This is a genomic window from Pontibacter silvestris (assembly GCF_020907275.1).
GTDB lineage: Bacteria > Bacteroidota > Bacteroidia > Cytophagales > Hymenobacteraceae > Pontibacter > Pontibacter silvestris.
Genome location: NZ_JAJJWI010000007.1, coordinates 1 through 115343 on the forward strand (window position 1 = coordinate 1; position 115343 = coordinate 115343).

90 protein-coding genes (1 of these 90 running past the window's edge) are annotated in these 115343 nt (G+C 42.8%); 41 read left to right on the plus strand and 49 right to left on the minus strand.

Annotated elements, in window-relative coordinates; translation table 11 throughout:
- Positions 1 to 593: 593 nt before the first annotated feature.
- From LN995_RS07775 to LN995_RS07795, 5 genes are all read right to left on the minus strand, one after another.
- Positions 594 to 1877: a M16 family metallopeptidase gene (locus LN995_RS07775; RefSeq protein ID WP_229960060.1), complete on the minus strand. Its 1284-nt coding sequence runs from the start codon at positions 1875 to 1877 to the stop codon at positions 594 to 596.
- Between the two features lie 25 nt (positions 1878 to 1902).
- Positions 1903 to 3030 carry a type IX secretion system outer membrane channel protein PorV gene (porV, locus tag LN995_RS07780; RefSeq protein WP_229960062.1) on the minus strand — a complete coding sequence of 376 codons (1128 nt, stop codon included), beginning with the start codon at positions 3028 to 3030 and terminating at the stop codon, positions 1903 to 1905.
- A gap of 48 nt (positions 3031 to 3078) precedes the next feature.
- Positions 3079 to 6951, minus strand: a complete 3873-nt coding sequence (porU, locus tag LN995_RS07785; protein ID WP_229960064.1) for a type IX secretion system sortase PorU — start codon at positions 6949 to 6951, stop codon at positions 3079 to 3081.
- Positions 6952 to 7249: 298 nt separating this feature from the next.
- Positions 7250 to 7954, minus strand: coding sequence for a CDP-diacylglycerol--serine O-phosphatidyltransferase (gene pssA / locus LN995_RS07790; protein WP_229960066.1), 705 nt, complete (start codon positions 7952 to 7954; stop codon positions 7250 to 7252).
- A gap of 21 nt (positions 7955 to 7975) precedes the next feature.
- The gene (locus LN995_RS07795) at positions 7976 to 8611 is read right to left on the minus strand and encodes an MBL fold metallo-hydrolase (protein WP_229960068.1); all 636 of its coding nucleotides are present in this window, start codon (positions 8609 to 8611) and stop codon (positions 7976 to 7978) included.
- 83 nt (positions 8612 to 8694) lie between these two features.
- On the opposite strand from LN995_RS07795, the gene LN995_RS07800 reads away from it, so the two are divergent.
- Genes LN995_RS07800 through LN995_RS07810 form a run of 3 tightly spaced genes read left to right on the plus strand, consistent with a single transcriptional unit; the run spans position 8695 to position 14145 of the window.
- Positions 8695 to 9783, plus strand: coding sequence for an NAD(P)/FAD-dependent oxidoreductase (locus LN995_RS07800; RefSeq protein ID WP_229960070.1), 1089 nt, complete (start codon positions 8695 to 8697; stop codon positions 9781 to 9783).
- Between the two features lie 4 nt (positions 9784 to 9787).
- A complete protein-coding gene (locus LN995_RS07805; protein ID WP_229960072.1) occupies positions 9788 to 12988 on the plus strand; it encodes a hypothetical protein in 3201 nt (1066 codons plus the stop codon).
- A 5-nt stretch (positions 12989 to 12993) separates the two neighbouring features.
- Positions 12994 to 14145 (plus strand): serine hydrolase domain-containing protein, encoded by a 1152-nt coding sequence (locus LN995_RS07810; RefSeq protein WP_229960075.1) that lies wholly within the window; start codon positions 12994 to 12996, stop codon positions 14143 to 14145.
- An 89-nt stretch (positions 14146 to 14234) separates the two neighbouring features.
- Here LN995_RS07810 and LN995_RS07815 read toward each other — a convergent pair whose 3' ends face one another.
- Positions 14235 to 15776, minus strand: coding sequence for a SulP family inorganic anion transporter (locus LN995_RS07815; protein ID WP_229960077.1), 1542 nt, complete (start codon positions 15774 to 15776; stop codon positions 14235 to 14237).
- Positions 15777 to 16243: 467 nt separating this feature from the next.
- Positions 16244 to 16366, minus strand: a complete 123-nt coding sequence (locus tag LN995_RS21885; RefSeq protein WP_262910444.1) for a hypothetical protein — start codon at positions 16364 to 16366, stop codon at positions 16244 to 16246.
- 252 nt (positions 16367 to 16618) lie between these two features.
- On the opposite strand from LN995_RS21885, the gene LN995_RS07820 reads away from it, so the two are divergent.
- Positions 16619 to 17530, plus strand: coding sequence for a YicC/YloC family endoribonuclease (locus tag LN995_RS07820; RefSeq protein WP_229960079.1), 912 nt, complete (start codon positions 16619 to 16621; stop codon positions 17528 to 17530).
- A 217-nt stretch (positions 17531 to 17747) separates the two neighbouring features.
- On the opposite strand, the gene LN995_RS07825 is transcribed toward LN995_RS07820, so the two are convergent.
- The 17 genes from LN995_RS07825 to LN995_RS07905 form a co-directional block, all read right to left on the minus strand.
- On the minus strand, positions 17748 to 19031 hold the full coding sequence (locus LN995_RS07825; RefSeq protein WP_229960081.1) for a M28 family metallopeptidase: 1284 nt from the start codon (positions 19029 to 19031) through the stop codon (positions 17748 to 17750).
- Positions 19032 to 19097: 66 nt separating this feature from the next.
- Positions 19098 to 19433: a VanZ family protein gene (locus tag LN995_RS07830; RefSeq protein ID WP_229960083.1), complete on the minus strand. Its 336-nt coding sequence runs from the start codon at positions 19431 to 19433 to the stop codon at positions 19098 to 19100.
- A gap of 65 nt (positions 19434 to 19498) precedes the next feature.
- The gene (gcvH, locus tag LN995_RS07835; RefSeq protein WP_229960085.1) at positions 19499 to 19879 is read right to left on the minus strand and encodes a glycine cleavage system protein GcvH; all 381 of its coding nucleotides are present in this window, start codon (positions 19877 to 19879) and stop codon (positions 19499 to 19501) included.
- Positions 19880 to 19939: 60 nt separating this feature from the next.
- Entirely contained in the window at positions 19940 to 27073 is a 7134-nt protein-coding gene (gene sov, locus LN995_RS07840) for a T9SS outer membrane translocon Sov/SprA (protein ID WP_229960088.1), read from the minus strand.
- Positions 27074 to 27140: 67 nt separating this feature from the next.
- Complete coding sequence (ruvA, locus tag LN995_RS07845; protein WP_229960089.1) at positions 27141 to 27734, minus strand: Holliday junction branch migration protein RuvA; 594 nt, start codon at positions 27732 to 27734, stop codon at positions 27141 to 27143.
- Positions 27735 to 27740: 6 nt separating this feature from the next.
- Positions 27741 to 30014: an NADP-dependent malic enzyme gene (locus tag LN995_RS07850; RefSeq protein ID WP_229960090.1), complete on the minus strand. Its 2274-nt coding sequence runs from the start codon at positions 30012 to 30014 to the stop codon at positions 27741 to 27743.
- A 271-nt stretch (positions 30015 to 30285) separates the two neighbouring features.
- On the minus strand, positions 30286 to 31821 hold the full coding sequence (locus LN995_RS07855; RefSeq protein ID WP_229960091.1) for a lytic transglycosylase domain-containing protein: 1536 nt from the start codon (positions 31819 to 31821) through the stop codon (positions 30286 to 30288).
- A 9-nt stretch (positions 31822 to 31830) separates the two neighbouring features.
- Positions 31831 to 33267, minus strand: coding sequence for an Asp-tRNA(Asn)/Glu-tRNA(Gln) amidotransferase subunit GatA (gatA, locus tag LN995_RS07860; protein WP_229960092.1), 1437 nt, complete (start codon positions 33265 to 33267; stop codon positions 31831 to 31833).
- On the minus strand, positions 33264 to 33485 hold the full coding sequence (locus tag LN995_RS07865; protein WP_229960093.1) for a Sec-independent protein translocase subunit TatA/TatB: 222 nt from the start codon (positions 33483 to 33485) through the stop codon (positions 33264 to 33266). Before LN995_RS07865 ends, gatA begins: the two co-directional genes overlap by 4 nt.
- 27 nt (positions 33486 to 33512) lie before the next feature.
- The gene (locus LN995_RS07870; RefSeq protein ID WP_229960095.1) at positions 33513 to 33725 is read right to left on the minus strand and encodes a Sec-independent protein translocase subunit TatA/TatB; all 213 of its coding nucleotides are present in this window, start codon (positions 33723 to 33725) and stop codon (positions 33513 to 33515) included.
- A 975-nt stretch (positions 33726 to 34700) separates the two neighbouring features.
- On the minus strand, positions 34701 to 35936 hold the full coding sequence (locus tag LN995_RS07875) for a murein hydrolase activator EnvC family protein (protein WP_229960097.1): 1236 nt from the start codon (positions 35934 to 35936) through the stop codon (positions 34701 to 34703).
- A 75-nt stretch (positions 35937 to 36011) separates the two neighbouring features.
- Positions 36012 to 36767 (minus strand): DUF4292 domain-containing protein, encoded by a 756-nt coding sequence (locus LN995_RS07880; RefSeq protein WP_229960099.1) that lies wholly within the window; start codon positions 36765 to 36767, stop codon positions 36012 to 36014.
- Positions 36760 to 38517: a tetratricopeptide repeat protein gene (locus LN995_RS07885; protein WP_229960100.1), complete on the minus strand. Its 1758-nt coding sequence runs from the start codon at positions 38515 to 38517 to the stop codon at positions 36760 to 36762. The genes LN995_RS07880 and LN995_RS07885 overlap by 8 nt, the downstream gene beginning before the upstream one ends.
- 5 nt (positions 38518 to 38522) lie before the next feature.
- A complete protein-coding gene (locus LN995_RS07890) occupies positions 38523 to 39530 on the minus strand; it encodes a sugar phosphate nucleotidyltransferase (RefSeq protein WP_229960101.1) in 1008 nt (335 codons plus the stop codon).
- Positions 39531 to 39626: 96 nt separating this feature from the next.
- Complete coding sequence (gene dut, locus LN995_RS07895; RefSeq protein WP_229960102.1) at positions 39627 to 40076, minus strand: dUTP diphosphatase; 450 nt, start codon at positions 40074 to 40076, stop codon at positions 39627 to 39629.
- 16 nt (positions 40077 to 40092) lie between these two features.
- Positions 40093 to 41589 carry a lipopolysaccharide biosynthesis protein gene (locus tag LN995_RS07900; RefSeq protein WP_229960103.1) on the minus strand — a complete coding sequence of 499 codons (1497 nt, stop codon included), beginning with the start codon at positions 41587 to 41589 and terminating at the stop codon, positions 40093 to 40095.
- Positions 41590 to 41623: 34 nt separating this feature from the next.
- Positions 41624 to 42406 (minus strand): enoyl-CoA hydratase/isomerase family protein, encoded by a 783-nt coding sequence (locus LN995_RS07905; RefSeq protein WP_229960104.1) that lies wholly within the window; start codon positions 42404 to 42406, stop codon positions 41624 to 41626.
- Positions 42407 to 42605: 199 nt separating this feature from the next.
- Between LN995_RS07905 and mscL the strand changes: the two genes are divergently transcribed.
- The 3 genes from mscL to LN995_RS07920 all read left to right on the plus strand — a co-directional run bounded on the left by mscL (position 42606) and on the right by LN995_RS07920 (position 44469).
- On the plus strand, positions 42606 to 43064 hold the full coding sequence (mscL, locus tag LN995_RS07910) for a large-conductance mechanosensitive channel protein MscL (protein ID WP_229960105.1): 459 nt from the start codon (positions 42606 to 42608) through the stop codon (positions 43062 to 43064).
- 17 nt (positions 43065 to 43081) lie between these two features.
- The gene (locus LN995_RS07915; protein WP_229960106.1) at positions 43082 to 44038 is read left to right on the plus strand and encodes a DUF3078 domain-containing protein; all 957 of its coding nucleotides are present in this window, start codon (positions 43082 to 43084) and stop codon (positions 44036 to 44038) included.
- Between the two features lie 95 nt (positions 44039 to 44133).
- Positions 44134 to 44469, plus strand: a complete 336-nt coding sequence (locus LN995_RS07920) for a hypothetical protein (protein ID WP_229960108.1) — start codon at positions 44134 to 44136, stop codon at positions 44467 to 44469.
- A 200-nt stretch (positions 44470 to 44669) separates the two neighbouring features.
- Here the strand turns inward: LN995_RS07920 and infB are convergent, their stop codons facing one another.
- The 3 genes from infB to LN995_RS07935 form a co-directional block, all read right to left on the minus strand.
- Complete coding sequence (infB, locus tag LN995_RS07925) at positions 44670 to 47651, minus strand: translation initiation factor IF-2 (RefSeq protein WP_229960109.1); 2982 nt, start codon at positions 47649 to 47651, stop codon at positions 44670 to 44672.
- Positions 47652 to 47771: 120 nt separating this feature from the next.
- The gene (gene nusA, locus LN995_RS07930; RefSeq protein WP_229960112.1) at positions 47772 to 49025 is read right to left on the minus strand and encodes a transcription termination factor NusA; all 1254 of its coding nucleotides are present in this window, start codon (positions 49023 to 49025) and stop codon (positions 47772 to 47774) included.
- A gap of 7 nt (positions 49026 to 49032) precedes the next feature.
- Positions 49033 to 49506 (minus strand): ribosome maturation factor RimP, encoded by a 474-nt coding sequence (locus LN995_RS07935; RefSeq protein WP_229960114.1) that lies wholly within the window; start codon positions 49504 to 49506, stop codon positions 49033 to 49035.
- 327 nt (positions 49507 to 49833) lie between these two features.
- Between LN995_RS07935 and LN995_RS07940 the strand changes: the two genes are divergently transcribed.
- The 4 genes from LN995_RS07940 (at position 49834) to LN995_RS07955 (ending at position 53950) form a co-directional block, all read left to right on the plus strand.
- Positions 49834 to 50967, plus strand: coding sequence for an endonuclease/exonuclease/phosphatase family protein (locus tag LN995_RS07940; protein ID WP_229960116.1), 1134 nt, complete (start codon positions 49834 to 49836; stop codon positions 50965 to 50967).
- A 120-nt stretch (positions 50968 to 51087) separates the two neighbouring features.
- Complete coding sequence (cysS, locus tag LN995_RS07945; protein ID WP_229960118.1) at positions 51088 to 52578, plus strand: cysteine--tRNA ligase; 1491 nt, start codon at positions 51088 to 51090, stop codon at positions 52576 to 52578.
- Complete coding sequence (locus LN995_RS07950; RefSeq protein WP_229960120.1) at positions 52568 to 53575, plus strand: M28 family peptidase; 1008 nt, start codon at positions 52568 to 52570, stop codon at positions 53573 to 53575. Before cysS ends, LN995_RS07950 begins: the two co-directional genes overlap by 11 nt.
- A 144-nt stretch (positions 53576 to 53719) precedes the next feature.
- Positions 53720 to 53950, plus strand: coding sequence for a hypothetical protein (locus LN995_RS07955; RefSeq protein ID WP_229960122.1), 231 nt, complete (start codon positions 53720 to 53722; stop codon positions 53948 to 53950).
- 58 nt (positions 53951 to 54008) lie between these two features.
- Here LN995_RS07955 and LN995_RS07960 read toward each other — a convergent pair whose 3' ends face one another.
- Positions 54009 to 54287 carry a hypothetical protein gene (locus LN995_RS07960; RefSeq protein ID WP_229960123.1) on the minus strand — a complete coding sequence of 93 codons (279 nt, stop codon included), beginning with the start codon at positions 54285 to 54287 and terminating at the stop codon, positions 54009 to 54011.
- Positions 54288 to 54633: 346 nt separating this feature from the next.
- On the opposite strand from LN995_RS07960, the gene LN995_RS07965 reads away from it, so the two are divergent.
- The gene (locus LN995_RS07965) at positions 54634 to 55716 is read left to right on the plus strand and encodes a DUF3616 domain-containing protein (protein WP_229960125.1); all 1083 of its coding nucleotides are present in this window, start codon (positions 54634 to 54636) and stop codon (positions 55714 to 55716) included.
- A gap of 91 nt (positions 55717 to 55807) precedes the next feature.
- Complete coding sequence (locus tag LN995_RS07970; protein WP_229960127.1) at positions 55808 to 56248, plus strand: hypothetical protein; 441 nt, start codon at positions 55808 to 55810, stop codon at positions 56246 to 56248.
- 88 nt (positions 56249 to 56336) lie between these two features.
- Here the strand turns inward: LN995_RS07970 and LN995_RS07975 are convergent, their stop codons facing one another.
- The 4 genes from LN995_RS07975 to LN995_RS07990 form a co-directional block, all read right to left on the minus strand.
- Positions 56337 to 56663, minus strand: a complete 327-nt coding sequence (locus LN995_RS07975; protein WP_229960129.1) for a hypothetical protein — start codon at positions 56661 to 56663, stop codon at positions 56337 to 56339.
- 96 nt (positions 56664 to 56759) lie between these two features.
- Entirely contained in the window at positions 56760 to 58280 is a 1521-nt protein-coding gene (locus tag LN995_RS07980) for an HTTM domain-containing protein (protein WP_229960131.1), read from the minus strand.
- Between the two features lie 105 nt (positions 58281 to 58385).
- A complete protein-coding gene (locus tag LN995_RS07985; RefSeq protein ID WP_229960133.1) occupies positions 58386 to 58835 on the minus strand; it encodes a hypothetical protein in 450 nt (149 codons plus the stop codon).
- Positions 58836 to 59338: 503 nt separating this feature from the next.
- Entirely contained in the window at positions 59339 to 59581 is a 243-nt protein-coding gene (locus LN995_RS07990; RefSeq protein ID WP_229960135.1) for a hypothetical protein, read from the minus strand.
- 278 nt (positions 59582 to 59859) lie between these two features.
- On the opposite strand from LN995_RS07990, the gene carB reads away from it, so the two are divergent.
- The 5 genes from carB (at position 59860) to LN995_RS08015 (ending at position 67874) form a co-directional block, all read left to right on the plus strand.
- Positions 59860 to 62673, plus strand: coding sequence for a carbamoyl-phosphate synthase large subunit (carB, locus tag LN995_RS07995; protein ID WP_229960138.1), 2814 nt, complete (start codon positions 59860 to 59862; stop codon positions 62671 to 62673).
- A 257-nt stretch (positions 62674 to 62930) separates the two neighbouring features.
- Complete coding sequence (locus LN995_RS08000; RefSeq protein ID WP_229960140.1) at positions 62931 to 63224, plus strand: DUF4834 family protein; 294 nt, start codon at positions 62931 to 62933, stop codon at positions 63222 to 63224.
- Positions 63225 to 63269: 45 nt separating this feature from the next.
- Positions 63270 to 65708, plus strand: a complete 2439-nt coding sequence (locus LN995_RS08005; protein WP_229960142.1) for a YfhO family protein — start codon at positions 63270 to 63272, stop codon at positions 65706 to 65708.
- A gap of 80 nt (positions 65709 to 65788) precedes the next feature.
- A complete protein-coding gene (locus LN995_RS08010; RefSeq protein ID WP_229960144.1) occupies positions 65789 to 66688 on the plus strand; it encodes a 1-aminocyclopropane-1-carboxylate deaminase/D-cysteine desulfhydrase in 900 nt (299 codons plus the stop codon).
- Between the two features lie 550 nt (positions 66689 to 67238).
- Positions 67239 to 67874: a DUF4230 domain-containing protein gene (locus tag LN995_RS08015; protein ID WP_229960146.1), complete on the plus strand. Its 636-nt coding sequence runs from the start codon at positions 67239 to 67241 to the stop codon at positions 67872 to 67874.
- A 79-nt stretch (positions 67875 to 67953) separates the two neighbouring features.
- Here the strand turns inward: LN995_RS08015 and LN995_RS08020 are convergent, their stop codons facing one another.
- Positions 67954 to 68433 (minus strand): regulatory protein RecX, encoded by a 480-nt coding sequence (locus LN995_RS08020; protein WP_229960148.1) that lies wholly within the window; start codon positions 68431 to 68433, stop codon positions 67954 to 67956.
- A gap of 148 nt (positions 68434 to 68581) precedes the next feature.
- Here LN995_RS08020 and LN995_RS08025 point away from each other — a divergent pair, with 148 nt between their 5' ends.
- From LN995_RS08025 to LN995_RS08035, 3 genes are all read left to right on the plus strand, one after another.
- Positions 68582 to 69460 (plus strand): DMT family transporter, encoded by an 879-nt coding sequence (locus LN995_RS08025; protein WP_229960150.1) that lies wholly within the window; start codon positions 68582 to 68584, stop codon positions 69458 to 69460.
- Positions 69461 to 69570: 110 nt separating this feature from the next.
- Entirely contained in the window at positions 69571 to 72168 is a 2598-nt protein-coding gene (locus tag LN995_RS08030; RefSeq protein ID WP_229960152.1) for a DUF5686 and carboxypeptidase regulatory-like domain-containing protein, read from the plus strand.
- Between the two features lie 92 nt (positions 72169 to 72260).
- Positions 72261 to 72665: a hypothetical protein gene (locus tag LN995_RS08035; RefSeq protein ID WP_229960154.1), complete on the plus strand. Its 405-nt coding sequence runs from the start codon at positions 72261 to 72263 to the stop codon at positions 72663 to 72665.
- Between the two features lie 59 nt (positions 72666 to 72724).
- Here the strand turns inward: LN995_RS08035 and LN995_RS08040 are convergent, their stop codons facing one another.
- Entirely contained in the window at positions 72725 to 73735 is a 1011-nt protein-coding gene (locus LN995_RS08040; protein WP_229960156.1) for an EamA family transporter, read from the minus strand.
- Positions 73736 to 73828: 93 nt separating this feature from the next.
- Between LN995_RS08040 and LN995_RS08045 the strand changes: the two genes are divergently transcribed.
- The 6 genes from LN995_RS08045 to LN995_RS08070 all read left to right on the plus strand — a co-directional run bounded on the left by LN995_RS08045 (position 73829) and on the right by LN995_RS08070 (position 85960).
- On the plus strand, positions 73829 to 76288 hold the full coding sequence (locus tag LN995_RS08045; protein ID WP_229960158.1) for a bifunctional UDP-N-acetylmuramoyl-tripeptide:D-alanyl-D-alanine ligase/alanine racemase: 2460 nt from the start codon (positions 73829 to 73831) through the stop codon (positions 76286 to 76288).
- Between the two features lie 261 nt (positions 76289 to 76549).
- On the plus strand, positions 76550 to 76798 hold the full coding sequence (locus LN995_RS08050; protein WP_229960161.1) for a FeoA family protein: 249 nt from the start codon (positions 76550 to 76552) through the stop codon (positions 76796 to 76798).
- 11 nt (positions 76799 to 76809) lie between these two features.
- Positions 76810 to 78963 carry a ferrous iron transport protein B gene (gene feoB, locus LN995_RS08055; protein ID WP_229960163.1) on the plus strand — a complete coding sequence of 718 codons (2154 nt, stop codon included), beginning with the start codon at positions 76810 to 76812 and terminating at the stop codon, positions 78961 to 78963.
- Positions 78964 to 79943: 980 nt separating this feature from the next.
- Positions 79944 to 83201: a SusC/RagA family TonB-linked outer membrane protein gene (locus LN995_RS08060; RefSeq protein ID WP_229960165.1), complete on the plus strand. Its 3258-nt coding sequence runs from the start codon at positions 79944 to 79946 to the stop codon at positions 83199 to 83201.
- 11 nt (positions 83202 to 83212) lie between these two features.
- Complete coding sequence (locus LN995_RS08065) at positions 83213 to 84628, plus strand: SusD/RagB family nutrient-binding outer membrane lipoprotein (protein ID WP_229960167.1); 1416 nt, start codon at positions 83213 to 83215, stop codon at positions 84626 to 84628.
- 18 nt (positions 84629 to 84646) lie between these two features.
- The gene (locus tag LN995_RS08070; RefSeq protein ID WP_229960168.1) at positions 84647 to 85960 is read left to right on the plus strand and encodes a hypothetical protein; all 1314 of its coding nucleotides are present in this window, start codon (positions 84647 to 84649) and stop codon (positions 85958 to 85960) included.
- Positions 85961 to 86332: 372 nt separating this feature from the next.
- Here the strand turns inward: LN995_RS08070 and LN995_RS08075 are convergent, their stop codons facing one another.
- From LN995_RS08075 to LN995_RS08105, 7 genes are all read right to left on the minus strand, one after another.
- Positions 86333 to 87670 (minus strand): SusD/RagB family nutrient-binding outer membrane lipoprotein, encoded by a 1338-nt coding sequence (locus tag LN995_RS08075; RefSeq protein ID WP_229960170.1) that lies wholly within the window; start codon positions 87668 to 87670, stop codon positions 86333 to 86335.
- Between the two features lie 72 nt (positions 87671 to 87742).
- Positions 87743 to 90961 carry a SusC/RagA family TonB-linked outer membrane protein gene (locus LN995_RS08080; protein ID WP_229960172.1) on the minus strand — a complete coding sequence of 1073 codons (3219 nt, stop codon included), beginning with the start codon at positions 90959 to 90961 and terminating at the stop codon, positions 87743 to 87745.
- A 312-nt stretch (positions 90962 to 91273) separates the two neighbouring features.
- On the minus strand, positions 91274 to 91990 hold the full coding sequence (locus tag LN995_RS08085; RefSeq protein ID WP_229960174.1) for an SAM-dependent methyltransferase: 717 nt from the start codon (positions 91988 to 91990) through the stop codon (positions 91274 to 91276).
- A 148-nt stretch (positions 91991 to 92138) separates the two neighbouring features.
- Positions 92139 to 92906, minus strand: coding sequence for an alpha/beta fold hydrolase (locus tag LN995_RS08090; protein ID WP_229960176.1), 768 nt, complete (start codon positions 92904 to 92906; stop codon positions 92139 to 92141).
- A gap of 72 nt (positions 92907 to 92978) precedes the next feature.
- Entirely contained in the window at positions 92979 to 94031 is a 1053-nt protein-coding gene (gene selD, locus LN995_RS08095; protein WP_229960178.1) for a selenide, water dikinase SelD, read from the minus strand.
- 2 nt (positions 94032 to 94033) lie between these two features.
- Positions 94034 to 95062, minus strand: a complete 1029-nt coding sequence (gene mnmH, locus LN995_RS08100; RefSeq protein WP_229960180.1) for a tRNA 2-selenouridine(34) synthase MnmH — start codon at positions 95060 to 95062, stop codon at positions 94034 to 94036.
- 2 nt (positions 95063 to 95064) lie between these two features.
- On the minus strand, positions 95065 to 95778 hold the full coding sequence (locus LN995_RS08105) for a pyridoxine 5'-phosphate synthase (RefSeq protein ID WP_229960182.1): 714 nt from the start codon (positions 95776 to 95778) through the stop codon (positions 95065 to 95067).
- Positions 95779 to 95941: 163 nt separating this feature from the next.
- On the opposite strand from LN995_RS08105, the gene LN995_RS08110 reads away from it, so the two are divergent.
- The 14 genes from LN995_RS08110 to LN995_RS08175 all read left to right on the plus strand — a co-directional run bounded on the left by LN995_RS08110 (position 95942) and on the right by LN995_RS08175 (position 109262).
- Positions 95942 to 96403 carry a GatB/YqeY domain-containing protein gene (locus tag LN995_RS08110; protein WP_229960185.1) on the plus strand — a complete coding sequence of 154 codons (462 nt, stop codon included), beginning with the start codon at positions 95942 to 95944 and terminating at the stop codon, positions 96401 to 96403.
- 122 nt (positions 96404 to 96525) lie between these two features.
- A complete protein-coding gene (locus tag LN995_RS08115) occupies positions 96526 to 97044 on the plus strand; it encodes a CvpA family protein (RefSeq protein WP_229960187.1) in 519 nt (172 codons plus the stop codon).
- A gap of 128 nt (positions 97045 to 97172) precedes the next feature.
- A complete protein-coding gene (locus LN995_RS08120) occupies positions 97173 to 97742 on the plus strand; it encodes an anthranilate synthase component II (protein WP_229960378.1) in 570 nt (189 codons plus the stop codon).
- Between the two features lie 59 nt (positions 97743 to 97801).
- Positions 97802 to 98578 carry an alpha/beta fold hydrolase gene (locus LN995_RS08125; RefSeq protein ID WP_229960188.1) on the plus strand — a complete coding sequence of 259 codons (777 nt, stop codon included), beginning with the start codon at positions 97802 to 97804 and terminating at the stop codon, positions 98576 to 98578.
- Positions 98575 to 99240, plus strand: coding sequence for a CBS domain-containing protein (locus LN995_RS08130; protein ID WP_229960190.1), 666 nt, complete (start codon positions 98575 to 98577; stop codon positions 99238 to 99240). Before LN995_RS08125 ends, LN995_RS08130 begins: the two co-directional genes overlap by 4 nt.
- Before the next feature lie 14 nt (positions 99241 to 99254).
- A complete protein-coding gene (locus tag LN995_RS08135; RefSeq protein WP_229960192.1) occupies positions 99255 to 100640 on the plus strand; it encodes a POTRA domain-containing protein in 1386 nt (461 codons plus the stop codon).
- Between the two features lie 14 nt (positions 100641 to 100654).
- Positions 100655 to 101542: an NAD kinase gene (locus LN995_RS08140; protein WP_229960194.1), complete on the plus strand. Its 888-nt coding sequence runs from the start codon at positions 100655 to 100657 to the stop codon at positions 101540 to 101542.
- A gap of 139 nt (positions 101543 to 101681) precedes the next feature.
- Entirely contained in the window at positions 101682 to 102671 is a 990-nt protein-coding gene (locus tag LN995_RS08145; protein WP_229960196.1) for a DUF6089 family protein, read from the plus strand.
- A gap of 45 nt (positions 102672 to 102716) precedes the next feature.
- Positions 102717 to 103490 carry a type IX secretion system protein PorG gene (gene porG / locus LN995_RS08150; protein WP_229960197.1) on the plus strand — a complete coding sequence of 258 codons (774 nt, stop codon included), beginning with the start codon at positions 102717 to 102719 and terminating at the stop codon, positions 103488 to 103490.
- Between the two features lie 59 nt (positions 103491 to 103549).
- Entirely contained in the window at positions 103550 to 104293 is a 744-nt protein-coding gene (locus LN995_RS08155) for an isoprenyl transferase (RefSeq protein WP_229960199.1), read from the plus strand.
- A 9-nt stretch (positions 104294 to 104302) separates the two neighbouring features.
- Complete coding sequence (bamA, locus tag LN995_RS08160; protein ID WP_229960201.1) at positions 104303 to 106798, plus strand: outer membrane protein assembly factor BamA; 2496 nt, start codon at positions 104303 to 104305, stop codon at positions 106796 to 106798.
- A gap of 21 nt (positions 106799 to 106819) precedes the next feature.
- Positions 106820 to 107500 carry an OmpH family outer membrane protein gene (locus LN995_RS08165; RefSeq protein ID WP_229960203.1) on the plus strand — a complete coding sequence of 227 codons (681 nt, stop codon included), beginning with the start codon at positions 106820 to 106822 and terminating at the stop codon, positions 107498 to 107500.
- A gap of 30 nt (positions 107501 to 107530) precedes the next feature.
- A complete protein-coding gene (locus LN995_RS08170) occupies positions 107531 to 108133 on the plus strand; it encodes an OmpH family outer membrane protein (protein WP_229960204.1) in 603 nt (200 codons plus the stop codon).
- A gap of 97 nt (positions 108134 to 108230) precedes the next feature.
- Positions 108231 to 109262 carry an RluA family pseudouridine synthase gene (locus LN995_RS08175; RefSeq protein WP_229960206.1) on the plus strand — a complete coding sequence of 344 codons (1032 nt, stop codon included), beginning with the start codon at positions 108231 to 108233 and terminating at the stop codon, positions 109260 to 109262.
- Between the two features lie 334 nt (positions 109263 to 109596).
- Here LN995_RS08175 and LN995_RS08180 read toward each other — a convergent pair whose 3' ends face one another.
- The 8 genes from LN995_RS08180 to LN995_RS08215 form a co-directional block, all read right to left on the minus strand.
- Positions 109597 to 111237 (minus strand): tetratricopeptide repeat protein, encoded by a 1641-nt coding sequence (locus LN995_RS08180; RefSeq protein ID WP_229960208.1) that lies wholly within the window; start codon positions 111235 to 111237, stop codon positions 109597 to 109599.
- A 51-nt stretch (positions 111238 to 111288) separates the two neighbouring features.
- Positions 111289 to 112239, minus strand: coding sequence for a PstS family phosphate ABC transporter substrate-binding protein (locus LN995_RS08185; protein ID WP_229960210.1), 951 nt, complete (start codon positions 112237 to 112239; stop codon positions 111289 to 111291).
- A complete protein-coding gene (locus tag LN995_RS08190) occupies positions 112232 to 112486 on the minus strand; it encodes a hypothetical protein (protein ID WP_229960212.1) in 255 nt (84 codons plus the stop codon). Before LN995_RS08190 ends, LN995_RS08185 begins: the two co-directional genes overlap by 8 nt.
- Positions 112487 to 112806: 320 nt before the next feature.
- Positions 112807 to 113067, minus strand: coding sequence for a hypothetical protein (locus LN995_RS08195; protein WP_229960214.1), 261 nt, complete (start codon positions 113065 to 113067; stop codon positions 112807 to 112809).
- Positions 113068 to 113078: 11 nt separating this feature from the next.
- Positions 113079 to 113444, minus strand: a complete 366-nt coding sequence (locus tag LN995_RS08200) for a hypothetical protein (protein WP_229960216.1) — start codon at positions 113442 to 113444, stop codon at positions 113079 to 113081.
- Between the two features lie 307 nt (positions 113445 to 113751).
- Complete coding sequence (locus tag LN995_RS08205; protein ID WP_229960217.1) at positions 113752 to 114588, minus strand: energy transducer TonB; 837 nt, start codon at positions 114586 to 114588, stop codon at positions 113752 to 113754.
- Positions 114589 to 114591: 3 nt separating this feature from the next.
- A complete protein-coding gene (locus LN995_RS08210; RefSeq protein ID WP_229960218.1) occupies positions 114592 to 115119 on the minus strand; it encodes an ExbD/TolR family protein in 528 nt (175 codons plus the stop codon).
- Positions 115120 to 115147: 28 nt separating this feature from the next.
- Positions 115148 to 115343, minus strand: the end of a protein-coding gene (locus LN995_RS08215; protein ID WP_229960220.1) for an ExbD/TolR family protein. The gene runs 398 nt beyond the window's last position; 196 of the gene's 594 nt are visible here — the last part of the coding sequence; its start codon lies off the right edge, out of view; it ends in the stop codon at positions 115148 to 115150.

Genomic DNA, 115343 nt, shown 5'->3' on the forward strand with positions numbered 1-115343 from the left:
GAAGAGGGTTAGCAAGTAAACTTTAGTAAAGTGAGTGATAACCGTTGCAAAATATGCCACGCCAAGCTATTGTTAACTTTAACGTCAGCTTGGAGAATATTTAAGGTATAATGTGTTTGTAGTCCAAGCCTTACTTAATTCATTATTTCCTCAATTGAAGTAAAACTGTTCTGTTGCGTACTACAGTAGCACTAAACTATGGCTACTTCTAGCTCCTTGTTTCTAGTTGAGAAAGCTAGGCATAAGTAAGGGACTCTTTACCGAACTTGGCGTATATTAGAATTAACGTACAATAAATGGTCTTAAGAAAGAGGTAGAGCAGAGGCTTTGCTATGAGAGCTGATGCATAATAGCTCTGGAATTCCCGATACCATCTACTTTTGATAAAAGTATCTAAAGAGAAATTTTTAAAACTACTTACCCAGCAACTTCACATTAATATCTTCTAAATCTTTCTGTTTAACTTTTATAATTCAATGCTGTTCAGGAAACCGGCTTTTTTTCTGAAATAAGCTGTTGCTCTTACAAACAAGAAGCCCCTGTAAGTTTAAAGCTACAGGGGCTTCTTGTTTGTAAGAATCAAGTTGAATAAACTAACTATTTCGTCCTGCTACAGAAATTGTTAAATCATCTATAGGCAGATAAGTATTGGCTAATTCTCTTAACTCTGGAGCTGTAACAGTACGTATAGTAGTGACATAATTACTATAATATTCTGTAGAAAGACTGTGTAGGACGATCCGTTTATAACGATCACACTGGTCAAAAATGGTGGCTATATCGTTCAGGAACTTGCCTAGCATGTAGTTCTTTACAGTATTGAGTTCATCTTCCTGTATTTCCTCCTGCTGTAAGAGAGCTATCTCTTTTTTTATCTCACTAATAGTGTCGTCTGTAACTGCATAATTAACATCAGTACCAATATAGAAAAGGCTATCCTGCTCTTTTGCTGAAATGGTTGAATAGATGCCGTAGGTATACCCTTTGTCCTCTCTGATATTTCGCATTAATCTGGAGCCAAAGTATCCACCTAGAACTTCATTCAAAACAATAAGCTTCAGATAATTCTCATGCTGTATCAGCGGAAACCTTTTACCTACTCTAATAGATGACTGTAAGCTTTCAGGCATTTCTACTAAAGAATGCTTCTTCGGATTTGCAATATCTATCCTATCTACTGTGTCTGATGAATGAGACCTTTGTAAAGAAAGCTCTTCAATATTCTTTACAAGATATTGCAGCATAGGTTCATTGATGCTGCCACAAGCGAAAACCTCTAACTCCTGCACATTGAACCTGCTCTTATAGTATGCTTCAAGCTTATCAAGTGTAATATTATCAAAAGCATTACTGTCAAAACCGAACACATACGGGTGTTCATCTCCATACAAGGCTTTTGTAAAGCTATGTGTAGCTAAGTAGCTGTTCTTTTGGCGTTGTACTTTAACGTTCTGCCTAGTGCGCTGTAAGAGCAAGTTAAACTCTTCTTCAGGAAATGATGGGTTTTGCAGCACGTCAAGTACCAGAGGAAGAAGCTCCTCCACATATTTGGCCAAACAGTATAACGTGAATTCTGTGCGATCATAACCGTGGTTATTATCGAAAGAAGCTCCATAAAAGGCTACCTTTTCGGCTATCTGTTTAGCAGTATGATTAGCAGTACCTTCGAACAGCATTTTTGCTGTAAGGTCAGATACGCCACTTTCAGGTTCGTACCATTTACCGGCTTTAAAAACAAAATCCAGCCTGACAACAGGCTGGGTTTCGCTTTTTATAACATGTAATCTTGCTCCATTCTTCAGATTATTTATTTCTGCAATTTGAAGCGAGACCGCATCTATTTCATATGTTTCAGGTGCTTTGGTTCTATCAAGCATTTCTAAATATGTAGTTCGTAGTTTATTAATCTAGATTCAACGCAAGCGTGAATCGTAGTGTTTCGGCTAAAGGGTTTCCTTGCTGACTCGGGATCAGGTAGGCCGCGTCAATACCGAACTTCTGATAACGCAGCCCAAGACCTAATGACAGATACTGCCTACCTCCTTTATCTGGATTTTCGTAGAAATAACCTGCTCTTGCAGCAAACAAGTCACTATACCAGTACTCAACTCCACCAGAAAGGTTTACTTCCTGCATCTCTTCTGTAAAGCCTCCTTCAGCATCTCCAAAAGAGGAGAAAAGGCCACTAACCACACTTTGGCTTTGATCTGCACCTGGCGAAGGAACCAGAAGTTTATTCGCATCAAGCACAAAGGTAAGTTTATTATAGGCATCTAAATTGTAAGTTACTGCGGTACCTATCTTAAGGTTTGTTGGAAGAAAGTCACTTTCATCAGCGCTGGTGTAAGCAATCTTTCCTCCAATGTTAGAGATGTTTGCTCCTAACGCTAAATTAACTTTTTGACTCAGATCTTTATTATAGTAAATTCCAACATCAACTGCCGCTGTGTTACCGGGCTGTGACTCAAAAGTAGTAGAAGCACCACCAACGTTTACATTCCCAGCCAGGTTGGAATGAATAAAGCGGGCTCCGATACCAAGGCTGAGGTTTTCGCTTAGCGCCTGTCCGTAAGCAACTGATATAGCGTATTCTTTAGGGCTATAATCCTGTATTGGGTTACGGTTCTCATCTATGAACTGTATTTCCCCTAAATCAAAGTAAAGCAGGGAGAGGGAAATGGCAGATGTTTCGTTAAGCTTTTTATAGCCAGACAGATAGCTGAGAGACATATCGTCTACTACATTGCTTAACCAAGGAGAGTATGATAAGCTGACACTCATATCCTGTTCTACAAAGCCAAGCTTGGCAGGATTCCAGTGCGGAGCATTGGCATCAGGGCTGATAGCTACACCAGCATCGCCGAGTGCTGCAGAGCGTGCGTCTGGTGCAACAGTAAGTATTGGTACAGCTGTAGTTACGGCATTCACATCGTTGCTCTGCCCAGTAACTCCCTGAGCAAATGCGAAAGGAGCCGAAGCCACGGCCACAACAAAGCAAGCTGCTTTAGAAAGAATACTTCTTTTATACATAAAAAAAAATTAATAGCTTATCAAAGATAGAAATAATAGAGGACTATTTTAATTCAAAATTACAAGTTTCTCAAATCGGGATGTTTTAGAGCCATCTTGCTGCGACCTGACATTGACTTTATAAACATAAACGCCTTTGGCCAGTATATCATTATATTCATCTCTGCCATCCCAGGTTAATTCAGCTAAATGAGCTTTGCTTGCATAGCTGGTAGTTTCAAGTGTTCTGACCAGCTTACCAGATATGGTAAAAATTTGCACCTGAATGTCCAGGTTATCGCCTGCTCTGTTGTGATCAAAATGGAAAGTAGTTTTGGTTGAAAATGGGTTTGGGTGATTCAGCACATGCTCTAACGCTATTTCTGCTTCATTCGATACATAAAGCTCCAAATATTCTTCTGAAGAGTTATTGTAGGTATCCCAAGCCTTTAGTTTAACGGAGTGAGGGCCTGGCGCAAGATCTTGTAAAGGAAATTTAATAGTACCGGACTGGTAACTATCAGCATCTGAAGTATAATAGTCATTAACCACTATCAGATTATCCTGTTCATTATCCAGTACAACTGTAATCTCGTGTCCAACGCCCACTCCTGCTGTGTTTATGCCGCTTTCATCGGCTACTTTAGCCAGTAAGGTCGGGTTAGAATTGGTGCTTCCCCCAAACACAAACGATTCATCATCCATGTATAGCTTTATGGCGGGTGGTGTGTTATCTGTAGTAACAGCCTGGGCTGTGCCTCCTACTATAACAGATTGAGATGCACCCATGGCATCAATGGTAGAATTACTGGCGTATAAGGTAATTTTGCCGGGACCATAAGTATAAACAATGTCTTTGGGTACTATAAAAGTAACCTCAAACAAACCATTCTTTACAGTTGCCTTTCCCTCATACAGAATATTCTGGCGTAAGCTTATTGGCACCGAAGGAGCACCTTCGTCTCCCAGTGTTTTTACAGTAGTTGTTTTCTCATACACTGTAAGCTGAAGTTCACCGTTAAAGCTTTGTTTTGTTTCTCCCGAAGCCGCCAAAATCCGCCCTGCCATTGTTACTTTTCCTAAAGCGCTTAAGGTGTCTGAAGATGTTGCTTTGCCGTTTATATGCGTTATCTCGGCTTGTAATGTGGCATAAGCTAGCTGCATGGTCGGGTCACCTAATAAGGTGAAATTGCGGTTATTTACCCCTCTGGAACCACTCACTGTATCTAAAATGCTGCTGTTTTTAGTGCGCATAACCAAGTCTCCTAACCGGGGCATTGCGCCTTTAACAGGAGTAAAGGCATATTCGAAGAAGTTACGATTTAGCACACGGTTGCCGGTGGAGTAAACCGGGCGTGTCGTTGTAAGCAAGCCTGCTGCCCCACCCTGAGCATTTAGTAAAGCTGCTTCTGCTCCGGAGGTTCGCTGAGGTTCATCGTAACGGCCAAACTCGCAGGTAGCGGTAAGCATAAAAGTCAGCCTGTTGCTGTTTTGCCAATTTGCAATTTGTTGCATGGTCAGTATCTGTTCTGCTGTCCAGCTGATTTCGTTGCCGTGGCCTGTAAAGTTGGTGATAAGAGAACCTTGTGTAATTGCTTTGTCCAGGGCTGAAGAGGCTTCAGGAGAGCGCTTTCCCCTGGAAACAGCTTCCTGTGGGTAAAGGTCTAAGTACAGCTTGTTTGGGTTGTAACCAGGAAAGCTGCTTACCAGGTAGTTTGCCAGATACTCTGCATCGTTCATGTGCTCGTTATAGTCACCGTCGTCTGCCACAAAAGTTACCTGGCTGCGCCATTTACCAAACTGGCTGGGGCTGTCATAAGACATGATCTTCTGCACTATAGCTGCTGCTTCTGCATTGGTCTTTACCGGAAGTCGCCCAATGCCTACATCTAATAAATGATCCCCTAAGGTGTTTTCAGTCCACTCGCCTTCATCCTCATCTAAAAAGCCAAAATAATCTTCTGAAGAGTAGCTGTTTATTGGATGTAACGACTCACGCGACTCATATATCGGCACAAAGTTGGTATTATCAATGGTGCGGTTTTTATAGTCGTAGGAGGTATCTCCAAAGAGCAGGAGGTACATCATATCGTCACCACTTTTGTGGCTGCGGTTGTAAAGCATTCGCATAAAGTCGCGGATAGCTGTTACATCCTGTGCTCCGGAAGAAAATTCGTTAAATATCTGCTGTGTGGTTACAACTGAGACTGCTAAATTATTGTGGCTGCTGCGGTATGCTGCCAGTCTGTTGGCTTCAGTCAGGAACTCAGGGTGTGTAACTACCACAAAATCTAAGTTCCCATTCTGGTTGAGACTATGCAGGTTTTGGTTTGGTACCTTACCTAAGGGGACAGGCCGTAGGCTGATACCTGCATTCTGAAAAACAACAAACTCACGCAGCATATCTGTAGCTGTTGTAAAGCTAAGTCCTGACCCCGTTGTTACGGTTTCCTGCTGTACAGGCTGTGCAGGGGCTGTTACATCCCAAACAATAGCTGAAGCAGGAGCTTCTGAAATAGTAAACGTATTTACTGGTAACGTGGTACTGCTTACAGAACGGAAGCTTGTCTGTTCTCCATATAGCTTTAACTGGCGATTGTAATTCAGCTCCAGATAATTAAGATAGCCAAGCGAGGTGCTGCTGCCACCTGTATTAAAAGCTATGTTTACTTTGCATTCTGACGGAGCCCCAAGTACCTGTTGGCTTACCGTGTAAATTCTGATGTTGTTAATTCCTTCTGGATGGTAACTGTAAGTGCCGCGACCAGCAATGCCCTGAGAACCTAAAGGCTGGTTGTTTAACTGGAGGGTAAAGGTGCAACTGGCTGGAGAATTAGCCATCAAAAAAGCCTTTAACTTTAGGTCAGAGCCCAATACTATATCACTTACAGGAAAAGTGAAGCCGCGGGAAGAGGTAAAAGAACTAAACTCTTCTCCATACCACTCGCGGCCTGAGTACACCATATTTTTAAGGTCCCTCTCATAAAAAGCCCGCTCATTATAGCTGTTAATAGTTTGCGTAGCGCCACCAGCCTGCCCTCGGCTTGTAACACGTTTACCATTTGCATAACCTATTCTAAGGAAATAGTAAGCTGTGTCGGTGTAAAAGTTGTACGTGTGTTTAAACTGGCCTTCATTACTATCATACGCCCATGTGTGCGGCCCCTGTGCATAAAAAAGTACATAGTCGGCATCGTCGAAGCGCCCATCTTCTTCACCAGGCACCATAACAGCATTTTCCAGCAGATCATCAGGGCGGGGAGAATTGTTAGGCTGTGGCAGCATTTCGCCACCGTTGCCATATAACTGAATTTGCTTTGGGTCCAGGTTTTGCGTACTAATGCCGAGTGCCTGTAAAGTAGCTTTATCAAGCTTATGAACCCCAGTAGAAGTTATCGCTATTTTGTACCAGTCGCCTGAGTTTAAGACAGAGCTATTCCCAAAGTCGCTGGCGTTGGTAACACGTGCATTTACCGTCTGTGTTCGTCTTAGTGAATAAGTGTAGCTGAATTTTACCAGTTTTTCCAGTTGGTTTGTCTGCGGATTTAGCCGGATGGGAAGTATGGTAACTAAGCTAAGGGGTAGTTTGTTTTCAGTTCCGTTTACTATGCTTACTGTAGGGGATGAACCAAAACTGCTGCTACCGAATAGCTTTTGTTCTTCCTGTGAGAAAGGCGCATAAGTCGTTTGGGTAAGTTGTAAGCTGCCAATGTGTACACTTGGTATGCGGAAACGGTAATAAGGCAGGCGCTTGGTGTAGTCTACTGTAGCACCTGTAAAGGATGCGATTTCTCCTGGTAAATTTTGTGCAGGCAGCACAGCCTGTTTTTCCTGCCAGTTAAGTGTAACTACAGGAGATGTAGATTGAGCCTTAACCCCGCTAATCAGTAAGTTGCAGGTAAACAGTATGCATACACCAACTAACCGGAAAGACCACTTCATTTACTAAGGGAGTATAGAAACAATGACATCACATAGTGCATAAAGTACAGGTGCAGGTATCATTGTCTTAATCTAACAGATATTTTGTTGTTTTATTGTGTCGCAGCAAGCTGTTGTTGCTGTGTTAACCCGTAGGTGTTAGATTCCATAATCAGGTTAGCCAGCAGCTAGCTTACTGTAGACTTACTCTACCTACTTCACTATAATGTGTTGCCGACGCGCACATCAGGCAAAACAGCTTGACCTTGTGGGGGGAACAACTCCAGAAGAGGTACTACATCAACTTTGGTAGTAAACTTCATGATTGTGAAGTGTTTTTAATGATAGACAAAATTATGTAGAGTACTATAATCAGTGGTACGGCTGCGAACTTAACAAGAGCAAGTAAAATTATTGACAACCCAAGGAAAATAAAGCGAATAGAATTGTCTTGCCAGCTTAAGTTCTTAAACTTAAGTGCAAACAATGGAAGCTCCGCCACCAACAGGTAAGACAGAAGTACCGTTAGTGTCAGTAGCACATAAGGGTTTAATATAACATTATAGTGTGCCAGAGTGCCATTTTCTAAAATAAGGGGCAAAGAAGCCACCAGTATGGTACAGGCCGGTGTCGGTAAACCTATAAATGAAGATGTTTGACGCGTATCTATGTTAAATTTAGCCAGGCGCAATGCCGAAAATATGGTAATCAGAAAACCAAAGAAAGGCAGTATGCTTTCAGGTATTCCCAGTGCTGTATTCCCCGAAACAGTCAGCAGCATAAACACCATAGCGCCAGGTACAGCTCCAAAAGACACCATATCAGCCAGTGAGTCCAGTTGCTTGCCTATTTCAGAGTAAGTGTTTAAGACACGAGCTACCATGCCATCCATAAAATCAAAAACAGCAGCAACGCTAACCATGTAAGAAGCATTTACTAACTGATTATTAAAAGCAAAATATAACGCTATACAACCAGAAAGCAGGTTAAAGCAGGTAATGGCGTTAGGAATATGTTTTTTCATTTAATGAAGAGGCGGTATGTGCTACCGCAGAAATGGGTTATACTTTTTCTCATACCCAATAGTTGTTTCCGGGCCATGCCCAGGATAAACAGTTACCTCATCAGGTAGTGTAAAAAGTTTTGTTCTGATACTTTTAATAAGCGTGTCGAAATCACCGCCAGGCAGGTCTGTACGGCCAATGCTGTTTTTGAAGAGCACATCTCCTCCGACTACAATCTTCTCCTGCTCATTATAAAATACTACATGGCCCGGAGCATGCCCTGGAGTAAAGAATATCTGTAGCTTTGTATTGCCAAACTTAACAACGTCGCCTTCTTTAAGAAAGGATGCAGGTAATTCTTCCTGGTATAACGGAAACCCATAGGCAGGGGCATAAACCTGTACAGAACGTAGCGTCTGCTCATCCTCAGGATGTATTTCCAAACCTACTTTACAGGTGGCTGCGACAAACTTATTGCCTAACACATGGTCTATGTGGCAGTGAGTGTTCAGCAAGCGTGTTACTTTTAAGCTGTTATCTTCTATGTACTTTTTCAGCTGCTCCCGTTCGTGTTGCTCATAGCAACCTGGGTCTACAACAATGCACTCATTCGTATCGTCGTGAAGGAGGTACGTGTTTTCCTGAAAAGGATTAAAGGTAAGGCAGGTAACCTTCATATTATTCTTGTTTGGTGTCAAGCGTCCACAAAACTGGGCCCTAAGTTACAAATTTCACCTGTACAACTCGTAACTTGCCCCTTATGAATTATGATTTTATAATTGTTGGTCATGGCCTGGCCGGTGCTACGTTAGCTTATACCCTAAGGCAGCGGGGGCAAAAGGTTTTAGTGATAGATGAACCTAGGCAAAGTACTGCCTCTAAAGTAGCGGCGGGGCTGGTAAACCCTATAGCAGGCAAGCGATTTGCCAAATCATGGCTGGCAGATAAATTTATACCTGCAGCCAATAATTTTTATGATGAGTTAGAAGAGCGTTATAATCAACCGCTTTTTTTTCATAAACCTATCTACAAAATTTTCTCCTCTATAGAGGAACAAAATACCTGGATGGCGAAGAGCGCTGGGGAAGGCTGGCAAGCGTACATAGAAGCCACCTATACCCAAAGCACTAACCAGCCCTCTATACAAGATCCGTTTGGTGGTATAATGATCAAGCAGGGTGGATATCTGCAAGTGTCGCTAATGCTGGAGTTGCTGGCACGGGACTTGCTGCAACATAGCTTAATGTTGCCGGAGCGCTTCAACATTGAGCATCTGCAGTTAACAGGGCAAGGCGTAAAGTATAGGCAAGCAGAGGCGAAGCATCTCATTTTTTGTGAAGGATACCAAGTTATAAACAATCCGTACTTTAAGTGGCTGCCCATACAGCCTACCAAAGGAGAAGTACTAGAGGTGCAAACACAAAATTTTAAAGCAGAATGTATCTATAACAAAGCTGTTTACGTTGTTCCCATAGAAGATGGAAGATTTAAGATCGGAGCTACGTACGATTGGCGTAAACCAAATGAAGAACCAACAGAGGCTGGGCAGGAAGAGCTATCTGAACGCTTCTGCCAGATCACTTCACAGGATTTTGATATACTAAACCATTGGGCTGGCATCAGACCTGCAGTGCGTGACCGACGTCCGCTGGTCGGAGTACACCCTGAGTATACACAGTTAAGTGTGTTTAACGGTATGGGATCTAAAGGAGTACTAATGGCACCATACCTGGCACATAACTTTGCTAAGGCATTGGCAGGAGAAGCAGAATTGCTGCCAGATGTACATATTTCGCGATATTATTCGTTATATTACGACTATATAAAACACCATAATCCTCAATCTTAAGTGCATGCGTTTTTATACCAGATTATTGTTGTTGTTTGTGCTGTGCATCCTGGTTGGAACTTCCGTTCAGGCGCAATCTAGCCGCGACACATTTGGCAAGAGCCGTATCCAATACAAAAGCTTTGATTGGAAGCTGTACAGTACACAAAACTTTAATGTGTACTTCTATCAGGGCGGGCAAAAGGCTGCCGAAAATGCGGCTGCTTATGCAGAACAGGAACTGAAACGTATTACCAGCCTTATTGGCTATTATCCTTACTCTAAAATAACGCTTATACTTTACAACTCTGCTACAGACCAGAAGCAGAGTAATATTGGCCTGAACAGCGATCAATATCAGAATGGGGGAGAAACCCTGTTCATGAAGAATAAAGTAGAGTTGTCGTTTGACGGTACTCAGACAGAATTTAAGCGTGATCTGAGTTACAGGGTCACAGAACTGTTGCTGAACGATATGATGTATGGTGGCAGCCTTAAAGAAGCTTTACAGAGCAGTTACCTGTTGCGTCTGCCAGACTGGTTCATAACCGGAGTTGCTGCTTACACTGCTGAAGGTTGGAGTATGCGCATGGATAACTACATGCGTAACATGGTTATTACAGAACAGTTGCGGCCTGATGATCTGTTTAAACGTAACCAGGAGTTAACGGGGCAGTCTATATGGAATTATATAGCAGAACGCTATGGGTACACCTCTATACAGAACATACTGAACCTGACGCGTATTACACGCGATGTGGAGGTAGGGATTACCAGCAGTCTGAATATTCCTTACAAGCGCTTCATACAGGATTGGCACAACTATTATAAGCAAATCAACACCCGTTCAGACAATCAGCTTGTGTCGCTTCCTGATGAGAGAAAGCTATTTAAAAGGAACAAGCAGGATCATGTTTATTCTGAACCAGCGCTTAACCCTGCAGGTACACTTTTAGCTTATGTGGAGAACAATAACGGAGGCTTCAGAATTGTTGTGGAGGATGTCCGCACTGGAAAGGATCGTGTGGTTTGGGTAGGAGGCTACAAAGTAGTAGACCAGCGAATTGATTTTAAACTGCCGGTATTGGCCTGGCGCTCTAATACACAGCTTGGTTTTGTAGAAGCACGCCGGGGTAAAATGACGTTGCGGCAGATAGATGCTACACAACGACGTTCACTGATTCCTTTCTATGATAACCTGTCTACGGCAGCAGCTACACTTGATCAGTTTTCGCAGGTGCGGGACATGAGTTACTCAGAAGATGGGCAGACCATTGTAGTAAGTGCCATTAACAACGGCCAGTCTGATTTATACTTACTGCGTGCCAATGGGCGTGTGCAGCAGCAGCTCACCAACGACATTTATGATGACATCAGCCCTGTATTCCTGAAAGGGGGAGCGGGTATTGCCTTTAGCTCTAACCGATGGGAAGATACAGTTGATGTAACAAAAGACCCAAGCTTTGCCGATGTGGTAAACAACTATGATATCTATTTGTTACAGCAGCAAGGCCGGGAACCTGCTATACAACAGCTGACAAGCTCTATTGCAAGCGAGTTAAGGCCACGTGCTACTGATGAAGGTAATCTTGTTTACATTAGTGAAGAAAGCGGAATCAGGAGCTTATATCGCTACAATATAAGCACAGGTACAACTTCTCCTTTATCTAACTTCATAGAGAACATAGAAGATTATGACTATGTAAGCTCAAAAAACACGCTTGCGCTTATTGCCAGAGACATTTCGCGTGGGTATGTATACCTGCTGCCAGACTTTACACCCACCTCCCTTGACTCTCTCCCTAAAACATCGCGGCAGATAATTCTGGAAACAAGGGCAAGAACGACCCAAAATGCAGCGGCTGCGGCGGCACAGCGACGTAAGCTGTTTGAGGAGGAAAGCAAGAACCAGCAACAGCAACAGCCCAGGCGCCAAGGGGAGGTAGACATAGAGAACTATCAGTTTAAAAATAGTGCAGCAGCAAGTACTACAGAGCCTAAAACAACTATTCGCCGTGCTGGAGTTACAAATGAGCCTCAGGTTGTAGGCCCTTTGGATTATGATCTGCGTTTTAGTGTGCAGGACATAATTACGTCTGTTTATTCTGATCCTCAGTTAGGCTTTGGTATTGTAGCGGGCGTAAACATGAGCGATCTGTTCGAGAATCATATAATCCGTGGCAATATATTTTTACGCACCGACCTGGAGACAAGCCGCATCTTTGCTGAGTACATGAATCTTGAATCTCGTTTTGACTATGGCATGCAGTACAGGCGTGATGTGGTAGTAGGTGCTTTTGAGACAATGCCAAACGTAATTGTGCGCTTAGGCAAAAACGAGTTTTCGCCAACATTGGTGTACCCGCTTAGCTATAGCACGAGCATTAGAGTGCAGCCTAAGTTTGTGAATACACGTCTCTCTTACATAAATGACTTTAGTGCCCAGGATGATGTAAACAATTTTGGTGGGGGGAATATTGAGCTGGTGTATGATAACTCAGTGGCAACAGGGGTAAATATGATGGAGGGCACACGCATGAAAGCAGGTCTCCTTTCCCTGAGAAGCTTCGACAACACCGAAGACAGCTTTAACAAGTTTTATATAGATATACGTCGTTACCAGAAACTACATAGAGAGATTGTGCTGGCAGGTCGCCTGAGCTATGGCGAGTTCTTTGGCAAATCACCTAAACAGTTCTCTATAGGAGGTATGGATAACTGGCTGTTCCCGTCTCAGGATGATGCATCGGAGCAGAACGCTGTAACCGTTAGCTCAGCAGCAGATTTCTTCTTTATGCAATATGTTAACCCATTGCGAGGGTTTAACTTTAACACTCGTACCGGCACTAAATACCTTTTAGGTAACCTTGAGCTACGCGTACCTGTTGTGAAGTACTTGTACAATGGGCCAATTGCTTCCGGCTTTTTCCGTAACCTGCAACTGACAGCCTTTGCCGATGCAGGATCTGCTTATAATGGCACAAACCCTTTTACTGGTAAAAACTCTATCAATACGCGCGTAATAGGAGGCCGTACTGATGAAACATCGTATGATCCTTTTGAAATCACTATCATAAATTACCGTAATCCATTTTTAGTTGGTTATGGTGTAGGTGCCCGTACAACCCTTTTAGGAGTGTACGGTAAGCTGGATGTAGCATGGAGTGAGGAAGACGGTCAGCGTGAAGGTCCTAAGTTTTATGTGACACTTGGCTACGACTTTTAATCTGCATGAGTCGGAAAGTCAGACGTTTTACGATAGGCGCTATACTGTTACTGATACTGCTGGCAGCATGGATACACATGGCTGATAAGGATTATGTGTACAAAGCCATATATTACAATTTCGCTGACATAGACGATAATCTTATTTTTGAGCAGCGTGCAATCAATGCTCCTGCAGAGGTACAAGATTGGGCTCTGTCAGCTAATTATAATAAGGTGAAGATGCCTGCTGGTCTGGAGCAGCTGCATAAGGAGTTGGAATCGGTAGCTTTTCTGGTTGTCAAAAACGATTCTGTACTTTATGAACAATACTGGGACGGGTACTCTGATGAGTCGTTAAGCAACTCTTTCTCTATGGCCAAAAGCATTGTGAGTATATTGGTTGGGGCTGCTATCAGAGAGGGAAAAATCAAAAGTGTGGAGCAGCCTGTAGGAGATTTTTTGCCTGCGTTCAAAGAAGGTAATAAAGCCAGCATAAAGCTAAAACATTTGCTTTGGATGAGTTCCGGTTTAAGCTGGGACGAGTCGTACAGCAGCCCTTTTTCTGTGACTACTGAAGCTTATTATGGTTCTGACTTGAAGCAAGTAATAGGCCAGTTAGAGGCAGTAGAAGAATCCGGTAAAGCTTTTATTTACAAAAGTGGTGATACACAAGTGTTAAGCTTTGTATTGGAAGAAGCTACTGGCAAAAGTTTGAGCAAGTATGCAGAAGGAAAGTTGTGGAAGCCCTTGGGAGCAAAGCAGGATGCCGAATGGAGCCTAGATAGAACTGGCGGTAATGAAAAGGCTTATTGCTGCTTCTTTTCCAATGCCCGAGACTTTGCCCGAATCGGGCGATTATATCTAAATAATGGCATCTGGAATGGCGATACTATTGTAGACCCTGCTTATGTAAAGGCTTCGCTTACACCTAATCGACTGCCTGCCGCCTCTGATGGTGAAAAAGTTAACTTTTATGGGTATCAATGGTGGCTGCTGCCTGGCTACAAAGGGCAGGACATTTTTTATGCGAGAGGTATTTTGGGACAGTACATCATTGTTATACCCAAAAAAGACATCATCATTGTCAGGCTTGGCAAAAAGCGGGGAGAACGGGACGGAAATCATCCAGGTGAAGTGTTCGCCATGATTGATGCCGTAAATGAGGTGATAGAATGATTTGCAGATGTAAACAACATAGAAGCAAAAAGGGCTGCACTTATAAGTGCAGCCCTTTTTGCTTCTATGTTGTTTCATGAGGTATCTGCTTACGACAACTCATCTGTCATTACGGCATAATGAGGATCTTCTAAAATATTTACCTCGATAACGTCTTCAGCGTTTTTAAGCATTCGTCGGCAGTCAGGGCTTAAGTGCTTTAGATGCAGTTTTTTACCTGCCTTATGGTATCGTTCAGTCAGCTTATTTAATGCTTCAATTCCAGACATGTCAGCAACCCTGCTTTCTCTGAAATCAATAACTACTTCCTCCGGATCATTAAAAACATCAAACTTTTCAGTGAAAGCAGTAACAGACCCAAAGAACAGTGGCCCAAATATTTCATAATGCTTTACTCCTTTATCATCAATATATTTTCTTGCTCTAATGCGCTTGGCACTTTCCCAAGCAAACACTAAAGCAGAGATAATAACACCAATCAGTACTGCAAGCGCAAGGTTGTGTAGCCAGATAGTGATAACAGCTACTAAAATGCCCACAAAAACATCCTGTTTGGGCATTTTGTTGATGATCCTGAAACTGATCCATTCAAAAGTACCGAAGGCAACCATAACCATGACGCCCACTAACGCTGCCATAGGTACTCTTTCGATGACAGGAGCTCCAAAGAGTATAATAACTAATATAGTGAGTGCTGCTATAACACCCGCCAAACGAGCCCTTGCTCCAGCCGAAAGATTAACAAGTGTCTGGGCAATCATGGCACAGCCACCCATCCCGAAGAAAAAGCCATTTAAAAGATTGGCACTACCTTGCGCAACACATTCTCTGTTGCCGTTTCCCCGGGTGCCGGTAATTTCATCGACCAGGCTCAAGGTTAGTAAGCTTTCAGTTAGACCTACTCCTGTCATAATAAGTGCATATGGGAAAATTATCTGAAGCATTTCCAGGTTAAACGGAACCTCAGGAATATGGAAAGGAGGAAAGCCGCCACTTACGGCTGCAATATCTCTTACCATTTTAGTATCAATCCCGAAGCCAAGCACTATCGCAAAAACAACAATAATAGCAACCAAAGAAGGTGGTACTGCTTTCGTTATTTTAGGCAGTAACACAATAATAGCAATGGTTAAAGCTACCAAACCAGCCATAATGTACAAAGGGCTGCCTGATAGCCAGGTAACTTCTCCGTTTACCACCGTTTTAAATTGCTCTACCTGCGACATAAAAATGATAACAGCCAAGCCGTTCACAAAGCCAAACATAACTGGCTGTGGTACCAGGCGAATGAACTTCCCCAGTTTAAACAGGCCGATAATAATCTGAATAACACCAGCCAGCGCCACCGCAGCAAATACATATTCGAGGCCGTGCGATTGCATAAGAGCAATAAGCACTACTACTGTAGCGCCAGCTCCACCGGATACCATGCCTGGTCTGCCACCAAGTATGGACGTTACCAAACCCATGATAAAGGCGGCATAAAGGCCCACTAAAGGCGGAAAGCCAGCTAATATAGCAAAGGAAAGGGATTCGGGAATCATGGTCATGGCAACAGTAAGCCCAGCCAGAATCTCAATTTTATAATCTATTTTATTGCTGAAGTCAAACAGGCGTAAATAAGGTTTCATACTATTAATATATAAGTGTATTAATTGGATAGAGGAAAATATTCAGCCACTTTTAATATGAAGTGCCGAGAGTAAGAGAGCCTAATTAAAAAATTAATATGGGACATATTTAACTAGCTTGTGCTACATACAGTAAGCACGAACAAGTTTATGCACAATAGTATAATGTGTTAATAAGCTGTGTAATGGGTAATGCAGGATGTACTGAGAACCAGATGAGGGCTCAGTTAAAACAAGATCACGGTGGAGTGACGGCTATGAAAGGAGTAGAGTTTGGCATAGCAAGTACAAAAGTAAACTATTATATTGTTTTATCAAACTCATAGCCACTAGTTACCTGGGGTATAGTATAATCTTGAAAGGCAATGTCAAAAAAATAAGGCACATCCTGATAACGTTGAGCCTTGTTTTATAATATGATTTAAAACTTATATACTTGTTCTTACTGAACTTAAGATAATAGTTAGCTAAGCATGTGTCAGTTCCAGGACAGCTTCAAAAGTAGCAAGGCCATCGGCCACTATGTATCTTCTGCGGTTTGCCTGCTGCATACCTCCTGCACAATAGGAGAGAGGTAGGTGCAATAGCACCCGAACGGAATAGTCTTTCTAGGAGAAGCTCCCGGGAAAAGGATAAATCACAAACTTGCAGGTCATGGTCTTTATGCCACAGCTTTACAATTTTTTGCTGCAAACCAATTTGAACGGCATCTAACAAGTCTTGGTGGAAAAACGACTACACCAAATATCTTATCTCAAAATTACATGAAAAAAAGGTGAGCTGTATGTGCAATATTGTCTTTTAGTGCCGTATGAGCGTAAAAGTTAATAATTATACCTAATTTGCCATTCTATCATTTTAGTAAAGAGATTATGTTGCAGTCTATGACTGGCTTTGGCAGTGCTCGCCTTGATGCCGACCAATATACTATTTCCGTTGAAATCCGTTCGCTAAACTCAAAAAGCATGGACCTTAATATCCGCCTTCCAAAATTTTTGGCAGAGCGTGAGTATGAGATCCGTAACATAGTTACAAAAGCGTTGGTACGTGGTAAAGTAAGTATCAATATCGATTATATAAAGAACAAAGCCCAAAAAGCTAAAAGTACAATCAACAAGGAGCTGTTGCAGGCTTATTATAAGGAGCTAAACGAAGCCGCAGACATGGTGGGAAGCTCTAAAGATGATCTGTTCCGACTGGCAATGCACATGCCAGATGTGTTGCAGCAAGATGCGCAGGAAGAAGAGACTACGGACGCTGATTGGGAAAAGGTGTTGCCGTTGCTGCAGGAAGCACTCCATAACATTAATGTTTTCCGTGCTGATGAAGGAAAAGCGCTTTCAACAGAGATTATGTCTTACATAGATCGTATTCGTATATTACTGGCTGAGGTAGAAAAACATGATCCGGTACGTATGGAGCATATTCGGGGACGCATTAAGGGCCACCTACTGGAGATATCCAACTCTGAGCATTTTGATAAAAACCGCTTTGAGCAGGAAATGGTGTATTATATGGAGAAGCTGGACATTGCAGAAGAGAAAGTGCGCCTGGTAAACCACCTGCATTACTTTACAGAAACAGTATTCCTGCCTGAGCCTACTGGTAAGAAGTTAGGCTTCATATCTCAGGAAATTGGCCGTGAGATAAATACCATTGGCTCTAAAGCTAATGACTCTACTATTCAGCACCATGTAGTAGAGATGAAAGAGGAACTTGAAAAGATTAAGGAGCAGATAAACAATATTCTGTAAGCTTGTTCAAATAATAGATGCCACTCAAAAGAAACAATTAGAAGTATGTAGTAAAGCGGAGCTTCTGATTGCTTTTTATTATAGTGATGCTGTTCACTAAACATCAATAGAGTAGTGAAACCTTATTATAAACTCCAGTTCCTGCTACAGGAACTGGAGTTTATGTTTTACAGACTGTGTGCTATTAAAAGATATAGCCTGTTTTTAACAGATAAGCTTACTGTAACTCATCCGCAAAATCTATAATTAGCTTAAACACCTCAGGGAACTTTGTCAGGGGCAACTGCTCTGGGCGGTCTAGTATATTGTGGTATGCAGCGGTGCCTCCTAAAGTATAGAAAAAGAAAGCCGGCACACCTCGTTCTGAAAAAGGATAATGGTCTGAATTGGCTGCTTTACCCCGGCTCCTGATCTGGGGTAGGTATTGATGTTTCTCATTAAGCTGGCGGAGTAGGTTAAACTGTTCTGGGTATACAGTACCGTTTACTACCATCATACCCTTATCACCAGTGCCTAACAAATCTAGGTTTATGAGAAACTTAATTTGGCTTAGGGGGAATAAAGGGTGCTGCACGTAATAGCTGGAACCTACTAAGCCCGCCTCTTCGGCAGCGAAAGCCATAAAGACTATGCTGTACTTTGGCTGGTGCTCAGGTTGGCTATAGTACTCTGCCAGTTCTAACAGCATAGCTGTTCCGCTGGCATTGTCGTTAGCCCCCGGGAAATACACGCCTTTGCCCTGGCCGCCTAAATGGTCGTAATGTGCTGAGAAAACTATAAAGGAGTCTGGAACTACGTTTCCCTTTGCAACAGCAATTATGTTTTGTGTTTTATAAGCAGGGGCAAAATCAGCTTGTATGTTATAAGTTATTTTCTTTGCTTTTGAAGGCCAGACATCCTCTAACACCTCCAGAACTGGCACATCGTTTTGTTGTCGAGCAACTGTTGTTAATAGTCCCTGTTGTAGCATAACCTGAACTTTTGCTTTTTGCAGCAGCAGCTGATATGGCTCTGGAAGCTGGCTTAGTCGCTCAACATCTTGCTGGCGGTAAACCAGTGCTTTTCTGCTGAAGTCCTGAGAGAAGAACTTGCTGGCAGCAATATTATCAGAAAAAATAAGCGTGTCTAGCTGTAGTACCTTAGCAGTGCCTTGTGCTGAAGGGGAGCCTGCCTGTGCAACAAAGTTAAGGCCGGGTGCAAGCTTTGTACCATCTACTTTTAAATAAGGAGTGGATACTACACGGTTTACAGGTAAGGCAAAGTTTTGGTGATAGGAGTTGGAGTTGTTTACAGGTTTTAAACCAGTTGTATGAAATGTGCTTTGAATATAATCTGTCGCTTTGGTGTCTCCTTCAAAAATATACCCCCGGCCATGCATGTAGCTGGAGGTAAGGGTGTCTATTACCTGGCGTACACGCTGCATATCCTGGGCATGAGCCACAGGAAGGGAAAGCCCTGGCAGAATAATAGAGAACAGGAAAGAAAGAATAAGTTGCTTCATCAGTTAAAGATAAGCAACCTTGGGAACACTAAGAACTAAGTGAGGAGCGGTAGCTGCATTTTGGCACTACCACACGTAAATCCATTTAAAGAGCATAAGGCCAACAAAGCAGCCAAGCGAGTTTGTTACCACATCCATAGGGTCAGCCTCGCGGCCTAAAGAAAGGGCTAACTGCATTAACTCAATAAATACACCGTAGCAGGTGCTGGCGATAAGAGAGTACTTTACAGCCGAATGCCGTAGCATTGGGTAAGTATATTGCTTGGTGAGGCCCACAATCAACAAAAAAGTGAGCACAGCAAACATAATAAAGTGAGCGAAGGTGTCAACAGAAAATAGTGACCAGCCAGTGTCTACGTCGGGTAAAGAAGAAGGAGGCAGCAATGTGCCAAGTAGCATCATTGCTGCCCATATTATAGTAAATAAGTTATAGCGTAGTATCAAAGCTACTCAAATAACCAGTTTATTTACTGTCCTATTACTTCACGGTAGCCTTCTGCAGACAGAAGCGTATCCATTTCAGAAGCGTCATCCATAGAAAACTTTATAATCCAGCCTTCGCCATAAGGGTCAGAGTTAACCAACTCAGGGCTAGACTCCAGCTTATCGTTAAACTCAAGTACTGTTCCGCTTAATGGAGCAAACAGGTCAGAAACAGTTTTTACAGCCTCAACTGTACCAAACACGTCTCCTGCACTGATTTGCTTATCAACAGTGTCTATGTCTACATAAACGATGTCGCCAAGTTCACTTTGTGCGAAATCTGTAATTCCTATATAAGCTACATCGCCTTCGATGCGCACCCACTCGTGGTCTTTGCTATACTTTAGGTTTTCAGGTAGGTTCATTTGATTTTTCGGTTAAATATTAAGTTTCAAAAATACAGTCTTTTTCGCAAGAGCAAAAACTTATTGTAAACTAACCCTTAACTGAACGCCCCCTTCTGTAACGCTGCTTCGGAATGATGTCGAGATTTTAGGATCAGACACAGTCCGTAAAACATAAAACTGAAGGTTTACGCGCTGGCTTACTACGTAGTCTATAGTTGGGCGAAGCTGCAACTGCCTCGTTCCGTTTGTAATCTGGTTCTGACTGTACTCAGTCCCCTGATCATCTTCAGCAATGGCACGCTGCACCGTCTGGTTATCACGCACTGAAAGGTCAAGTCGCATAGTAAGCTCATTGTCCAGTACTGTTTGCTTCCCGTTTATTCTGAACGGAATGCGGAAATTAGAAGTAGCGTAGCCTAAGCCTATTACGTAGTCTTTCACACTTGTTTCCGTTACCTGAGCGTTAGTCAGGTTCAGCGACAAGTTACGTTCCACCTTATACTCCAAGCGGCCGGTAAGGTTTGTGTTTGTTCTGAAGTTGATTCCTAACAATGGTGCCAGACGTTCTGATACAGTTAGTTGGCTGACGATGTAATATGGCACCAGTTGGCCAAACTCATTTGTCTGCGATGCAAAGCCAGTCGGTTGCTGCGTATAAGCCAGCGATGTAGTATAGTTGCTGATGTTGTAGCTGGAATTATAAGCATGCGTAATATTTACTTGGCTGAACCATCTCTTAAAGAATGGCAACTGCGATAACCCATTGTAGTCAACCCGCCAGTTTGGAATAGGTAAACGTTTAAAAGGATTATCATCTGGTTTTGCTTCGTAACCATTAATATCCCGCCCCTGATAAGCATATAGGAATGCCTTCATCAATACTTCCTGTGAGTTTAACGTGTAGCCTGAATCGCTGGCTGCGGCATTGGCTGCTGTTAGTTGCTCCCGTACATTGTAACGGTACCGGATAAAGTTATCAAACGCTGCTGAAGTACCATTGCTCCTAGACTCAAATAAAGTACCTAAGGCCATAAAGGATGTACTGAAAGAGCCGGAATTAAATGGGTTCTGGCGCTGATCTGCTTCACTTATGTTTCCGTAGTCATCAACTTCTTTGCGGTAGAATACTTCCTCTATCTCTGACTTGTTCCTGCTTACATCTACCTGCAGGTTAAAGTTACGGAATGGCTCCAGGTTTGCACGGGCAGAAAACGTTTCTGTAAATATGGAGCTTAGTGGTGTATTCAGGTATTGACTACTGTCTGTATACCAGCCATTGTTGTAAGCTCTGTTGTAAAGGTTATCCAACTCGTACTGCTTGCCTAGTACAAACGGAAGCCCTGGTGCATCAAAACCTCTGTTTAAACCAAACATGTAAGTGCTTGGTAAATAACCGGGCAATAAGGTACCTCTGTTCTGCAGGTAAGTAAAGTTTACTGAGCGAGTCATCATGAATGCTCGTGCCAGTGCTTTCGCAACTTTCAGCTCCGGCTTAGGATTTTGAGCTGTGGTGTCGTTAGGCGCTGATTTTGCTTCTGGCGATGGAGGTGAGTTAACATCTCTAAAGAACTTAAGCTTGTTATACAGCTTAACCAAATCAAATTTTCCGGTAAGGCTAAGTTCAGTATTATTTTCTACTGTGTTGCCTAAGTTTAGGCTGTCATTAGTTAAGGCAGTAGAGCCCGCAGTCCAGATATAAGTAGCAGCATAACGAGTTTCTGCACCTATCCAGTCTGTTAATGGGAACTTGTCCAGTGGTAACCTGTAGTTCAGGGCTATAATCTGGTTGAAGTTCGTGTTTCGTCCTCCGTTCATCAGGTTGTTCCAGATAACTTTATTCTTATACTGCAGCGAATCTATGTCACTGTTAATGCGGTCATCTGGTTCGTCTACTATAGAACGGTTCGTGGCAGTGTAGTCCAGCGACAGGCTATTGGTAATGTCCCACTTCATGTCGTACACTCTGTTAAAGTAAAAGTACTTCTGGAACGTGGGTTCTATACCTCTTGTCGTAATCAAACCTGTTTCTGAATCCCGGCGTTGCAAAAAGGTTTCATTGTAGCTTCTGTCCAGGTCGAAGCGTACAGCAAAGCTGCTAGGCAGCGGCGTAAAATTCAGATCTTTAATCAGGCGCAGGTACGGCGAATTAAGGCTTTTAATCTCATCAAAAGGGGTAAAGTTTTTGGCCGCTGTATTGCTATAGATATATGCAATAGCACCTGTATATGACTTTGTGTAGTCGCGGTCTGTTTCAATATCCGTAAACAGCCGTTCTGCATAAGAGTAAGACAGCGACAGGTTTTCAATATCATACGGCCTTACTTTTGCTTCAGGATCTGTTCGTTCCTTGTGCACATTCAATAAGCTTATGCTTTTCCTTGTTTCGCGTGTCGTTACCTCTTTCCGATATGCTTCACGTGCCTCATTGTCATCTCCAAATCTGGTTAAAGATTGCTCCAGTGGTACGTCTTTATCCAGTGGGTCATACTGTGGCTCACTGTTTAAGGTGCTGTACTGAACTGTAAGCGGTACTTTTATACCTAACTTCTCAGGCAGGAGCTTATCAGCAACCACGTTGGCGCTTACGTCAAACTGTGCGGTGTTTTCACGTGAACGGCTTGCTATTTTCTGCTGCAGACCACCAAAGCCTACTGTTGTGTAAGCTCCTGTGGCAGTAATGTTAGCAAAGTCAGCCAGTTTAGTGTTCAGCCTTGCATTAGCTGCCCAGCCTGATTGATTTACAAAGTCTGTTACCCGGAACTCATCTACCCAGACGCATACTGAGTGCGCTCTGGTGTCATCGTTAGATTTTCTGGGGTTTCTGACACCAATCATAATACTTTGCACTTCGCTAAAATCAGGGTTGCCCATTACTCGTATGGTTCTCCCGTCTGTTAAAGGCACAGAATATGGAGTGTAACGATTATAGCTTGCATTACTGTTACGGGCTACTTTCGCATCTACAAAGTCTTGCAAGGCTATGTCTATTTCGTTTGCACTAGGCCATATTTCGCTTGCTACAGACTGGCCTGATTTGGTTAGCTTTAGTGGAACAAGGTATTCGTAGAAGTTCTGTGTAAAGTCGGTACCGATACGGATAAAGATTTCCATATCATCATCATTTGTATTCGGGTCATCAGACTCAGCATGCACAAACATCTTCAGGCGCTTATAGATAAGCATGTCCAGCGAGATGTTTTTGTAAACTGCTTTAGAGAAAGAGTCTTTCAAATCTTCTACGCACAGCTGCATGGACTGCTCGTTCTGGCGCCGGTTATTAGTAGAGGTATAGTCTCTGATACGTTCAATACCAGGTGGCAACACATAAGGAGATTTGCCTTCTGTAGCCATGCCATTTTCTTCAATATTTACTGTTGATATTGTAAAAGAACGGGCATCGTCGGTGCAGGTAAGGCACGGGGTGCCGTCGGTTAGTGGCTGCTGATAGGTACGCCACTGGTTTGACACAAACTGAAACTGCGACATACGCAACACTACCGGGTCTGCGAACTGTGTCATGTACATACGCATAAACCGGATTGACTTAAAGCCGCTAATGTTACCTATGCTGTTAGTTGGCTGCCGTACCGGAATACGGAACTGATACCAGTTAACTGTTTCGCCTGTTTCTGCCGTATGCTGTACCTGGTCTACAATATAATGCTGGCCTACATTTAGCTGGCCTGGCTGCAGACTGATTTTATATTCATAATACTGCTCCAGATCATTGATAACATTGTCTCCGTTAAGATCTTCCTTGTCTGGAGAGGCATAGTTAGCATAGCTACTGTTCTCAGGAGAGTTATTCTCCATGCCGTTATAGTTTTTATAACGGGCTAGGATTCCTGCATTTTGCTGGTCGTACAAGGGGTCCAGGTAATGTCTAAAATTGTCTGCGGAAGGGTCGTCTATAACGCTTTGCGGAGCAACACCAGGTATCCGGCTTATAAAAGCATCTTGAAAAAAGTTAAACTCACTGGCATCATTTAAACCATCCAGGCCAATATCCTGATACTGGCGCGCACCTGTCACTCCTGAAAAGGCATTCGTCAGGAACTGCTGGGTTGTTACACGTCCCCATATAGTCTCATTTAAGTCCTGCAGTTCTGTATCGTTGGTAGGCAAGCCATTTTCAAAAGCGTACTGGCCGTCTTTCAAAATGTCTTCTGATATATTACCTAAGTTAAAAACCAGCTCCCCACCATCGTTATTTTGTATCTGGTTTCCTTCAGCGTCTTTTCTACCATTTGGTCCAGTGATGAACGGGTCCATCATCCAGAACTCTATATATTCGATATTGGCATTATCAAAGTCTGTATCGAATGTTATGGCACGGCTTATACCACCCCAGTTATCTCTGGGGTCTCCTGCTAACCGCCCTTGCGCATCCAGTGCGGGGTTATAATTATACTGGCCGCGCTCATGAGGATAATAAGCTAAGTCAAAGGTATATTCGTAAGTATTTGTTACCGTCGGGTCGCGGCCAGGGAAAACTTCTTGATAACCAACACCCCGGACGTAGTGGTTCTTAATCTCTTCCTCTGTTATATTAGAGGGCCTTAAATTACTTGAGCTACGATAAAATATCTGGTCTACGGTGTACCAGGCTAACTTAGCCCGGTTATACGCATATGCTAATCCGGCGCCTGGCGCAAGTGCCTCAGGGGTAGAAGCAAGCCGCCAGCTGGTATTGTTATAGCCTCCTAGGCTATAAGGTGTTTCAGCCCCTTCAAAATCATCTATATAAGAGGCACCGTCTTCGTTGTAAGCTGACTTTGATTTGGCAGGAACAAGTTGGGCAAACTCACCACTAAATGTAACAGTAGATGGTACTTTGGTGTCTATTAACGGAATAGCATCAACCATTTTCGTCAGAAAACGAGAGTTCTTCTGCAAATTAACATCAAAGCCATAAATCGTGTTGTTTGTCGGCTCATCGCCTATGCTTACACGGTTAACGTACGCCTGTTCATTCAGGTGAAGCATGGTTGCTCCAATGTTTATATCGTCGTTTAGCCTATAGTCTAAGCGAGTGCCTAGCATAGTACGCGGTTGTATGTTCAGAAGCTCAGCTTTTTCATAGGTAACACGTAAATCGCTGGCTGAGCTAAGGTAGCTGGAGTTTAATATCTTAATACGGCCCAGATCATAAAATACTTGGTAATCTATGCCCTCCTCCAAAAGTGTACCTCCTGAATAAACTGCTACAGAACCTTCTGCAATCTGGAAGCCCGGAAGCATGATTTCGTCGGTGGAGCTTGCCTGATAGCGGCCTTTTATAAAGAATTTTGCTTTAACGTTGTTTTGTTGTGCATCAGACTGCGTTTGCTCATACAGTTCCTGGTACACGTATCGGTCAATCAGTTCAGGGTAGCCCTGTAGTTGAGTTTGCAGGTAATCACCAAACGGCTCTACCTGTGGGAAAAATATCCAGCCCTTGTCCGGGTTTATGGTTATGCCTGATAAAAAGTCAAAGTTACCGTCGCTAGGTCTATCGTTGTTTGTGTTAACGTTGTCAAGGTTGAGCACTTCTACCAGTGGAATGTTCTGTATAGGGCTTTCTTCTTTAAGACTGGTGATATCTACACCTGTTTCATCATCTTTATAGATAAGCTGGAGCTGAAAGCCATCTCTGTTTACCTGAGTAGCATTCAGGTTGTATACGTTTTTCATCATTAAATCCCAGGTAGGGTAGTTTAATGATGGGTTAGTTGCTTTTAGCAACTTCATTTGTATAACCTGCTCATCTTGTAAGTTCTGATAGTCATCCATCAGTTCTCCTACCTTGTAGGTTTTGCCATTGTAAGTATATTCAAAAGCAACTCCTAATACCTGGTCTGGTAGCAAGGTGGTGTTAAGAGATATATAACCTAATTGTTGGTTAAAGCTATACTCGTTAGTGTTAAGCTTGCGGGCACGTACGTGTTCAAAGTCAGTTCCTTTCTGTAATCCCTGGCTTTGTAAGTACTGATCCACATTGGTATTATTTCTGGCAGAAGAGGTGTTGGCTATCGTTCTGTAGAGTGAGTTGGCTCCATTGTTTGCAGGAGCAGCTGTCGCCCCTGAGCCAAACTGGTCTCTGTAAGGGTCAGGTTCACCTAAGTCCATGTAAGCTACCATGTTCCGAAGGTCCTGGGTAGAGTTGTTCGTATTGGTAACATACACTTCCAGCCTATTTATAGTAACACCAGAATTTACAAGTGGTAAGTTTTTCAGGACATTGTCGTAGCGGTTACGGAAGAACTGTGACAGGAAGTAGTGCCTGTTGTTGTCGTACTGGTCAATTTTAATTTCAAAGGTATTACTTTGATTACCGTTCTGAATAACAACCTCATCATTTGTGCCTCTTACACTTGCTGCAACGGCTGTAACACCCAAACGACCAAACTGTAACTGCGCTTTTACACCAAATAGGTTTTGCGCACCTGTAATCAGTGAGTTGTTAAGCGGGAGGCTAACATTACCAGCTTCTATCTTTCGGATAATATTTTCTTCGTTGCCGGCATAATCCAGCTTCATATTATTTTCAAAATCAAAGTTGGCGTTGTTATCCCAGTTAAAGTTTAGGCGCATTTTCTCCCCGATTTTTCCAACCAGGTTAAGCGAAATATTCTGCTCAAAGTCGAAGTCGCCGGTTCGCTGCTGCCGAAGTGGGATAGTTGGATTTTCGTTACGGTTAAAGCGTGCTCCGAACTTTAATGTTACATTACCATTTGGTTGAATATCGACGTAGTTACCTCCAAAAATTTTGTCGAAAACTGGGCTAATATAGATTTTAGGAATTAAACGGTTGCTGCTTACTACGCTTTCTCCATCTAGGCTGGCAGACTTGCTGCGCCAATAATTCCGGATTGCCTCTTTTTGCTGCCACTCAGAATACTCCCGCATAGACATGGAAGATGGCGTACGATACTCTACATCACCGATTGTCTCTGTAATATTATAGAGTTGCGCACTATCGTCTAATTCCACATTCAGCTGCAGGTTGCTTGGCTGCCCAAGCAACAGAGGGGAGGTGCTTGGACGTGTGCTAAAAGCATCACCTCGCCTGTCTTTTGGCACAAAAGTTGGCCTACGACTAGGTATATAAGGTACTAATTTGGAAGAGTCGGTTTTGGCTGTGTCCTGAAACGCCAGTAAGTACGGTAAAATAGTTTGTTTATACCGGCCTCGCGAGCGTATTTCTTCTGCCTGCGACCACCAAGTTAGCATAGAAATAGCAGCAACCGTTGCAAAGAACAGGTTGTTTTTTTTACTCTTCCAGGTCAATTGGATAATATTAAGAGGATTTTAATGCAAACTTTATCAGTTCTTCTACATTTAAGTTACCACCCTCACGCTTGATAATTGCATCGAGTGTTTTCTCTGCAACATTTTTTGCAAACCCTAGTGTAACTAAAGCAGATAACGCTTCGGAGCGGTTTGTATTGTATGCAGATGAAGACACTGTTGTGCTGTCGGCCACCAATACTTCTTTCTTTAATTTATCTTTTAACTCCAGAATAACGCGCTGTGCAGTTTTGGCCCCAATGCCTTTTACCTGCTGAATGGTGCGCACATCTTCTCGGACAATAGCCTGTTGTACTTCCTCCACCGATAACGAAGACAGGATCATGAGCCCGGTGTTAGGGCCCACTCCTGAAATCGAAATAAGGTGCAGAAACGTGTCTTTCTCTGCTACCGTTGTAAAACCGTATAATGTGTGTGCATCTTCCTTAATATGCAGGTAAGTGTGCAGCTTACAGCGTTCTCCGTTAGGCAGCGAAGAGTAAGTACTCAGCGATATTTTAATTTGATAACCTATGCCATTAATATCAATAATGACATAGGTTGGATCTTTATGGGTCAGCTTGCCATCAATATAGGCTATCATTTATTCTTATATATGCTGGTTTTTAAGATTTTGTGCATCTACTACTGCAATAGCTACCATGTTTTCAATATCTCGTATAGAGCTACCTAGCTGCAGGATGTGTACTGGTTTGCGCATCCCCATCAGTACTGGCCCGATAGTTTCGGCACCGCCAATTTCCTGCAGCACTTTATAAGCTATATTTCCGGAAGTAAGTGTCGGAAAGATGAGCGTATTAGCGCCTTTTTCTGCCAACTCACTAAACGGATAGTGCTCGCGCAGCAGGTCTCGGTTAAGCGCGGTATTAGCCTGCATCTCACCATCCAGTAATAAGTCCGGATAACGAAGCTTCGCTTTTCTTACTGCCTCAGCTGCCTTGTTAGGAATATCACCTCTTACTGAACCGAAGTTTGAGAATGAAAGCATGGCAACTCTAGGCTCCGTATCAAAGAAGCGAACAGTACGGGCTGTTAAGCCAATGATGTCAACCAATTCATCGGCTGTTGGGTTCACATTAACAGTAGTATCTGCGAAAAAGAAAGGTTCTTTCTTGTTTAGTACAATATACATACCGGCCACCTTATTGATACCCTCTTCCACGCCAATTACCTGAAGGGCTGGCAATATTGTTTTAGAGTAGTCGCGGGTTAAACCAGAGATAAGTACATCAGCCTCTCCAACTTCTAAAAGCATACTGCCAAAATAGTTGCGGTCACGCATCAAAGCTCTGCTGTCAGATAGGGTAAGGCCCTTGCGCTGGCGCTTTTCGAATAATAACTTAGCAAATTGCTCTCTCTTATCTGTTTCCTCAAAGGGGTCTACAATCATGCAGTCCTGGAGGTTAAGGTTGTGCTCCTGTATGATAGCGTTGATCTGGGCACGGTTACCTAAAAGTATCGGTTTAGCTATTTTCTGCTCGCTAACTGTCTGAGCCGCTTTTAGTATTTTATAATGATCAGCTTCAGTGAACACCACTGTTTTCGGGTTCTTTTTCGCCTGGTTTGTGATGCGTGTCATCAGCTTCTGGTCCATACCTATTCGCTCTTTCAGCTCCAGTTCATAAGCCTCCCAATTAGTGATAGGCTTGCGGGCAACGCCGCTTTCCATGGCTGCTTTTGCTACTGCCGGAGACACGGTAGTAATTAAGCGAGGGTCCAGTGGTTTCGGTATAAGATAAGTACGGCCAAAAGTGATTGTGTCGTCGCCATAAGCTTTATGCACAATCTCAGGAACAGGCTCTTTGGCAAGTGCTGCCAGGGCATATACAGCTGCCAGTTTCATGGCTTCGTTTATCTCTGTAGAACGCACATCCAATGCCCCTCTGAATATGTAAGGGAAGCCAAGCACGTTGTTTACCTGGTTAGGATGATCAGAGCGGCCAGTTGCCATAATAAGGTCTTCACGTGTAGTCATTGCTACTTCGTAAGCAATCTCAGGGTCTGGGTTAGCAAGTGCAAAAATGATAGGGTTCGGAGCCATTAGCTTAACTAACTCCGGGGCCAGCACATTGCCTGCCGATAAACCAATAAACACATCTGCATCCTGCATGGCTTCTGCAAGTGTCTTTATCTTGCGCATGGTCACAAACTGTGCCCTGGAAGTATCCAAGTCGTTCCGGTCAGGGCTGATGATGCCATCTATGTCAAACATAACAATGTTATCGATCTTCACACCCAGTGACAGGTACAACTTTGCACAGGCAATAGCAGCCGCACCAGCACCATTTATCACCATTCTGATGTCTTCAATCCTTCTTTCTGTAAGCTCTAAAGCATTGAGAAGTGCCGCTGATGAAATAATGGCAGTACCATGCTGATCATCGTGCATCAGAGGAATGTTCATCTGCTGCTTCAGCGCATTTTCTATTTTAAAGCTCTCAGGTGCTTTGATATCCTCCAGGTTAATACCACCAAAAGTAGGCTCCAGTGATTTCACAATCTTAATGAACTCATCCGGGTCTGTGCTGTCTATCTCAATATCAAAAACGTCAATTCCTGCAAATTTTTTGAAGAGTACCGCCTTTCCTTCCATTACTGGTTTAGAGGCATCTGGGCCAATATTACCCAAGCCTAAGACAGCTGTGCCATTAGAGATTACTCCAACCAGGTTGCCTTTAGAGGTATACTTGTAAACGTTGTCTTTATCTGCCTGAATCTCTTTACAAGGCTCTGCAACACCGGGCGAGTAAGCTAATGCCAGGTCGTGCTGGGTGCTTACCATTTTTGTCGGCACTACTTCTAACTTGCCGGGTTTACCCTCCATGTGGTAGTTAAGAGCATCTTGCTTGTTTACTTTAATCATGATATGCGTTGTAGTTGTATCTGTTTGCCAGATTTAAGTAATACTTTCTATTTCTTAATCTAGTTGGTTTAAGGCTAATTTGATAAGAAATTGCTGCTATTCAAAATTGAACTTCAAAGATAAAGGGTGTAAATGCTTTAATAAGCAGAAATCGCAATTATTTATATTAACTTAATTATCTGATGTTTAATATATAGTTTTGGTGCAGTAAAGGGAAAACAAAAAGCACCTTGTTGTAAGGTGCTTTTATATGTCTTGCTGTATATTAAAGTTAGCTAAGAATAAGCTTTTGGCCTGGTTTAATATCGTTTGTCTTAAGCTTATTAAGCTTTTTAATTTGCTCTACCGTTAAGCCATCATACTTTTTAGAAATGTTCCAAAGTGTATCACCAGGTTGTACGTGGTAGATAAACTGCTCTTTTGCTGGCTTTTCTACTGATATTCTATTTACCACTTTCTTGACAGGTGTGCTGTTTATTACACTCTTGTTTCCTTCATTTGATGCTAACACAATATTAGGTTCTTTAGCTCGGGGTTGTAGTACAACTAATTCCTGCTTTGGCTTAATTCTGGTACTTTTCAGGTTGTTCCATTCTTTAAGCTGATCTATGGTAACATGATGCTCGTTCGCAATACGTGTTAAATTGTCACCGCTTTGTACGATATATAATTTCTGTTCTACAGTGTCTTTGTTACTAGCAGGAGCTTCAGGTTTGGCAGAAGCAAGCAGAACCTGTGATTTTTCAGGGTTAAGCTCTACTGCAGGAGTTAGTGGTACAGGAGATGCAGCTAAAAGGATACAGCTACGATCTTGATTGTCTGCCAGTAAAGCTGAACGACTGGCAGGTACTCGCAGAGGATAATTGCGGATGTGCTTTGGTAATACTGTTTGCTTTAGCTCAGGGTTCAAGGCCATAAGCTCCTGCGGGTTCATATGTAGTTCTACAGCTAATTTTTCCAGATCCAGAGGCTGGTTTATCAACATTGTGTCTACATCAATAGCATATAATATAGAGTCTGAAAATATATTATGCTCCGGAGCATAATGCATGGCATAAATAACGGCTGTCATAGAAGGTATGTAGCCGCGGGTCTCGCGTGGGAGGTATGGGAAAATCTCCCAAAATGTTTTTTTACCTCCACCGGCACGACGAATTGCTTTATTTACATTGCCCGGGCCACAGTTATAAGCTGCCATAGCCAACTCCCAGTCATCATACATTTTATGCAGGCGGCGCAGGAAGCGCAATGCAGAGTCAGTAGACTTTTCAGGATCTAAACGCTCATCAATGTAATTGTCCTGCACTTTAAGCCCATACTCCTTACCTGTAGGGCCCATAAATTGCCACAACCCGGCAGCACCAACAGGAGATTTTGCTTTAGGGTTAAGCCCTGACTCTACAATAGAGAGGTACTTAAGCTCCTGTGGCATATTGTGTTTTTTTAGATACTTCTCATACATCGGAAAATACACGTTCTCACGCGTAAGCATGGTGCGTGTGTACTTTCGGTTGCGGATAGTGAAGTAATCAATATAACTCCTTACAAAGTTGTTAAACTCCAACGGAATTTCTGACTCAATACAGCTTAACCTATCCTGAATTACTTCATTCGGTTCGTTGGGAATATACTCCACCAGCAGGGCCAGTTCTTCAGGAGAAAGCTGTGTGGTATCAATTCTGAATTTAACGGAATCTTCTACTGTAAGCCTATCAAGCAAACGGCTATCATTGGAAGCATGGGCAAAGCCTGCCCAAATGCTTCCAATGATAGCCGCAAACACTGTAAAGAGTTTCGTATAGGTCATAATTAAAGTTTATGCTTCAACGGTAATCTTATCCAGGATATAATTCGAGAAAGCTAGCAAAGCTGGCTCATCGAATGAGCGGGTCATAAGTTGTAACCCGATGGAAAGACCATTGGCATCGCGACCAACCGGAATGGAGATGGCCGGAACACCTGAAAGTGAGGCCTGCACTGTAAAAATATCTTCCAGATAAGCTGCTACTGGATTAGCTGCATTTTCCCCAAGTTTAAATGCTGTTGTTGGGGCAGTAGGCAATATAAGAAAATCATAAGACTCAAGCAACTCTGCTGTTTTCTCCTTTATCAGTCTTCTTACCTTCTGTGCCTTTGTATAGTATGCGTCATAGTAGTCAGCACTTAATACAAAAGTGCCCAGCATAATACGCCGTTGTACTTCTGCGCCAAAGCCTTCTGCTCTTGTCTTTTTATAAAGGGAGTTAAGGTCGGTAACATTGTTGCTACGGAAACCATACTTAACCCCGTCGTACCGGCCCAGGTTTGAACTGGCCTCTGCAGTAGTCAGAATATAGTAGGTAGGCACAATGTAATCAAGATAAGGGAAGTCTACAGCCTCAACTGTATGACCCGCTTCTCTGAGCATGTCTTTTACGTTCAGAATGCAGTCCTTTACTTCTGTATCTAATCCCTCATTCTCGAAGCAGTCGCGGATATAACCTATCTTGTATGTTTTGTCAGATGATAGTAATTGGCTGTAAGCGGGTACCTCCCGTTGGCTTGCTGTACTGTCTTTGCCATCTGGCCCTGCCATTACCTCTAAAAGCAAAGCAGCGTCTTCAATACTCCTGGTAATTACCCCAATCTGGTCAAAAGACGATGCATAGGCTATGAGGCCATAGCGTGAAATGCGTGAATAAGTAGGCTTCATGCCTATTACGCCGCAAAATGAAGCTGGCTGACGTACAGATCCTCCTGTGTCGGAACCTATAGATGCCAGGCATAGGGCAGCCTGCACAGCTACTGCCGATCCGCCGGAAGAGCCACCTGGCACACGCGTTGTGTCGTCGGCATTAAGGGCAGGCCCAAATGAAGAGTTTTCATTTGAACCTCCCATGGCAAACTCATCGCAGTTTTGTCTGCCAATAATAATGGCATCTTCTGCAAGTAAACGCTCTACTGCCGTAGCGGTATAAAGCGACTTGAATCCATTTAAAATTTGGCTGGAAGCCTGCAGACTGTGCCCTTTATAGGCTAGCACATCCTTAATGCCGATTACCATACCCGCCAGCTTACCGGCTGTGCCATTGGCTAACTTTTGGTCAACGGTGTCGGCCTGTGCAAAGGCTTCTTCTTCAAAAGTCTCCAGGAAAGCATTCAGCGTTTCCTTTTCTTTGATATTTTGCAGGTAGTGCGCTACTAGTTGGCGGCACGTAATTTGGCCATTGGCGATATCTGACTTGATGTCGCGTAGCGAATTATACTGTCTCAATCTAATTTAGGCTTGTTATCCTTATCCTCTATGGATCGTTCTAGTTCATGTTTGATCTCATTTGTCGCATCTTTGAACTCACGTATACCACGGCCCATAGCACGGGCTATACCAGGAATCTTATCTGCGCCAAACAATAAAAGTACTGCTGTAATAACGACAAGCATCTCTCCCCCTCCCAGATCACCGAGAAAAAGAAGAACTGTACCCAGGTACATACTTTAAAGATATAGTTTAGAATAAAACTACTTCGTGTTGTTGTCGTCTTTCACAGAGTTTTCAAGATCGCTCTTGATTTCTTTTGTGGCATCTTTAAACTCACGGATACCGCGACCTAAACCTCTGGCAAGCTCAGGAATACGTTTAGCACCGAAAAGCAACAAGATAGCGAACAGGATTAAGGCTATTTCTGTGCCGCCTAATCCACCCAGGAAAAGAAATACGTTGTTGATTGCCATGGTCTTAATTCTTTAAGATATAAATTGCTACAAAGTTAGAGTTAATATTTATTTAAACCCACATCTACTCATATAAGTTTAATAAGTGCCTCTATAATGCAAGATACTTATTAAACTGCTATTTTACTAAACAGCCTGTACTGTTCTGTTATTTTGTATTTGGTGGAATATATTTTAGACTAATCCTGATGTTTTACTTTGTTCCCATAAGAAAACAAGGGTGGACCCTGCTTTTGAGATGCAAGCAATAACTTAAGGAAGCAATTTACTTTTGGTCTAAGTTTATTAAAATAAAAATATTGTACTTAATTTAAACTGTACTTTTATTTGTATGTGCTTAATACCTTGTCCTGTAAGAGTACAAAGTTTGATCTTATTCCCATAGGGGTAATCGCTTTCCCAAATGAAGAATTTCCAAGAAATCATCTTGTTTGTAAGTGTATGAATATTAGTCAGTTGTGTTTTTGGTGAATTTTGGCCTAACTATTGCTTATAGTGTTTTGCTTTGCTTACATTTATTTAGCTTCAGTTTGTGAAGTAGGAGAAAAAGATAGGTGGTTCTGAAGCAAGAAAGAGCAATTATTGCAGGAAACTGAAATCTCTGGAAAAAGTTTTTAGGAAGCGCAACAAATATTAGAAAGTATAAGTATAACTATACTTAAATATGGTAAATTGTTTTATATTTGCGCAGTAGTTGGATGTACAATATGAAAGTTGTATATTTAAGGTATGAAATTTATAGAGCCTTTTGAGGAAACTCTATAGAGCTCTTTTATAAATAATAAAGAAATTAAGTTTGTTTTCATAGCTTGGAAAGGCACCCTGCTTTGTAGGGTGTTTTTTTGTTTTTAGGCAATTTTATTCAATAAAAAGCCTAGAAACAGAAGAGCCGCAGTAACTACTGCGGCTCTTCTGTTTCTATAAGCTATGTATCTACAGCTAAAAGCGGGAAAGTACAATATGTGTGGTGCGCTTTTATTTATGGGACAGCCAGGTTTCAGGATTTAAGTTGACGTTGTTCTTCCACACCTGGAACTGGAGTTCAGAAGTTCCGTCTGCACCGGTGTACACAGTTCCTATCACATCTTTTATTTTCACTGTCTGGCCTGTGGTTACATTTACTGACTTAAGGCGGGCATATACAGTAAAGTATTCTCCATGCTGCACCATTACAATATTATTCATGCCGGGTACACTGGCTACTGTTAATACTTTACCCTCAAAAATAGCCCGTGCTGTTGCTCCTTGCGATGTCTGTATATCAATACCACGGTTCTCAACGACTACTCCCTTTAGTACAGGGTGATTGTGGCGACCAAATTTCTGGGAGATAAAGCCTCGCTCTACAGGCCAGGCCAACCGACCTTTGTTTCCGGCAAAAGAAGAGGAAATAAGTGCAGCCTCTGGCGTTAAGGTTACCTTGTTAGCACTTCCGCTAGAGGCCCGGCCAGCTTCTCGTGCTGCGCGTGCGGCCCGGGCAATCTCTTCGCGAACAATGTCCGCTATCAGATTATCAAGTTTCTTAACGGCTTTCTGGCGCTGAGCTACTTCTTGCTTAAGGTTACTTTCCTGTTTGCTTAGGTTAGAAATAACACTGTCTTGCTGGGTTTTAAGGCTAAGCAGGTTCTTGTTCTCCTGTATCTGCCTGTTGAGCAGGTTTTGCTTCTGCTTCTTTTTAGAGTCTAGTACAGCTAATTGGTTATTGAGTGCATCCTGCGCCTTATTTATTTGCTCCACCTGCTTTTTACGGGCTTCGGAGTACTGCTGCAAATAACGCATACGTCGCACAAACTGGTTGAAAGAATCTGCCGCAAAAAGAAACATAAGCTTATTGTAACTATTAGCTGTCTTAGAGGCTGCGTAAACCATACTGGCATATTCTTTTTTCAGGTTCTCCAGGTCTGATTCAAGAGAACGCACCATACCCTCTGTTGTTTTTACATCGGACTGTATAAGTGTTATTTCTTTAGAAACAGTTTGGATAACGCCTTTCTGAACTGTAATTTTTTCTTTGATAGCGTTTAGCTGGCCAATAGAGGCTTCCTTCTGCTTTTTAGTCTGTTGCAGAATCTTGTTCGCTTCTTTTATTCGGGTGAGGTTTTCCTTTTTCTCTTTCTCCAGTTGTGCTTTCGATTTCTTTTTTTGCGCATGAGTGGCAAAAGGCAACGAAAGGAGGAGAAAGAAAAAGGCTAATCTGTAAAGGGCCTTCATTAAACTTATAGTTCTTCTCTCTTGAGTTTACAAATATGGTGAATCTATAAGTGAAGAACCAGTGGCTGCAGAGATTTAATTAGTAGCTAAGTGTTTATAATCAGAGGGTACGTTGAAAGGAAAGGTTAATACCTCGTCCGTGACAGTTACTTTGCTATGATTAAGCGTAAGGTCTGATACCCGCCCGCCCTGCATAATTACCTGGGCCACTAGATCATGGGCAAAGGGTATAGGCCCAACTGCCTGAAAATTGTTGTACTTAACGGTGATGTTATTTCCCGATTGCTGGTCCTGTATATTAAGCTGTTGAACTTTTTGCTGATCGCGCCTGACAAAATAGTCGAAGAGGAGGTTCTGGCGCAACTGTTGTATGTGTTGTAGTTGTGCCTCATCCATTACCTTTTCGGCTCCAGTAGGCTGGTAGTTACCTAGTAGTACAGCCTGCAGTACATTAAAGTTGATATTTACGTTAAGCCTGCTTCTGAGGTAATTATAGTCTGTTGCGGTGTATTCTTTGCGGAGACGATTCATGACATATATAGAGTCCTGTGTCAGTTTCATACGGGCAGCTTCAATACCAAGGCCAGGTACTACAGACATCCAGATCACACTGTCTTTCTTCATGCGTAGCGACACACCTGATGATAAGTTTTCTCCGTTGCCAGACAGGGAAAAACGGCTTTTTGCACTCAGGTAAGTAAAATCCAGGTTCTTAACAGCTACGCTTCCTATGGTTTCTGTGGTGGCAGAGGCAGTTGTAGGTACAGACTCTTTCTTACAGCTTGCCAGAAGAAACAAGCTGAGCAGGCAGAGCAATATATGTTTACTCATAAAGTTTTTTCTCTTTTATCTTTTTATCGATAAAGGCAGACGTTTCTCCTTTTAGCTTTGCCTTTTGCCACTGGCTAACAGCTTCTTCTTTTTTGCCTAATTTAAACAGTACATCGCCATAATGCTCTACAACAGTGGCATCGTCAGAAATGGCAACGGCCTGCTCCAGGTACTTTCGGGCCTCGCTGTAATCGCCCATTTTGTACAGTACCCAGGCATAAGTGTCTAAATAAGTTGGGTTGTTAGGATGGAGCAGTACTAACTGGTTCGCCATTGTTTTGGCTTTCTCCAAGTTCTCGTTACGTAGCGATAAAAAGTAGCTATAGTTATTTAAAACATGTTCGTTATCAACATCTATGTTCAGCACTGCTTCGTATGCCTCGTCAGACTTTTTATAGTTCTTAAGCGAATTATAAGCATCTCCTAATTGCATATTAAACTGTATAACCAAGTCTGATTCGTTAGAAGACAAACGTTTGCCATACTCCAGGGCCTTTGCCGCTTTCTCAAAATTTTTCTCAATTAAATGGCCTGTTCCGTTATAGAACCAGAAAACTGCCTGGTTAGGAAACAACTCCAAAGCTTTATCAGAGTGTTCTACCAGCGAGTCTGCCTGCATCAGCTCAGCGTCTAACAGCACAATCTGTTGCCATATCTTAAAATGAGAGTCATCCAGTTTAACGGCTGTCAGGTAGTTGTTGCGAGCCTCTTCTTTCTTACCTACAATTGTCTGGAGGTCGGCAGCTACGGCATAGGCTTTAGCTTCTTCAGGATGGTTTTGTATAGTAAGATCAACCAACTCTAAGGCTACACCTTCAATTTCTGGGTTTGGTAACTGCCGGATAAAGTCCACCAATATTCGCACTTTGGTGTCTATATCCAGGTCAGGACTGGAAAAAGCTACTTTTACCTGCTTTTCAGACTCAGTGGCATTGCCTTTCTGGCGGTATAAGTCAGAAAGCATAAGATGAGCAAAAGGGTTGTTTGGCTCAATGTGCATGGCCTTTTCCAATACCCCAACAGCAGCGTCCGTTTCTTTAGAGGCATTATAAAGTTCGGCCTGTGCCAGGTAATAGCGTACTTCCCCGGGGTTGGCTTCTATAAGCTTTTCACCTTCCTTTACGGCTTTTTCGATGTTGTTCTGGCGGAGGTATATCTGCTGACGATTAACCGAAAGCTGCTCCAATGAGCCGAACTGTTTCTCAATACGGTAATAGGTCTTTAAGGCATCGTCGTAACGGGACTGCGACAGGTACAGGTCTGCAAGGTTAAAGAGATATTCTTCCGAGCCAGGTACGTTGCTTATTAAGCTGTTGTAGACCTGGGCTGCTTCATCAAACTGTTTCTGATCTGCATACAGCTGTGCCAGCAGAAGATAATAATAGGCGTTTTTGGTGTCGTTGGCAATAGCAGCCTGAGCAAAGGGCAAGGCTGCCTTTGCGTTCTTCATCAGGAGATAAGTTTCTCCTATTTTATAATTAAGAGCGGCGTTACCAGGGGTAAGAGTATAAGCTTTTTGAAAAAGCTGGAGGGCTTGTGTGTAGTCCTCCAGCATAAAATATTTCACTCCATCCAGAAATAAAGCCTCGCTTATGCGCTGGTCCTGTTCCGATGCTTGCTTTACTTGTTTAGGGGCAGTAGCAGCCTCGCGTGTGGCTTTTGATTGTTTTTTATTTGATTGGGCGTTGCTTTCTCCTGCCAGTAAAGCTAGGATGCAAACAGCCAAGGCCATATTTCTGAACTTAGTCATGTAATCTATTCCGTTAGCGTATTAAAGTCGCCGAGGCTAAGGTCAGACTGGCGGCCTTCATAGTAAACAAAATTACCAAGCATTGAGTTTGCTATGTTTCCGTTTTTAAGGCTTGAGTCTTTCTGAATAATGGAATTGCTCACCACTGAATTGTATACGCTGGTATTGTCTCCTATAGAAACGTGTGGTCCGACCACTGAGTTCTGGATCTTCACATTTTCGCCAATGTATACAGGAGGGATGATAACTGCATTCTCCAAAGCAGCTGTTGGGGCCACTAAACCTTCCTCATCCTTTATATACTCCAAATAGCGCTGATTAGTATACACAGTTGCGTTTTTATTTCCGCAATCGAGCCATTCTGTTATTACACCAGGTGTAAACTTGGTGCCTTTATTCTTCATATTCTCTAAGGCATTGGTAATCTGGTACTCACCTTTATCCTTAATGTCATTGTCTAGCAAGTACTGCAGTTCGCTGCGCAGGTATTCTCCATCCCGGAAGTAGTAGATACCAATAATGGCTAAATCAGATACGAACTCTTCTGGTTTTTCTACAAAATCGGTAATCTCGTTATTATCGTTCAGCTTTACGACACCATAAGGGCGAGGGTCCTCTACACGTTGTACCCAAATGGTACCATCGGCATTGGTGTCAAGTTTAAAGTCGGCTTTAAACAGCGTGTCGGCAAAAGCAACAATTACCTTACCCGCCATAGAATCTTTTGCACAAAGAATGGCATGCGCAGTACCAAGGGCTTCTTCCTGATGATAAATACTTCCTTTTGCACCAACAGACTGGGCAATGTTTTTAAGATCCTGCTCTACCTTATTGCCAAAATCACCAATAATAAAGGCAACTTCCTCAATAGGCTCGTCGCATACTTTAGCAATGTCTTCTACCAAGCGCTGTACAATTGGTTTTCCTGCAATAGGAATTAATGGTTTAGGAACAGTCAGAGTGTGTGGGCGCATACGCTTACCCATCCCAGCCATTGGTATTATGATTCTCATAGGTAAATATTTTGTTTAAATTTATGATTTATTTAGGGTGATATATGCTCTTCTACTGTTATTAGTAGGTTTGGGTTATATATGTATTCATATATATTACTTTGTGCCGGTGCTCCCGTAGCCGCCGGCTCCCCTTTCTGTATCTGTAAGTGCTTCTGCCTCAATCCATATAACCCGTTCATGCTTTGCGATTACCATTTGTGCAATTCGCTCACCGTCTTCTACTACAAAGTCTGTGTCAGACAGGTTTACGAGCAATACTTTTATCTCACCGCGGTAATCTGCATCTATCGTACCTGGGCTGTTTACAATAGAAATGCCATGCTTATAGGCTAAGCCACTGCGTGGCCTGATCTGTGCCTCATATCCTTCAGGCAGCTCTATAAACAGCCCTGTAGACACTAAGGCACGTTGCAATGGCTTTAGAGTAACAGGGGAATCTAAATTAGCCCGCAAGTCCATGCCAGCCGAATGAATAGTTTGGTAAGATGGAAGCGCGTGTTTAGATCGGTTAATAACATTAACCTGTAAATTGTTATTGTTCATCTTTTAAAGATAAAAATTAAATTTTAGTCAGAAAGCGGGGGCGCTCACGCAGCAAAACTACTACTGCAAAAGCTGCACAGAGTGCCAGGTGAAATATATGGCGTATCCAAAAACCTGAAACAGGAAAATACAGGGCTACATAAGCCAGTGCCATTGCCAACAGAATATAGCCTGCTATAGTCTTTACCGGGTAAGGAATAGGATAATGGCGGTTACCAATAAAGTAACTTACTAAAGCCATGCTGAAATAGCAAATAAATGTAGCGATAGCTGCTCCCATGTAACCTAGTACAGGAATAAGCAAAAGATTACCAATGATTGTAATAGCTGCGCCACCAAAGCTGATGTAGGTGCCGAAACGGGTTTTATCAGTTAGCTTAAACCAGACAGAAAGGTTATAGTACACTCCTAAAAACAGGTTTGCCAGCAGCAATATTGGTACTACCATAATTCCCTCACGGTACTGCGAGCTGCGCAACAGTAAAGCAAAGTCTTCCAGGTTAGCGGATATAAAGAGGAAGATAAAAGCACAGGCAATAACAAACCACTTCATAACAAGGGCAAAGGCTTTAGGAGAATTCTTGTCGCTTGCTTGTGAAAAAAAGAAAGGTTCTGCAGCATAACGAAAAGCCTGTATCGTTAAGGTCATAAAGATAGAAAGCTTATAACAGGCGCTGTATATACCCACTGCTGCCATGTTACTCATGCCAGGATAAAAACTTTCCGGTAACCACTGCTCCAACAGAACGCGGTCTATCAGCTCGTTCACCATACCTGCCAGACCCATAAAGAGCAGGGGGTAGGCGTACGTAAGCATCGGGCGCAACAGCTCTTTGTTTAGCTTAAAGCTGAAGCTGCTGAACTCTCTCCACAGCATTGGAATTTGAAGTGCATTAGCTATTAGGTTTATCAGGAAGATATAACCAACGCCAAAATCAGGATCATATATTTTTGAAATAAAAGGGCGCAGCTCAGGCAATAAGTTCCCTTCATAAATATTTCTGCACAGCACCAGGAAGAACACATTAGCAGCTACCGTGAGAACAATATTTGTAAGTTTGATAGAGGCAAACTTTATAGGCTTGTTCTGCAGGCGCAGCCAAGCAAACGGAATAGCTACAATGGCATCTATAGCCAGCACGATAGCTAGCCATACAATGTATTCCTGCTGCTCAGGGTAACCGATGTAACCTGCAATGGCTCCTGAGGCAAGTATAATGATACCTGAAAAAAGAACACTGGTACACATAATCAGGCTCAGCACCTGGTTGTACAGCAGTGCTTTATCTGCTTCGGGCTTATTGGCAAACCTGAAAAAAGCTGTCTCCATGCCATAGGTGTAAAGAATGTTGAAAAAGCCAACAAAAGCGTACAGGTAAGAGACAACTCCGTATTCCTCCGGAAGAAATACATCAGTATAAATGGGAACGAGCAGGTAGTTGAGGGCTCTGCCAATGATGCTGCTCAGACCATAGGCAGCAGTCTGCCCGACCAATTTCTTGGCTATACTCATACTTTTAGGCTAGGGTCGGGAAACAGAAGGTAATTTAAATGCCTTTGAACTCAGGCTTGCGCTTCTCCAGAAATGCGTTAGTACCTTCTATAAAGTCTTCTGAATTGCAGCAGCGGGCGAAAGAGTTAGCTTCCGTCTGATACCCATTTTCATCTTTATTGAAAACAGCATTTACGCACTCAATTACTAAACCAATAGCCAGGGGGGCTTTGCCCAAGATTTTATCCATTACTTCCATGCATTTTGCCATCAACTCCTCTTGTAGCACTACATGATTAGCTAAACCAAGAGCCAATGCGTCTGTAGCAGACACCATATCGCCTGTCATCATTAGTTCCATGGCTTTGCCTTTGCCAATAAGCTGTGTCAGGCGTTGGGTGCCACCGTAGCCAGGTATAATGCCAAGGTTTACCTCTGGCTGGCCAAACTTAGCATTATCGCTGGCTATGCGTATGTGGCATGCCATGGCCAGTTCGCAGCCGCCTCCAAGTGCAAAACCATTTACTGCAGCAATTACTGGTTTATTACAGCGCTCAATCATGCTGAAGATTTCCTGGCCCCGCTCGGCAAAGCTACGTGCATTTACCTCGCTAAGCTCAGCTATCTCCGAAATGTCTGCTCCGGCTACAAAAGCTTTCATACCAGCACCCGTAAGTATGGCTCCTTTTATGCCCTCATCTTCATAAACTTCCTGAATGGCATTTTTTATTTCCTTTATTGTGTCGATATTTAAAGCATTTAATTTTTCTGCCCGGTTTATCGTAATGATCAGGATGCCATTCTGGAGGTTAAGTAAAAGATTATTATATGTTGCCATAGGTTAGTCAGCTCTAGTGAGATTCATGTATTTAGCCACAAATATAGTGATTTAGTTAAATTTTTAAATAAGTACTTCTGTAAGCGGCCCTCGCATAGTACACGGTTTAGGAGCGGAAAAGATTGCTATAAAGGCATAAACCACTAATTTTACTTCTTAAATATTTTGGAGTTATTGATTATCAATACTTTTATTAAGAATGAGTTTTTTATCGGAATTTAAGAAATTTGCTGTAAAGGGTAATGTAATTGATCTGGCTGTAGGTGTCGTAATTGGCACGGCCTTTGGGGGAATCACAACATCGCTTGTAAACGATATATTAATGCCTCCGCTCGGTCTGCTTATTAGCGGAATAGATTTTATCAATTTACAGCTTATTTTAAAAGAAGCTGTGGTAGAGAACGGAGAGGTTGTAACGGAGGCTGTAACAATTAATTATGGCACCTTTTTGCAAAAGGTTATCAACTTTTTTCTGATTGCCTTTGCTATCTTCCTGATGGTGCGCACTATTAACCGCTTGAAGCATGAAGAAGCTGTGAAAGAGGCTGCTAAACCAGCGCTTCCTGTTAACAAGCAGGAAGTGCTGTTAGGCGAAATACGCGATATTCTTCTTAGCCAGAGTCCAGAGAAGCCAACATCTACTGGTCCTTCTGTGTAATATTAATGTTATAGTTCATGTGTAAGTTAGTTAACAGTTCTTTTTTTGTAACGTTTCTTCTTTGCTGTTTCTCTTCATTCTTAAGTCTGGCCCAAGAACTTGAGCCAGCGGTAGATACAACTAAGGCCTGGGATTTGGGAGGTACCGGCTCCTTAAACTTTAACCAGGTTAGCTTAAGTAACTGGGCCGCTGGTGGACAAAATTCTTTTTCTGTGCTAAGTAACGTAAGTGCATATGGTAACTACAAAAAAAGGAATAACTCCTTGGATATAAGTGTTGATATTATTTATGGAACTGTAAAGCTAGAGGAGAAGCGCTGGCGTAAAAGTGATGATAAGTTCGAACTGAACGTTAAGTACGGTCGCCGGGCTTCCAGCGACTGGAATTATTCAGCACAGTTCAACTTTAAAAGCCAGCTGACACCAACCTACACCATTACGCGGGATACACTTTTATCTAATTTTCTTTCACCTGCTACTATGCTTGTTTCACTAGGTATGGATTATAAGCCAAATAAGAAGCTGTCTGTACTTATGTCGCCTCTGACTGGTAAATACACCATAGTACAAAGTCAAATGCTTGCCGACCGAGGTTCTTTCGGAGTGCAGAAAGCTGAGACAGATACAGAGGGTAATATTATTCCTGGTACAGGTGAACATGTAAGGAAAGAAGTCGGTGGTTATGTGAACATCAGGTATAGAGATGAAGTGTTCAAAAATATTTCGGTTCAATCAAAACTGGACCTGTTTTCTAATTATGTGCGACGGCCTGAAAACATTGATGTAAACTGGGAAAATAACTTTATTTTTAAAGTGAATAAGTTTATATCTGCCAGCCTCTTTTTTCACATGATTTATGATGATGATGTGCTTATTGCTTATGATAGTAATGAGGATGGCAATAATGACAGGAAAGCACCGCGTTTACAGTTAAAGGAAACCTTTGGGCTAGGGCTTGCATATAAACTTGAGTAGTCGAACTTTTATAACTTAAGGATGTGTTGTTGTATTTGACAAACATTTAAGTTTGTTCGCGTTATATTAAACAGCTATTTTAGTGATACATATTTATGAAGAAGCTACTTATAATCGCTTTGTGTTTCGGTTCGCTAGCAGCTTTTTCCGAAGCTAAGGCTCAGACTACACAAAGCAGTACACAAACAAAAGATGAATTCTGGGGTACTGAAAAAGCTGGCGAAAAAGGAGCTTCTACTGATGCTGTCGGAAAACGTGCTGAAGGGTTAGATATCCGTCTGAACACCTATGAGAGTGGGCGTAATAAGCGGTTTTCTAAGAAGTATATAACAAACAGTAAACGTATGAAAGCTATTCTTAAGGAAGAAAAGAAAATGCTTAAGAAAGCGAAACGCGATCGGAAGAAATTAAGAAAGCGTCTGAAAAATTAAGAATTGTTAACAGAATAGAATAAAAAAGTAACAGCCCCACTGGTATATACCAGTGGGGCTGTTACTTTTTTATGTTTGAGGTATGTACGGTTTGAAGTGTTAAATATTTTTAAGTACCTCTATAAAAGGAAGGCTCCTGCTACGTAATTTGTAGCAGGAGCCTTCCTTTTATTATAATATGTATCACTAAAGCTTAATTGTTACAGAGTACGTTTTACCTCTTTCTCTACATAAGCTTCAATAACGTCTCCAATTTCTATGTCGTTGTAGTTTCTCAGGCTGACACCGCACTCGTAACCTTGTCTTACTTCGGCTACATCGTCTTTAAAGCGTTTCAACGCTAGTATTTCACCATCATGTACTACTATGCCATCACGAACTAAGCGTACTTTTGCATTACGCTGTATCGTGCCGTCTGTCACCATACAACCTGCAATTGTTCCGACTTTGCTGATCCTGAATACTTCCCGTACTTCTACGTTACCGGTAATTTCTTCTTTCAGTGTTGGAGCAAGCATACCTTCCATCGCATCTTTCACCTCGTTTATGGCATCGTAGATGATAGAGTACAGACGAACATCAATTTGCTCTTGTTCTGCCAGCCTGCGGGCGTTAGCAGAAGGACGAACCTGGAAACCAATAATAATGGCATCGGAAGCAGAAGCCAGCAATACATCGGACTCAGATATGGCACCAACACCTTTGTTGATAATGCTTACCTGAACTTCAGGTGTAGACAATTTCAACAGGGAGTCAGAAAGGGCTTCTACTGAACCATCCACGTCACCTTTCACAATTACGTTCAGTTCCTTAAATGTACCGATTGCCAAACGACGACCAATTTCATCAAGAGTAATGTGTTTACGGGTACGCAGGCTTTGCTCTCGCTGTACTTGTGAGCGGTTAGAGGCAATTTCACGTGCTTCGCGCTCAGACTCCATTACAAGGAACTTGTCACCAGCCTGTGGCGCACCGTCCAAGCCAAGTAACTGCACTGGTGTGGATGGACCAGCCTCTTTCATCTTCTTGCCTCGGTGGTCGGTCATGGCTTTTACTCTACCGTAGTGTGAGCCAGCCAATACAACATCTCCGATTTTCAAAGTACCAGTCTGTACCAACATTGTTGCTACATAACCACGTCCTTTGTCCAGAGAGGCTTCAATAACTGTTCCTACTGCTGCACGGTCTGGATTAGCTTTCAGTTCAAGTAATTCGGCTTCTAAAAGTACCTTTTCCAGTAGGTCCGGCACACCTAAACCTGACTTAGCAGACACTTCCTGCGATTGGTATTTACCTCCCCATTCTTCCACCAGAACATTCATCTGGGCAAGTTCCTCTCGGATTTTGTCCGGGTTGGCTGTTGGTTTATCAACTTTGTTCAGGGCAATGATAATTGGTACACCTGCTGCCTGTGCGTGGTTAATAGCCTCTTTTGTCTGTGGCATTACGGCATCGTCAGCGGCTACCACTATAATTACAACGTCAGTTACTTTGGCACCACGGGCACGCATGGCTGTAAAGGCCTCGTGACCAGGTGTATCGAGGAAGGTAATGGTACGACCGCTTTCGGTTTGAACCTTGTAGGCTCCAATGTGCTGCGTAATACCACCAGCCTCCCCGGCTGTTACGTTTGCATTTCGTATGTAGTCAAGCAAGGAAGTTTTACCGTGGTCAACGTGGCCCATGATCGTTACAATCGGAGCACGCTCTTCCAGATTCTGCTCGTCTTCTTCTTCTATGTTTTCCAGCGCCTGCTCATCCTCAGAAGTGATAAAGTCGATGTTGTAACCGAACTCATCAGCAATAATGGTAATGGCTTCAGCATCCAGGCGTTGGTTAATGGATACGAACATGCCAAGCTGCATACACACCTTGATAACGTCGTTAACCGTTATGTCCATCAGAGATGCTAAGTCATTCGCCGAGACAAACTCTGTTACACGCAGTGTCTTAGACTCTGCCTGTTCTGCCATACGGCGCTCTTCGTTAGCATCGGCAACGGCTGAACGTTTCTCACGGCGATACTTGGCACGGTTACCACCGCCACCTTTTCCACCGCTAAGTTTTGCCAGCGTAGCTTTAATTTGTTCCTGGATTTGTTTATCCGTAACCTCAGCTTTCTCAACTCTGGCTGGTGCGGTGTTATCGCGACGGCCTCCTCTGCCTCCGGCTGGGCGCTGTCCAGGGCCTCCGGGACGCTGACCAGGTCCGCCTTGGCGCTGCTGCTGGATTGGACGGTTATTTCCGCTTCCTCCCTGAGTTCTTGGCTGTCCACCACCTTGTTGCTGGCCCTGTGGCTTTTGTGCTTGTTGTCCGCCTTGCTGCTGATTTCCGGCGGCCCCTTCAGTGGCCACCATAATGCGCTTGCGCTTTTTCTTTTTGCCGTTCTTCCTTTCGTCAGAAGATGCAACTGGTTTAGAGCCTTTTCTACGGGAGCTTTCACTCGGTAATTCTATCTTACCAAGAACCGTAAGGCCTTTCAGTTGATCGGCTTTTCCTGTGAATGTTTCTATTTTTTGTTTTCCTTGTTCTTTATCTGCAGGCGTATCTTCTTGAGCTGCTTGTTCAGGAGCTTTAGGCGTAGCGGGCTCTTGAGGAGCCTGTGCCGCTGGAGCTGCTGGTTGTTCTGCTGCCGGAGCTGGTTTTGGCTCAGGCGCTGCTTGTGGAGCTGGCACTACAGGTTTAGGTTCTTCTGCTTTCGGAGCCGGCTGTGGTGCAGGCTGCTGCTTCGGAACCGGGCGGCCTTTGGCGTCTAACTCTATTTTACCTAACACTCTTATTCCTGGAAGTTTTGTTTCCGGAGCTGGTGCTTCCTCTTGCCTGACAGGGGCTTCTGGTTTTGTTGTTGGGGTAGACTCAGCTGGTTTTGACTGCTGGGCATTCTTTATAAGGATCTCCTGTTCAGGTTCACTCGGCTTTTTAGCTTCTGGCTGTTTCTCTGACTCGATAACCTGGTTGCTTTGCGGTTTCTTGCCAATGTACAGCTCTTCAGCCTCTTGCTTATCCTGAATGGAAGATGCGAATTCTTTAGCCAGCATATTGAACTGCTCTGCCGTGATTTTGGTGGTTGGTTTATTATCCACGTCAAAACCTTTAGCAGAGAGGTAGTCTACAATTGTAGATGTCCCAATGTTTAAAGTAGTCGCAACCTGTTTAAGCCTCCTTGTTTTTTCTTCTGCCATGTTCTAATATGCTGTCTTTCTTTTGTTCTAAAGTTAAAAATATAGTTGCTTATTTTATACTAATTTAAGTTGTGCCTCGTTTTCCTTTTCAAATTTAAGCGAACGAGGCACAACTCGCAACTATTGATTGTCCTCTGAGTCAAACTCTTCGCGCAGGATATCGAGAACATCTTCAATTGTCTCTTCCTCCAGCTCTGTACGGCGCAGCAAATCTTCTTTGCTTATGGCCAGTACACTCTTTGCTGTATCAAGACCTACTCTTTTCAGTTCTTCAATAACCCAGGCTTCAATTTCGTCTGAGAATTCTTCCAGATTAATGTCTTCCTCGTATGTTTCAGACTCACGGAATACATCAATTTCCATACCTACTAAGCGGCTGGCCAGTTTTATGTTCTGTCCGCCTTTACCAATTGCTAACGAAACCTGGTCTGGCTTCAGAAATACTGAAACGCGACCTGCTTCCTCATCAATCTTCATGCTGCTGATCTTAGCCGGGCTAAGCGCACGCTGGATGTATAGCTCCAGGTTATCGGTATAATTTATAACGTCAATGTTTTCGTTCTCCAGTTCACGTACTATGCTGTGTATACGTGAGCCTTTCATACCCACGCAGGCTCCTACCGGATCAATGCGGTCGTCGAAAGATTCAACGGCTACCTTAGCACGTTCACCTGGCTCACGAACTATTTTCTTAATAGCAATAAGGCCATCAAATATTTCAGGTACTTCGTTTTCGAACAGACGCTCCAGAAAAGCTGGGGCTGTGCGCGAAAGAATAATTTTCGGGTTGCCGTTTACGATCTCAACACGTTGTACTACGGCACGCACTACATCTCCTTTGCGGTAGCGGTCTTTTGGTATTTGCTCCCCTTTAGGTATTAACAGTTCGTTTTCCTCCTGGTCCAGCAATAACACTTCACGGTTCCATACCTGGTATACCTCACCGGATATGATTTCCCCAACCAGGTCTTTGTACTTCTGGAACAGTAGTTCTTTTTCCATGTCTTTGATGCGCTGGATCAGCGTCTGGCGGGCAGTAAGCACAGCACGGCGACCAAAGTCTTCCAACTGTATCTCTTCCGATACCTCTTCCCCCACCTCAAAGTCAGGCTCAATTTTGCGGGCATCTGAAAGGCTTATCTTGTCATGATCCCAGATGTCCTCAGAGTTGTCGTCCACAATTTCACGGTTACGCCAAATCTCCAGGTCACCTTTTTCCACGTTCAGAATAATATCAAAGTTCTCGTCGGTACTCCACTTCTTGCGGATCATGGTACGGAATACATCTTCCAGAATACGCATCATAGTCGGGCGGTCTATGTTCTTGAATTTCGCAAATTCAGCGAACGACTCGATCAGGACTGAACTGTTCATTATTTTATCATTTAAAAGATATTACAACATTTGCTTTCACAATTTCCCCGAAAGGTATTTGCACAGGCACATAAGTTGCCTTTTTGCCTTTTTGTTTTACTTCCTCCATCAGCGCAAGACCAGTTTCGGTAACATCTTCCAGCTTTCCTGTTTTCTCGGAGCCATCCTGTAGTTTTATTTTTAAACTGCGGCCGACGTTGCGTTGGAACTGCTTTGGCTGCACCAGCGGGAAATCCACACCAGGTGAGCTTACCTCCAGTACATAACTTACTTCCTCGCCATAAGTCTCTTCAATTCTTTTGTTAATGCGTCGGCTAATGGTTGCACACTGGTCTATCGTAATGCCTTGCTCTCCATCTGCCAGTACTGTTATCTTAGGGCGAACCGGAGAGTCTGATACTGCCACATCTACTATAAACAGGTCTTGTTCCGGAAGGCTGGCCTCTGCCATTTGTCGTATAGCTTGCGCTGTAAGTGCCATTGTTATTGGTTAAGAAATAAAGAAGGGGACTTCGTGTCCCCCTCATCTCTTCGGAAATAATGTTACAAATTTACTACAAAAACATTATATAAACAACAAACCATGTTTTGCTGTCTGTATTAAGTTGCTGTAAACTCTGTTTTAGATGAGTGGTGCCGGCAAAGCCAGCGGAGCAGAAACCCGAACGTTAAAATATAACAAAGAGCTGTAAAATATAGTTCTCTTATGTTCATTATAGTTTACGGAGCAGTCTGAGTGCAGTTAATTTGTGTATATTCTGCCGGTAAGCGAGGTGTAGATAGAGGCATATTTTGTATGTTTGCTATCATGGCGGGTACATTTAAGAAAATAAGAAGACGGTTATGGCTCATCTTAAACATCTGCGTAGTGCTTTGGGTGCTGCTAGGTGTATATTGTATGCAGGTGCCGCCATATGAGGCCTGGCCTGCCGCTTTTGTTGCCTTCTCTCTGCCAGGAGCACTAACACTAAACTTCTTGTTTCTGCTCTACTGGATATTACGCCGTTCCTGGTTCTTTATACTGCCGCTGCTGGTCGTAATATTAGGCTGGAACTATTATGCACGTTTAGTGCCTGTTCATATTTCTGATAAAGAAATACCGGAGGGCGCTAAAACACTGCAGGTGCTGAGCTACAATACACACCTTTTTAATGTGTATGGTGGCAAAGGAGAAGAGGGAAGAAACGGCTCTTCAGAAGAAATGATAGATTGGATTGCAACTCACCCGGCCGATGTTTATTGCCTGCAGGAGTTTTACACCAACCGTAAGTCCGACACATATAACACAGTGAACAGGATAGGCACCCGCTACGATAAGTACAAAGTGTTTTCTGTTTCTCAGGCAGGGCCCCGAAATGGGGAAGGCGGCATTGCTATTTTCTCTAAATATCCAATAGTAGCGCATGGCGACATCCGTTTTCACGAGACCAGCCATAATCGTGTGGCCTGGGCTGATTTGGATGTGGGCGGAGATACTATAAGGGTGTATGCATCTCATCTGCAATCTATGAGTATAAAGCCAGAGGATATTGAAAACACTTACTCCTCTATCGGCAACCAGGCAGAGATGGAAAAGGAAGGGCGGAACGTGGCAAGACGTCTACGGAGCGGGTTTGTCGCCCGGGGGCATCAGGTAGAGTTGCTACTGGAGCATATACAGCAATCTCCCTATCCTGTTATAGTTTGTGGAGACTTTAACGATATTCCTTTCAGTTATACCTATAATGAGTTGGCAAAGGAATTAAACAATGCTTTTGTGCAGGCAGGCAGTGGTATAGGGGCTACTTATAATGGCCCTTTGCCTTTTTTGCGTATTGATAACCAATTTTATAGTGACCGGCTACAGGCCTATGCATTTGAAACGCACTACGAGATGGGGCTTTCAGATCATTTTCCGATTTCAGGAAAATATGTGATAGAACCTAAACCTGAGCTAGAGTAGTTAGGAGATAGCAGGCAATATTTATAGTTTTGGGGCAAAATTGCTGCCAAAGTAACGGCAATACATATTTAACGATAAAGTAAAACAGAAACTCTCTTAGAGACTGTGGTTATAGAAACCATGCAACATAAACTTAATCTATATAACACGCTTACGCGCAAGAAAGAGCTATTTGAGCCACTACATGCTCCGTTTGTAGGAATGTATGTGTGCGGCCCGACAGTTTATGGAGAGCCTCACTTAGGGCATGCCCGTAGTGCCGTTACCTTCGATGTGCTGTACCGTTACCTGAAGCACCTGGGTTATAAAGTGCGATACGTGCGCAACATAACAGATGTAGGCCACCTGGAGAACGATGCTGATGAAGGCGAAGATAAGATCCAGAAGAAGGCAAAGCTAAACCACCTGGAGCCGATGGAAGTAGCGCAGTATTACAGAAACATCTATCAGCAGGAAATGGCAAAGCTTAACGTGCTGTCGCCAGATATAGAGCCACGTGCTTCCGGGCATATCATTGAGCAGATTGAACTGATAAAGGAGATATTAGCTAATGACCTTGCGTATGAGGTAAATGGTTCAGTGTATTTCGATGTGCAGGCTTATGACAAAGCCCACAATTATGGAAAGCTTTCAGGCCGGATTATTGAGGACCTGCTCAACAATACCAGAACTCTGGAGGGGCAGGATGAGAAACGCTCCCCATTGGATTTTGCGTTATGGAAAAAAGCCTCGCCTACGCATATTATGCGCTGGCCATCGCCGTGGAGTGATGGCTTTCCGGGCTGGCATTTGGAGTGCTCGGCCATGAGCCGCAAGTATTTAGGCACTAATTTTGATATACACGGAGGGGGCCTAGACCTGATGTTCCCGCACCATGAGTGTGAGATTGCGCAGAACCAGGCCAGCCACGACCATAGCGACGGTGCCCGTTACTGGATTCATAACAACATGATTACACTCAATGGGCAGAAAATGGGCAAGTCGCTGGGTAATTTTATTAACCTAAGTGAGCTTTTTAGTGGTAACCATGACCTGCTGGAGATGAAGTACTCTCCTATGACGATTCGGTTCTTCATATTGCAGGCACATTACCGCAGTACGCTGGATTTTAGTAACGAAGCTCTGCAGGCGGCCCGCAAAGGCTATACAAAATTAATGAACGGCTTAAGAGTGCTGGAGAAGTTAAAGTATACTGAAGAAGCCGCAGAGCCAGACGAGAAACTGAATGTAGACCTGCTTAAACTAAGCGAAGACTGCTTTCGTGGTCTGAACGATGACTTGAATACGGCTAAAACCATTGCCTCTTTATTCAATCTTCTGAAGAAGATAAATAGCCTATACTTGGGGCAGGTGCCAATGGCGTCATTGGCCAGGGGAACATTTGATACAATACGGGAGACATACCAGAAATTAGTATTAGACGTTCTTGGCCTACAGGAAGAGCCTATGGGCGATGCGGAGGAGATACTGGAACTGGTGCTAAACTTTTACAAAGAAGCTAAAGAAGCGAAAGCTTATGATAAGGTTGATATTATTCGTGCTGAGCTAAAGAAGCAAGGCATAGTTATCAAAGACCTTAAATCAGGAATAGACTGGGCTTATGAAGAATAAAATTAAAATGCTGGCTCTGCTGCTTTGTGGTGCTTTTACTTTCTATAGCTGCGATTCTGCAGACCAGAGCGGAAACCAACAGGCTGTAGTAGCGCAAAAGGAAGAAGCTGCTACAGTAACAGCACCCACTTTTAATGCCGACTCTGCTTATAAATATGTAGAAAAGCAGGTGGCGTTTGGGCCACGGGTACCTAATTCGCAGGCGCATGCTGCCACAGGCGATTGGATTATCAGCAAGCTACGGGAGTATGGCGCAGAGGTAACCGTTCAGGACTTCCAGGTGCGTGCTTTCGACGGTAAAATGTTGAATCTGCGCAATATTATAGCTTCTTACAATCCTGGTACAGCTTCACGTGTGATGCTGGCGGCTCATTGGGATACCCGACCTTGGGCAGATAAAGATGAGAATAACCCTGACCAGCCAATAGACGGAGCTAACGATGGAGCCAGTGGAGTAGGGGTGCTACTGGAGATTGCCAGAACCATGCACGAAGCAGCGCAAAAGCCTGGGGTAGGGGTAGATCTTTTCTTTTTTGATGGAGAAGACTATGGGCAGCCTGACAACAGCAAGTTTCCCTCTCAAAATGATACATGGTGCCTGGGGTCGCAGTACTGGGCTAAAAACAAGCATGTACCAAACTACAGAGCGCAGTATGGTATTCTACTGGATATGATAGGGGCTGAAAACGTAAGGTTTGCACGAGAGGGCACTTCAATGCAATATGCTAAAAACGTAGTAGATAAAGTATGGCGGGCTGGTAATAACATCGGTTATTCTGACTATTTTAAGTATACAAAATCACCAGGTATAACCGACGATCATTATTATATTAACGAAATGGCTAACATTCCTATGATAGACATTATCGGGTACAGTGAGGGAAATGATTACTTTGGACCATACCACCACCGTCACAGTGACAACATGGATATTATCAGCCGCAATTCTCTTAAGGCGGTAGGCCAAACAGTGCTGCACGTTGTATATAATGAGTAGCATTCTTTGGATGGAACTGCAATATTTTGCAGAAGGCTTTTTCAGGCACCGTACATTATTGATATGATTTGGCTCCACCTGGCAGAGGGGCATATAGTTCAGTGCTTTACCCAAGATGGTGCTTAAGCCAGTAATAAAAGCCACTTGCCCTCACCTATAGCACCTGACACATCTTCTCCAACTGCGCCTCCTTCAGCTCCTTTTGTAGCCGCTTTGTCTCTTTCTGCTCATCTGCCAGCCTTCGGTGGACGAGACTGGCGAGTTGTCCTTCTGAAGCTGTTATACACGATAGAATTGCACCGGAAACAGGTAATTGTGCTGAAGAATGTGGAAAAGAAAGCCTCCAAAACAGTAGCTTCGGAGGCTTCAAGTTAAAAGTTATTTCCTCCTCCTAAACTGTCAAATTATTCAGGACGAAACAGTGGGCTATAACTTAGGCTGATTGTTGCTTTTTCTTTTTAAGCAGTTCTTCACCTTTACTTTTTAGCTTTCTACTTGTGTTTTTATCCATTGAGTTCATCGCTACCCATCCGGCGCCAAGTGCCAGAATAGAACCGCCTACTACTTTTTGAGTAGTGCTTAAGCCATTGAACTTTTGAGATGCAGTACCTCCGAATTGCTGAAGCTTATCCCCAATATTACCTAAGGCTCCTTTACCAGTAGTGCCTTGTAAATCTGTACTGCTTTGCATTGTTTTATTTGTAGTTGCCATGTTTCTAAATAAATTAAATTAAAAAATGTTGTAAAGCATGCTCTTACTTTAACTGTATTTATACTTAATTCATGAGCCTGCTCTATAGTATATTATCGCGATTGATGGGAGATAGTTGTCTTTTCCTTATAATTTGGAATAATATACTATTCGCTATTGTCATAGTTAAAAAATCAGCTGCTTTTTAAGTTACAGGAAGCTAATGTAACTTTGCTATTCTTATTGATCCCTATCTACCACAGGCACTGTTTAAGTTTACAAAGCAGGTTTATCTACTTTTGTGAAGCATGACCGTAAACAACTGCCGTAGCTAAAAAACAACTCACTTCCCTTGATAAAATATCTGATGGAAAAAAAATTGCTGCTTCATTTTGATCCTGCCCTGAGTCTAAACCCGGAAGGGAAGCATGTACGAGATGGTTTATCTACTGTGTTGCGTACAGGTGATAACCTTTGGGTTTGCTGTGATGAACGTATAACGATTGAACGTCTTACACTTAACGGCAGCGGTGAGTGTGCCGCACACCAGTCTTTTAAATTAACTGATTTTATAGAGCTACCCAATGAAAGTGAAGTAGATATAGAAGGTATCGGTATAGCTGAAAATTATCTCTGGATAATTGGGTCGCATAGCTTAAAACGTAAGAAGCCTCGCAGGCAAGACTCTATAACAGAGCAAATCAAACGGCTAGCCAAGGTGAAAACAGACGCTAACAGGTACCTGCTGGCGCGTATCCCGATTTTACTAGAGGAAAAGACAGGGGAACACATGCTCTATAAAGAACATCCGGACCCTGATAATCCTGAGTATACTTTACAGGCAGCGCAATTAGAAGTAGGAGAGAATACTAATCAGATAGTTCAGATGCTGCAACAGGATAAACACTTGAAAAGCTTTATGAAGATACCTGGCAAAGACAATGGATTTGATATTGAGGGATTGGCTGTAAGCGAAAGGCGTATTTTTATTGGTTTGCGTGGACCCGTGCTCAGGGGCTGGGCCATCGTGTTAGAGGTGGAAGTTGAAGAAAAAGAAAGGGGCATTCTACAACTGAAGCCATTCGCAAATGGCCAACTGTACAGGAAGCACTTTCTGCAACTGCGTGGTAAGGGTATAAGAGAGATGCGCTTTTTGGGCAATGATATTTATTTGTTAGCGGGCCCCACCATGGACTTAGATGGTATAATTGTTGTCTACCGTTGGCGTAATGTTTTGACTATTACAGAAGAGCAGTTGGTACATAATGATGAATTGGAACGCCTGTGCGAAGTTCCGCATGGTTATGGAAAGGACTCTGGAAAAGATAAGGCGGAAGGACTTGCTATTTTCGATGAAACACATGTACTGGTGGTGTTTGATAGCCCGATAGATGCCCGAAAAGTTGGAGAGAACAGTGTGACGGCAGATTTGTATAACGTTATCAGATAAGGCAGCTATAGCCAGGTAATGGTATCCTATACCAAGAGCGTTATCCTTTGCGTATACAAACTCAGGAAATTGAATTACATATACAATAACTATGAAAGTAATAAAAACACTGGCAGGAGGTTTGGCTGGCGCCTGCGTATTAACTCTGACTCATGAAACCATAAGAAGGTTTGTGCCTGATGCACCACGCATGGATGTGCTGGGTATGAGAGCTATCTCGAAGGGAATGGAGAAAGCTGATGTAGCCCCACCTTCTAATGATGATAAACTGCATACATGGGCCTTGGTGGGTGATGTTATTTCGAACTCGCTATACTACAGTTTTACGGGTACAGGAAAAAAAGCTATTTTGAGGGGCGCATTTCTGGGAGTTAATGCTGGTTTAGGGGCTGTTTATTTACCAGGTCCACTTGGCTTAGGTAATGCTCCGAGTAAGCGAACTCCTAAAACAAAAGCTATGACAGTAGGCTTATATCTTTTAGGCGGTTTAACAGCTGGAACAGTAGGCTGCCTTTGGTCAAACAAGAAATAACAATAATAAAAAAGTCTTAATGCAGCAATCCCCGCTATAGCATTCTACACATGCTATAGCGGGGATTGCTGCATTAAGACTTTTTATTTTATTGAATACCGGTAGTACCTCCTGTTGTTCCACCTCCTGTTGTTCCTGTTGTCGTCATTCCGGTGGTACTGCCAGTTGTGGTTCCAGTGGTTGTGCCTGTTGTTCCGGTAGTCATGCCGCTGCCAGCGGTTGTACTTGTTGTGTCCATAGTGTTACCTGTAGTAGCTCCACCTTGGTTCATGTTACCTGTTGTTCCATCAGTTGTTGTACCGGTCGTAGTAGTGTTTTCAGTATCTACTCCTGTAGTAGTATCTGATGTACAGCTAGTTAATGCTGTTGTTATTATCAGGGCTCCGGAAAATATAAATGCGAATGTTCTTTTCATGATATGAGTTTCGAGTGTACTGTTGGAATTAAGTTTGTTATAATTGTTTTACGGAATTGCACAAAAATGGATAGCAGAACTTAAATCATATAGTGATTATTCAGGTAAATTGGCACAACTACAGAGTACTTCACGAGAGGGCGTTATTTCTTGGTAATCAGGTTGTGATGGCTCTTTCATGTAAATAACCTCTAACTGTGTAATAGGATTCTTGGGGTGGCCCTCATTCCAGCGCCGCATTAAATAGTTACAATAGTACGGGCGCATATAAGCGTTGTTTATAAACAGGTAGTTTTCAGAGTATTTACGCCATCGATCATTCTTAAACAAGGATACAACAGAGACTGGTTTTGCATAATCAGCCTCTTTGCCCTCCTGGTTCAGGTCTATGTTGTTGCCTTTGGTAGTGTGCCCTTCTAATACATACCAGCCATCGTCTCTAAAAACTATAGGAGAAAACATCCCCCAATGCTGGTTTACACGCAGCATATATCCAAGCCCTTTGCCGCTGTCTGGTATTTGAGGTAGGTAAAAATCTGCACCGCTTAAATTCCACCAGATGCAGTAAATAAGTATAGCTGAAACAAATCCATTGCGTAGGCTTTTTAGTAAATCGCGCGACAAAATGGGACGATGCACCTGCATTTGTACATTAAGTGATAATGGGCTTTTAAACTTTCTAAAAATATGCTTGAACTGTCCTGAGTATGGTCTTCGGAAAGAAGAAAGCAGACGCTTATCAACCCAGTCCATTGCTTTGCCAGGCAACAGACCAGCTACAGAGGCAATATTTATGAGGTAAAATAAACCTACAAACAGTGTCAGACTTATGCCAATATGAAAAAGGAGAAGTACGCCTACTACTACTAGCCTGAAGAATGTGTTAAAGAAAGGAATTAATAATAGAAAAGGAAGTAGTAGTTCAGTATAAAATGTGGTTAACGTTAAGAAGCGCAGCAACTCTGGGTACGGGTAAATTAACCTGCCGCCTGGCATCAGTATTTGGTCCAGGCTAAGTGCATAATAAAGTGCTGTGCCTTCAGTTCGCCACTCAGGTGAGTCTTTAAGAAGTGCTGTACTAAAATACACCAGGAAAATCTGTAGAACATAGGCTACTGTGGCGGCACTAAAATAGCTCGTTTTCTTTTCGGGTATAGGTGTGTTTGTTGCTTTGGTAGCGTCGTAAGAGTAAAATTTGCCCCAGGGTAAAAACATGCCCCAAAACAGTAACATGCGCAGTAAATCATCGCCACCCTGAGTAATAAGAGGGTTCCGGTTATGAAGCGAAAGCATAAGAACCCAGCTGACTATTGTCGCAAACCTGGTTTTATAGCCTAGCATCATAAATATGGCAAAAATGGCTGCTATCAGAAACAGTATGGCTTGGAACTGCCATAAGCCACTAAGAGTGTGTAGCGAGAAATACTGCGGGAGCCATAAATTTTTATGTAGAACATGCAGTGGCAGAACTCCCATATTAGAGTAATGTGCCTCCATGTCTGTAGCTCTGATGGCAAGATCAATCAGGATAATTCCTGCCACCCAGATACGCATTATTGCCAGGGCTCGCAGGTCTACAGTAAATACCTTTCTAAAATATAGTTCCAGATATTTCATCTGCAAGAAGTCAATAGAGGTAAGGGCAAATCAAAGCAAAAAGGCAAAGCCTTTTGGAGGCCTGCCTTCTTACTTTTTATATAGAGTATACAGGTAATGTAAAAACTACATAGTAGTTGTTCCTGTTGTAGTACCGGTAGTTGTTCCTGTTGTGGTACCAGTAGTTGTTCCTGTGGTAGTACCGTAAGTAGTTGTTCCTGTTGTGGTACCGGTAGTTGTCCCTGTTGTGGTACCGGTAGTTGTCCCTGTGGTAGTACCGTAAGTAGTTGTTCCTGTTGTGGTACCAGTAGTTGTTCCTGTGGTAGTACCGTAAGTAGTTGTTCCTGTTGTGGTACCAGTAGTTGTTGTGCCAGTCGTGGTAGTACCAGTCGTTGTGCCTGTAGTAGTAGTACCAGTCGTTGTGCCTGTAGTAGTAGTACCAGTCGTGGTTGTACCATATTCATCTGTTGTTGCATCAGAACCAGTGGTTGTGTCAGATGGGGTATCTGTGCAAGATGCTAGAACAGAGGCAAAGATGAATGCAGATGCACATAAGTTTACAAAAGTCTTTTTCATAGCTTTTAAAAGTTGATGTCTAATTTTTAAGTTGTTAATTCAGTTTCCCTTTTACGGGCTGCTATAGATTTGGATGAGTTATTCTTTTATAATCGTCGTTGATTATAAAGGCTTTAGATACAATAGAGCTTATAATTAATGTGAACGGCAAGTTTTAGCCTGTGAATACACCGAATTATCTACTGGAAAATAGCTTTTGTAGCTAAAATAAATTAAACAATAAATGAAAATTGTTCACGGTTACTGCTCATTAATAATCAAGCTTAGGCAAGAATAATGTTGGAGTCCAAACAGAATACGAAAAGTTGCTGTTGTTTCAAACGTTCTTCTTAACAAGCATGTAAGGTTCATTCGAGCATATGGTAAAAAGCATTTGCATAAATGATTATGCCTGCGGCCCTTGTTTTTAAAACTCTTTTTTAAGAACAAGTAAGGCACACAAGCAATTATAGTTAGCTGCTTGTGTGCCTTGTATATGAATACATTAACGTTTGTAAAGCAGGCTATTTGGTCCGTAAATTATTTGCGTTACTTCCATCCAACTTGCGGGTATCCTCTTCCTTTTTAGCGGCAATATTACCACCATCTTCTTTCCCCTCTGGCTCAACTTCTTTTATGTCTTCATTATATATGTCATTACCATGCTTTCCCATTTTAGTATGTGTGAGAGGTTCAGGGTTTTCATCAGGTAAGCGTTTGCTCTCATCTGAGTTTGTAATTATATTATCTTCTTGAGATGTTTTCATAGCTGTATAGTTATTATATTAATCTATGAGTTTATTACGAATTTTGTCAGGAAAAATGTTGTTGCAGCAGACAATATATCTGTAAATGCTATGCCATGGCTTACTTTAACAAGATGTGAGAAAGTGGTTGTGGTTGAAATTAAAATCTTAAATATAAATGTTTTGGATGTTTTTGATTATCAGTTTTTTACTGATAAAATGGTAGTCAAAAAACATTTTAACTTTGTGTAGCCCAATAAATTACCCTAACTTCGGGCAATTTATACATACCAAACCCAATGCCTAAAGACACCAGTATTAAATCCGTTCTCATAATTGGCTCTGGTCCTATTGTTATCGGCCAGGCCTGTGAATTTGATTATTCCGGCTCCCAAGCCGCCCGTTCCCTGCGCGAAGAGGGTATCGAGGTAACACTGATCAACTCAAATCCGGCTACGATTATGACAGATCCTGTCACAGCGGATAATGTGTACCTCAGGCCTTTGGAGAAGAAGTATATTATTGAAATTCTTGAAAAACATAAAATAGATGCAGTGCTGCCAACCATGGGTGGGCAGACAGCCTTGAACTTGGCCATAGACTGCGATAAAGCCGGTATCTGGAAGAAGTATGGTGTCCGCATTATAGGTGTAGATATCAAAGCCATTGAGACGACAGAAGACCGGGAGGAGTTCCGCCTGAAGATGATTGAGCTTGGCGTGAATGTTTGTAAAGGCGAAACGGCTACTTCTTTTCTGGAAGGGAAGGAGATTGCACAGGAAATAGGATTCCCGCTGGTTATACGCCCTTCTTATACTCTAGGAGGGTTAGGTGGTGGCTTTGTAAACACACCCGAAGAATTTGATGCGGCGCTTACGCAAGGTCTGCATGCATCGCCAGTACATGAGGTGCTGGTTGAGCAAAGCATACTTGGTTGGAAAGAATACGAACTGGAGCTGCTTCGGGATAATATCGGGAATGTCATTATCATCTGCTCAATTGAGAATTTCGACCCGATGGGGGTACACACTGGCGATTCTATTACAGTAGCGCCAGCTATGACACTACCAGATACAGTTTATCAGCAGATGCGCGACCTGGCTATCAAAATGATGAACGGCATCGGGCAGTTTGCAGGTGGCTGTAATGTGCAGTTCTCTGTTAACCCGGAGGATGACACCATTATCGCTATTGAGATTAACCCGCGTGTGTCCCGTTCTTCTGCCTTGGCGTCTAAAGCTACAGGCTATCCTATTGCTAAAATTGCTGCTAAGCTGGCGATCGGTTACAACTTAGACGAGCTTAAAAACGCTATTACGAAAACAACATCAGCTTTCTTTGAACCTGCGCTGGACTATGTTATTGTGAAAATTCCTCGCTGGAACTTTGATAAATTTCCTGGCGCTAACCGTACGCTTGGCTTATCTATGAAGTCAGTTGGTGAAGTAATGGGTATCGGACGTACTTTTCAGGAAGCACTTCAGAAAGCCTGCCAAAGCTTAGAAATCAAGCGAAATGGACTTGGGGCAGATGGTAAAGAAATGACCAACTATGACCAGTTGATCGAAAACCTGAAGAACCCAAGCTGGAACCGCCTTTTCTGTATAAAAGATGCTATGCGTGCAGGCATCCCGACCAGCACTATTCAAAAGCTGACCAAAATTGATCCATGGTTCATCGCCCAGATAGAGGAACTGGACCACCTGGAGCGCGAAATGAAGAAGTATAACCTGACTACTATACCGACTAATTTGTTGCGAGATGCTAAAGTAAAGGGTTATGCCGACCGCCAGATTGCGCACTTGTTAGGTTGCCTGGAGAGTGAAGTACATAGTGTGCGTACTGAATTAGGTATTACACGTGTGTATAAAATGGTTGATACCTGCGCTGCCGAATTTGAGGCTAAAACACCTTACTTCTACAGCACCTTTGATGGGGAAAATGAAAGCATTGTCACTGATAAGAAAAAAGTAGTCGTGCTTGGTTCTGGTCCGAACCGTATCGGGCAGGGCATAGAGTTTGACTATAGTTGTGTGCATGGTGTACTGGCGGCAAAAGAGTGCGGCTACGAAACCATCATGATCAACTGTAACCCTGAAACAGTAAGTACAGACTTTGATATTTCTGACAAGCTTTACTTTGAGCCTGTTTTCTGGGAACATATCTACGACATCATCCTGCATGAAAAGCCGGAAGGTGTAATTGTGCAGTTAGGTGGGCAGACAGCCCTGAAGCTGGCCGAGAAACTGGAACGCTATGGTATTAAGATAATAGGTACAAGCTACCAGGCACTAGACCTTGCGGAAGATAGAGGCTCATTCTCTTCGTTGCTTCGTGACCTGGATATTCCGTATCCTCCATTCGGTGTAATTGAGTCTGCTGAAGAAGCGCTGGAGCTTTGCAAAAAGTTGAAGTTCCCGTTGTTGGTGCGTCCTAGCTACGTGTTGGGTGGCCAGAATATGAAAATTGTCATCAACGAGAAAGAACTGGAAGCGCACGTTATAGACCTGCTGAAAGATCACCCTGGTAATAAAGTGCTGCTTGACCATTTTCTGAGCAATGCCATTGAAGCGGAGGCCGATGCTATTTGTGATGGAGAGGATGTGCACATTTGTGGTATTATGGAGCACATTGAGCCTGCTGGTATCCACTCCGGTGATTCTTATGCGGTACTACCTCCTTTTGACCTGAGCGAAAATGCCATCCGCCAGATTGAAGAATACACCAAAAAGATTGCAGTAGCGCTACATACAGTTGGTATCATTAACATTCAGTTTGCCGTGAAAGATGATGTGGTGTATATAATAGAGGCAAACCCACGTGCTTCCAGAACAATACCTTTTATTGCGAAAGCATACCGTGAGCCGTACATCAACTACGCAACCAAAATTATGCTGGGAGAGAAGAAGGTTAAAGATTTCACCTTTAACCCTCATAAGGAAGGTTACGCTATCAAAGTACCAGTGTTCTCTCACAATAAATTCCCTGAGGTAAATAAGGAACTTGGGCCGGAGATGAAGTCCACAGGTGAATCCATCTATTTTATAGATGACCTGCAGGATGACTACTTCGTGAATGTGTACTCTGAACGGAATCTGTACCTGAGTAAATAAAGAAGCTACTTTCTGCCCCCTCCTGTCAATCAAGCAGGAGGGGGTTTTTATTTGGGCATTTTCTTATATTGGCAAGCCTTTAGTCGGGAACTATACTTTTATCTAAGCTCTTTATAAACAGGGGGCTTACCTTTGCACTGAATATTACACCTCCGACTAAATGGCAGACAACAAAGTTTTGGCAAAAGAGTTGTATACAAATGCAGGTATTGTTTTTGCAGTATGATGAGCACATACTTATAAACTAAAATCGCACTATGTTAAAATTCATATTAACCACGTTAGCAATTATTTTCTTTATCCGTTTGGTGGCACCAGTATTGTTTCGCTGGTTATTATCTGCCTTCCTGAAAAAGAGCATGCGCAACGGTAATTTTTTCTACAACGGTAATCTAAACCAACAACGTCAGCAACGGAATAACAGTAACAATGGAAGCAATAGCAGTAACGGGCGCAGCAATGGCGACGTGCGCATCGATTATATTCCAGAGCAGCCAAACCGGAGTGAATTCAATGGCGGGGAATATGTCGATTATGAAGAAGTAAAATAAAAGCCTTATCTTTCAACCTCTATTCCGGAGGTTCTGAACGATATTATGACAGCTTCTATCAACTTTAGACGCGATGTGCTCCCGCACCTGATCGCTATTATAATTTTCCTGATTCTTACGGCAGTTTACTTTTCGCCGGTTCTGTTCGAAGACAAAGGCCTGGCCCAAAACGATATTCTGCAGTTTAGAGGCGGAGCCAAAGAAATTCAAGACTTCCGTGAAGAAACCGGTGAGGAGGCGCTCTGGACGAACTCTATGTTCAGTGGCATGCCAGCCTACCTTATCCAAACGCATTACCCTGGCGACTTCTCAGGTGCCATCCATTCCATTCTGACATTTGATCTGCCAGCCCTGGCAGGTAATATCTTTATCACACTTTTGTGTGCCTATATTTTGTTTGTGACCTTAGGTATGAGCTCCTGGTTGGCTATTATAGGTGCCATTGCTTTTGCGTTTACTTCTTATAACATTATTATTCTGGAGGCTGGTCATAATACCAAGTCTTTAACTATTGCCTACATCCCGATGGTGTTAGCAGGGCTTATTTATGCTTTGCGCCACAACCTATGGATAGGAGCTGCCTTATTTGCGTTAGGCCTTACTTTAAACCTGCATTTCAACCACCTGCAAATGACCTATTATATGCTGTTGCTGGTACTGGTCTTTGCTGTAGTCGAAATCATTTTTGCTATCAGGAACGGCACTTTTGCAGAGCTGCTGAAACGGGGACTGGTACTGGCTGTTGCTGCGGCGCTGGCGGTTGGTGTAAACTTTGGCAGGTTGTATACTACAGCAGAATATAGCCAGTACAGCATCAGGGGCAAATCAGAGTTAACGGCTCCTAACAGCGGTAATCAGATTGGAAGTGGCTTGGACAGAGACTATGCTTTTAACTGGAGTTATGGTGTAGGCGAAACTATTACACTGCTCATCCCTGATTTTTATGGCAGCAGCAGCAGTGCCTCGCTTGGCACAGATTCTGAAACATATAAAGCCTTCACTAATATGGGCGTGCCTCCGGTGCAGGCAGAGCAGATTGTAGAGCAGGGCTTGCCAATGTACTGGGGACCACAGCCTGGAACAAGTGGCCCTGTTTATGTGGGGGCTATTATATGCTTTCTGTTTGTGCTAGGGATATTTATTGTTGATAAACGCTGGGTAAGCTGGCTTGTTGCCGGAACTGTGCTTTCTATTGTGCTGGCCTGGGGTAAGAACTTTGAGGCTTTAAATTACCTGATGTTCGATTACTTTCCTGCTTATAACAAGTTCAGAGCTGTTTCTTCAGCATTAGTGATAGCCCAGATAGCCATACCATTCTTAGGTATGCTGGCGCTCTGGAAACTGATCCGGGGGAGAGAACTCAAAGGCCTGGATAAGAAGCTGCTTATATCGGGTAGTATCACAGCTGGTATTTGTGCTTTGGTGTGGTTGTTTGCAGGTTCTGCAAGTTTTGTAGGAGCATCAGACCCACAACTTATACAGGCGCAATTCCCGATAGACGCTATTCGTGCTGACCGTGAAAGTATGATGCGTAATGATGCTTTTCGTTCGCTTGTGTTTATTGTGTTAGCTGCTGGTTTACTTTACTTCTACCTTAAAAATAAACTCTCTGCCACCGTGGCTATTGCAGGTGTTGGAGTACTGGTGTTGGTAGACCTATGGACAGTAGATAAGCGTTACCTCAGCACGGATGACTTTCAGCGAAATGTAGTGTCTAACTATTTTCAGCCTACACCGGCCGATCAGCTCATCCTGCAGGACAAAGATTTAAGTTATCGCGTTATTAATCTAGCCAATCCGTTTAACGATGCCCGTACCTCTTATTTCCATAAGTCAGTTGGCGGTTATCATGGAGCTAAACTGCGCCGGTATCAGGATTTGATTGATTATCATATCTCGCAAAATAACCTGGAGGTGCTGCGTATGCTGAACACACGCTATGCCTTAACAGGTAATCCGCAGCAGCCTGTACAACGTGTACCTGGGCCTTTAGGTAATGCCTGGTTTGTGGAAAATGTAGAAGCCGTTAACTCTCCGGATGAAGAAATTGCAGCACTATCTGATTTTAATGCTGCTGAGACTGCAGTAGTAGATGTTAGCAAGTTTCCTGTAGAGAAGCGTAGCTATTCTGCTGATAATGCTACCATAGAGCTTACAGAATACCAGCCTAACTACCTGAAGTATCAGTACCAGGCAGCTCAACCGGGACTGGTGGTGTTTTCAGAGATATATTATGCTGCAGGCTGGCAAGCTTACTTAGACGGACAACCGGTAGAGCACATCAGAGCCAATTATGTGCTGCGGGCTATGCAGGTTCCGGCAGGTCAGCATACTATCGAGTTCAGGTTTACACCAGCGTCTTATGAAATTGGTAACACCATTTCAATGGTTTGTTCTATCCTTCTGCTGCTGGTTTTAGCAGGTGCCATTTTTTATGGTATCAAGAAGAAGCCTACAGAAGAACCAATTGTTGAAAAAGTATAAGCTAAAGGATATAATATCAAAACTTCAACCTTTAAATTAAACAAGAGCCTCAGTTAACGCTGGGGCTTTTGTGTGATAATATGGAAGTACCATTACAACAACTGCAAAGCCACTTGTTACAAGAAAAGCAGGTAGAACTGTGGATAAAGCGCGATGATTTACTATACCCCCACATTTCTGGTAATAAATGGCGTAAGCTAAAATATAATATACAGGAGGCAAAGGAGCAGCAGAAAGCGACTATATTAACCTTTGGGGGAGCTTATTCTAACCATATAGCTGCGGTGGCAGCTGCAGGAAAGGAGTTTAGCTTCAGTACCATAGGCATTATTCGGGGCGAAGAGCACCTGCCACTAAACCCAACATTACATTTTGCTACTTCCTGCGGTATGCAGCTGCAATATATTAGCCGCGAGAAGTATAGACAAAAGCAGGAGCCGCATTTTCTGGAGAAGCTTTCTGAGCAGTTTAATCAACCTTATATGTTACCAGAGGGCGGCACGAACTCCCTGGCGGTAAAAGGTTGTACCGAAATTGTGCAGAATGTCTCTGTTGACTATGACTACATTTGTTGTGCATCAGGCACTGGTGGAACTATAGCCGGCATTATAGCTGGGCTTGATGGTGCAAAGCAGGTGCTGGGCTTTCCTGCTTTAAAAGGTGGAGAGTTTCTGCAGTCGGAAATTGCACAACATATCCACACATACAACGGCAAGCACTACACAAACTGGCAGCTTATCACCAATTATCATTTTGGAGGCTATGCAAAAGTAAAACCGGAGCTGTTGGGCTTTATAAAAGCGTTTCAGGAAGAGCATCAAATTCCTTTAGAACCCATTTATACAGGCAAAATGATGTTTGGAATATTTGACCTGATCCGGCAGGGTTACTTCCCAAAAAACAGCCGTATTGTGGCTGTTCATACAGGTGGTTTACAGGGTAATGCAGGTTTCAATGAACGGCTCGGGGTGGAGGTGTAACTAGTCAGCGTAATACAACTCTAATTTGTTTCTCTTGAGCAAATGTAGAGATTCCCAGACTGCCTAACATGATTATAAGAGGAATAAGAGGGGTGATAAAACAATTATCATAGTCTTCTACTGTAAATGAGACTACAGCAGCCTGAAGCACAAACATAAGGGCTGCAAAAGCTTTAGGGGATGTTGTGCCAGAGGGTGAAATTAAGTATTTGATAGCAAAGGCATATAAAGGGTAGATCACTATGGCTATACTTATGTTATGAAGCAGGGAGTAATATGGTCTCATGTAAGCTATAAAAACCAATACTTTATAAACACCAGCTTAAAAGAATATACCGGCTGCTTAGCGATAAAGACAACAACCTTTAAGAGAGGGGATAAAGATAAAGGGGGAACATAGACAGGTTGAAGTTGGGGTATGGCGAAAAGATTGGAAGCGTAGATTACTTCTCCTCTGGCATAGGTTTCTACCAGAGGGAAGGTTGATTGTAAAAAATGTTGCCTATTTGTGGCACTCATTTTGCCGTACTTAATCTCAAAAACTATATACATGCCCTTACTCCGTTTCCTGATTAAACTTATTCCTTGGGTAATCGTCATATTTGCCGGTATTTTTTTGTGGCGTACTTTCGGAGGCTTTTTAAATAAACCTGAAGAGAAGAAAGAGCCAGAAGTAGTTGTAAACTACAACACAGTGCTGACTTCTGTAGAAGAACTTGGTCGGATGGAGCTGGTTCGTTATAATTTTAAAGATGTCGTGGAGTACGAGAAAAGTGTGTCGCGTTGGGTGCCTAACTCGAAGATCGTGCTAATAGTAGCAGGTGAAGCAGTAGGCTGCCTGGACTTTACTAAAATTACGCAGGCAGACATTTGGTTTCAGGGGGATTCGCTGGTGCAGGTAGCTCTGCCTGAGCCGGAACTTTGCTATTACAAAGTAGACCACAGCAAGTCAAAAGTCTTCTCAAAAGAAAATACTTATTTCCAGGATGCAGACTTGGTGGAGGAAGGATATAAGTATGCAGAGCAGAATGTAAAAAGAGCTGCGCTGAATTCTGGTATATTAAACCAAACGCAGGTAAATGCAGAGAAAGTACTGAAGCCGATGCTGGAAGAAATTACCGGGAAGCGTGTAGTGTTGATAAAACAACGCCGGATGAAGAATCCTCAAATGCCTCGTAAGCGATAATCCCGCAATAACTAAAAGCAAAAGAGATCGCAACAATTATCTGCTGCGACCTCTTTTGCAACTTATAATTTCTAATTCATCATTCATTATTCTTGAGAGCGTCCTGCACCAGGTCATTCTCATACCCTTTGCTCATAAGGTAATAGCTTAACTTCTGGCGACGCAGAAAGGGGTTCTTTTCTTTTTCTGTCAAGGCCTTTTTCTCAAGTAGTTGTAATAAGTTTTGCTCATAAACATCCAGGTCAATTTCCTTAAGCCCCTGCTTTATACAGTAATCTGAAATGCCTTTTGCCTTAAGGCCTTGCATAATTTTACGGCGGCCCCACTTTTTCAGTCCATACTTGCCACGCACATAGGCCAGTGCATAACGTTCCTCATCTATCAGTTTCTCCTGGCTCAGGCGTACAATCAGCTCTTCCACATCATCGGGCTCTAAGCCGTAAGAATACAGCTTGTCGCGTACCTCCTGCTGTGTCCGTTCCTGGTAAGCACAATAGGATGCTGCCTTTAGCAAGGCCTCTTTGGGTGTATAAGTCTTCTTTTTTTTCTGATATTCCAAATCGTTTGTATAGCAGTTGTTCCTCAAATATAACAAGCAAAAGCCGCTCTGAATTCAAATAGGCAGCCCAATTTTACTTATTCAGCTCTTTGCCTGACTCCTTTACCTAAAATAGGTACCTTTGCAGCCTTCACCAAATTAAAAGCTAATGTTTTCGAAAGGTGTCAGGTATATGCTGCTGTCTACGCTGTTCTTCTCGCTGATGAACGTATGTGTAAAGTCGTTGGCACATATTCCGGCAGTAGAGGTTATTTTTTTCAGGTCAGTTATCTCATTGGTGATGAGCTTTGTGGTATTGCGAAGGGCGCATGTGAGTGTCTGGGGCAACAATCACAAATGGTTGATTGCCCGTGGAGTTACCGGAGCTGCTGCTCTGATATTGTTTTTTAATACACTACAGAATATACCTTTAGCCACAGCTGCTACGGTACAGTATATGTCTCCCATATTTACCGCTGTGCTTGGTATTTTTCTAGTGAAGGAGCGGGTGAAGCCCTGGCAATGGGCGTTCTTCTTAGTGTCTTTTGCCGGTGTGTTAGTAATAGAAGGGGTAGAGACCGAGGTCGATACGTTTTACCTGTGGCTAGGCGTGTTAAGTTCGGTATTTACCGGTCTTGCCTATACCATCGTCCGGAAGTTAAGCACAAGTGAACATCCGCTGGTAATCATATTTTACTTCCCATTGGTCACATTACCTATAGTTGGTTTTTACCTGCTGTTTAACTGGGTGCAGCCACAAAGTTGGGATTGGGCTTTGTTGTTATTAGTTGGCGTACTTACACAGTTGGGCCAGTATTACATGACTATGTCTTACCAGGCCGAGGAAATATCTAAAGTAGCAAACCTTAATTATATCGGTATTATTTATGCACTTGTACTAGGGTATATTCTTTTTGATGAAGAGTTCAGCTTTCTGACGTATGCAGGCATGGCATTGGTACTGGTAGGTGTTATTTTAAACGTGCGTTACAAAAGTAAACTGACAAAAGAGGCAGCACTTGCTGCTAAAAAGAACATTACAGGTTAATAAGCAGCAAACAATTAGGCTGAGATAGAGTATTTCTATACCTGAGCGGTACGATTTCTGCTGTTTTGTTGTTTTTATTTAATAATGGCTTAGTACCTAATTGTTTACGCATGCACCTGCTCTCTCTTCTTTTATGGTTAGTCTTTGTTCCAGCACTGTCACATGGCACTGGGCTGAAAGGTCGTATTACGGATGAGAATGGTAAAGGCTTGCCATTTGCCAGTATCTACATAAAAGAAATCTCCAGCGGTACAGCTTCCAATGACCAAGGGTATTACCAGCTTCAGTTGAAGGCTGGTACGTATACCCTGGAGTTTAAATATGTAGGCTATCGGTCTAAAGTAACAACGGTAACAATTAGCGAGGAGTTGCAGGAACTGAATGTACAGTTGCTGCCAGAAGTGCTGAACCTGCAGGAGGTAGTAGTGCGTGCCGCTGATGAAGACCCTGCCTATGCTATTATGCGCAACGCAATCCGGCTGAGCAAGTTCCACCTGAACGAGACAAATGCCTGGAGCACGCAGGTGTATATGAAAGCCGTAGGTCGCATGGAAAAAGTTCCGTCTAAAATACTGGGTATAAAACTGGTCGACATTGACACAGGTATTGTTTACTTATCTGAAACAATATCATTGCTGCACTTTAAAAAGCCGAACAAGGTTAATGAGCGGGTAATATCCAGTAAAGTGAGCGGACAAAAGAAAGGCTTTAGCTTTAACCAGGCATCAGAAATGAACATCAGCTTTTATGAGAACCTGCTGAAGGTGGAGGGGCTGAGTGAGAGGGGCTTTGTGTCGCCGCTAGCTAATAATGCCTTGTTCTTTTACCGCTACGAGTATGAAGGAGCTTTTCAGGAAGATGGGCGCACGATCAATAAAATAAAAGTCATTCCCCGCCGTAAAAATGACCCTGTGTTTTCGGGGAGCATTTACATTGTAGATGGCAGCTGGCGCATCCACAGCACAGACCTTCTATTAACAAAGAATGCAGGCATTGAGTTTGTAGATTTTATTCGGGTAAGGCAGGTGCATGCACCTGTGCAAGGTGATGTGTGGATGCCTGTTTCGCAGCGCTTTACCTTTGAGGCAGCCGGAATGGGCTTTAAAGGGAGTGGCTATGTTACCGGAGTCTACTCTAAATACAAAGTACAGCCAGCCTACAAAAAGCCGCCTGTGCTGGAAGAACCGGAGCCTGAACCTGAAAAAGTACTTACGGAAGCATCTGGGCCAAAGAAAAAGCCTAAAAAGAAAGTGAAATTAATAAAGCCTGAAGAGGTTGAGCCGGAGGAGCAGCAACCCATACACGAAGAAGGGCTTTTCACAAAAGAGATTCTTTTAGTAGAGCGCGATGCCAACAAACGTGACTCGGCTTATTGGGCCGAAGTGCGGCCAGTGCCTCTTACGCAGGAAGAGCGGCAGGATTACCAGGTAAAAGACAGCCTGCAGGTAATTAAAAGTTCTAAAGCTTACCAGGACTCGATGGACCGGGTGCGCAACGAAATTTCTTTCGGAAAGCTGTTTCTAAGCGGTTATACCTATGCCAACACCTATGAGCGCACTTCTTATAGTTTTGATCCGCTTATCAGTATAACAGGTGGGGCAAGCATGTTGCAATATAACACTGTGGAGGGTGTGGTGGCAGATGTACGGATGGCGTACACAAAAAACTTTGGGGACCGCCGCCGCTACATAATAGAGCCTGCAGTACGCTATGGTTTCTCTAACGAAAAACTGAATGCAAAGCTGCGTTTAGCTTATAGGTATGACCCTGTTAAAAGAAGCACCATATCGGTTGAGGGAGGTAGGTATGTGAGCCAGATTAATAATCTGGAGCCTATTTCGCCTTTTGTAAACTCGCTGTACACGCTGTTTCGGGAGAAGAACTACATAAAGCTTTACCAGCGAGACTTCGCCAGTGCAAGTTACCGTACAGAGCTGTTGAATGGGTTGGCCCTGAATATGTCGCTGGATTACTCACACCAGATGCCGTTGCAGAACACCACAGACTTTAGCTTCAGGAAAAACTCCGGTTCCGAAGGCAGCAGGTTTACTTCTAACGTGCCCGTAAATGCAGAGTTAGCCGATGCGTCTTTTACACCGCACGAGGCCCTGACGGCAAATGTTAATGTTAGTTTTAAGCCCGGCATGCGCTATATTTCGCGGCCAGACCAGAAAATAAATATTGGTTCTAAGTGGCCTACTTTTGCCTTTGGCTATAGAGCAGGTATACAAGCTTTAGGTGGAGATACAAAGTTTAACACAGCAGCTTTCCGCATCAGCGACTATATAAGTGTAGGTTTGCTGGGTGCAACTAACTATAGCTTAACAGCTGGCACATTCTGGGGCAAAGAGGCTATGTTCCTGCCAGATTACAGGCACTATAATGGTAACCGCACCATATTTGCCGGAGTTTATACAGGTTTCCAGTTACTAGATTACTACCGGTACAGTACCAACAACAGATACCTGGAGGGGCATATGGAGCATCATTTTAATGGTTTTTTGTTTAATAAAGTGCCGCTGTTCCGAAAGCTAAAGTGGCAGGAAGTAGTAAGCCTGAATTATTTAAATACCATAGAGTCTAAAAACTACCTGGAGCTTGGGCTAGGCATAGAGCATATCTTTAAAGTTGTTCGTGTTGACTTTGTTACCTCTTTTCAGGAAGGAAACAAGGCGCGCACTGGTATAATGATAGGAGTTGGGTTTTAAACGCTGATTAAAGCTAAAATAGTGCTAAACTTACTTACGCTAAGCCAGTAGCAGGAACTTGTCGGCTGCTGCTGCATAACCAATTTAGAGCCATGTCGTTAAAAATAACCAAAGAACTAATTTTTACGAACATGAAAACTGAATTGAATATATTTAAAACAAGCTTGGCCATATTATTTGCGGCAATAGTAGGTTATGGTTGCAATGGAGAAAGACCTGAGTCAAACCCTACAGACGATACCAGTACTTCAGAGGCAATTGTCAAAGATAACCCTTCGGCAGCTAACCTGGCCAGACCACGTCCGGCTCCTATTGGAGATACTGCCGAGACAGGTGAGCAAGCGGACCAGTTTGGTGACCTGCCTTCTAATGTAGACACTGCTGCACGCCGAAGATATCAGCAGAATATGCAGCGTCAGTTAGAAGAGAATCCAAATCAACGCCCTGAGATTACGACGCCGGAAAACAGAAGAGTAACAACCGGGCAAGAGCAGTAGAAATTAACATGACAGTATTAAACCAAAAGCCTCAACAGTTGTACTGTTGAGGCTTTTGGTTATAGCGTAACTTTTTTGCCTGTAACGGCAGCTGCGCTCATAGTCGGTATGGCCATGCCTTCTCCAGTCTTTCGCTTACCTTTTATGTTGAGGTTATATATTATCACAGAAACGAAGATGATAACATAAGCAAAGACTTTAACAGGAGTTGTTTCCTCTTTGAAGAAAATAAACGCCACAACAAAATTAATGATAGGGTTAATGTACATCAGTATGCCAATGGTGCCGGAGGTAAGCTCTTTTAAAGCATAAAGGTTCAGGAACAGGGGCAGCACAGTAAAAAAGGCACCTATCAAGAAGACAAAAAGAAAGAAGTTAAGGTCTAACGTTGTACCCGCATCACCTTTAAAGTAACTATAGAAAGGAGCAATAAAGGTAAACGACAGCATAAGTTGCAACGTGAGCAATACAATTTTATCATGTGCCTTTAGTATACGCTGCGTAATAAGGTAAAGGGCATAGCTTAAACCAATTATCAGGCTAAATAGCAGGCTGTTTATTTCACCTGATCCAACGAGTACACAACTCAGGCTGCTCAGGCCTATAGCTATCCACTGGTTTTTACGCAAAGGTTCCTTGAGTAACAGAAATCCAAGAACAGCCGTCATAATAGGGCATAGCAGGTAAGAGAAAGAGCCTGTCTGAATGTTTATATGATTAATAACATAAATAAATGTCAGCCAATTGATAGTCTGGAGTGCTCCCCCAAAGAAAGTAAAGAGTACGAATCTCCTCCTTTCATGAGGTACTGAGTTCCTTATCTGCCGAATAGTGGCAAACAATATATTGCGCCGTAGAAATAGCGAAATGAACAACAGAATAAACATGGAAGTGGCTATCCGGAAATACAGGATTTGCCCGCTTGCATAAGGCGAGAGTGCCTTTAGGGGTATCGGTAAAAAGCCCCATATCACAAAAGCCGCAATACCTGCGGCATAATATGGCTTTGTGTTCGTAGTCTCCATAGAAATATAAAAGTGCGCAAAAGTAAAGAATGTAGTCAATAGCATTTGTTAGGACGCAGAATTAAATATCAGCGGCTTAATCTTGTCCTGACTCTTCATGCAAACAAGTATCTTTGGGCATAATTTTAATGTAGTGCTATGCTTACATTTCAGCAATTTAATCTTATTGTTAAAGGCAAGCTCGTGCAACTTGTACAACCATTGCCTATTGTACATTTGCTTACCGACAGCCGTAAACTGTCGCAACCGGCAGGTACTGTTTTCTTTGCCATCCGGGGGAAGTGGAATGACGGACATGAGTACCTGGCACAGCTTTATAGCTTAGGTGTAAGGCGGTTTGTGGTAGAAGAGCAGACAAATGCAGAAGAGCTGAAACAACAGTATCCGGAAGCAGATATAGTGCAGGTGCCACACAGCCTGGAGGCACTGCAAGCACTGGCAGAATGGCACAGAACCCAGTTTCAGATTCCGGTTATTGGTGTTACAGGTAGCAACGGTAAAACAATAGTAAAAGAGTGGCTGGCACAATTGTTAAGCCCGGATGAACTGGTCTTGAAAAGCCCACGAAGCTACAATTCGCAACTGGGGGTGCCGTTGAGCGTGTGGCAACTGAACAGCAACCATAGCTTAGCTATTTTTGAGGCCGGTATTTCGCTACCGGGAGAGATGGAAAAGTTACAGCCAATCATACAGCCTACCTTAGGTATTTTTACGAATATAGGAAGTGCACATGATGAGGGCTTTACTTCCAGAGAGCAGAAATTAGAGGAAAAGCTAAAGTTTTTTACAGCTGTTGATTTATTATTTTACTGCTCCGACTATGAGCAGTTACACGAAGCGGTACAGGCAAAAGGCATTCCTGCCTTTACCTGGTCCAGAAAGCAGAAGGCTGATCTAACTATTGCCTCCACAACTACAGCTGGGTATAAAACGATTATAGTCTTTGGTTACCAAGGGCAGAAACAGCGGCTGGCTTTACCTTTTGTAGATGAAGCTTCTATAGAAAATGCCCTGCATTGCCTGGCTGTGCTGCTTTACCGAAAAGTGCCGCTGTCGGAAATACAAGATAGGCTAGAGAAACTACAGCCTGTGGCTATGCGCTTGGAAATAAAAGAGGCTATTAACGGCTGCTACCTTATCGATGATACTTATAACAATGATCTAGCTGGCTTAAACATAGCTTTAGATTTACTGGCAAGCCAGCCGCAACGAAGTAACCACACTCTCATACTGTCTGATTTACTGGAGTCAGGCTTGCCCGAGAAAGACTTGTATGCCAGCGTAGCTGAACTGGTACAGATGCATAAGGTAAGCAGAGTCATTGGTATAGGGGTAACTATAAGTAAGTACAGTAATATGTTTGGAAGCAGCAGTTTTTTTTATGAAAACACTGCTGCCTTTTTAAATCAATTTAATACAGACAGCTTTAGAGATGAGGTAATATTGGTAAAAGGTGCCCGTGTGTTTGAATTTGAGAAAATCGTACAGGCATTTCAGCAGAAAGTACATGGGACGGTGCTGGAGGTAAACCTTGATGCACTGGTGCACAACCTTAACTATTACCGCTCCAGGCTGGCTCCTGACACCAAGCTGATGGTAATGGTAAAGGCCTTTGCCTATGGCAGTGGCAGCTTTGAAGTAGCCAACCTGCTGCAGTTTCATCGGGTGGATTACCTGGCTGTGGCTTACGCTGATGAAGGAGTGCTGCTACGGGAGCATGGTATTACCTTGCCTGTTATGGTAATGAATCCATCTCCTGATAGCTTTGCCAAAACACGACATTATAACCTGGAGCCCGAAATATATTCGTTGGAACAGCTACGGGCCTTCCTGGAACAGCTGCCTGATGATGCTCCCGCTAAGATCCACCTGAAAATGGACACTGGTATGCACCGGCTTGGCTTTGTTGCTGAAGATTTTGACGAGCTGTTTGAATTACTAAAGCAGCACAGGCAGGTTAAGGTGGTAAGCACCTTCAGCCATTTGGCAGGAGCCGATGAGGCTGTGTATAATGACTTTTCTTATCAGCAGATTAAAAACTTCCAAAGCCTTGCGACAGAGATAGAAGCAAGATTGGGTTACAAGGTGATCAAGCACATTCTGAACTCAGCAGGCATTATACGGTTCCCGGAGCATCAACTGGATATGGTGCGTTTAGGTATTGGCCTGTATGGCGTAGAAGCTACTGGCGCTGATCAGGATGCTTTACGTGCCGTGAGCATGCTCAAAACCACTGTCTCTCAGGTAAAGAGCATTAAGCAAGGCGAAACCGTTGGTTACAGCCGCCGTGGCATAGCAGATACAGACAGAACTACCGCCACGATTGCTATTGGTTATGCCGATGGCTACGACCGTCGCTTTAGTACCGGAGTAGGAGAAGTTATTATCAACGGCAGGAAAGCGCCTATTATTGGTAATGTATGCATGGATATGTGCATGGTAGATGTGACGGGTATAGAGGTAAAAGCAGGTGATGAAGCTATTGTTTTCGGCCCACAGCTGACTTTAGTAGATTTGGCTAAGCGTATTGGTACCATACCCTACGAACTGCTGACAAATGTGAGCGCACGGGTGAAGCGGGTATTTTATACAGAGTAGTTTTTTTGTTGCGTGAATGATAAGTTTGTAAATATAGTAAGGTGGAAGTCTGGAAATAGCGGAGTTTTGAAATTTAGAGTGCGACTGTTCTGAAATTAGCTTATCTTCTTTTGTTCCTTTACCGCCAAATGAGCGCACAGTTGAGTTTTTACTGCAGTACATTAATTGAATTACCACATTAATTCAACATCTTTTGCTTTAAACCTGAACGCCTTGTAAATTGCAGTTGTTTAAAAACAGTCTAAATAAAAACTGTATAAAGTGCAAGCAAAGGTAGAAGAGCAAAATGAGCGTAAGAGCGTGCGTGACCTGAAGATAGGGGAAAGCGGCGTAGTTTGTTGCCTGAACGATCCTGAAATGGGACTAAAACTGCTGGAGATGGGTTGTATACCTGGCACGGAAGTGAAAATGAACAGCCGTGCTCCTTTTGGTGATCCTATCACTATCATTGTAAATGATTATACCCTTTCGCTGCGTTTAGACGAAGCCGAAACTATAATGCTGAAGTAGTAATTATGCCCATGACCGTATCCGCCCAGCCTGAAGCATTGCAGAGCAAGAGGCCTGCTGTTAGCCAGAAAATAGCTAAAATTGCTTTAGTAGGGAATCCTAACTCAGGTAAGACGTCGCTGTTTAACCAGCTGACGGGGCTTAACCAAAAGGTGGGTAATTTCCCGGGTGTTACAGTAGATAAAAAAACTGGTATTAGTCAGCTTACGCCAAACCTAAAGGCGCAGATCATCGACTTGCCCGGTACTTACAGCCTTTATCCAAAGTCTTTGGATGAACGTGTTATTATTGATTTATTATACGATCCTGGCTCTAAGCATTACCCTGACCTTGTTGTTGTTACTGCAGATGCTTCTAACCTGAAGCGTAACCTTTTGCTGTTTACGCAGCTGGCCGACCTGCAGATTCCGGCTGTTCTTGCCCTGAACATGGTTGATGTAGCTGAAACACATGGTATAAAAATAGATGTGCCAGCGCTACAGCGGGAATTAGGTGTGCCGGTTATACCAATGAACGCCCGGAAAGGTATTGGTATAGCTGCCCTGAAGATTGTAATGTCGCAGGAATTAGAGGCAGTAGGTAGACTGTTTTATGAAATTCCATTGGAACTGGTGCCAGTTGTACAAAGCATAAAAGAGCGTTTCAACCTTACTAATGATTACCTGGCGCTGCATTTTGCGCATCAGCATAAAAATCTTAAGTTTCTTTCATCCGATGATATGGCCTGGTTTGAGGAAGCTCTAAAGCCTGTAGGTTTTAGTTCCAATACCTTTCAGGCTAATGAAACCATCGCCCGCTATACCCGCATTAACGAGTTGCTGCTGGATGTAGTGAAGGTGGAGAAGGTGAATAAGAACGAGAAGTTCAGTAACCGCCTCGACCAGGTACTAACGCATAAAGTGTTTGGTTACCTTATATTCTTTGGTATTCTTTTCCTGATCTTTCAGGCAATATTTGCTTGGGCCAGTTACCCGATGGAACTGATAGATGTGGGGATTGCAAACCTGAATGAGCTAATACAGGAGAATTTTGACGGGCCACTCGTGAACATGCTTACAGAGGGAGTGATAGCCGGTTTGGGAGGTGTATTGATATTTGTTCCGCAAATTGCCATTCTTTTTGCTTTTATCGCCATTCTGGAAGAGACAGGTTATATGGCGCGTGTTACCTTTATGATGGATAAAGTAATGCGTAAGTTTGGCCTGAACGGTAAAAGCGTAGTGCCTTTAATATCCGGTGTGGCTTGTGCAGTGCCAGCTGTAATGTCTGCCAGAACTATAGAGAACTGGAAAGACCGTATGATCACGATATTCGTGACACCGCTTATGAGTTGCTCTGCCCGCATTCCGGTTTACACGGTACTGATAGCACTGGTAGTACCCGAAAAATATTACTTTGGCTTCCTGAACCTGCAGGGGCTTGTGCTGATGGGGCTGTACCTGATAGGTTTCCTAGCTGCTATACTGTCTGCGTTGCTGCTTAAAACTATCCTGAAAGCCCGTGAACGAAGTTACTTTATTATGGAGTTTCCGGTGTACAAAATGCCACGCTGGAAGAACGTAGGGCTTACCATTCTGGAGAAATCAAAAACTTTTGTGTTTGAGGCCGGGAAAGTAATCGTGGCTATTTCTATTGTACTCTGGGTATTGGCTTCTTACGGACCCGGTAATAATTTTGAAGTAGCCGAACAGCAGGCAATAGCAGAAGCAAACGCAAAAGGCCTTACAGAAGAGCAGACAGAGAACAAAATTGCATCTTATCAGTTAGAGGCTTCCTATGCCGGTATAGTAGGCCGTACTATTGAGCCGGTAATAAAACCACTTGGCTATGACTGGAAACTAGGAATAGCCTTGCTTACCTCTTTTGCTGCACGAGAGGTGTTTGTTGGTACTATCTCTACCATCTACAGCATAGGCGAAGAAGAGAATGTAAGTACCATTAAGAATAAGCTAATGTCGGAGAAAGATGCCAATGGAGATCCGTTCTTCACACCTGCCCGTTCTTTCTCGCTTATGATTTTTTACTTGTTTGCCATGCAGTGCGTAAGTACCTTGGCCATTGTGCGTCGCGAAACCAAAAGCTGGACATGGCCACTGGCGCAACTGCTGTACATGAGTGGCTTGGCTTATGTTATGTCATTTATTACGTATCACATCTTTCGTTAAACTCCGTTTTCTTGTCTTCTTAACAGCCTGTCAGAGGAATCATTTAAAGAATGGCTCTGACAGGCTTGTTCCTTTTAGAAATAGTTATTGGTTTAGTCCTATTTATTTTCTTCTTTGTTATCTGTGCTTTAGTGAAAGCAGTAGATATGAAACCTTGCTCTTTATTGCACTAAATATAAATATTTATATACTTTCTTAATTGTATAAAAGAGCAGCGGAATTTCAACAGCTACCATCTTCATCATAAGATTTATCAACTTCCTCAGCAACTATAGTACTCTTATACAACGTATAAATCATTGTTGTGTATTAATTAGCTGGTACCCAATATTTTGTACAGGATTAAAGGTATGCGTAATAGTCTTTTTTTCTGGTAATGTAGCTAAAACTGCATTTAAATAAGGTACAAATAAGAAACTGGAATTTGATTAATAGGATAATATTGTTTAAACTTGAAAATCTCTCACCTTAAATAAATTTATATTATGTATAAAATAGCTTTACTCTACAACTTATTTCACCCTTGCAATTCTAAATTCTTCCCCTTCGGCAAGCCTTGCAAAAAGATAGGCTTTATCTAATTTCCTAAATAAAATACCTTTATTAGTCTCGGCTCTTTTTACAACTGAGTCAGCTTTTACTACTCAGAGTGTAGCTCTAAACTGCTACAGTCTTAAAGATAGAGCAGTTAATCAAAGCTTTACCTTCTATTTCATTTTACAGCGATAGATACTGAAGTAGTAGGAGCGTAAAACTGCTTTGATTAAAGTTAACCTTATTCAAATGTTCTTACTGTTTGGACAAGGATGAATGAAATAATAAAGGGCTTTTTCTGTAAACTGATATAGAAGAGATACTTAATCAGAGTCTTAATATTAAAAAAGTTGCCTCGCTTTTGCCTTGTGCTTAAGATGTTTCTATGTGGTAACTGCCTTTACTTGTCAAAATAGTTTTTACTTACCTTAAACACCAACAACACAATGAAGAAAATTTTGTTTTTGTGCTTTATACTCGTGTCTACCCTGCTACAGCAGGCTATGGCCCAGAGTAGGGCTGTGTCAGGAACAGTGACAGATGCAGCAACAGGTCAGCCGTTGCCGGGGGTTTCTGTGTTAGTTCCAGGCACATCAGTGGGTACAGCTACAGGCGTAGATGGTACTTATACTGTTAATGTGCCAGAAGGTAGCAATACGCTTGTATTCAGGTTTATCGGCTATCAAAACGTTCAACGTACCATTGACAATGCCAGTACGATTGATGTCAGTCTGCCTTTAGATAATCAGCAACTAAGCGAAGTGGTGGTAACAGCCTTGGGAATCGAAAGAACCAGGAACGAATTACCATATGCTGCATCGACAATAGATGGAGACGCTGTTTCTCAAACAAGACAACAAAACTTTACGAATCAGTTATCCGGTAAAGTATCAGGTGTTCAGATTCAGCAGAACAATAATCTTGGGGGCTCTACGAACATAATTATTCGTGGTAATAAATCCATTAGTGGTAATAACCAGGCATTGTTTGTTGTAGATGGAGTGCCGCTGGATAATTCTACAAACAACACAAGCGACCAAGCAACAGGTCGTGGCGGTTATGACTATGGTAATGCCGCAGCCGATATCAACCCAGACGATATCGAGTCGATGACAGTTCTGAAAGGTGCAGCAGCCACAGCTTTATATGGTTCTCGTGCTGCCAATGGCGTGGTAATGATCACTACCAAAAAGGGATCTAAGAAAAAAGGTATAGGTGTAACTGTAAATACAGGCGCTAGTTGGGGGTTTATAGATAAAAGCACCTACACCAGGTATCAGAAAAACTATGGTGAAGGTTATGAAGGAGCAACTTATAACAGAAATCCTAGCGCTCTTCCTGGCTTCTGGGATATTGATATTGATGGGGATGGTGATACAGAACCTGTTGTGCCTACAACCCAGGATGCCTCTGCCGGAGCAGCGTTTAACCCGAATCTGTTAGTGTACCATTGGGATGCTTTTGACCCTACTTCGCCAAATTACATGCAGGCAAGGCCTTGGGTAGCTGCTGAAAATGACCCTACTACTTTCTTTGAAGATGCTTATGGTACATCTCATAGTATTATGATTGATGGTACTGGGGATAAAGGATACTTCAAGTTAGGCTATGGAAGAAACAGCAATGATGGTATTTTGCCTAATAGTAATGTAACGAAAGACTACCTGAACTTTGCGGCATCTTATGATGTAATAAAGAATGTGGCTGCTTCTGCCTCCATTAACTATGCCGAAACCAATGGTTTAGGTAGATTTGGAACAGGTTATAGCGGCTTGAACCCGAACCAGACCTTCAGACAATGGTGGCCGGTAAACGTAGATATCCAAGACTTGAAAGATGCTTATTTCAGAACAGGGGAAAACGTTACATGGAATAGGATCAGCCCAACTAACGCAGCACCAGCCTATTCAGATAACCCTTACTGGACACGCTATCAGAACTATAATAATGACAATAGAAGACGTTTGTTCGGGAATGCAAGAATCGACTATAACCCTACCGACTGGCTAAGCATAATGGGTAGAGTGTCTTTGGATACTTATGATGAGATACGGGAAGAAAGAATTGCAGTTGGTTCTCAGGGAGTGTCGGAGTATGCAAGGCAGAATGGTCGGTTCAGTGAGGTGAATTACGACCTGATGGCAAACCTGAACAGAGACCTGAATGAAGACTTTAATTTTAAGGCCACTGTTGGTACAAATATCAGAGAAACAAATGTATCAAGGGTTCGCCTTCAAACAAATGGTGGTTTAGTTATTCCAGGGTTATATGCTTTAACAAACTCTGTAAGCCCTATCCAGACATTTGGGCTTGGAGCTACTGAACCTGCTACTGAGGTGGACACCAGATTACGAGTAAATGGTTACTTTGCGAGTGTTACCTTAGGGTATAAGCAACTGGCCTTTCTTGATCTTGCTTCCAGGGTAGACCAGTCTTCATCATTGCCACCTGAGAACAACACTTATTTCTACCCTTCTGTTTCAGGTAGCTTTGTGTTCTCAGAACTGTTTGAGCCTACTTATGGGTTTACTTATGGTAAAATAAGGGCAAATTATGCAGAGGTAGGTAATATGGCGCAACCACTTAGTGTATATACTACCTATAACCTTATCACTCCATTCGGCGGTACTTCACTTGCCTCTGTAAACAGTGTTAGAAACAACCCAAATCTGGAGCCGGAACGCACTAAGAGCTGGGAATTAGGGCTCGAAATGACTTTCCTTGATGCTCGTGCAGGTTTTGATGTAACCTACTACAATGCAAATAGTGTGGATCAAATTCTTCGGGCTCCTGTTTCCAGAGCATCTGGTATAGATTACACATGGATTAATGCGGGTGAGGTTGTAAACAAAGGCTTTGAAGTTTCTGCTTTCGGAACCCCGGTAAGAACAGAGGACTTCTCCTGGACTATCAATGCAAACTGGACAAGAAACCGTAACAGAGTAAAAGATCTAGGTCCTATTGACAACTACCAAATCGCCTCTTTCCAAGGAGGGGTTACTTTGAACGCCTCTGAGGGTGAGCCTTTTGGAGCTATCAAAGGACCAGGGTTTGTATATAACAATGGACAAAGAGTAGTTGGTGAAGACGGGCTTTATCTGTCTAACAATGATGCTAACACAACTATTGGAGATATTAACCCTGACTGGATTGGTGGTGTGACAAACACATTGAAGTATAAAGGAATATCACTAGGTTTCCTGATTGATGTGAAACAAGGCGGTGATTTATTCTCTTTAGACCAGAGCTATGGCTTGTATACTGGTGTTCCTGAGTCAACTTCCTTTATCAATGACTTGGGCAACCCTGTTCGCAACCCAGTTACTGATGATGAAACAAGTGGTGGTATTATACTGCCGGGCGTTAATGAGGACGGTACTCCAAATGATATTAGAGCAGCAGTACCTTTAGCGCTTGGTACAGATGGTAACCCTGCAGAAGCTTTTATATATGACGCCAGTTATGTGAAGCTGAGAGAGGTTACACTAGGTTATAGCCTGCCAGAGTCTATTGTGTCTAAACTGAAGGTGTTTCAGGGGATCGATGTTTCTCTGTATGGCAGAAACCTGTGGATCATCCATAAAAACACGCCATACTCTGATCCGGAAGAAGGTTTAGCCGCTGGCACCTTGTCTTTAGGCTACCAGAGTGGAGCTTATCCTACAACCAGAAATGTAGGTTTTAACATTAGAGCAAGATTTTAATCTATACTAGCATGAAAAAATTACTTATATTTTTTATTCTCACATTTTCGATTGCAGCCTGCACCGATGATTTCGAGGAAGATCTAATCGATCCAAGAAGCCCTGTAGAGGTACCAGCAACCGGGCTGTTCTCAAATGCTCAGCGGAACCTGGTTGATCAGATGACTACCCCTAGTGTAAACTCTGGTATATTCAGACTATTAGCGCAACAATGGGCCAGCACCGATTATCCTAGAGAAAGTCAGTACGACATTGTGACGAGAAATATACCTCAGAACTTTTGGAACGAGTTGTATACTGATGTTTTGATGGACCTGAGAGAGGCCAGAACTATAGTTACTGCTGATGAAACCTTTCCGGACCCTGCTGAAAAAGCGAACCAAATAGCCATGATCGAAATTATGGAAGTATACACCTGGTCAGTACTGGTAAATACCTTTGGCGATATTCCCTATAATGAAGCGCTTAACCCTGAGAATGTTCAGCCAACGTATGATGACGCCGCTGAAATTTATGCTGACCTTTTTACCAGACTGGATGCAGCCTTAAACTCTCTGAATGAAAGTGCAGGTAGCGGCGATTTTGCAGCTGCTGACCTTATTTATGGTGGTGATATAGAAAGCTGGATTATGTTTGGCAACTCCCTGAAGTTAAGAATGGGTATGACTTTAGCTGATGTGGATGAAACAACAGCGAGAAGAGTAGTGGCGGAGGCTGCGGATAATGTGTTTACATCACTTGCCGATAATGCAGATTTTCAATATACTGAAACTACTCCTAACGTTAATCCTATCTGGACAAACCTTGTGCAGAGCGGCAGAAATGATTTTGTGCCGGCTAACACACTTGTAGATGTAATGAATGAGCTGGATGATCCTCGTAGAAGCGAGTACTTTACATTGTTTTCAAATGGGGAGTATGTAGGTGGTACATATGGTACAGGTAATCCATATTCTAATTTTTCTCATGTTAACCCTGCCATTACAGCCCCTGATTTTGAAGCCGTTCTTTTAAGCTACGATGAGGTAGAATTTTATCTTGCAGAGGCTGCTGCCAGAGGGTTTGATGTAAGTGGTACTGCTGGCGAACATTATACCAACGCTATCAGAGCATCGATGGAATACTGGGGTGTGCCTGAGGCTGAAATCAATGCCTATCTGTCGCAGCCGGAAGTTGCCTGGACCGGAGGAGGAAACTGGAGACAGCAGATAGGTGTCCAGAAATGGATTGCCCTTTATAACCGTGGTTTTGAAGCCTGGACAGAATACAGAAGGTTAGATTATCCACAGTTAGAGGCACCAGCGGTAGCAGAATTCGATGTTGTGCCTGTTCGCTATCCTTATCCTGCTGCAGAAAGAACGCTGAACACAGCTAATGTACCAGCAGGGGACGAAGCTACAAATAGAATATTCTGGGACGTTCAATAGTTGAACCTTAAAAAATGAATGATGAAAAATAAAATAACTTTTCTCTTATTATTGTTTGTCACTGTTTTAGGGTTTACGGCCTGTGATGATGATGATAATGAGCCCTTTTTCGACCCTACCCGACTAGCTATAGGCGGGCCAGATGAAGTAGCACCTGGAACCAACCGTAATTATACTATCGGAAATATTACTAGTCCGGAAACGTATACTTGGTCTGTTGAAGGCCCTGCACAAATTGTGGGGAGTAATACAGGGGCTACAATAACAGTAGCGTTCCAGTCTGTTGGTGAAGCTGTGATTACAGCTACCAACGGAACGGAGACGGGTAGACTGACTGTGGAAGTAGCTAATGTAGCGCCTGCTGTTACGGCAACTTTAGACACTACTGCAATGGGGCAACAAAAGGCCTTAAGAAACGGTGAGTCTGATACCGTATTCTTTGAATTTGATGCACCTTTCAGGGATATAGAAAGCTTTGGTATCAATACAGAGGATTCAACGGCATTTAACCAAGGTACAGAACCATTTACTTCAGGAACTTTAGGAGAACTTAGCCAATTAGATAATGGTCGATACTATGCCATTTATACAGCTGGTCCTGGCAACGGTACGCCTGAAGCTAAGTTTGCAAACATAATAGCGACCAGTGAATATGGATCTGACACTGTAGAAACTGCTTATGTGCAGTTGTACAGAGTAGATAATATTGCCCCTGTAGTTGATTTTACGTACTCTCAGCCAACTGCTAATGAAGGTACTGTAGTTACTGTTACAGCTACTTTCAGCGAAGCTGTCATGCCTGCTGACCCAGCAGATACCCTACTGTTCGTTACACTTTCAGGTGCAGGTACTTCTGCTGAAAGAGATACGTTAATGGCAACTGATAACCCTCTGGTATATACGTTTGAGTATGAGGTAAGTGAAACGGCAACTAATGGCCCGGTTCAGATTGGAATAGAGGGCGTTGTAGACTTTGCCGGTAATGAACTGGCTGGTGTTAATAATGCTTCTGACCTTGTTATTGATAATACGAACCCTACTGTTACTGGTACTGCAACAGATGCAGGTAACTCTGCTTCTATTGCAATAAGTTCTACTGAAGCCGGTACAGGTATGTATCTGATCATGAGAGCAGGAGCCGATGCTCCAACCGATGCTGACGAGTTTATGGCTGCACAGGGTGTTGCGTCCCGTTCTGTAGAGTTAACAGCAGGGACCTCTAAAACAGTAACACAAGCATTAGCCGCAGGCAATTATGTTGTTTACTTCATGGCTATGGATGCAGCAGGTAACTATAGTGGAATAGAGAGTAATAACTTAATCATGAACTAATATTCTGCTTAAAGCAGCATATAAATAGAATGAGATTCTGTTAAAGATTACTAAAGTAAAAGAGCTCCTCCAGATGAAGGAGCTCTTTTACTTTTATGCCAGTGCAAAGTCAACAGTAGAGGGATTTAAGTTCACTTGTTTGGTTTTTCTCTGTGTAGAACTTAGATATATTAAAATGAGTCCAAGCAGCGATTATCTAAAACAACATTACTATCCTTCACTATTTCTGAACCTGCATTAGTTTTATGTGGAATAGTCAAAAGAGACACTGTTTATCTGTCGGAACAATACAACAAGAGCTCTTTAAAAGCAACAGCCACTCTAGTTAACTAAAGTGGCTGTTGCTTTTAAAGAGCTCTTACAAGTGGCAAGTTATTGATCCCACCAAACACGGCCATATAAGCCATCTTCTCCATTGAATTGTCTTTGCAAAGCAGCGTTATAATTTGCAGCGTTAAGAGAGGCCTCTAGTGCATCATACATTTGCCTTCTCGGAACAGCCTTACCTCCTGGAGTTACTAAATTATCAGGGTAACCTGTTCTTCTCCACTCAGCCCAGGCTTCGTAGCCATGCATGAAAAGGTGTATCCAACGTTGTGTGGCAATCTGCTCAATAGCGTTCGCAGGATTGTAGGCTATGCCTGGTTGGCTTAACAACTCTTCGGCCCCTTCATTGCTACCTGTCCACTGCATTACCGACTGCTTAACAGCCTCATTATAATATGCTTCTGCCTCTGCGTCGCCTCCGGTTATCCAGCCACGTTTTGCAGCTTCAGCCTGTGCAAACAATGCCTGTGCATAAGTAACTAAGTATACAGGCGCATCCTGTGCATAAATAGCAGTACCTAATAAAGAATAGTCTTCTGTGTTCATATTCACAGTTTCACCAAAGTTTAACCCTATATATTCGCCTGTTTTTCTGGCAGGCTGACCATATACCTCAAGTCTTGGGTCTGCTACAGGTTTCATTTCACCTACTAATGTTTCTGTTAAAGCCCACCATTCACGGTTCTGCGTTACCCATTGGCTATACCAGTAACTTTGGTTATTGGCATTTGCCAAGTGATGGAAAACCAGATTATCATCGTTAGAGGTCATAATGCCTGCTGCCAAAGCTTTGTTAAACTCTTCCTGTCCTTTTACTGGATCAACTTCTGATAAGCGTAATGCCATGAGGAGGTGAATAGTATTACCCAGCTTTTTCCATTTGGCCATATCTCCACCATAAATGATGTCGTTGCTAATGTTGCCTGATACAATTTGTTCATTGGCCTCATCTAACAAAGTAAAGAGGTTATTGTAGATATACTCCTGTGTATCATAGGCAGGAGTAAAGTTATCGGCTCCCTGTAATGCCTCCGTGTAAGGTACATCGCCCCAACGGTCAGTAATGTGCCACATGTAGTAAGCTTGCAAGATTTTGGCAACAGCTAACTGATTGGCTACAGGTCCCTCATTTCCGTCCAGGTTTTCAGCGTTGATCAATACAGTCTGAAGGTTCATGAGTGGCCCCTGGTAAAGCCAGTAAAAACTAGTGCCTCCTGCCGGATAAAGTGAAGCTGTCACGTATTGAGTCTCTGCCAAATACTGGGCAAGAAACTCACCAGTAGGAGAGGCACTTAAACTAGGAAGAGAAAGTTCTGCATTGGCAATTAATTGAGTGCCGGATGCTTCGCTTGGTAAGTTAGGGTTTACGTTGAGTTCGCTCAAATCGTCACAGCTCCCTAATGCAAGGCAAGATAACAATACTATATATATCTTCTTCATTATTCTTTATTCTAACTAAAAGGTAATGTTTAAGTTAACACCATAAGATCGGACGGTACTTAGCTGGCCTGATTCGTACCAGCTGATAGATTGGCTGCCAGTAGATAGTTCTGAAGGATCAAGTCCTTTAGGTGCTTTTTGCCAGATCATGGCAGGGTTGCGGGCTATAAGGGCTATGTTAACTCCCTGAACAGGTAAGTTGCCTAATATAGACTTATCTAAAGTGTAACCCAGGCGAACTTCTCGTAATTTTACATAAGAAGCATCGTACAGCCAATCTTCATAAATTCTTCTGGCAGTGGTGCCATAGTAAGTTTGTGGATCTACATATAAAGTAACTTCTTGGCCTCCAACATTTTCTCCATTAATTGTCACATCAGGGCCGTAAATTCCGTCAACTCTTACGCCTCCTCCTTCGCTAACGGCATCGCGTACATTATGTCCTTTATCATTAGTTGCAACAGTAATTGGGTCGAGGCCGGTTCTTACTGCCAGCATTTTAGAACGGCTAAAGAACTTACCGCCTACCTGAAAGTCAATCATGGCAGCCGCATCTATTTTCCAGATGCGGAAAGTGTTCTGGAAGCCTCCGGTGTAATCTGGTAACACACTGCCGAAATTGTGAGTTGCTGTGGTATATAAAGGCAGACCATTTGCATCCAATAACATTTTGCCTGTCTCCTCATCTCGCTGATAAGCTTGTCCTACAAGGCTTCCGAACTTTTCTCCTACATAAGAATATAGATAACTGGAGGTTGAAGAATAAGTAGTAGAGCCTAATAGTAAAGCATCAATGTCTGGAGCCAGTTCTATAATTTTACTCCTGTTTCTGTTTAAGTTAAAGACAGCATTCCAGGTAAAGAGCTGAGACTGAACAGGTGTACCAGTTAAAGTAAGCTCAATTCCTTTGTTCTCTATAAGCCCTGCATTAATGACAGTAGATTCATAACCACTTGCGCCTGATACTGCCAACTTGAATACTTCATCCTTGTTTCTCTGCTGATAATAGGTAAAGTCAACGCCAAACCTATCCTGGAAGAATTTAAGGTCTATACCTGCTTCGTAAGAGCGAGCGAAAGCTGGCCGTATAAGAGGGTTTGCCAAGTTATCAGGAACAGTAATAGTATTAACGCCGTCATAAATACCTCCTATACCATAATTAACGGAAGTGGCATATACATCAACATCAGATCCTGCTTCTGCGTAACTCACTCGTAACTTTCCATAAGAGAGTGGGCTGACTGGTAATAACTCACTAAACACAAAACTACCCGACACAGAAGGGTACCAATATGGGTCAGCTAAAGTAGAAGAATGGTCTCTTCTGAAAGAAGCATCAACAAAGTACGTGTCTTTGTAGCCCAAGGAAACCATACCGTACCCACTTCTAATTTGCTTATTGAGTTCATAAGATGGATAAAGCTCTCGCCCACTAGTAGGTCTGTCAATAGAAGCTGCAAGATTATAATAACCAGGAACCGATAAGCCACCTGCTGTTGCTTGAGAAATATAAGTGTAGTTTCTGTCGTACAGGTTAGCTCCTAAGTTAGCATTCAGAGAGAAATTGCCCCACTCTTTTGAATATTGAGCCAAAAACTCATAGTTAAATTCCTTATTTTGATATTTGGCAACTGAGTAGCCTGGTACATTTGTTCCGCCAAAGGCAGTTCTGGACTCTACATTTTGTGTAAACATATCAGAACGAACAAATCCGCTAAGCTTTAACTCAGGCAAGACTTGGTACGTTAAGCCGACATCACCAAAGAAGCGGTCTCTGTTATCGTTAGAGGGGTTTTCGTAGGCCTCAAAATAAGGGTTGTTCCAATATAAAGGTTTAAAATTGGTAACTTCACCTGTTGTAGAGCTTGGAGTTCTAAGGTTCCAGTGTAAGAAAGTGCCATCTGCATATTGGTAGTTCTTCAGACGGTTCATGTCTAAGCTGCGCTGGAACCATTGCCCCAGGTATCTTGAGCCATCTTCTGAGCCCTGTGCCGGACGTTGAGCCGTGTTGCGAGCGTAGTTGATATTGGCAGAAGCAGTTAGTTTTTTTGCTAAATCTACTCCTAAGCTTACACCAAGATTGTTTCGTTTAAGCCAGGTATTAGGCTCTACACCCTGAATTCTGGTATCGTTAAGACTAATGCGATAGTTGGTTCTATCACTGCCACCTGAAATGCTTACACCATTGTTGAGAGTTGAGCCTGTTTCGTAGTAGTCTTTAATGTTGTCTGGGTGAGGCACAAAAGGGGTTAGCTGACCATACGTTGGGTCTTGTGGGTAAAAGCTAAAGACTTGGCGTACAGGTGTGCCGTCCATCAAAGGCCCCCAACTCTCATCTACGTTCATTTGTACATATTTGTCGCCGTTTGGTAATGTTCTCCAGGTCTGGCTGGAGCCACCACCGTACATATTCTGGTATGGCATAATGTTACCAACTCTTTCTACAGAAAAAGCAGAGTTCAATTGTACTGATACTTTTTCTGCGCCTCTTCTTCCTTTTTTAGTGGTAATCATAATAACGCCGAACTGGCCACGTATACCATACAAGGCTGAAGCAGCCGGTCCTTTTAACACGTTCACAGACTCAACATCTTCTGGGTTGATGTCTTGACTTAGGTTACCTAAGTCAATGCCTGTACTTCCTGAGAAGTTTGCGTTAGAGATAGGCGTGCCATCTACGACAATAAGAGGCTCCCCTCCGCCTGCAACAGAGTTTACTCCTCTTATTTTGATCTTCTGTGTACCACCCATGCTGGCACCCGAAGATCCTACTACCTGCACACCTGCTACTTTACCTGCTAACGAGCCAACCACGTTCTGCTCTTTCGTAAAAGTCAGGTTGTCGCCGCTTACTTCCTGTGTAGCGTAGCCTAAAGAACGCTCGCTGCGCTCAATGCCTAAGGCTGTCACTACCACCTCATCCAATTGCTTTGAGTCGATCACCATCGATACATTTATCTGAGAGCGACTATTAACTTGCACCACTTGATTAGTATAGCCAATGAAAGAAAAGATTAATGTGTTTGCTTCGGATGGTAAAGTTATTCTGTAGTTACCATCTATGTCTGTAGTTGTGCCTACACTAGTGCCTTGCACAGCTATGCTTACACCAGGCAAGGCTGCATTGTCTTCGGAAGAGGTAACCCTTCCTGAAACCACTTTGCTTTGTGCATGGGCATAGTTAATGGAACAAATAGCCAACATCATGGCCAATAAAGTAAATAGTTTTCTCATAAAGATTTATAATAGATAGAATATGTTTGAAAGGTTGTTTTAAGATATGAACACTTTAGTAGATGTTAGATATAGTGGATGTATGCAAGTTCCAAAATAGATATTTTTTATATTGGGAACAAGAAATATTAGAGGCTGAGTTAAAAAAGGAGGGATTGGCTTTATTGAAAGTATTGGACAATATATTTAAAGAAGTTGCAGCATATAGGTACTGAACTTTATGAAAAACATATAGTTTAGGAATATTGAAGGTATATGCTTCCCAGTAAAATGGTTTATTAACTTACTAAAGATAAGTTTGTGCAAGGCTTCTTATTTATAAATCAAAAATACTGCAGGTTGCTTATGAATGTCTGGCAACTTGCCGCGCCAATGCTGAATGGTTTTAGTTTTGATAAGTTCGTGCTCTGGTGAAGTGATGTTGGCCGCAATGCAGAGACGAGTGTCGGGGTGGAGCGTTTGCAGCAGGTCTTCCAGCAGCTTGTTGTTACGGTACGGCGTTTCCATAAATATTTGTGTCTGGTCGCGCTGATGCATTTCCTTTTCCAGGTTGCGGAGTGCCTGCAGCCTGTCTCGTTTCTCTATAGGCAGGTAACCATGAAAAGCAAAGCGTTGTCCGTTAAAGCCGCTGCCCATCAGGCTTAGCAGTATAGCTGAGGGCCCGGCAAACGGAACTACTTTGATTCCTTTCTGGTGGGCATACTTTACTACTTCGGCTCCGGGGTCTGCAATACCAGGGCACCCGGCTTCTGAAATAATGCCGGCATCTTTACCCTGCTCCATTAAAGGCTTTAGCGAAGCTTGTACCTGAGCAGGCGTGGCATCTTTGTCTATTTGCACGAAGGTTAGCTGCTCAATTACTAACTCCGGGCAAATGCTTTTAACATAGCGGCGAGCAGTACGCAGGTTCTCTACTATAAAATAAGTAAGGTGCTGTACAGTTTCTTTCACCTGCGGAGATATTACCTGGTCGGCAGTGTTTTCTGCCAGTACTGTGGGAATTAAGTATAAAGTGCCGGATTGCTTCATAGTACAAAAGTATAAACAATAACGGAGCAGAAAACTAAAAGCTGCCACTACAGCTAAGGTAACGGCAGCTTTTAGTAAACTATGCGTGATATTGAAAGCCTGTAAGTTAATACAAGGCTATTTATCAGCAGAAGAGCGGGAAAACCAGCTATCGCTCCAGGAAGTTTGTAACCAGGTCATATACCTTATCAGGAGCCTGTGCATGTACCCAGTGCCCTGCCTCAGGAATGGTTTCAATATCTACTAAGGTAAACAGCCGCTCAATGCTGCCAACCATATCTTCTTCTTTGATATATCTTGACCGACCTCCTTTTATGAACAGCGTGCTTTTGTTGAAAGGCACCTCTGCAGTAATGGCAGCACTTATATGATCGTAATTCTTTTCTATCGCGTCTAAATTCATGCGCCAGCCAAAGGATTTATCTTCTTTACGGTAGATGTTCTTCATCAGGAACAAGCGTACATCTTCTTCTTTAATGTATTTTGCCAGTTGCTCATCTATATCGTTGCGGCTTGTAGCATTCTCTAATTTTACAGCCTGTAGCGCTTCAATAATATCATCATGGTGTGGCGGGTAAGCTTTAGGGGCAATATCAACTACAATTAGCTTCGTGAGGCGCGTTGGGTATTTTAAAGCATATTTCATAGCTACTTTACCACCCATAGAGTGCCCCATAATGGCTGGCGTAGGTATTTGCAGTTCGTCTACCAGTTGTAGCACATCGTCAGCCATTACATCATAGTTGTGCTCGGCATCGTGTGGGGAGCGGCCATGATTGCGCAGGTCTACCAGGAAAACGTGGTAATGCTCTGCAAAGCGTTTTGCCAGTGTCTGCCAATTGTCTAATGTGCCAAACAAACCGTGCAATATCAGCAACGGCTGTCCTTCGCCCATTTCTTTATAGTGTAGTTTCATAATTTAAGTATCAGTTTCAATATCACTTTCACTTACGGATGTGCAGGATAGGTTGATTAGAGTGTTCTTAGCTCAAACCACCTTTATCAGTTTGCCTGAACTAACTTGCTCCTTAAACACTCCAAATGGCTGTAAGTGCAGGGCGTGCTTCTCAAAAATCTGTAGCACTTCTTTACGACCTGTCGGGTCTACTGCTATTAAAAGTCCACCACTGGTCTGTGGGTCGCAGAGCAGATGCTTCTGGTCTGGCGTAAGTTGAGCTATTTTATGGCCGTAGCTGTCGAAGTTGCGATGTGTGCCCCCAGGAATAGCTTTTTGTGCTATGTATTCGAGCGCCTCTGGCAGTACGGGCACTTTATCGAAATAAACCTCTGCTGACAGATTGCTGCCTTCACACATTTCTGACAGGTGGCCCAGTAAACCAAAACCAGTTACGTCGGTCATGGCTTTTACCTGTGGCAGTTGCCCCAGTTCTGCTCCAATCTTATTCAGCTGCATCATTTGTTGCGGAGCCAGGTGTACGTGCTCCGGCAGAAGCAGTCCCTTCTTTTGTGCTGTGGTAAGCACACCTACACCCAGTGGCTTGGTTAAGTAAAGTTCACAGCCCGCTGTGGCTGTATCGTTTTGCTTTAGGTTAGGAATGTTGAGCATGCCCGTTACAGCAAGCCCGAAAATAGGCTCCGGACTGTCGATGCTGTGCCCGCCGGCAAGTGGTATGCCTGCCTCATGGCAGATGCTACGGCTGCCTTCGGTTACGCGCTGCGCCACTTCCGGTGAAAGTTTATCAATTGGCCAGCCGAGTATGGCTATTGCCATAACTGGAGTGCCTCCCATAGCATACACATCTGAAATAGCGTTGGCAGAGGCAATGCGTCCAAAGTCGTAAGCATCATCCACAATGGGCATAAAAAAGTCTGTGGTGCTGATAATAGCACGACCTCCTCCTATATCGTACACGGCAGCATCATCGCGGGAATTATTACCTACAAGTAAGTTCCTGTTTTCAGGATAACTTACCTTGGTGTGCAGGATGGCATCCAGTACTTTAGGTGATATCTTGCAGCCACATCCAGCGCCGTGACTGTATTGTGTAAGCTTTATTTCCTGATCAGTAGTCTCTTTCATAGTTATAGCAGGTTTTGTTGTTTTGCGAATTGTAATACCTGTTGGGCATTTTCTTCAGGGTTTAGCGCTGGCAGTTCAACGGGCAACACACGTTGTTTTTTAGCAAGCTCAAAACTATAAGCCTTATCGTAATGGGTAAGAGCTAGTTCCACCATCTTCTCCATATCGTCGTTGGCAATGGCTTGCAGAGCTTCTTTTGTAGCAAGCCCTCCTAAACGTTTCTTTATTTTCAGAATAGCGGTTTCCAGTAAGGTTTTGTCGGTGCGGCAATATTCTTCTGCTAATTTCTGTACACGTAGCTTTTTAGGGATTTCCAGTACTATAGTGGGCGCTGTCCGCATCTGGTCGAAAAGTGGCTTAGGCAACACTACCCGCCCTATAGTAATGTCTTCATCCTCTAGCCACAGTGTTTTCTCCGCATTAAGCTGTATAAGCTCCATGCCCAGTAAATTCTCAAAGTGTTCGGTGCTGGGCTGCGGGGGCATGCCTATGGAGCCAAAGGCAGAGCCTTTATGGCTTGCCAGCTTTTCAAGGTCTACTGTCTGTTGGTTAAGCTGTTGCAGGTGGGGGAGTAGGTCAGTTTTACCACTACCCGTAAGGCCGCCAATTACAAGCAAGGGTCTGGGCTTAGCGAACTGGGCCTGCATCAGGTGCCGGTAAGTTTTATACCCGCCTTGCAGCAGGTGTACCTTGTATCCTGCGAAACTAAGCAGCCAGGCCATGGCACCACTGCGCATGCCGCCACGCCAGCAATGCACGAGCAGTTCTTTGTTCTTCGCCAGCTTGCCTGCCTCTTTTACAAAGCTAGACATTCTTGGGCCGAACAAGTCCAAGCCCATCAGTACAGCCGGGTCGTGCCCCTGCTTCTTGTAAGCCGTGCCGATGGTGGCACGTTGGTCATCATCAAAAATAGGAAAGCTGTGTGCTGCCGGAATATGCCCTACCTTATACTCTTTAGGTGCACGCACATCCAGTACAGGCAGCTCAGCTGCTTTCTCCAGAAACTCTTGTATGGTTACGTTATTTATCACACTTATTTTAGCTGACGTAGGTATAGCTGCACAGTATTCTCCAGGCCATAGTATAAAGCATCGCAGATAAGGGCATGCCCGATACTTACTTCCTCCAGCCCTGGCAGGTTATCTTTCAGGTATTTCAGGTTGTCGAGGTCCAGGTCGTGCCCAGCATTCAGACCAAGGCCATATTCCTGAGCTTTAAGAGCGGCTTTCACATAAGGTGCTATGGCTTCTTGGCGGTTGCTGTGATAGTTTTTGGCATAACTTTCTGTGTAAAGCTCTATCCGGTCTGTTTTTACCTGGGCAGCTCCCTCCACAAACCTTTCCTCCGGATCAACAAAAATAGAGGTGCGAATGCCATACTCCTGCAGGTCTGCAATTACATCCGTCAGAAAATCTTTAAACCTGATGGTGTCCCAGCCCGCGTTGGAGGTAATAGCATCAGTTGCATCAGGTACCAGCGTAGCCTGTGCTGGTTTTACTTCTTTTACCAGCTTCAGGAAATCAGGGGTGGGGTTACCTTCTATGTTAAATTCCGTAGTAACGATTTCTTGTAAATCATACACGTCGCGGTAGCGGATGTGGCGCTCGTCGGGGCGCGGGTGTACGGTAATGCCTTGTGCTCCGAAGCGTTCACAATCTTTGGCGGCCTGTACGATGTTTGGTCTGTCTCCGCCACGTGCATTCCGAAGCGTGGCTATTTTGTTTATATTTACACTCAATTTCGTCATGGGTATAAGTTAAGGGCCGCTGGGGCTGTTTAAGGTTATACTACGGAATGCCTAAATTAGTGGAATTTTGTTTAAGATGATAAACTGAGGCTAGTGCTATAGCAGCATATAAAGTAAAAGTGAAGAGCTATCACAATAATTAAGTATATTCAAAAAAAAGACTATGAGTTTAAAGCAACGCATTGATGCTGACATTAAGCAGGCTATGTTGGCTAAAGATAAAGGCCGTCTGCAGGCATTAAGAAGTATAAAATCGCAGATACTATTAGCTGAAACTGAAAAAGGCGGCGATGAAGGTCTGGGCAAAGACACAGAAATAAAGCTTTTAACGAAAGCTGCCAAACAACGCCGCGACTCAGCAGAGCTATATGCCAAGCAAGGTCGTGCTGATCTGGAAGAGGTAGAGTTGAATGAACTGGCGGTGATTGAAGAGTACTTGCCAAAGCAACTCGATGAGGGGGAGCTACGCGTGCGCCTGCTGGAAATTATCCGACGTGTGGGTGCTACAGGTCCATCTGACTTAGGTAAAGTAATGGGAGTAGCCTCCAAGGAACTTGCCGGGCAGGCAGATGGTCGCGCCATATCCAGCGCAGTTGGTGATTTGTTGAACAATACCGATTTTTAAACAGCCCTCTAAACTTAAAGCACTGGCACTGCTGTTACTATAGTAGTGCCAGTATTATGTTGCTAAGGTTGCCGTTGTTTGTAGTACTACTTATACTTGCCCTTCTCAACCCTTTTATAACATTGAATACATTCGACATTTTTCTGGCGCTGCCGTTGCTTTACGGTGCATTTCAGGGCTTTCGAAAAGGACTAATGCTGGAACTGGTCTCGTTAGTAGCACTGGTACTGGCAATTCTTGGCGGAATGAAGTTGTTAGACACGACTATTCCGGTGATGAGAGAGTATGTGGGTGATGCAGGAGGCTTGCTCCCGTACGTTACCTTCCTGGTCGTGTTTATCTGCATTATTTTGTTGATACATACAGCAGGCCTTATCCTGAAAAAGGTAATCGACTTTACGCCTTTTGGTTTTTTTGATAACCTGCTGGGCGGAGTGCTTGGCTTACTGAAGTGGTGCCTTGGCCTCAGCCTGTTATTATATATGTCTGAACTGGCAGGTATAACCATTACAGAAGAAACCTCGGCAAACTCTGTCGTATATCCTTTTGTGCTTAAAACTACTCCTTACGCACTCGATGTGCTAAGCTATGTAATGCCATTTGTAAAGGCGTTGATGGTGTCGCTTAAGCAGCAGTTTTAGTTAATTTAAAGTTCGATTTTATTCTGTGGAAGAGACGCTGAACGGTATTTGTTTGGATTATGTTCAGTAGCTGAAGATGGTAACTGTTGCATCACCTCAAATTTAGCTTCCCGGATATTCCTGTTAAAATGCTTCTTCTTCTTGATAACTTTGATTCTTTTACTTATAACCTGGTGGACTATTTTAGCCAACTGGGGGAGGAGGTACATGTGGTGCGAAACGACGTACCGCTGCAGGAAATTCAGAAGCTGCCGGTAAAAGCAATTGTTTTATCGCCGGGGCCGGGAACACCGCAGCAGGCAGGTTGCATGCCGGAGGTGATCCGGCATTATCATGAACAGGTTCCAATGATGGGCATTTGCCTGGGGCATCAGGCGCTGGGAGAGTTCTTTGGTGCAAAACTGGAGAAGGCGATAAGGCCTATGCACGGTAAAATCTCTGAAATTATATGTGTGGCAGACCCTTTATTTGCTGGTTTACCAGTTAAAATGCCAGTAGTGCGCTACCACTCGTTAGTGCTTAAATCTATGCCGGATTGTATAATTTCGCTGGCGCAGACACAGGAGAACGAAATGATGGCTTTTAAGCATAAAACTCTACCACTGTACGCCTTACAGTTTCACCCTGAGGCTACTCTTACCACTTATGGGCTGCAAATGCTCAAAAATTGGCTTAGTATTGTTAATATTACAAAATAATTTCACCGTATACTTTCTTTACACGTTCCTTTTATTTACCTTTTATTAGTTTAATATCAATGGATCTACAGTTCAGACAAGAAGGCGAGTTTCAGTACATAGACGAAGGCGAAGGCAAAGTGATGCTGCTGTTGCATGGGTTGTTTGGTGCCTTAAGTAACTGGCAAGGTGTTGTAGATTACTTTTCCAAAAGTTACAGAGTTATTATTCCGCTGATGCCCATCTATGAGATGGCGCTACATAAGGCAGGTGTGCCTGGGCTGGTGTCGTTTGTAGAAGATTTCGTGAAACTTAAGAAGCTGGATGATATGATTCTGTTGGGCAATTCGCTTGGTGGACATGTAGCGCTAGTGTACACGCTGAATAACCCGAATAAGGTAAACCGTTTGGTATTAACAGGCAGCTCCGGCCTTTTTGAAGACTCAATGGGAGGCTCTTTCCCAAAAAGAGGGAATTACGAATATGTAAAAGAGCGTACAGAACATACGTTTTACAGACCTGAAACAGCTACCAAGGAGCTGGTGGACGAGGTATTCAATATCACGAACAGCAATGCCAAGTGTTTGCGTATTATTGCCATCGCTAAGTCGGCGCAACGACATAATATGGCTAAAGATATCACAAACATTCATGTTCCTACGTTGTTAATATGGGGCCTGAACGATACTATTACGCCACCCATTGTAGCGCACGAGTTTGCCAGGCTTATCCAGAATTCTGAGTTATATTTTATTGATAAGTGCGGCCATGCTCCAATGATGGAACATCCGGACAAGTTTAACAGTATCTTAAATAAGTTTTTAGGAAAATCAACAGTAACAGCAGTGTCCTCATGATAGCAGAAGAACTCATCAACCAAATGATTCCGCCGTTGAAGCTCTATGATACCGTAGAGAAGGCTCTGCGGTGGATGGATGAGTTTCGTGTAAATGAGTTGCCGGTGGTTAGAAACCGAAAGTATTTAGGACTGGCTTCAGAAGCAAGTCTTATTGAAATGAGCGACCGGAGTCTGGTACTGAAAGACATTGAACTGGATTTCCAGGATGTGCATGTGATGCATTTCCAGCACTTCTATGATGTAATGGAAGCTGCTATAAGAAATAAGATACAAGTGGTGCCTGTGCTGGATGAAGAGCAGGATTATATGGGCATCATCACCATAAATGATACACTGGCTGCCTTCGGCCAGATGTCAGCGTTGCAGGGCCAGGGAAGTATACTAGTGCTCTCTATGGCAGAGCGCGATTATTCTCTGGGGCAGATCAGCCGCCTGATAGAAGAAGAGAATGCGAAGATTTTAAGTGCTTACGTTTCCCCAGACGAAATAGACCCATACCAGATAAAGCTTACCTTAAAGCTTAACCGGACAGACCTTTCCCGTATTATCGCTACGCTGGAGCGCTTCGACTACCGCATTACCGCACAATATAACGACGGCAATGATTATGATGTTGGCCGCGACCGTTTAGACATGCTGTTTAAGTACCTGGATATCTGATTTTGACCTTACCAGTGCTTCGGATTAGTTTTCTTGGCATTTTACTGCTGTTATGTTGCGTTGTGCAGGCTGCTTCCTGTCAGGTGCCGGAGGTAGTTGTGCATGAAGTAAATTGGGAAGGCAACGACATTACAAAGGAGCAGGTCCTGCTCCAGGAACTGACTTTTGCCCCAGGCGATACCATTCCTGCCGAAGAGCTGGAGGCAAGATTTGAAGAAAGCCGGAAGCGCCTTTTTAACCTGCGCCTTTTCCACTATGTAAGCTACAGCTATACCTGCCAGAGTGGGCAGGTGCAAGTAACGTATAAAGTACAGGAACGCTTTTATCTGTATCCCTTTCCTATATTTGACTTTGCGGATCGTAACTTTAATGCTTGGTTAGAAAAAAAAGATTGGGGCCGGATAGACTACGGCATAAACTTAATCAAAAGAAACTTCAGGGGGCGCAACGAAGAGGTGCGCCTGCGGGTACAGCGTGGCTTCAATAAGCGTTTGGAGCTGTCGTACCGGGTGCCTTATATCAACAGAAAACATAACCTTGGCTTTGAAGTTGGTGCTTCAGATTATCGCAGCCGCACAATTAACTACAACACCTTAAGAAATAAACAGTATTTTCTGGAGCAGGAAGAGGGGCTGCCAATTAAAAGAACGGCTTTTTTCGGAACGCTTATCCACAGGCAGAGTGTGCAGAGGCAGGAGTTGTTCAGGTTAGTTTATGGGCAGGAAACAATAGCCGATACCGTTGCACAAGTTAACCCGGAGTATTTCACACGGGCAGAGACAGAGCGGCAATACATGCGTTTTGAAGTGGCAAAAGTTATAAACTTGCGTAACACGTTTGCTTACCCTTTAACTGGAAGTTACTTTGAGGCTGCCATCGGGCAAACCTTCTTTCTCAATAATACTGGTTCTCCCCTAACCATTATCAGGGCAAAATACGTTGATTACCTAAAACTTTCAGATAAGTACTATTATAGTGTCGGAGCTGAAGGGCAACTGAAGCTGTCACAAAATTATGCTTATACTGATAATACCGCCCTTGGCTTTAGGTCTTTGGTAAGAGGTTATGAGCTGTACGTGGTAGGGGGGCAGCATTATGGTCTTTTTAAACAGGGAGTAACGAGAGAGCTGCTCAATATCAAAAGCATCAGGCTTAAGTTTATTGATAATCCCAAATTTAATAATATACCTTTGGCTGTATACCTAAATGCGTTTAGTGACGCTGGCTACACGATCGACAACGTATATGGCAAAAATAATCCGCTTACAAACCGCCTGTTAGTAGGCGGGGGATTAGGGCTGCACGTCGTTACGTTCTATGACATGGTGCTGCGGCTGGAGTACTCTGTAAATCGGGAAGGAGACAGAGGTTTTTACTTTAGCGGAAGATTTCCGTTTTAAATATTACTGTATTTATGAAGATAGCTATACTTGGTAAACCTTTTGAGGATCACATTGTCCCGTTTATTCAGGAGCTTTTCAATGAGCTGACGCAGCGTGGCGCTGAACTGCTGGTGGTAGAGCATTTTCAGCTGTACCTGAAGAACACGATTAACCTGCCAGCAGGTTCGCAAACCTTTAACCGTGGCGACAAGTTAGAGGGAGTAGATATGGTGCTAAGTATTGGCGGCGATGGTACTTTGCTGGATACTGTTACTTATGTGGGGGCACAGGAAGTGCCTATATTAGGAATAAATACAGGTCGCCTGGGCTTTCTGGCTACTGTACCCTATGACAACATTATTAACGCACTGGATGCCTTGTATAAAGGTGAGTACGCTTATGATGACCGTAGCCTTATCAGAGTAGAATCAAATCAGGAGGTTTTTGACAACTTGAACTTCGGGCTTAATGAGTTCAGCCTGCTTAAGCGAGATAGTTCAGCCATGATAGTGGTACATACGTATATAGACGGTGATTACTTGAACTCGTATTGGGCTGATGGCCTTGTAGTTGCTACACCTACTGGTTCTACCGGTTATTCTCTTAGCTGTGGCGGGCCTTTGGTGTTACCCCAGACTAATAATTTTATTATATCACCCGTATGCCCGCACAATTTAAATGTGCGGCCTATGATAGTGCCGGATAAGAGTGTTATCTCTTTTGAAGTAGAGGGCAGAAGCAGTAGCTATTTAGCTACGTTAGATTCTAGGTCAACACCTATAGATATGAATGTGCGACTGTCTGTAAAGCGCGAGGACTTTGTTGCAAGGCTAATTAAACTAGATAATGTAAATTTTTTATCTACGTTACGTAGTAAGTTAAATTGGGGCTTGGATAAACGCAACATCTCATTAAAGTAAAAGACTTTTATGTAAAATATTTAAGATTTTTTTTACTTTAATTAAATGGAAAGCCTAATTTTGCTTTAGGCTCAGAAAGAGAATAGGTGGAGCTTATCGTATGCCTGCAATGCCATGTTAAGCATTAGATATTTTATTTATGAAGAAATCTTGTACTCTATTCCTGCTGCTCATCTTTGTGGTTACGTTAGTTGTCACAGATGCAGAAGCACAACGCTTTACAGAAAGGTCTCGATATGCTTCAATAGGTGTAAATATCGGTGCTATGAATTACTTGGGAGATATAGTCCCTGCGCCGCATTTTACAAGCTTTCGCGCGAAGTCTACCAGGCCTAGTATTGGGGTAACGTATACTTACAGGTTATACCCGCGGGTGTCTGTACGAGGAGGGTTCCAATGGGGGCGAATTATGGGAGATGATGTCCTGAGTGCCTCTGTAGACGAAGCTGAAAACGCAGACCGTTTCAGGAGAAACCTCTCTTTTCGGAATGATATTAAAGAATTAAGCGCTGTTGCCGTTATAGACCTTTTCGAGAACCGTCGCACTTACAGTCGTCGCCCCTCATTTGTGCCTTATGGCTTTGTGGGTTTGTCTGTTTTTCATCATAACCCAAAAGCATATTATGAAAATGGCTCACGGGGACTTGCTGCCGAAGACGATATTCCGACAGGCTGGTATGCTTTGCAGCCTCTAGGTACGGAAGGCCAGTATGTCGAAAACGGAAATTACCCTGACCCATATAAGCGGGTGCAAATAGCGATACCCTTTGGTTTAGGTTTCAGGTTTCGTATAGATAGGCTTTGGGATCTTGGACTGGAAGTTGGCTGGAGAAAAACATTTACTGATTACTTAGATGATGCCAGTACTGGTTATGCTTGGAAGCAGGACATACTTAATGGTGGTGGAGATAATCCAAAGGCGGCGGCTATTCTTTCTGACAGAAGTGCAGCAAGTGGCTTTAACACAGTTGCAGACCCTAGTGGTACACCTTATGATATTGTACCAGGTTATGGAAGCCCTGCTAACACTATGAGAGGTGACCGCACAGATGATGACTGGCTTATTAATGTAAACCTAAGTATTAACTATATCATAATCCCAAATACAAGAAGACCTAAGTTCAGATAATAGAATGAGTATTTTCTCGTTCTTCTCTAAACTCTGCATAGCTACATGATATTAAAAAAGTTTAAGCAAGCACTCCTTATTTGCTTTTTGCTGCAAATAGGGGGTGTTTTTTTTAGGAATGTCTCATTTGCACAGTCCTCTGTTACAACCAGCGAAATAGGTGTGGGTATAGGGGGCGCTAATTATAAAGGAGAACTTGCGCCTAATTATCGCCTGGCAAATAACCAGCCGGCCTTAACTGTTTTCTATCGGCGGGATATATCTAACCCTATCACCTTAAGGGGAGGGCTAATGTTTAGCCATCGTATTTTCTCTGACAACACGGCTAGCGATGATGCTTATGACCTGCCGCTCCCGAATTACCGCCAGGCTAACCTGAGGCTAAGTTTAATGGAGCTTTCTGCTGTAATGGAATATAATTTTCTGGATTATTATGATTTCAGGCAGCCCAGGCGTGTGTCTCCTTATTTTTTTATAGGTGTGGCAGGTTTACTGTATAATGTTAAATTATCTACAGAATCGCAGGATCCTAATCTGGAACCTTTAAATAAAAACTACAGAACTTCGTTAACGGTGGCTGTGCCTATAGGGGTAGGTGTTAAGTATGCTTTGAGCAGACACTGGAACCTTGGGTTAGAGTTTGGAGCCCGCAAATTATTTAACGACCGCCTGGATGCTCTTACAGAAGATGATGGGAAGCATGTCGCTAACCCATACAATAACGACTGGTATTTCTACAACGGAGTCAGTATATCCTACACTTTTTATCGAATTAATTGTCCGCCAATCTATAAGAACAAGCCCGGAATCTTAGATTAAACTTTAATGTTTCATAAATTTGTCTTGCTTTTTGTAACTTGCAAGGAAATTTTGGTTTAATGGATCTTAGGGAGAAAGTAGATTTAGACAATTTACCCAGACATATTGCCGTTATTATGGACGGGAATGGACGTTGGGCAAAAAAGCGAGGTGGGCTGCGGATATTTGGTCATCAAAGTGCTATTACGGCAGTACGTGAAACAGTAGAGGCCGCAGCTGAGTTGGGAGTAGGGTATTTAACACTTTATGCTTTCTCTACTGAAAACTGGTCGAGGCCTGCAGTTGAAGTGTCAGCACTGATGCAGTTGTTAGTTTCAAGTATTCGGAAAGAAACGGCCACACTAAATAAAAACAATATCAGGCTACAAACTATAGGTAATACAGACAGCTTACCGAAGTCGTGCCAGAAAGAGCTTTCTGAAGCCATAGAGCTGACAAAGAACAATACGCGCATGACATTAGTGTTGGCGTTGAGCTATAGCGGACGTTGGGATTTAACGCAGGCTATGCAACATATAGCCAAAGATGTAGAGCAGGGTACACTGCCTGCAGAACAGGTAAATGAAACTGTATTAGAAAAATATTTGTCCACATCAGGAATGCCTGACCCTGAGTTGCTTATCCGGACAAGCGGAGAGCAGCGCATAAGTAATTTCCTGCTTTGGCAGTTAGCATATACGGAATTATACATTACAGAGTTGCTTTGGCCTGATTTTAGGAAAGAACACTTATATGAAGCTATATTAGCTTATCAAAGGCGAGAGCGCCGGTTTGGTAAGACTAGTGAACAATTAACTAAGTAAAAGATATTAATGACAAGATGCATTTGGGTGCTTGTGTTGCTATTATTTGCAGGCACAGCTTCGTCTCAAGTATTAAACAACCCTGGGCAGACAAACCCTATTGATTATTCTCAGCCACGGCAGTACCGTATTGCTGGTATAGAGGTGACTGGATCAAACTTTTTAGATCCAAATGCGCTTATTTCACTTTCAGGACTGACTGTTGGTGATGAGATAACTGTACCAGGAGAAGTAATCAGTCGTGCCATTCAAAAGCTTTGGGACCAAGGCATATTAGGTGATGTAGAAATATATGCCACGCGTGTTGAGGGGAATGATATTTATTTGACTTTTGATCTGAAAGAGCGTCCTCGTTTATCTCGTTTCGTGTTTAACGGTATTAGCAAAACGCAGCAGGATGCTTTAAGAGATAAGGTGAGCTTACAGAGAGGTAGAACAGTAACTGATGCTGTTTTAAGTAGTACCCGTAATATCATCAAAGAGTATTACATTGATAAAAGCTATCTCAACGTTAAAACCACCATTACACAAAGGCCTGATTCCATACTGCCAAATAGTGTAGTATTAAACATCAATATTGATAAAGGAGACAAAGTAAAAATTTCTGATATTGAGTTTGCGGGTAACGAGGCTTTCTCCGATAAGAAACTGCGTAAGCAACTTAAAAAGACAAAAGAAAAGCGTTTTTATAAAATCTTTACCTCCTCTAAGTTCAATCGTACCGAGTACGAGAATGACAAACAGCTATTGCTTGATTTTTATAATTCTGAAGGTTATCGCGATGCTACCATCGTTTCTGACTCTGTTTATAAGGTAAGTGAAGACAGACTGGCTATCAGAATAGTAATAGATGAAGGTATACGCTATTATTACCGCAACATTACCTGGAATGGTAATTATTTATATGATGATGACTATTTAACGCGGGTGTTAGGTATTGCAAAAGGCGATGTCTATAATAAGCAGGAACTTGATAAACGCCTTAATTATAACCCTACTGGAATAGATGTTTCTGCACTATATCAGAATGACGGTTATTTGTTCTTTAATATTGATCCGGTAGAGGTAAGGGTGCAGGGAGACTCTATTGACCTGGAGATGCGGGTGTCAGAGGGGCCGCAGGCAACTATAGATAAAGTTGTAGTTACAGGTAACGATAAAACAAGTGATTATGTGATCTTGCGGGAGCTTCGTACGCTGCCAGGCCAGAAGTATAGTCGAGATGACCTGATCCGCTCCAGAAACGAATTAGCAGGTTTAGGCTATTTCGACCCTGAGCAAATTGGTTTAAATCCTATTCCTAACCCTGCCGAAGGTACAGTAGATATTAATTATAGTGTTGTAGAGCGGCCTAATGACCAGATTAGTTTATCAGGTGGTTGGGGTGGTCCTATTGGGGCAGTAGGTACTGTAGGCCTTACGCTGAACAACTTTTCTACCCGCAAGTTGTTTAACTTATCTGAATGGAGACCAATACCAAGTGGTGATGGCCAGCGCCTGTCTCTGAACGTACAAGCCAACGGTAAGTATTACCAGTCTTACTCTTTCTCATTTACAGAACCGTGGTTAGGTGGGCGTAAGCCAAACTCTCTTTCTGTAAGCTTATTTAAAACCGTTTACAGAACAGCCCAAACTACTGCCAGCGCTGAGGAACAAAGACTAAATGTAAATGGTTTGGCTGTTGGCCTGGGAAGAAGGTTGAACTGGCCAGACAACTACTTCATGCTGAACCACTCCTTGTCTTACAATCAGTATAATCTTACAAACTATCCGTTGTTCCAGGATTTTACAAACGGTAAATCTAACAGTATATCTTTTGTAAATACGCTGTCACGTGTTAGTATTGATAATCCTACTTTCCCAAGAAGAGGATCAAACATTTCACTTAGTGTAAATTTAACGCCCCCTTATTCGCTGTTTACAGATAAAGAGAATAACTATGAGTTCATTGAGTTTAATAAATGGATGTTTGATGCATCTTATTTCATAAACTTGGCAGGGAATTTGGTATTAAACACAAGAGCGCACTTTGGTTTTGTAGGAACCTATGGTGGAGGAAATGAAATAGGCCCTTTTGAGCGGTTTAAGCTTGGAGGCTCTGGTCTTGGAGGAGGCAATATATTTGTAGGAACGGAATACATAGGATTAAGAGGATATGAAGATGAATCGGTTGTAAATGTTTCTTCTTCTGCCGACGCTTCATTAACCTCAGCTGGTGGTGTTGCTTACAATAAATTTGTAATGGAGGCCCGATACCTGATATCTCCGAACCCAGCAGCCACAATTTACGGCTTGGCTTTTGTGGAGGCTGGTAATAACTTTGGCTCGCTTCAAAACTATACACCATTCAAACTATATCGTTCGGCGGGTGTTGGTGCCAGAATATTTATGGCCGCCTTTGGTTTACTAGGCTTTGACTACGGTTGGGGCTTCGATACAATACCAGGAGCTCAGAACCAAAAGAGTGGTATGTTCCACTTCATTATTGGTCAGCAGATTCGTTAATGTGCTGAGAATTGAATTAGTATGAAAAAGTTTTTGTTTGTCTTTTTGATAGGTTCTTTGCTGGCAACTGTTTCACATGCACAGAAACTTGGCTATATTGACTCAAACTTTATTTTGAGCAAGATGCCAGCTTTCAATAAAGTGCAGCAGGAGATGGATAAATATGCAGATGCCTGGGAGAAAGATATAAAGGGAATGCAGCAAGACCTGGATAAGGTGAAGGCCGATTATAAAGCTGAAGAGGTACTGCTGACGGAGGAGATGAAACAAAAGCGGCAGGCTGAAATAGCTAAAAAAGAAAATGAGCTGCGGGATTACCAGCATAAAGTCTTTGGCTATGAAGGCATGATGTTTAAGCGCAGGCAAGACCTGATGCGGCCTATACAGGATGAGGTTTTCTCAGCTGTAGAGAAAGTATCAAAGGCAAAGCGCATCGACTTTATGATTGACAAGTCAGGAGAGTTGGTATTAATTTATACTAACCCGGTACATGATTATACAGAGTATGTGCTAGAAGAGTTAGGTTTAGCCTCTGATAGACAAAATACTCCAGGCAATAGCCCTGCAAGTGGTATAATAGATAGCACGGACAATCTTCCTGAAACAGGAGAAAATAGTATAGAAGAAGTAGGGACCGAGGAACAGCAAGGGCAAAAGACCCAGTCTAAAGCGGCTCCCAAAAAGAAGTCAACTAACAACTAAACACTGAATATTTTATTAATTAACCAACAAATGATGAACAAGATTAAAGCCTTAGTAGTAGCGTTTTTATTGATCAGCTTTGCTTCATTTGCTCAGAGTAGCGACCAGCCTTTAAAATTTGGTTATACGAACGTAGAATATATTCTACTACAATTACCTGAAAGCAAGCAGATCGAATCTGAACTTAAAACGCATAGCACACAGCTTGAGAACCAGCTTAAAACTAAATATGCTGAGTACGAAGGCAAAATGCAGGCGTATGAGAAAGGTGCAGCCACTATGGACAAAACCATCCGTGAGGATAAAGAGAAAGAGTTGATGAACCTTAATAATTCAATACAAGAGTTTCAGCGCAATGCACAAGCTTCTTTGCAGAGTAAAGAAAAGTCTCTTGTAGATCCGGTTATTGAGAAAATCGATAAAGCAATTAAAGAAGTAGCGAAAGAAAATGGCTATACTTACGTAATCAGCAATCAAGCACTGCTTGCTGGTCCTGAAGATGGCGACATTTCTCCGCTAGTGTTAAAAAAACTTGGTGTAGACCCAGCTAAAGCTCAGCAAACTCCAGAGCCTGCAGCTGCAAAGCCAGCAACACAAACTCCTGCTAAAGCTTCAAATAAGAAGAAAAACTAATTAAACAGGAGCTTAATAGTTTAAAGGAAGCCGAAGTGTTAACTTCGGCTTCCTTTTTTTGTTACATACCATACACTTATAGAAATACCTTACAACAGTGATTGACTTTACTGAGCAAGATAATACAGAGGACTCTGATGAGCTATATGAACACTATAGAATAGTAGTTGATAAGGGGCAGGCACTGCTACGTATTGATAAGTTTCTGATGGACCGCTTACCTAACGTGACCAGGAATAAGCTTCAGGATGCCATCAGAACTGAGTCTGTACAGGTTAACCAGAAGCCTGTAAAAGTAAGCTATAAAGTAAGGCCCCAAGATGTAATAACAGTTACGCTACCAGATCCTCCGCGTGATACAGATGTTGTGCCTGAGAATATTCCACTCGATATACATTACGAAGATGAGGACCTGCTATTAGTTAATAAGCCTGCTGGCATGGTCGTGCATCCGGCATATGCTAACTGGTCAGGAACACTTGTAAATGCTTTAACTTACCATTTGCAGAACCTGCCTACTGCTAGAAACGGAGAGGGGCGGCCTGGCCTGGTTCATCGTATTGATAAAGACACTTCGGGCTTACTCGTAATAGCAAAGACGGAGTTTAGCATGGCTTTTCTTGCTAAACAGTTTTATAACCACACGATAGAACGCACCTACTTTGCCTTAGTCTGGGGAATACCTAAGGACGATACAGGCACAGTTACAGGGCATATAGGGCGTAGTGCCAAAGATAGAAAGGTAATGGCTGTATATCCAGAAGGAGAGTATGGGAAGCATGCTGTAACGCATTATAAGGTTTTAAGACGCTTTAAGTATGTTTCGTTAGTACAATGTAACCTGGAGACAGGGCGTACGCACCAGATTAGGGCACACATGAAGCATATCGGACATACATTATTTTCTGATGCTATGTATGGTGGAGATAAGATTCTGCAGGGTAGTCCAAATGGAACGTACAAATCATTTGTGGAGAATGCGTTCAAAATTATGCCTCGTCAGGCACTGCATGCAAAGTCTTTAGGTTTTATACATCCTACTACAAAAGAGCTTCTGCAGTTTGAGTCTGATTTACCTGAAGATTTTACTGCTGTGCTAGAGAAATGGTCACTTTATGAGGATCAATAGAAGTGATGGATTATCCTGCTCTTTTTCTTGTTAAAGTAAAGGCTATGTTGTTCTACCTAATGTCTTTCAAGAAAGCTACGTTTAGAGGGACTGCCGAAACATTGTCATACTATTTACAGTCTTGACAGCAAACAGATGCTGCTTTACTCTTTTGTAAACAAGTTTCCTTCACGATGACATCTAAAGAATGCTCTCTTTCTTTTAGAAGAAAGAGAGCTCTAAAGCTTTCCAAAAGAAAATTATGGAAGGCCAAAATGAAGTCTGACTTACCATAAACAAAAAGAGAGCCTGTCCCATTGGGGCAGGCTCTCTTTTGTTTATGGTACTTTTATTACTACTTTTTTGCTGTAACGCCTAGTTGCTTCAGCGCAGCTTGAGCATTTTCATTGGTAGGGTCAAGAGCAAGGACTGCATTCCAATATTGGCCTGAGTTATTCTTATCTCCTTTAAGCATATAATAGTAACCAAGATAAGAGTTAGCCTCAATTAGATCTTTCTTATACTTGTCTTTTTCATTGGCAGTCTGCTTAATAAACTCTTCGTAGTATGGCTTAGCTAAACCTTCTGTTGTCTCTGGGTCCTGGCTAGCATTTGCGCGAGCTCTCCACAGGTATGCGTAAGCATAGCTCGGATTTGCTTCAACTACTTTAGCATAGGTTGAGTCAGCTTGCTGGAAATATTCTTTTGCTTTTTCCGGTGTAGTAGCTGTAATTGAGTCTGCGCCAGCCTGCATATAGATATTACCCATATAGTAATAATCTGCATTGGAAGGCTCTACATTCTTACGCTTTCTTTTATAAGCTTCAATGGCTTTATCGTACTTACCCTGGTTTGCATAAAGAGAAGCTAAGTCACTATATAAATCAGCGTTTGAGTCATCCATAGAGAGAGCTTTCTCCATGTTTTCTATAGCTTTCTCAGGTTGATTATTTTGGTTCAAAATTCTGCCATAGTAAGCATAGTCGCTTGAGATAAGCTTTTGCTCACCTGCCTTTTGCAAATAGTCTTCCATGGCCTCCTTTGCCTTTTCTGGCTGCTTAAGCTCCACATAAGAATAAGCTTCCAGGCGGTTCATGGTAAGGTTATTAGGGTCTTTTTGCAATACTGCCTGAGCCTGTTGCAGGGTTTCATCATAGTTCTTTGTTAAGAACAGGAATGAAGCGTATTTAGCTTTGGTTTCAGGAGTGTCTTCAGCCATATCTACATACTTTTTGAAAGTAGATAAGGCTTTATCATACTGCCCCGCAAAGTAATACAGCTCACCTAAGTCACGATAAGCAGGAGCAAAGTTAGGGTTGATTTCTATTGCCTTTAATAAGGCTTCCTGAGCCTCGTTAAAATTTCGGGAGCTTGTATAAAGCTGGCCTCTTTTTAAGTAAGCTAATGCATATTTATCGTCTAACTGAATGGCTCTGTCATATGCACTCATAGCTTTACCACCGTTGTTCTGCTTCAGGTAGGCATCACCTAGAACCACGTTGGTTAATGGTGAATTGCTCTCGCGCTCTCTGGCTGTTTCTAAATAACCAATAGCCTTGTTTATATCTTGCTCTGTTGCGTTATTGGCGTTAATATAAGCCTCAGCAATCATAGTTAATACATAAGCATCTTTAGACTTGCTCTGCTTTAAAGCTTCTTCGAAGTTCTGCTCAGCTTTAGCTTTATTTCCTCTTTCAAGTTCCAGCTTGCCTAACCCTACGTAGTTTATGGCAGACTTTTTATTGTTTGCAATACCTTGATTAAAGTAATATGCTGCAGAGTCTGGCTTATCTGTTCTCAGGTAAATATCTCCTAAAGCAAAATAAGCGTTGTCAGCTGCTTTTTTATCATTCAGCTGGCTTTTATATATATTTTTAGCTTCCTGATAGTTTTCTAATTCTACTGCTCTTCTTCCAGCATCTCCTGATTGAGCCAGTGCTGCAGTTGCTGGAAACGCAGCAGCCATCAGAACGATGTACTTCCAGTTATTTGTCATGTGATTAAAGTTTAGTTGTTTTTAAAGTTTGTGGTCTTATTGCTTCTTTTACTAGTCATTTCTTAGCCCTATAACGCGTACGGGCATAGTAGCTGGTACTAAACCAGACTTCAGCATTATGCGCTGGCCTTGGTCTCCTGCTACAAATGATGCAAACCCTGTGCCAAGGCCAGAACGACCTTCAGTACTAATAATATACAAAAACCTTCTGAGTGGGTATACCTCCTGTGAAATGTAAGCCTGATACGGCTGGTAATAGCTTTCTGTTGTCACAGGGTTAGGATCTGAACTTATTCCTACTACTTTTACTCTTTTTCTAAAGCCCACTACTGTAGAGTCATCGACATCACTTATCCAGTTAACACCAATAATCCCAATTGCGTTCTTATTTTCTGATACATAATCTATTAGTGCTGTATGAGAATCTGAAGCAAATGAGTTTTGAGGTAACTTCTGGCCTGTTGTCAGAGAATCTCTTATATACCGGGCTGTGCTCGAGTTGCTGTTATCAAAAACAATAGTAATGTCACCATCTAAACCTGATTCTTGGTTTAACTGTTTCCAGTTTGTTAGCTGGCTGTTGAAGATTTGTTTTACCTGGTCAAGTGTTAAAAGAGAGTCCGGGTTACTATTATTCACTATTAGTGCAACAGCGTCTATGGCTATTTTAGTTGATCGGGGTATAATCTTCCTTTTATCAAACACTTCTTTCTCTTCAGCAGTAAGTTCCCTCGATATTACTGCTACTCTAACGCTATCATTTAAAAGGTCTTCTATCACTGCTTTTTCTGGTTTATAAGCTTCATCCAGATCAGCGTATTTATAAATACTCTCAAAAGTATTTACCTGCGATTCTATTACAGGCTGGAAAGATTCATCTACACTTACTTTAATGTTTCCTGATGTTGGTGTATCTCTGCTAGTTTCTGTACTACTGCCTCCACAGGAAAACAAGGCAACTAATGTAGCACAAAGGATTGAATTTATTATCTTACTATTCATGTTCATCATTTTTCTGATTTGAATTTGTTTTGTAGGCTCTTACAAATCTAACAGCTCCATATAGGATCAAAATTCCTCCAAGCACTAATTTGTAAGTTTTAGGAATACTTATGTTCAGTGTTTCATTTTCAGCAAACATTATAAAAATTCCTAAAGCCACATATACCAACGTCATAAGCATGCTGAACACTTTAACAAACTTATGGAATGAACTTTCTGATGGTTTTTCTTTATTTGGTCTTAGCATTATTGCTGTTTAATCCAAGATATTAACGTTTAACCCCTAAAAATAAGCTTTATGTCTTAAAAATGAAAGCAGAAGTCAACAAAACTAGCCTGTTGCTTCTGCTTTCATTTTTTATAGCTGTAAAGTAGCTAATTTATTTCATACTGAATCTTATGGGCAATGTGTATCTAACAGGAACTGCTTTGCCATTTTGTCTAGTGGGGCTTGTTTTCTACTACTCGTTTAGCCTCTTCTTCAGTACCAAAGCCAAGGCCTTTTAGCACTTCAACATCTTCTATTTCACCGTTAGTTGCTACTGTAAAAGTTACTACAACTAATCCTTATACATTCTCCTGCTGAGCCTTTGCTGGATATCTTAATTTCTTACTCAGGTATTGAATTAGCGCTTTTTCACCGCCTATAAATTCAGGCATATCTTCTGCATATATAAATGCCTTATCTCCTGTAGTATTAATGGAGACATCTACTATTCCTGTTCCTGCTGCTCCTGTGCTTACTTCTACAGATGCTGTTCCCGGGTCTATACCTTCTATATTATGCGTGCCAATATTAGCCTTTGCCAATTCCTCTTGTGTCGGCATATCTTTTACCTCTATTCGAGTGTTGTTTTATACAATCTTTGGATCAACATAAGCTTTTGTATTGATTTTTTCTTTTGCTGCTTCAGTATTACCTGTATTGCTTTAGGTGCTACTTTTTCCAGAACAGGTGGCAGAGGTATATCTATAGGTTTAAGAATATCATATACTGGCTTCTCATATTTTATCGGTTCGTCTCTGACCATAGTCTCTATAAGTGGGCAGACCAGCGCCCCTGAAAATAAAGCTGTGGCTATCATAAATGCTTTAATGATGTGCTCACTGTAGTTCTTACGTAACAAATAAGCGCCGTATGCTTTGTTTCGACCATCAAACATGATGTTGTTAAAGGTCATACTTAAGCAATAGCTCTTTTTCATGGGCTTTGTTTTAAAAGTTAAACATTCAATACTGCATTAGTTTCTATATTTGGTTTTAATTCTTGACTAATATTTGTTTTATAAAATATACGGATTTTATTTTTTGATAGTATGTATGCCGAGTAATTATTTGTAAATAAAAATAGCTCAACAAAAAAGCCAACTGAATCTTCAGTTGGCTTTTTTGTTGAGCTATTTTTATTTAATTGTAAATCTAACTGGGAGTGTATAGCGAACAGGCACTGTTCTACCATTCTGCTTTCCTGGGTTCCACTTNTCTTCAGTTGGCTTTTTTGTTGAGCTATTTTTATTTAATTGTAAATCTAACTGGGAGTGTATAGCGAACAGGCACTGTTCTACCATTCTGCTTTCCTGGGTTCCACTTTGGCATCTTTCCTACAACGCGCATCGCTTCTTCATCAGTACCGGCACCAAGCTTTTTGATTACTTGGATATCAGATATTTCGCCTGATCTGCTTACTACGAAAGACAGTACAACAAGACCTTCTACACCTGCACGCTGTGCTGCTGCCGGGTAGCGGATATTTTTACCTAAATACTTAAGCATTTCTGATTCTCCACCAGGGAACTCAGGCATTTGCTCTACATATGTATAAGGCTTTTCTTCTACTACTTCGGCAACGATGTCGCTTGTACCTGTTCCGTCTATTTCACCTAGGTCAATAGGTGCATCTGGGGTACCTTCTACTGTTGCAACTCCTGCATCTACCTCTTCAAGTACTTCCACATCCGGAATTTCTTCCTCTTCCACCACTTCTTCGTCTTTTTTCACAACTGGCGGCGTATATTTTACGGAAGCTCGTTGTGGCGGTGGCGGCGGCGGCGCATCTGGTGGTGGCGGCGGCGGCGGTGGCGGTGGCGTATCTTCAATTGGTGGAGGCGGGGCCAGGGCTACTTCTGTAACAATCTTCTCTACAACTGGTTCTGGTTCTGGGTCACCCTCTAAAAACTTTGCTATAAGCGGAATGCTTATTAAAAGTACGAATAGAGAGATAGCAATAAACGCAGCAATAGAGACATGTTTGCTATACAGTTGTCGTAGTAGGTAGGCTCCGTACGCTCGGTTTCGTCCCTGAAAGACGATATCATCGAGCGAGGCTTTAGCTAACTTACTTGCATCCATATCTTATTGTCCGATTTTTTGTGCTACTAGTTCTTTGTCGTTGTCAGTGATGTCAACAACAGCAAACTTCTTTGTATCAGTGATTTTTAATTCATCTAAAACATCTACAATATTTTTATAGCGAGATGTTTCTACTGGCTTAACCATAACAACCATTTTGGGGTTGCTTTTTACTCTGTTGGAGGTTAATACCTTGCGAATTCCATTGGCAGAATAATCAGTTTCTATTACTTCTGGATTTTCTTCTGGATTACCCAGTCCATAATAGTAGAATATTCTGTCATTTTCAGCCAAGATAATGGTCATTGCATTACTCTCCTTAAGGGGAGAAAGCTCTTCTTCATTCTCAGGCTTCACAGGCATCTGAATCTCCATTGTCTGTGGCTTACTAAATGATGTTGTAAGCATGAAGAATGTAAGAAGAAGGAATGCAAGGTCAACCATTGGTGTCATGTCCAGGTGGACAGACATTTTCTTGGAGCGTTTCTTACCACCTTTACCGGAGTCGGCTTTTTCTTGAATTTCTGCCATTTTCTTGTCTCCTTTCTTTTATAGGTTCTTATTCAGTTTCCCTGCTGGTGATCAGGTTAAATCTATTGATGTTCCTGTCCTGTAAGGTACTTATTACTCTTTGAACTGTTTCATAGTTCACGTCAGCATCCCCTTTGATGGCAATAATTACTTTTGGGTTAGAAAGACGTGTCTGATGAACCCAGTCACCTAGTTCATTATTTGCAGAGTCAGCAGGTATACCA

Bases quoted from the DNA above. Each gene is read 5' to 3' on its own strand.
- LN995_RS07905 (WP_229960104.1), bottom strand. From the start codon at position 42,406: ATGGCAACATATAATAATCTTTTACTTAACCTCCAGAATGGCATCCTG.
- LN995_RS08210 (WP_229960218.1), bottom strand. From the start codon at position 115,119: ATGGCAGAAATTCAAGAAAAAGCCGACTCCGGTAAAGGTGGTAAGAAA.
- LN995_RS07795 (WP_229960068.1), bottom strand. From the start codon at position 8,611: ATGAAGGTTACCTGCCTTACCTTTAATCCTTTTCAGGAAAACACGTAC.
- LN995_RS08190 (WP_229960212.1), bottom strand. From the start codon at position 112,486: ATGCTAAGACCAAATAAAGAAAAACCATCAGAAAGTTCATTCCATAAG.
- LN995_RS08110 (WP_229960185.1), top strand. From the start codon at position 95,942: ATGAGTTTAAAGCAACGCATTGATGCTGACATTAAGCAGGCTATGTTG.
- LN995_RS08205 (WP_229960217.1), bottom strand. From the start codon at position 114,588: ATGGATGCAAGTAAGTTAGCTAAAGCCTCGCTCGATGATATCGTCTTT.
- LN995_RS07965 (WP_229960125.1), top strand. From the start codon at position 54,634: ATGGAAAAAAAATTGCTGCTTCATTTTGATCCTGCCCTGAGTCTAAAC.
- porV (WP_229960062.1), bottom strand. From the start codon at position 3,030: ATGTATAAAAGAAGTATTCTTTCTAAAGCAGCTTGCTTTGTTGTGGCC.
- LN995_RS08025 (WP_229960150.1), top strand. From the start codon at position 68,582: ATGTTTTCGAAAGGTGTCAGGTATATGCTGCTGTCTACGCTGTTCTTC.
- LN995_RS08080 (WP_229960172.1), bottom strand. From the start codon at position 90,961: ATGAGAAAACTATTTACTTTATTGGCCATGATGTTGGCTATTTGTTCC.
- LN995_RS07915 (WP_229960106.1), top strand. From the start codon at position 43,082: ATGTGTAAGTTAGTTAACAGTTCTTTTTTTGTAACGTTTCTTCTTTGC.
- LN995_RS07960 (WP_229960123.1), bottom strand. From the start codon at position 54,287: ATGGCAACTACAAATAAAACAATGCAAAGCAGTACAGATTTACAAGGC.
- gcvH (WP_229960085.1), bottom strand. From the start codon at position 19,879: ATGAACCTACCTGAAAACCTAAAGTATAGCAAAGACCACGAGTGGGTG.
- LN995_RS08085 (WP_229960174.1), bottom strand. From the start codon at position 91,990: ATGAAGCAATCCGGCACTTTATACTTAATTCCCACAGTACTGGCAGAA.
- pssA (WP_229960066.1), bottom strand. From the start codon at position 7,954: ATGAAAAAACATATTCCTAACGCCATTACCTGCTTTAACCTGCTTTCT.
- LN995_RS08010 (WP_229960144.1), top strand. From the start codon at position 65,789: ATGGAAGTACCATTACAACAACTGCAAAGCCACTTGTTACAAGAAAAG.
- sov (WP_229960088.1), bottom strand. From the start codon at position 27,073: ATGCTAACTTGGTGGTCGCAGGCAGAAGAAATACGCTCGCGAGGCCGG.
- LN995_RS07855 (WP_229960091.1), bottom strand. From the start codon at position 31,821: ATGACCTATACGAAACTCTTTACAGTGTTTGCGGCTATCATTGGAAGC.
- LN995_RS08180 (WP_229960208.1), bottom strand. From the start codon at position 111,237: ATGACAAATAACTGGAAGTACATCGTTCTGATGGCTGCTGCGTTTCCA.
- LN995_RS08185 (WP_229960210.1), bottom strand. From the start codon at position 112,239: ATGAATAGTAAGATAATAAATTCAATCCTTTGTGCTACATTAGTTGCC.
- LN995_RS07950 (WP_229960120.1), top strand. From the start codon at position 52,568: ATGAAGAATAAAATTAAAATGCTGGCTCTGCTGCTTTGTGGTGCTTTT.
- LN995_RS07875 (WP_229960097.1), bottom strand. From the start codon at position 35,936: ATGAAGGCCCTTTACAGATTAGCCTTTTTCTTTCTCCTCCTTTCGTTG.
- LN995_RS07985 (WP_229960133.1), bottom strand. From the start codon at position 58,835: ATGAAAAAGACTTTTGTAAACTTATGTGCATCTGCATTCATCTTTGCC.
- cysS (WP_229960118.1), top strand. From the start codon at position 51,088: ATGCAACATAAACTTAATCTATATAACACGCTTACGCGCAAGAAAGAG.
- LN995_RS07885 (WP_229960100.1), bottom strand. From the start codon at position 38,517: ATGACTAAGTTCAGAAATATGGCCTTGGCTGTTTGCATCCTAGCTTTA.
- bamA (WP_229960201.1), top strand. From the start codon at position 104,303: ATGACAAGATGCATTTGGGTGCTTGTGTTGCTATTATTTGCAGGCACA.
- ruvA (WP_229960089.1), bottom strand. From the start codon at position 27,734: ATGATAGCCTATATTGATGGCAAGCTGACCCATAAAGATCCAACCTAT.
- LN995_RS08165 (WP_229960203.1), top strand. From the start codon at position 106,820: ATGAAAAAGTTTTTGTTTGTCTTTTTGATAGGTTCTTTGCTGGCAACT.
- LN995_RS07800 (WP_229960070.1), top strand. From the start codon at position 8,695: ATGAATTATGATTTTATAATTGTTGGTCATGGCCTGGCCGGTGCTACG.
- LN995_RS07935 (WP_229960114.1), bottom strand. From the start codon at position 49,506: ATGGCACTTACAGCGCAAGCTATACGACAAATGGCAGAGGCCAGCCTT.
- LN995_RS07880 (WP_229960099.1), bottom strand. From the start codon at position 36,767: ATGAGTAAACATATATTGCTCTGCCTGCTCAGCTTGTTTCTTCTGGCA.
- porU (WP_229960064.1), bottom strand. From the start codon at position 6,951: ATGAAGTGGTCTTTCCGGTTAGTTGGTGTATGCATACTGTTTACCTGC.
- LN995_RS08140 (WP_229960194.1), top strand. From the start codon at position 100,655: ATGAAGATAGCTATACTTGGTAAACCTTTTGAGGATCACATTGTCCCG.
- LN995_RS07970 (WP_229960127.1), top strand. From the start codon at position 55,808: ATGAAAGTAATAAAAACACTGGCAGGAGGTTTGGCTGGCGCCTGCGTA.
- LN995_RS08000 (WP_229960140.1), top strand. From the start codon at position 62,931: ATGTTAAAATTCATATTAACCACGTTAGCAATTATTTTCTTTATCCGT.
- LN995_RS08045 (WP_229960158.1), top strand. From the start codon at position 73,829: ATGCTTACATTTCAGCAATTTAATCTTATTGTTAAAGGCAAGCTCGTG.
- mscL (WP_229960105.1), top strand. From the start codon at position 42,606: ATGAGTTTTTTATCGGAATTTAAGAAATTTGCTGTAAAGGGTAATGTA.
- LN995_RS08105 (WP_229960182.1), bottom strand. From the start codon at position 95,778: ATGACGAAATTGAGTGTAAATATAAACAAAATAGCCACGCTTCGGAAT.
- LN995_RS08130 (WP_229960190.1), top strand. From the start codon at position 98,575: ATGATAGCAGAAGAACTCATCAACCAAATGATTCCGCCGTTGAAGCTC.
- LN995_RS08090 (WP_229960176.1), bottom strand. From the start codon at position 92,906: ATGAAACTACACTATAAAGAAATGGGCGAAGGACAGCCGTTGCTGATA.
- LN995_RS07980 (WP_229960131.1), bottom strand. From the start codon at position 58,280: ATGAAATATCTGGAACTATATTTTAGAAAGGTATTTACTGTAGACCTG.
- LN995_RS08030 (WP_229960152.1), top strand. From the start codon at position 69,571: ATGCACCTGCTCTCTCTTCTTTTATGGTTAGTCTTTGTTCCAGCACTG.
- LN995_RS07775 (WP_229960060.1), bottom strand. From the start codon at position 1,877: ATGCTTGATAGAACCAAAGCACCTGAAACATATGAAATAGATGCGGTC.
- LN995_RS08125 (WP_229960188.1), top strand. From the start codon at position 97,802: ATGGATCTACAGTTCAGACAAGAAGGCGAGTTTCAGTACATAGACGAA.
- LN995_RS07900 (WP_229960103.1), bottom strand. From the start codon at position 41,589: ATGAGTATAGCCAAGAAATTGGTCGGGCAGACTGCTGCCTATGGTCTG.
- LN995_RS07810 (WP_229960075.1), top strand. From the start codon at position 12,994: ATGAGTCGGAAAGTCAGACGTTTTACGATAGGCGCTATACTGTTACTG.
- LN995_RS07815 (WP_229960077.1), bottom strand. From the start codon at position 15,776: ATGAAACCTTATTTACGCCTGTTTGACTTCAGCAATAAAATAGATTAT.
- porG (WP_229960197.1), top strand. From the start codon at position 102,717: ATGATATTAAAAAAGTTTAAGCAAGCACTCCTTATTTGCTTTTTGCTG.
- infB (WP_229960109.1), bottom strand. From the start codon at position 47,651: ATGGCAGAAGAAAAAACAAGGAGGCTTAAACAGGTTGCGACTACTTTA.
- LN995_RS07850 (WP_229960090.1), bottom strand. From the start codon at position 30,014: ATGATTAAAGTAAACAAGCAAGATGCTCTTAACTACCACATGGAGGGT.
- selD (WP_229960178.1), bottom strand. From the start codon at position 94,031: ATGAAAGAGACTACTGATCAGGAAATAAAGCTTACACAATACAGTCAC.
- LN995_RS07830 (WP_229960083.1), bottom strand. From the start codon at position 19,433: ATGATGCTACTTGGCACATTGCTGCCTCCTTCTTCTTTACCCGACGTA.
- nusA (WP_229960112.1), bottom strand. From the start codon at position 49,025: ATGAACAGTTCAGTCCTGATCGAGTCGTTCGCTGAATTTGCGAAATTC.
- LN995_RS08035 (WP_229960154.1), top strand. From the start codon at position 72,261: ATGTCGTTAAAAATAACCAAAGAACTAATTTTTACGAACATGAAAACT.
- LN995_RS08060 (WP_229960165.1), top strand. From the start codon at position 79,944: ATGAAGAAAATTTTGTTTTTGTGCTTTATACTCGTGTCTACCCTGCTA.
- LN995_RS08200 (WP_229960216.1), bottom strand. From the start codon at position 113,444: ATGAAAAAGAGCTATTGCTTAAGTATGACCTTTAACAACATCATGTTT.
- LN995_RS08005 (WP_229960142.1), top strand. From the start codon at position 63,270: ATGACAGCTTCTATCAACTTTAGACGCGATGTGCTCCCGCACCTGATC.
- LN995_RS07865 (WP_229960093.1), bottom strand. From the start codon at position 33,485: ATGTACCTGGGTACAGTTCTTCTTTTTCTCGGTGATCTGGGAGGGGGA.
- feoB (WP_229960163.1), top strand. From the start codon at position 76,810: ATGACCGTATCCGCCCAGCCTGAAGCATTGCAGAGCAAGAGGCCTGCT.
- LN995_RS07870 (WP_229960095.1), bottom strand. From the start codon at position 33,725: ATGGCAATCAACAACGTATTTCTTTTCCTGGGTGGATTAGGCGGCACA.
- LN995_RS08155 (WP_229960199.1), top strand. From the start codon at position 103,550: ATGGATCTTAGGGAGAAAGTAGATTTAGACAATTTACCCAGACATATT.
- LN995_RS08015 (WP_229960146.1), top strand. From the start codon at position 67,239: ATGCCCTTACTCCGTTTCCTGATTAAACTTATTCCTTGGGTAATCGTC.
- LN995_RS08040 (WP_229960156.1), bottom strand. From the start codon at position 73,735: ATGCTATTGACTACATTCTTTACTTTTGCGCACTTTTATATTTCTATG.
- LN995_RS07940 (WP_229960116.1), top strand. From the start codon at position 49,834: ATGGCGGGTACATTTAAGAAAATAAGAAGACGGTTATGGCTCATCTTA.
- LN995_RS07805 (WP_229960072.1), top strand. From the start codon at position 9,788: ATGCGTTTTTATACCAGATTATTGTTGTTGTTTGTGCTGTGCATCCTG.
- LN995_RS07920 (WP_229960108.1), top strand. From the start codon at position 44,134: ATGAAGAAGCTACTTATAATCGCTTTGTGTTTCGGTTCGCTAGCAGCT.
- LN995_RS08070 (WP_229960168.1), top strand. From the start codon at position 84,647: ATGATGAAAAATAAAATAACTTTTCTCTTATTATTGTTTGTCACTGTT.
- dut (WP_229960102.1), bottom strand. From the start codon at position 40,076: ATGAACAATAACAATTTACAGGTTAATGTTATTAACCGATCTAAACAC.
- LN995_RS07975 (WP_229960129.1), bottom strand. From the start codon at position 56,663: ATGAAAAGAACATTCGCATTTATATTTTCCGGAGCCCTGATAATAACA.
- LN995_RS08145 (WP_229960196.1), top strand. From the start codon at position 101,682: ATGAAGAAATCTTGTACTCTATTCCTGCTGCTCATCTTTGTGGTTACG.
- LN995_RS07990 (WP_229960135.1), bottom strand. From the start codon at position 59,581: ATGAAAACATCTCAAGAAGATAATATAATTACAAACTCAGATGAGAGC.
- LN995_RS07825 (WP_229960081.1), bottom strand. From the start codon at position 19,031: ATGAAGCAACTTATTCTTTCTTTCCTGTTCTCTATTATTCTGCCAGGG.
- LN995_RS08195 (WP_229960214.1), bottom strand. From the start codon at position 113,067: ATGCCGACACAAGAGGAATTGGCAAAGGCTAATATTGGCACGCATAAT.
- carB (WP_229960138.1), top strand. From the start codon at position 59,860: ATGCCTAAAGACACCAGTATTAAATCCGTTCTCATAATTGGCTCTGGT.
- LN995_RS08065 (WP_229960167.1), top strand. From the start codon at position 83,213: ATGAAAAAATTACTTATATTTTTTATTCTCACATTTTCGATTGCAGCC.
- LN995_RS08170 (WP_229960204.1), top strand. From the start codon at position 107,531: ATGATGAACAAGATTAAAGCCTTAGTAGTAGCGTTTTTATTGATCAGC.
- LN995_RS07890 (WP_229960101.1), bottom strand. From the start codon at position 39,530: ATGAGAATCATAATACCAATGGCTGGGATGGGTAAGCGTATGCGCCCA.
- LN995_RS08120 (WP_229960378.1), top strand. From the start codon at position 97,173: ATGCTTCTTCTTCTTGATAACTTTGATTCTTTTACTTATAACCTGGTG.